Genomic DNA, 112,737 nt, shown 5'->3' on the forward strand with positions numbered 1-112,737 from the left:
TGTCGCTTCCCCACCACTGGCGCGCGCGCGCGACTTCGGCGTCGTCATGGCGGCCGGCGTAGAGCTTCTCTCCATGGCCGCGCGGTCCCCACCCTGTATGTACGTCGATCCAGCCGATATGGGTGCGCTTGCGGGCATGCTCGTGCAGGATGCGGCGCAGATTCTGCAGCGATGCCGCCGGGCGGTCGCCTCCATAGAACAGGCCGTTGGCATGCGAATACTGGCCGCGCGAGACGGCCTGCGAAAAAGCGGACTGTCCGTGTTCGGCGATGTACTGGGCGATCAGTTGCTGGTTGGATTGCGTTGGCGGCCATTCCTCGGGCAGCAGCAGGTCGTGCAGCCTTGCGTACTCGGGGTTTGCTGGCAGCGGCCGCCCATCGAAGGGCAATCCGTTGCGGTTAAGGTCTATGTTGCATTCGTCGGTGCGGGCGATCCAGGAATAACCGTATGGATTGACCGCGTGCACCAGCAGCAAGGCCACGCCGGCCTCTCGTGCGCGGGCCAGCATGACGGTATCGTCGAGCAGCGCGAGCTGGCATCCGGAGCCACAGAACCCTTCCACTCCCAGCACGGCGGAGGTCATGATGAGGATCCGATCGGCGTCGGGGTCGCCGATGTAGGCGACATCTGTGCTCAGTGCTTCGCCTTCGCTGCCGGTCTGGTCTATGCCGTAGGAGTGGAACGAGTCGGCGAGCGGCCTGGCCGCTTGCGAAAAGCGCTCGCGCGCCTGGGCATAGCTGCGGGAAAAGTAGCTCGCGCTGGTTCGCATCAGGCCTCCTGTAAACCGGACAGGGCCTGTAGAACCGCCACGCGGCTCTGGCCTAGGACCATGCCGTGCCAATCGGCGGCGTTGTTGTAGAACGCATCCAGCGTGGCGCGCAGGATTGCGTCGCGCTTGGCGTCGTCGGCCTCTGGATGAGCAAGCAGCCAGTTGCGGCCGCGCAGCGCTTCGATCATGGCATCAAGGGGCACGGTGCCGAATTCCAGCGCCATCGGCGTGTGCAAGGCGTCGGGACAAGTCTGGTAGATCAGGCCTGCCAACTGGCCGGTAATGTCCACCGACGCGGAACTGCCTTCGTAGGGGACCGCAATGTCGCTGCCCCACCATTGGCGGGCCCGGGCGACTGCGGCTGCGTCGCGACGGCCGGCGTAGATTTTTTCGCCATGACCGCGAGGCCCCAATCCGGTATGCACATCGATCCAGCCGATATGCTTGCTGCGACTGCCGTGCTGCCGCAGCATATGGCGAAGATTCAGTAGCGACGCCGTTGTGTGGTTGCCACCGTAGAACAGGCCGTCGGCGTGTGTGTACTGCCCGTGGGTCACGACCTGGGCAAAGGCCGGCTGGCCATGCTCGGCGATGTAGGCATCGATTCCTGTGATGTTTGACGTCGTGGGCGGCCATTCCTTGGGCAGCAGCAGATCATGAATCTCCGCATATCCGGGATTTTGCGGCAGAGGGCGTCCGTCGAAGGTCTGGTCGTTGCGGTTCAGGTCGACATTGTCTTCATTCGTGCGCGACAGCCAGGAGAATCCGTACGGGTTGATTGCGTGCACGAGCAGCAAGGCCACGCCAGCTCTGCGGGCACGTTCCAGCATGGCGGCATCGTCCAGCAGAGCCAGTTGGCAGCCTGAGCCGCAAAAGCCCTCCACGCCATGCGTGGCGGAGGTCATGATCAACAGCCGTTCCGCGTCCGACGGGCCGATCAACGCGACATCGGTGGCCAGCGCTTCGCCTGCGCGTCCGACTGGTTCGATGACGTAGGATTGAAAGTGCGTGGCCAGCGGTTTGGCCGCCAGCACGAAACGGTGGCGAGCCTCTTCGTAGCTGCGTGAGAAATAGCTGGAGCCGAGCTGCATCAGGCCTCCTGTCCGTCGATGTCGTCATGGGTGCGGTCGTCGATCCAGAACAGCACCACCGTTGAAAGCGCTATGGCCACCATCAGGAACCATGCCGGCGCCATTGAGTTTCCGGTCACGTGCAGCAGCCAGGTCACGAAGAATTGCGCGAAGCCGCCGAACACGGAGATGCCCAGTCCATACACGACCGACATGCCGGTCGTGCGAACGGCCTTGGGGAACAGTTCGGGAAGCATCGTGAATGCCGGCGCCGACTGCAGCGCCACCAGTAGCGCGAACAGGGCGACGAGCAGCATCAGCCGTTCGGTGCTGGGCGCGGCCATCAGCCACTGGAAGCAGGGCAGCAGGACGATCAGGGTCGCCAGGCGCGACCAGAAGATCACGCGCTTGCGGCCGTAGCGGTCGGCAAGCATGCCGACAAAGGGGGCGATCAGAAAGCCGACCGCGCCGAACACGACGCTGGCCGACAGCGTGGACGTCGCCGGCAAGCCCAGTTCGCGGTTGGCGTACGCTGGCATGTAGAAGCTGAGGATCTGCGTGCTGACCATGCCGCCGATCAGCAGCAAGATGCCCTTGAGTATGGTGATCTTGTAGTCGGCGAAGATGCGGCGCAAAGGCTGGTGATCGGCGGCGCGATGCGCAGTCGCGAGTTGCGGCTTGCCGATGTCCGGGGACGAGCTGGTCAGGGTTTCTTCGAGGTTGCGGCGAATGTAGGCGCCCACGGGCACGGTCAGGATGCCGATTACGAATGGCACGCGCCAGCCCCAGGCCTGCATCTGTTCATTGGTCAGTCCCATGGTCAGCGCCGTCACGACCAGCGCGCCTAGCATTACGCCCAGCGACTGGCTGCCGAATTGCCAGCTGGAATAGAAGGCGCGCTTGCCGCGTGGCGCGTGTTCGACCAGCAGGGTGGTCGAGGCGCCGACCTCGCCGCCTGCGGCGAAACCCTGGATCAGGCGCGCCAGCACCATCATGACCGGGCCGGCCATGCCCATTTGGGCATACGTGGGGGCCACGGCGATCAAGGCACAGCCCAGGCCCATCATCCACAGAGTCAGCGTCATGGCCGCGCGACGACCGTGGCGGTCGGCGTAGGAGCCGATCAGCATGCCGCCGACAGGACGCATCAAGAAGCCCACGCCGAAAGTGGCGGTGGTCAATAGCAATTGACCGTAACCGGAGGCGGCTGGAAAGAAAAGTGGGCCCAGCACCAGCATCAGGAAGGTGAAGACGGTGAAGTCGAAGAACTCGAGTGCATTACCGATAGTGGTGCCGGCGATGACCCGCCGGCGCATGGACGGCGTATGGAGCGCATTGGGCGCAGCCGCTGCGATTGCGATAGACATGTTTTCCCCTAGTGTCTGTTGAGAAGGTTGTTGGCCGCTGATTCCCGGCCTTGGGTACCTTCTTCGAGGGCACTATACGGACGCGCAGAAATAAGAAAAAGACAGAATTTGCGTTCCAATGAATACTTTTATTTATAGGGCGAATGGGCCAGGATATTCAGGGTACGAACACATCTGAATCTCGAATCCTGGTGGCGTTGTCTTGCCGGCGTTATGAAATGGCATGGCTGACCGTATCTGTTCGGCGAGGCGTCATCAAAGATCTATGACCAGACGGCTCGTCCGTGCGCGTGAGCAACATGGGAGAAACTGGTCGTTGCGTGCCTTTTCTTCCTCGGTGAGGAACTCGTCGCGATGATCCGGCTCTCCTTCGATAACGTGTGTCAGGCAAGTGCCGCAGATGCCCTGTTCACATGCTGTTGGAATATCGATTCCGGCCGACCGCAGCGCGGTTAAGGCGGTCTCATGGGATGCAACCGGGATGCGCAGGCCCGAGCCGGCAATAACGAGCTCGAACGGCGAGGAGTCGTCAGCAGAGCTTGCGACCGGGGAAAAGAACTCGCGGTGCAGGCATTCAGCAGCCCAGGCTCGACGTTTCGCGTGCTCGATGACCATCTCGATGAAACCAACTGGCCCGCATACATAGAGATGAATGTCAGGCGCCGCGCGATCCAACAACCCATCCAGATCAAGCGTGTTTGCGGGCTGATCGCTGTCCACGTGGATGAAAACCTTGGCTGCCAAGGCAGCCGAGGCAAGTTGCTCCGAGAATGCAATCTGGCCACGGGCGCGGACGCAATAGTGCAGTTCGAATGAAGCGTCTTCAGCGGATAGGGCCTGCGCCATCGAGAGTATCGGCGTGATGCCGATTCCGCCCGCGATCAGGATGGAGTGCCGGGCCTTGGGTGCAAGCGAAAATTGATTTCGTGGCTTGCCGATCTCGATGATGTCGCCCTGCTGCAATGCGTGGACTGCCAAGGATCCTCCCCGGGATTCCCTGGCCTTCAGTACTCCCAGCACGTAGCGTGAACGGTCCTGAGGAGCGTTGCAGATTGAGTATTGACGAGTGATGCTGCCCGGCAGTTGGATGTCGATGTGCGCACCGGCTTCGAAAGCTGGCAAGGCATCGTCCGTAAGCGAGACGAGTTCGACTGCGACGATGTCATCCGCAGTCCGTCGGGTTGATTGGACTCTGACTTGCATTGCTCGTGCCTCGTAGTGTTTATTTGTAGCGCGCCGTCATCGTCTAGCCATGAGCCTCAAGCTGCCATTCACGTTGCAGCTTGTCTTCGCGCAGGCGGTCGCGAGAAAAGGCCTCAGGCAGAGCCATGAATGTGTCCGAGGTAAGTGCGCCGAGTTCCTGGAGCGCCTTGTATGCCGACGAACCTTTCCAGGCGTCGGCAGCCGCAGGCGAGGGCCAATGGGTGATAAGCAGATAGAAGACCCCACCGATCTCCGGGGCGGCCTCGTTGGGGCCGATCAGCTGGTAGGGTTGGGCTTCATATTCTCCCGTCAGGGTTTCGAACGGGGACGCGCCAAGATCTTCCAGAGTGGATAGGTTTTTTTTCAAGGCATGAAGCTGCGTGTCATGCAGAGGGGCTGACATGGCAAGACGAGTTTCATTCATGACTTTCCCGGTCAGGGATTCGCCTGGCGCGGCCTCGCGCCATTTGCGCATGTAGACCGCCGTCCACCAGCGGTCGTATGCCGCCTTTTGGGCGGCCTTGTGCCGCGGGTGGTGATGCCACGCATTCATTTGTTCGGCGCTGGCGTAGCGGACCCCCACATAACGCCAGGCCGAGTTGTGGATATCTCCGCCATACACCGCTTCAAACCCGTCCTGGCTTATTGCGACAGGGTACAGAGCGTCGTTGAATACGGCGAACTTGTCCTCTTTGCCGGGGATGATCTTGAAGCCACATTCCAGCACGGTGCGCGTGGATTGTGCGGATGCAGTTGCCATTTCTTGTGCTCCAGTGAAGGGCGATTGAATTGCTCTGGCTCAGATTTACGAGGCGTCGATGTCGTCATGGGTGCGGTCCTTGATCCAGAACAGCACCACCGTAGAAAGCGTCATGGTCACCATCAGGAACCATGCCGGGGCCATGGAGTCGCCGGTCACGTGGAGCAGCCAAGTCACGAAAAACTGGGAGAACCCGCCAAGTATCGAAATCCCGAGTCCAAACACGACGGACAGGCCAGTGGTGCGTACCTGTTTGGGGAACAACTCGGGCACCATGGTGAACGCCGGTGAGGTCTGAAGGGCTACCAGCAGCGAGAGCACAGCAAGCAGAACGATCAGTCGTTCACCACTGGGCGCAACGATCAGCCAGTGGAAAGAAGGCAGCAGCATGATGAGCATCACGAGGCGTGACCAGAAGATCACGCGCTTGCGTCCGTAATGGTCGGCCAGCATGCCGACGAACGGCGCGGCGACGAAGCTGATGCCGCTGAAGACCACGCTTGCCCACAGCGCGGAGGTAGCTGAGAGGCCCAGTTCGCGGCGGGCATACGTGGGGATATAGAAGTTGATGACCTGAATGCAGACCATCCCGCCTGTGACCAACAGCACGCCTTTGAGCATGGTCAGTTTGTAATTGCTGAATATGTTGCGCAGGGGCTGGCGGCCGGCCGTTGATGGCGTGGCCACGAGGGCCGGTTGACCCGATGCCGGGGGCGACGGCTCCAGCGTTTCGTCGAGATTGCGGCGAATGTACGCGCCCACGGGTACGGTGAGGATGCCGATCACGAATGGCAGGCGCCAGCCCCAGGCCTGCATCTGTTCCGCGCTCAGTGCGTGGGTCAGCAGCGTCACGACCAACGCCCCGACCATTACGCCTAGGGCCTGGCTGCCATACTGCCAGCTGGAATAGAAGCCGCGTTTGCCGCGCGGAGCGTGTTCGACCAACAGGGTGGTCGAGGCCCCGACTTCGCCGCCGGCGGCGAAGCCTTGGATCAGGCGAGCCATCACCATCATGATTGGCCCGACCATGCCCATTTGTGCATAGGTGGGAGCCACGACGATCAGGCCACAGCCCAGGCCCATCATCGACAGCGTCAGCGTCATGGCTGCCTTCCGGCCGTGGCGGTCGGCGTAGGAGCCGATCAGCATGCCGCCGACGGGGCGCATCAGAAAGCCTACGCCGAAAGTTGCGGTGGTCAGCAGCAGTTGGCCATAGCTTGAGGCGGCCGGAAAAAACAGAGGGCCGATTACGAGGATAAGAAAAGTGAAAACGGTGAAATCAAAGAACTCTAGTGCGTTGCCAATGGTGGTGCCGGCAATGACCCGCCGGCGCATGGACGGCGTATGCAGCGCGCCGGGTGCGACCGTTGCGATTGCGATAGACATTGGTTTCCCCTGGTCTGTTTAGTGGGTTGCCGGTCCGTGGATCCAGACCTTGGGCTTCCCTTCGCAGGCACTATACGGATGCCATAGAATAAAAAAAGACAGAAATTTTGTTCCGTTCTTTCTTTTTTTTTATATACCCCGCGGGACCTACCGGAGCCGAATGCATGAACCTACGCCAATTGCGCGCCTTCGCGCTGATTGCCGAGCATGGCAGCATCCGAGCGGCTGCGCGTGCGCTCGCGGTGACCCAACCTGCTGCGACACGCAGCTTGCGCGAACTTGAGCAGAGCGTGGGAGTAGATCTGGTACGCCGCAGTGTCAAAGGCGTGGAGCTGACCACTTATGGCGAAGCCTTGTACAAGCGGGCGATCGTCATCCTGCAGGAGACCCGCCGGGCCCGCGATGAAATTGGCCAGATGCGCGACGGCGAGGGAGGCACTCTGAGCCTGGCCGTAAGTTCCGCGGCGCTGGTCGTCGTGCCGGACGCGCTTGTGGCTTTCCGCGCGCGCATGCCGCGGGTGGCCGTTGCGTTCAACGAAGTGGGACCACCCTACAGCCACGAGCAGTTGGATTCAGGCCGCTATGATTTTCTTGTGCAAACGGAATACGACGGGGAGATCAACGATGGCTTCGCGCATCGGCCTCTGTTCACCCTGCCGCTTGCGATAGGCGCGCGCCTAGGCCATCCACTGCGCCGGGCCCGTAGCTTGACTGAATTACACGACGCACCCTGGTTGGTGCCGGGAAACACGGGAGCTCCCGCGAACCTGGTGAAAATGGCTTTCGCCACTCACGGTTTACCCTTGCCGCGCGACATCATCTCTTGCCACTCGGTAGCCGTCGCGCTGGCCATCATGGCAAAAAGCGATGCGCTGGGCATTTTTGTGCGCCCGCTGTTTGAACACGAGCTGCTGCCATCGCACATGCGCATGATGCAATTGACGCATGAGCTTCCCTCCGCCCGCATCTCGATTCTTGCTCGGAAGGAGTCGCCACCTACGCCGGCGGCCGAATGCTTCATCGAGTGTCTGATTGAGGCTCGCGACGCCATGGTTGCTTCCAGCAAGGCGGGGAGGTCGAGGCGGAAGGTTCGGGCTCCTGGAGTAGAGCACGACTAGCTTGTTCATGATGACGACGCTCTTGTCGACTCGATTCAGCGAGTCGGCCGGCCTCGTCTTGGCACGCTCGCTCCCAACAGCACCATGAGCTCCCGATGGTTGCGCACCCCCAGGTGCTGGAAAGCCCGATAGCGGTACGTCAGTGCGGTGGTTTCCGACACGCCCATTTCGCGCGCGGCCTCCTTGGTGGTCAGCCCGTCCAGCACATGGGTGATCAACTGCCGCTCCCGTCCGGACAGCTTGGTCATGAGCTGAACCTGCAGCGGCTGGTCCGCGGGCGCGCGCCGGGTTACCTGGACATGGCGCATGACCGCTGCGGCAATCAGGGACGCGTGTTGCGACATGCGTTCGAAGTCCTTGGAACCGTAGTCCGGATACGAAAAGTTCCGGTGCAGGCTGACTGCGACCCGGTAGCCGTCGGGAAACACGGCCAGCAGCGACATGCGTTCGCGTATGCCAGGGTCGTCGTAGCACACGCGGCGGTAGTGGGCATCGGCAACCTCTTTGGCGAATTGATGCCCGATCCAGAGTTGGCGCGCCTTGGCGGGTTTGCGCCGGGATAGCCAGACCATGTTGGAGTCCTGCTTGTCGAAGCCCAGGCGCAGGTACTCGATGGCGGTCAGCGTCGCGACCTCGCCGATGGCGCTGGCGCTCGAAACGGCTTCCACGCGCCCGCTGCTGCGCAGTGCGAACACCGTGCAATGGCTGGCGGGCAAGGTCGTGCCCAGCGCGTCCAGCACCCCGGCGGCGAAGTTTTCGGCGCCGATTGCATTCATCAGTGCGATGCTCAGCGCCTGGCCCGACGGAAGGGGACGCGGCGGCAGCGGCAGCAGCTTCATAGCGGGTTAGTCTGTCCTGATTAATTAGGACATATTAACCAGTCCGGCCCCGCAGAATATGACGCAAGCCAATACGGGCTTTTGATGACAGGACTTGCGCATGCCCTTAGAAAGAATCGGACCCTTCGAGTACCGGCGCTTCCCGCCGTCGCTGCCCCGGCTCAACGCGGAAGGCGGTGAGGCCCGGCCTCATCGCGTGCTGATTGCGGGCGGCGGTCCGGTGGGGCTGGCGGCCGCGCTGGGCTTGGCCCGACTGGGCCTGGACAGCGTCGTGATCGAGGCCGACGACTCGGTCTGCGAGGGCAGCCGGGCGGCCTGTATCTCGCGCCGCAGCCTGGAAATCCTGGACCGCCTGGGCGTGGCGCCGGCCTTCATGGAGAAGGGCCTGGCCTGGACCCGGGGCCGCAGCTATTACGGCACCGAGGAAGTGCTGGTGTTCGACATGCCGTCGGCGCCGGGCGACAAGTACCCGCCGATGATCAATTTGCAGCAGTACTACATCGAGCAGTTCCTGCTGGACGCCATCGACGAGATCAACGGCCGCTTTCCGGGGCGGGTGGATATCCGCTGGGCCAGCAAGGTGGCCGAATGCCGTGCCGACGCTGAAGGCGTGAGCTTGCGGATCGAGAATCCGCTGGGCAGCTACGAGACGCGCGCCGACTGGCTGCTGGCCTGCGATGGCGGCCAGAGTTTCATACGCTCCAGCCTGGGGTTGGAGCTGAAGGGTACGGGCTATCAAGGCCGCTATGCGATCGTCGATATCGAGCTCGCCAGCGAGTACCCAGCGCAACGACGCGCGTGGTTCGACCCGCCCTGGGCGCGCGGGACCACCATCCTGATGCATCGACAGCCGGACAACATCTGGCGGGTGGACTATCAACTGGCGGCCGGCGCGGATGCCGCGCAAGCCCTGCAGCCGGATCAGGTGCGGGCATTCGTGCAGACGCATCTGGACGCCATCGGCGAAGGACTTCTGCCATGGAAGCCGGTGTGGACTTCGGTGTACCGCGCCGGCGCGATGACGTTGGACGCCTATCGCCATGGCCGCATTCTGTTCGCAGGCAACGCCGCGCATGCCATGCCGATTTTCGGCGTGCGCGGCTTGAATTCGGGTTTCGACGACGCCGACAACCTGGTCTGGAAGCTGGCGGCCGTGCTGCAAGGCAAGGGCACGGATACGTTGCTGGACAGCTATTGCAGCGAGCGGCGGCAGGCGTTCCACATCAATGCCGAGAACGCCATGCGCAGCACCGAGTTCATGTCGCCGCCGCATCGCGGCTTCGATCTGATGCGCGAGGCCAGCCTGTCGCTGGCGGGCCGGCATCCGGGCATTGCGCGCCTGGTCAATCCGCGGCAGACGCGAGCCATCGCCTACGCGGGATCGCCCTTGTCGACGGATGACGAGGACGGCGGCGATTGGGCGCCAGGCGCGCCGCTGGCGGATGGCGGGACGGAGGACGGTGGGCACCTGACCGATCTGCTGACCCCCGGCAGTTTCACTTTGCTGGCGTTCGGCGGCTGGCCGGAACAACAGGCCTTGGAAGCGCTGACGGCTTCGCCCGAGTGGCGGTTTCTGCCTTGCCGCTGTGCCGCGCCAGCGGCGCACGCGGAGTCGCCGCAGGCCGGCATGGCCTACCTCTTGCGGCCCGACGGCCATGTCTGCGGCCGGTGGCGCTCGCCATCGCTGGATACGGTGCTGTCCGCCATCGAACGCGCCTGCGGGGCGCAAGGAGCCATTCAATGATTGCCGACGCCGCGGTCCAGGACCGCATCTATGCGCGCTGCAGCAATGCCATCGCAACCGCCGGGCGCGGACGCGAGTCCCTGTTTCTGGCGCGCCTGGCCCTGCTGCTGTTCGAGCAGGTCCAGGACGAGCAGCGTTGCCTGGACGCCATCGAGCACGCTTTGCGTGACCTACCCGATCCCTCGCTTTCAGCCGACTGATCGGCGACGACCATTCCAAAGGAGACAGACTTGAACCGACGCCATTTTCTCGAGGCGCTGGGGGCCACGGCCCTGGCCGCGGCCACGCCGCTGGCCCGCGCCCAGGCCAAGTATCCCGACCAACTGATCAAGTGGGTTGTGCCGTATCCCGCGGGCGGAGGCACCGACAACCTCGCGCGCACGCTGGCCGAGTCCATGCGCGCCGCGCTGGGCCAGCAGATCATCATCGACAACCGGCCGGGCGCCGCGACCAACATCGGTGCGGAGCAGGTCGCCAATGCCAAGCCCGACGGCTACACCGTCATGTCGGCGGACAACGGCGTGCTGGCCTTCAACGAACACCTGTTCCGCAAGCTGGCCTTCAGTCCGGAAAAGGACTTCACGTATATCGGCGCCATTGGCAAGTTTCCGCTGGTGCTGGTGGTGAACCCGGCGTTTCCCGCTGCGGATTTCAGGGCGTTCATGGAGCGCGTGCAGGCGGAGCCGGGCAAGGTGGACTACGCCTCGGTCGGCAACGGCTCGCCGCATCATCTGGCCATGGAACTGTTCCAGAGCCGCACTGGCGTGCGCCTGACGCACGTGCCCTACCGCGGCGCCGCGCCTGCCATGCAGGACGTGATGGGCGGGCAGGTGCCGGTGATGTTCCTGGATCTGGCTTCGGGAGCATCCATCATCAAGGCCGGCAAGGTGCGGCCGCTGGCCATCGGCTCGCAGGCCCGTTCGCCGTTGCTGCCGGAGGTGCCGACGCTGGCCGAACTGGGCGTGCCGGACGCCGAGGTGTTTGCGTTCCAGGGCATGCTCGGCCCCAAGGGCATGCCGGCGCCAGCGGTTGGGCGTCTGAACCAGGAATTGAATGCGGCGCTGGCCAATCCTGCGGTGGTGAAGCGCTTTGCCGAGTTCGGTTTCGAGCCGCTGCCCGGAACGCCCGATGAGTTCAGGACCCTGGCGCGTGCCGAATCTGCCCGTTGGGGCGAAGTCATCCGCGCCAACAAGATATCGCTCGATTGAGGAATCGCATGGACCATACTGCCGCCCGTCCCGTGCAGGGACTGCATCATTTCGCCTGGCGCTGCCGGGACGCCGAGGAGACCCGGCGCTTCTACGAAGACCTGTTGGGCTTGCCGCTGGTGCACGTCATCAAGAAGGACTCCGTGCCCAGCACAGGGGAATACTGCCCCTACGTGCATATTTTTTTCCGCATGCGGGACGGCTCCTGCATGGCGTTCTTCGACTTGGGCGACCAGACCGCGGCGCTGCCGTCGCCGAACACGCCCGGATGGGTCAATCACATAGCCCTGCGGGTGCCGCAGCGCGACGATCTGCTTGCCATGAAGGCCAGGCTGGAGGCTCACGGCGTGGAGGTGGTCGGCGTTACGGATCACGACAGCTACATCGAATCGATCTACTTCTTCGATCCCAACGGCCTGCGGCTGGAGCTGACGGTCGAAGTGGCCGCGCCGGAAGCCGTCGAAGGTTACGTGCGGGAGGCCCGCGCGGCGCTGGACCGCTGGACCGAGGACAAACGCGGCGCCGCGGCGGTGGCGGGGAGGCTGGCATGAGCAAGCTTGCTTTGCCATTGCGCGTGGCAACGCGCAGGAGCGGCACGCGTGACGGCGAGCTGATGCTGGTGAGCCCGTCGGGCCTGCGATGGATATCCGCGGGGAGCTGCGCCGCTACGCTGCAAACCCTGCTGGATGATTGGGACGCGCTGGCGCCGCAGCTCGCCCGCCGCGCGCAGGCGCTCGACGCCGCCGAGTGGGCGGGAGCGGGCGCGTTCGACGCCAGCCAGTGCATGGCCCCGTTGCCACGGGCCTATCAGTGGGCGGATGCCTCCGTCTACCGCAATCATGCGCGCTTGATCTACCAGTGGCGCCGGGAGCCAATCCCGCCGCGCTACGAAGAGGAGCCGCTGGTGTACCAGGGCGGGTCGGACGTGATGATCGGGCCGCAGGACGCCATCGTGGCGATCGACGAGGCCCATCAGGTCGACCTGGAAGCCGAGGTCGCCGTGATCACCAAGGATGTGCCCATGGGCACTGACGCTGCGCGGGCGGCCGATCTGATCGCGCTGGTGGTCCTGCTCAACGACGTGTCCCTGCGCGGGCTGATTCCGGGTGAGCTCTCCAAGGGCTTCGGCTTCTACCAGAGCAAGCCGGCGACCAGCTTCGCGCCTATTGCGGTGACGCCGGACGCGCTGGGCGCCGCCTGGAAGGATTGCATGCTGGACCTGCCCGTGCGCATCGAAATCAACGGCGAGCGCTTCGGCGAGCCCCACGCCAATAGCGAAATCGTCTTCAACTTCGCCCAGATCATCGCGCACCTTGCCAGAACGCGCAGCCTGGCGGCGGGCAGCATCGTCGGCGCGGGGACCATCAGCAATGCGGATCCGGGCGCGGGCAGCGCCTGCATTACCGAGGCGCGGGTCCGCGCCCAGCTCGGCGGTGTGCCCGAAGCGCAGCTGCCGCCCTATCTGCGGCATGGCGACCGCGTCCGCATCTTTGCGCGCGGACCAGATGGCGAGGCGCCGTTCGGCGCCATCGACCAGCGTGTGGAAATCGCGGGAAGCGGGCGCTGACGGTTGGGGATTTCAGGACAGGGTGCGCGCCGGCATGGCCGACAGATCATGCAGATTGAGGCCGCAGCTGCGGGCGCGCTCCGCCATCAATTCACTGTGCGCCAGGGCGCGCCGGCTTTCCTCCAGCAACACGTCGAGCTGTTCCTGCAGGGTGGCCGCCATGGTCCAGGAGCGTTCTGCGAACCGGGCCGAGAAGCTGTCGGCACAGGTCTTGCAGATGGCTGCGCCGTTTTGTTCAAGCAGCGGGGCGCCTTGCGCAAGCGTCGATTGGCAAAAAATGCAGGCGAGTGCGCGGTTCATGCTGGGCGGCCGGTCCTGGGTTGAGGGGGCGCGCTACCCGGCGGGTACCAGCGCCTTGACATCAATGGACAACGGCGCTGGCGGCCAACTCTTAAATCGACGGAGCCCTCTAGTCCACGATAAAGCCCCCCGGGCCGGACTGGCCGAGCAGTTCACGGGCGCATTGCGCCGCCTGGCCGGCGGTGGCCACGGCCAGGAATGGCACGCCGAAGGCGCGGGTCATTTTTTCGCCGCGTTTGCGGATCTTGTCCAGCGCTTCGGCATTGCCCTCCACGGCGATGAAGGCCCGGCAACGGGCCTTCAGGCGCGGCATGTTGGCGGTCTGCCATTCGATCATGGCCTTGCGGTCGGCCTGGCCGGCTTCCTGCCGCATGTCGGGTACGACCATGACGAAGCTCTGGGGGTTGTCCACCAGCATCTCCATTTCGCGTATCCAGCTGGCGGAATAGCCGTCGGGCGCGCCGCCATGCCTGGACGTGACGATGGGAAACTGGGATAGGTCGTGGAAGAAAAACTGTTCGTGGTTCATTCGAATTCTCCGTGAGGAAGGGCGGCGGCGTTCTTGCCGCAGCCGCAGTGGCCGTAAAGCACCAGGCTGTAGGAGTCCAGCAGGAAGCCGCTGCGCTTGGCGATCTTCCGGACCAGCTGGCCCATGGCCGGGTCGCTGGACTCCAGGATCCGTCCGCAATCGGTGCAGACCAGATGGTCGTGGTGTCCCTTGTCGTTGAGCTCGTACACGGTGGTGTGGGCGTCGAGCTGAGTTCGTTTGAGCAGGCCGGCGCCTTCAAGTTGCGTGATGACGCGATAAACCGTGGCCAGGCCGATGTTGCTGCTGTCCGAGAGCAGGTTGCGGTAGATGTCGGCGGGACTCATGTGCAGGCCGGCATGTTGATAGAAGAGATCCAGGATCTTCATGCGCGGGAAGGTGGCCTTGATGCCGGCATGGCGCAGTCTTGAGTGGTCCATGGGAGGTTTTCCTTGCGTGGCTGATATCCAGGTGAGAATGATGTACATTTCCAACTGGGCCCGCTCACCGGAAACCGTCAACCTGTAGCTCAAACCTGCCAACCATGCTTCACGTGGCCGTGGCGCCTCCCCTGCCGGACGTATTGCTGACGCCGTTCAGCGTCCAGGGACGGCGTGAATCCAAAGGCATTGCCGTACCTTCTCATGTCCATGACGAGGGCATGCTGGTGCTCGTGCACGAAGGGCTGGTACTGGTGCAGGCGGGCGCCCAGGTTTGGACGGTGATGCCGGGCAGCCTGGGCTGGATTCCGCCGGGCGTGCAGCACGGCGCACGCTGGTTCGGCGAAGCGCGCGGGTCCTTCCTGTATGTGCGCCGCGATGCCTGCGAGCGCCTGCCGGACCGCTGCCGCTCCTGGCCCGCGTCCAGGCTGATCGAAGCCCTGATGGAGCGCTTTACCTCGGTCCAGCCGAACACGACGTTGTCTCCCGCTTACCAGGAACAGTTGTTCGACGTGCTGCTGGAAGAACTCAAGCAGCGCGAGCATGAACCCGTGCTGTTGCCCATGCCTGCCGATCCGCGTTTGCAGGATCTGGCCAATACGCTGCTGGACCGGCCCGATGACACCGCCGGCATCGATGAGTGGGCGCAGCGCCTGAGCATGTCCTCGCGCACATTGATGCGCCGCTTCCGCCAGGAAACGGGCGTCACGCTGGGGCAATGGCGCCAGCAGGCGCGCTTGTTGCGCGCCTTGGAGCTGCTTTGCCGCGGCGGCTCCGTCACCGAGGCCGGCCTCTCTGTGGGTTACGAGAGCACCAGCGCCTTCATCGGCAGCTTCCGCGCCGCCTTCGGCGTGACGCCCACGCGCTATCTGGCTGAACGCGAGTAGCGCGGCCCCGGCCCGCGGGCTTTACGGATTTTCACGGTTCTCCGACAGTTTTGCCGATCTTCCCGGACACCCCCTGCCTAGTATGACGCCAGGGTCGGACAGGCCTTTTCGTCCTGCCCGCCATGCTTCAGGGGTGTTTCATGAATGACTTGTTTTTATTGGCGTTGCCGCCGGCCAGGAGCGCGCCGTGAGCCAGCAACGCGTTGGCGCGCTGCTTATTCACGGCTTGGGCGGCACCGAATTCGACATGGGCGCCATGCACAAGGTGCTGGCGCGCGCCGGGGTCGAACCCCACGGCGTGACCTTGCCCGGCCATGCCGGTTGTCCGGAAGATCTGCTTGATGTGACGGTCGAGGACTGGATGGCGGTGGTCACGCAGCGCTATCGCGAACTATGCGCGCAATACGAGGTGCTGCACGTGATCGGCATGTGCCTGGGCGCCTTGCTGGCGGTGGAGCTTTGCAAGCGCGAATCGCACGCGCGCGGCGCGCTGGTATCGCTGTCCGCGCCAGTGTTCCTGGATGGGTGGAGCACCCCCTGGTACCGGGCCGTGCGCTATCTGGCGTACCGTCTGCCGGGCCTGCGGCGGCGGATCCGGGTGCGCGAGGAAGATCCATATGGCGTCAAAAGTGAACTGGTGCGCGCCTTCATCAAGGCAGGCTTTGCGCGCGGCGACGGGTTCCATTACCAATGGGTGCCGCTGGCCTGCGTGCGCCAGGTGGACCGGCTGCGCGCCATGGTCCGGCGCGGGCTGGAGCGCATGCGCTGCCCGACCCTGATCATGCACGCGGAAGAGGATGAACTGACCAGCCCGCGCTCAGCCCGCTTCCTGGAGCAGCGCATTGCCCGGTCGACGGTGGTGATGCTGCAGGACAGCTATCACATGATCTGCGTGGACCAGGAGCGCGAACGGGTGATGCGCAATGTGCTCGGCTTTCTGGGCAAGGATCCGGACATCGTCCGCATACGCAAGCGGGTTCCGGCGCCCGCTGCCGACGTTTGCTCCGGGCAGGCGATGCTGGCGCAGGCCAGCCATTCCTGCGCCGGCTGAAAACCCGCTGCCTCAGGCCGCGGCGGGCTGGTTGGGGTGCAGGGGGCCTTGCGGGTCGTTCTCGGCGTCCGGCCGGGGCGGCACCGGGGCCAGGCCCAGCGCCAGGCGCAGGCGCTGGCAATCGGGATTGGGCGAGCCGTCCGGCATCCAGATGTCGAATTCCCGGCATGGCGTGGGGCGATTTTCATAGATGGCGCAATGAATGCCGGGCTGGCCGAGTTCGCCACGCAGCGAGATGCAGCGGCCGCCGCCGGTTTCCGTACCCTTCATGCAGGCGCGCAGCGGGCTCATCTGGGTCACCAGTTCCACCGGCACATGGCCGCCGTTCTCGCCGGCCAGTTCGCCGCAATAGAACGACACCCTGAAATGCGCACAGCATGCCCCGCAGTCCAGACAGGGGTTGGCGGCCGGGTCATCGCCAGCCAGGACGGCAGGCGAGACGAAGGAAATGAGAGAGGACTCTAGCAGGGACATGGCGCGCGGAAGGCTGAAAACCTGTCCAGGCCCCGGCTGGCTTGCAAAACGGGCCGCATGACGCAGACCCCCCGTACAGCGCCGGGACGCGCGCGGACAGGGCCGGCGCGGGATCAGGGCTGCAAATAGTAGCGGGATATGATCGGCGGCCGCCATGCTTTTTTTGCGCATGGGCGGACTTTTATCGGGGACGTTGCTGCGGTAGCATCGGTAGCCCCGATAGCGCCCAGGAGCCTGCCTTGAACGCCAATACCGAATCCCCCGACGGTCTGATCCGTTGCGGCTGGGTGGACACCTCCGCCGAGTACATGGCCTACCACGACACCGAATGGGGCTACCCCGAGGGCGACGACCGGGCGCTGTTCGAGCAGCTTTGCCTGGAGGGATTCCAGTCGGGGTTGAGCTGGCGCACCATCCTGTCCAAGCGCGACGCGTTTCGGCGCGGCTTCGCCAACTTCGAGCCCGCGAAAGTGGCGCGCTTCGGCGAAAAAGAGGTGCTGAGGCTGCTGGACGACGCCGGCATCGTGCGCCATCGCGGCAAGATCGAAGCCGTGATCAACAATGCCGCCCGCGCGCTGGAAATGATCGAGCGCGAAGGCTCGCTGGGCGCCTACCTGTGGCGTTTCGAAGCCCCGAAGGGGGCGCCGTCGACCCGCGGCGCCTCGACGTCGGCGCAATCCGAGGCCTTGTCCAAGGCGCTGAAGAAACTGGGCTGGAAGTTCGTCGGGCCCACCACCGTCTATGCATTCATGCAGTCGGTGGGCATGGTGAATGACCACAGCCCTGATTGCCATTGCCACGCCGCCAGCGAGAAAGCCCGCAAGGCATTCAAGCGGCCGGCGTAGCGGCCGCGGGGCAGGGGGCTCAGGCGGCAGGCCTGTCGCCGGGGGCGGATGATGCGCCAGCCTGTTCCGGCAGGCTGTAGCGGCCTTCGCGATAGGCCCAGCTGGGCCATAGCGCGTGCGCAAGCGCCTCGGCGGCGAGCTCCGGGTCCAGCGGCACGGGCGCGTATTCCTCGGGTGCCGTGTAGCGATATTGCAGCGGCGTCTTGTTGGGCGCCATCACCAGCAGCTCGTCTTCCTTCAGATAGCCGTAGGTGTTGTCGTACTGCATGATCGCCCGGCCCGGCGTGCTGCGGGTGAGGTCGTGGCCGATCATGGGGTGCTCGGTGTCCACGCCTATCAGCGACAGCAGGGTCGGCGCCAGGTCGATCTGGCTGATCAGGCGGTCGTCGCGGCGCGGCTCGATGCCGGCGCCCAGGATCACGGCCGGAATATGGAAGTGGCGCACGGGCACCAGGCTGGCGCCGAAGACGCGGGAATCATGATCCGCCGCTATCAGGAACACGGTGTTTTCCCAGTACGGCGAGGCCTTGGCGCGTTCGAAGAAGCGGCCCAGCGCCCAGTCGGCGTAGCGCACGGTGTTTTCCACGGTGGCCGGGTTGCCGTCGGTCTGGATGCGGCCTGCCGGGTACTCCCAGGGCGAATGGTTGGACACGCTGAAGGCCAGCGTGAAGGTGGGCTGGTCGCCATCTTCGCGCAGTAGCCGATCCAGCTGATTGAACATGTCTTCGTCCGACGCGCCCCAGGTGCCGACAAAGGCCGGGTCCACGAAATCGGGCCGATCCACGATCTGCTTGAAGCCGTTGCCCAGGAAGAAGCCCTTCATATTGTCGAAGTGCGATTCGCCGCCGTAGATGAAGCGCGAATGGTAGCCATGGCGTCCGAGCAGATCGGCCAGCGAGAAGAAGCCGCGCTGCGAGCGCGGCAGCTTCAGTACCGCCTGGGCGGGAGTGGGCAGAAAGCCAGTGACCACCGCTTCGAGCCCGCGCACCGAGCGGGTGCCGGTGGCATAGGCGCGGGTGAAGGTCCAGGCCTCGCGCGCGAGGGCGTCCAGTTCCGGCGTCAGGTCGGCGCCGCCCAGGCCGGCGCAATATTGCGCGCCCAGGCTTTCTTCCAGGATGATCACAAGGTTCAGCGGCCGCGCCGTCTTGCGCGTGGCCACCTGGCGGTGCAGGCTGGGGTAGTCGGGGTTGGCGGGCGGGTTGGGCAGGCCGGCTTGGGCCAGCACCGTCGCGTGCATTTTGTCGTCGTCCATGCCGCCATATACGGCCGAGGCGGACTTTTCGTTCTTCATGCTGTAAATGGCGTAGAACACGTTGTAGAGCGAGTTCAGCGCCAGCGTGTTGAGCATGCCGTCCGAGCTGTAGGCGACCGAGGACGGGTTGATCGGGCGGTGGCCCAGCGTGCCGCGGATGGCCAGGATGACGATGGCGAGAATGGCCAGGCTGGCCAGCGGCATCTGCCACCAGCTCAGTTGCGCGTCGGGCTGGGCGTGGCCGAACAGGCCGTAGGCACCCCAGCCGATGAGGGCCACCACGGCCAGGCCGCCCACCAGCGCGCCCTTGTAGCCGCGCCAGAGCATGCCGGAGACTTCGCGCGGATGCTTCAGGTATTCGACGAACAGGCGGTTGGGGCGGGAGTCGTATTCCAGGATGAAGGGCGGGGTGGCGACTTCCAGAAAGGCCAGCAGGATGAAGGCGACCAAGTACCAGTAGCCGGCCAGCGTGGCGGCCAGCGGGATGTGGCCGAACAAGGGCGACAGCACGGCCGGCAGCGCCGCCAGCACGGCGATCTGGTGCGCATCGATGCGCAGCCCTCCCAGCAGCAGGGGGATCAGCCCCCCGGCATCGCGCACGCGCTTGGACTGCCAAGCGGCGAGCGCCAGGCGACTGAGCGTCAGCAGCGCAAATGCCGCCACCACGAAAATCAAGGTCGAATGCCGCATCGGGCCTCCAGGTTGTTCTGCTGCCCGGTCCGAGGGGCCGGGGTCTGTCGTTCAGGCATTTGAGCGTTGCCGGCGTCGAAAATTCGGTAGGCGCCGATGCCTGGGTCACATTTCGCCGCGCGGAGCTATTTCGTTTTGTAACCGGCCGCCACGGGGCCAGGCACGCGCCATGCTGGGCAAACCCCGGCTGGCGCGTGCCGGGTGGCGCTGCGTGGAGAGCCTGGCGAGGAAAAATCCGCACACATTATGGGGCCGGAAAGCCTGGCCGGCGCCGCAGGCCGCGATACCCTTGACGGTAACGAGGGCCGGCAGCGGTACGCCGGCCGCAATGCCAAGGATAATAACCATGACGCGCTCAGGAAAAATAGCGATCGGGATTGTAGGGGGAGCGGCGCTCCTCGTGGCGGTACTGGTGGCCGTGATCGCCACCTTCGACTGGAATCGCGCCAAGCCTTTCATCAATGAGCGGGCCAGCGCCGCGGTCGGGCGCTCCTTCGCCATCAACGGCGATCTCAGCGTCAAATGGACGCGCGAACCCGACGAGGGCGGCTGGCGGGCCTGGGTGCCATGGCCGCATGTCATTGCCAACGATATCTCCGTGGCCAATGCGCCCTGGGCCAAGGCGCCCCAGTTCGCAACCCTCAAGCGCGGCGAGTTCAGCCTGGCGCTCCTGCCGCTGCTGCGCCAGCGCGTGGTCATCCGCCGCATCCAGCTGACCGAACCCGCCGCCGATCTGCAGCGCCTGGCCGACGGCCGCGCCAACTGGGAGTTCACGCTGCCAGAAACCGGCGAGCCTTCGCCCTGGGTGCTGGACATCAATGAGATTGGCTTTGACAAGGGCCGGGTGGCGCTGATGGACGAAGTTCTCAAGGCGGACCTGACCGTGCTGGTCGATCCCCTGGGCAAGCCGGTGCCGTTCGCCGACGTGGCCGGGGCAGCCTTTGCAGCGGAAGAGGGCGGGGCCGCACCGTCACCGCGCGACTACGTATTCGGCTGGAAGCTGGACGGCAAGTTCAAGGGCCTGGCCACCAAGGGCGAAGGCAAGGTCGGCGGCATGCTGGCCCTGCAGGACGCCAGGCAGCCTTTTCCTGTGCAGGCGGACGTAACCATCGGCGGTACCCGGGCTTCAATCGCGGGAACCTTGACCGATCCGGTCAACCTCGGCTCGCTGGATCTGCGTTTGAAGCTGTCGGGCGCGTCCATGGCGCAACTATATCCGCTGACGGGCGTCACGCTGCCGGACACGCCGCCGTATTCCACCGACGGCCACTTGGTGGCCAAGCTGCGTAATCCCGGCGGGGCGGTGTTCGACTACAAGGATTTCAACGGCAAGGTGGGTAACAGCGATCTGCATGGCGACATCAGTTTCGCATTGGGCATGCCCCGGCCCAAGCTGACCGGCAAGCTTTCCTCCAAACAGTTGCGCATGGAGGACCTGGGGCCGCTGATCGGCGTGCCATCGGGCAAGGTTGCGGGCGCCGAAACGGACAAGGCCAAGGACGCGCCGGCCAAGCCGAAGGGGGGCAAGGTGCTGCCCACGCAGGCATTCCGTACCGACCGCTGGCGTGACATGGATGCCGACGTTGCGCTGGATGCCGGCCGCATCGTGCATGACAGCAAGCTGCCGCTGTCGGACCTGTCCGTGCACCTGGTGCTGCAGGATGGCAAGCTCACGCTGGAACCGTTGCGCTTCGGCATGGCTGGCGGCAATATCAATTCGACCATACGGCTGGATGGCTCCGGCTCGACCCTGACCGGGCGTGTGGACATCAGCGCGCGCCGCTTGCGGCTCAAGCAACTCTTCCCCTCCACCGCCGCCATGCAGAAAACGCTGGGCGAGCTGAATGGCGACATGGCGCTGAGCGGCGCGGGGAACTCGGTCGCAGCCCTGCTGGGCACCGCGACGGGCGATGTGAAGATGCTGGTCAACGATGGCGTCATCAGCCGCAGCCTGATGGAGATCGCGGGACTCAACGTGGGCAACTACGTCGTCTCCAAGCTGTTCGGCGACGACGAGGTGAAGATCAATTGCGGCGCGGCCGACCTGGAAATGAAGAACGGCGTGATGACGCCGCGCGTGTTCGTGTTCGACACCGAGAACGCGCTGATCAGCATCACTGGCACGGCTGACTTCAAGAACGAGAAGATGGACCTGGACATCACTCCGGACAGCAAGGGCTTCCGCATCTTCTCGCTGCGCTCTCCCTTGTATGTACGGGGCACCTTCGGCTCGCCGGACGTGGGGGTACATGTGCTGCCCCTGGCGGCGCGCGGCGCGGGCATGGTGGCCCTGGGCGTACTGCTGACGCCGGCCGCCGGGTTGCTGGCGCTGGTTGCGCCCAGCACCACCGACGACAATGCCTGCGGTCCCTTGCTGAAGCAGATGCGCGTGCCGCCCAAGGCGCCGCCGCCCGCTCCGTCCAAAGGCAAATAGAGCTCAGGCCGGCGAGGCCCGGCGCGCTCCGGCCTGGGCGTCGTCGTCCGCGACGCAGACGGCGTCGCGGCCGTGGTTCTTGGCGTAGTAGAGCGCCTGGTCGGCGCGTTGCAGTACGGCGTCCAGCGTCGCGCCATGCGCGGGGTAGGCCGCTACTCCCGCCGAAATGGTGAAGGGCGTGGCGACGGCGCCCGGCTCGGTGGCAATGCGCTGACGCAGCCGCTCCACCAGGGCGATGGCGGCTTCCAGGGGGGCGCCGGGCAGCAGCATGACGAACTCCTCGCCGCCGGCGCGCGCCACGGTGTCGCCGCTGCGCGAACCGTCGCTCATCAGCTTGGCCAGGGATTGCAGCGCGCGATCGCCTTCCGCGTGGCCGTAGCGGTCATTGATGTGCTTGAAGTGGTCAATGTCGATGACTACGGCCGCCACCGGCTGTTTCTCGGCTTGCAGCAGCGCCAGCGCCTCGTCCATTCCCCGCCGGTTCAAGAGGCCTGTCAAGGTATCGGTAGTGGTTTCACGGCGCAGGTCGCGGATTTTGTGGTGGATCGAGGACAGCCCCGCCAGCAGCGCGCGCTTGAGTTGCGCGGCTTCAAAGTACCAGGAGCGCACGTTGCGGATGCGATCCGCTGAATCCGCGTTCTGCATGTGCTTGGCGATGCCGGCCAGTTCGCCTAGCGGCCGGGCGATCCAGCGCGACAGCAGCCAGATGGAGGCCACTGAAAGCAGCAGCAGCGGCAAGGTATGGAGAGCGGTGGTCAGAAGCAGATCGCCCAGAGGTTGCAAGGTCGCGTCGACGTGGCGTTGCGCGATGATGCTCCAGCCCATGCTGGGCACTGGCGCATAGCCCGTCAGCAACGCGTGGCCGTCGTCGTCGGTGAAGCGCATTTCGCCGGTTTCGCCTCGCAAGGCGGGGGCGAACGCGTCGGATTTGGAGACGCTCTGTCCCAAGCGGCCGGGGTCGGGGTGATAGATCAGGGTGCCGTTGCGATCGATGACGTAAAGAGAGGAGTCGCCGCGGTAGAAGTGCTGGCTCAGCAGGTGATCCAGCATGTTGTGCTCATGCAGGTAGAGCGTGCCGCCGAGAAACCCCAGATAGCGGTGGTCGGCCGAGAAAATCGGGTGGGTGTACAGGATCAGCCAGCGGTTCTTGAGGTCCATGAACGGGGCGCTGACCGTCGGGTGCAAGGTCGCCTGCGCGCGGCTGACGGCCTCGCTGTTCAGTTGCTGGCCCAGCAACGCGCGGTCCGAGGTCGATGCCGCCAGTACCGTGCCTTGTGGCGACACGACAAACGTGGAGTTGAACTGGCCGAGCTGCCGTTCCTGGCGCTGCGTCTCGGCCGCCATGTGTTCGGGATGCACTTCCATGTCGGCCAGCATCTCCGCGCTATACGACAGATAGTTCCTGAGGTCGGTCAGGAACACGTCGGTCACGGAAGCCAGCTTGGAGGCGTAGGCCTGGTTGAGTTCCAGCGCGGTGCGCAGCAGAAGATCACGCTGCACCAGGTAACTGGCATGCAGGCTGCCCATCAGCGCGAGCAGAACCGACAGCAAGCTGATCCACAGGATGAGATGCCGCAGGTTGATCCGGAACATGGCGTTATCCGTTAGGTATGCTTTCGGTCAGCGCGTCCCAGGCTCTCATCGCCTGTCTGGCCACGGCTTGCAAGGTCTTGCGGCTGGCGCCGTCGCGCGCCTGGATCGACATGCCATGCAGCACGGTGGTGTAGAAGGCGGCCAGGCTCTTGAGATCGACGCCGGCGGGCAGTTCGCCATCGGATGCGCCAGCATTGAGGCGGGTCAGGATGCGGCTTTGCATGTCGCGGCGGTTGTCGCCCAGGAAGTCGCCCACGCCGGCCTGATTCACGCAGCCTGCCGGCGCGCTCAGCACGATCATGCAGCCCGACGGCGTACCCGGAGCGGTGAAGCGTTCTGCGGAAGCCAGCAGCATGGATTGGATGGCTTCGCGCGCCGTGGGCGCTTCTTGCAGCGCGCGTCGCGCCGAGCTGCCCTCGGTTTCGCGGTAGAGCTCCACCGCTTCGCGGAATAGTCCTTCCTTTGAGCCGAATGCGCCGTAAAGGCTGGGCGAATTGATGCCCATCGCCGCCGTGAGGTCGGTCAGCGATGCTCCGTCATATCCCTTCGACCAGAAGACGTCCATGGCCTTGCGCAAGGCCTGGGCACGATCGAAGTTCCTGGGGCGCCCACGTTCTGCCATGGGCGTGATTTTACTCGTCAGAGAATTTTGTGGTGATCGATAAAAAATAGTTGACGGGCGTCAATGCGCTCGGCGAATATATTTGTATTGATCACTACAAATATGGATATTGCAATGCCGAATCTGACTGGAAAAATTGCTTTCGTCACCGGCGGCAGCCGGGGGATCGGGGCCGCCATCGTGCGCCGCCTCGCGGCTGATGGCGCCGACGTGGCTTTCACTTATGTGAGCGCTTCCTCGGCCGCCGGCGCGCAGGCGTTGGTACGCGAACTGTCGGTGGACGGGCGCCGCGCGCTCGCCATCCAGGCAGATGCGGCGGACGCGTCCGCGGTTCGCGGCGCGGTCGACCGGGCCGTCGCCGAACTGGGACCGATAGACGTGCTGGTCAACAACGCCGGCATCTTCCTGACCGGCACGATCGGCGAAACCAGCCTCGACGACTACGAGCGCACGATGGACGTCAACGTGCGCGCGCCGTTCGTCGCCATTCAAGCGGCACAGGCGTCCATGCCGGACGGCGGACGCATCATCAACATCGGCAGCTGCCTGGCAGGCCGCGCGGGCCGCGCAGGCGTTGCGCTGTATGCCGCCAGCAAGTCCGCGCTGGTCGGCCTGACCCAGGGCCTGGCGCGCGACCTGGGCGCACGCGGCATTACCGCCAATGTGGTGCATCCCGGCCCGATCGACACCGACATGAATCCCGCCGACGGCGCGCATGCGGCGGACCTGGTGGCGGTACTGTCCCTGCCGCACTACGGCGAGGCGCGTGATATCGCCGGCATGGTGGCGTTCCTGGCCGGGCCGGAAGGGCGCTACGTCACGGGCGCGAGCCTGTCGGTGGATGGCGGATTTGCGGCTTGAGGCAGGCCTGGGAAAAGTTTTTTTCCAGGTGACTTGCACAAACCAAAAAAGCTGCATATAATCTTTCTTCTTCGCACTACACACATAACGAAACGCAGCGGCAGCGAACTAAAAAACGCGCAGCAAAGCGGACGAAACTGAGTGAAGTTGCAGGGCTGTTAGCTCAGTTGGTAGAGCAGCGGACTCTTAATCCGTAGGTCGAGTGTTCGAGCCACTCACAGCCCACCAGAATTCATAATGAAATCAACGCCCTAGTCGCTAAGCGACTAGGGCGTTTTTCATTACCCGGCCGAGTTTGGCCAAAACTTGACCGTGGCGCATGGGCTGCAAGGTGGCTTGGCGCCAAGCGTGCATGGCGCTTCACCATATCGATGGTTTCCCAACCCCAAGTTCTTTCAGCATCAGAAGCGGGATGCCATGGGAATAGGCGAGAGCCGGCTCGATGCGAAGAATGGTCAGAAGTACAGGCAGCTCTTGGCGGAATGCGGCCGGTGACCGCAAACGCATCCGTGCCATCAAGATGAAGCGTGGCGCTTATCGTGCAATATTAGTTTCGACTTCCTCCCATTCTCGCGCGACAAACGCGGCGCGCTCGCCCGTGTGCACGACGGGATCACGGCGCAAGCCGATGACCACGGCATCATGCGCAAGCTCGATTCTCTCGAGTGGATTACCGTGCAGATCCATGGTCGCGCCAAGCAGGCTGCCGGCCGGCAGCGTGACGCCGGCTTCGACCGCCGGCATGAACAGGCCGCCATGCGCAAAGGTCAACCAGCCGCGCCGGGTCACGCGTCGCACGCGCTTGGCGACGAAGTCGTCGGCCTGACCGTCAAGGATTCCCAGGCGTGCAGCCAGCCGGGCGAAACCGCGCTCGGCCTGGTCGACGTTGGCGATCTCGCAGCGGCTGCCTCCTCCCAGTTCCAGCATGAATGCGGGTATACCCAACGCCAGGCATTGATAGTCGAGTGCGCCGGCGATATTGCCCGGCAGTTCACCCTTGCCACCCACATCCATGCGGCAGGCGACGTTGGGTTCGAACAGCGCAATCAGATCCAGTAGCGCCTCTTCAGACAATGGACTGTCCGGATGCACCTTGTAGACTGCGTAGACCCGTGAATCGAATAGCGCGTTCATGGTGTGCAGGTTGATCAGCAGGTCGGCGGTGCCGCGGATCTCCTCCATCAGTGCATGTGCCAGCCGCTCGGAGATCAGGCCGCCGGGGTTGCCGGGATAGCATTGGTCGAGATCGAGATCGTCATATGGATTGCGTTTCCGACGGCTGTCCAGTGCGTGGGGATTGGCCGTGGGAGTGACCACCACATTGCCGCTCATGGTGGCTGGGTCCAGGCTGCGCGCGAAGCGCAGGGCCGCCAGGATGCCGTTGATCTCATCGCCATGGACCTGCCCATTGAGCCATAGCGTTTTGCCTGGTCGGGCACCACGAATGGCTACGAAAGGCAGCTCCACGGCCATGCCGGATGCCATGGTCCCCACGTCGATCGCGCCCTGCTTGAGCGCGGGGCCCGAAAAATCAGAAAGAAAATCACGGATGACGCCCATCATGGTTCCTTGTATCGAAAGTGGTAGAAAAGTGCGCGCGCTCGGGCAGTGCCTGCCGGCCGAGCACGCCAATCGCTGGGGTATCGCCGGGGACGCCCGCCAGTCGTAGGCCCGCCCAGGCCGTGGCGGTATTCGACGAAAAAACGGGCACGCCCAGATCGGCTTCTAGTGCTTCGATCAGACCTAGCGTTGGCATATTGGTGCAACTCAGGAAGACAGCGTCAGCGCGACGCGCGTCGTCGGCGCGTGCCATCAGACGCTGGTACACCGTGCTCTCGTCCAATCCGCGTATGGCATTGCCGTCGCGACATTCCAGGGTGTCGTAGTGGCTGGCGTCGACGCCGTGAAACGCCAGGAATTCGGCCTCCTGGCGAGTGATCGCGTCGGGATATGGCGCCAGCATGTGGAGTCGACGCACGGTCAGGGCGCTGCATGCCTGTAATAGCGCGCTGGCGGTCGTGATGGCCGGGCACCCGGTGGCTGCGCGGATCCGCGCAGCGGCATCGTCATGCCTGTCATGTCCTGCCAGGAAGGTCCCGGACGTGCACGCAAACACATACGCCCGCGGGCTCGTGTCGCGCAACGCGGCCAGCGCCGCGTCGACACCGCGATGCAGCGTCAGCAGAGACTCGGCCGATAGCGCCGCGCCGTCGCGATGCAACCGCTGGAAATGGAAGCTGGCATCGGACTGCCCCAACCGGGGATACTCGACTTCACAGGTGATATTGCCTTCCGGCAGTAGCACGCCGATGCGCGCGACGGGACGAATCATGCGAGCCTCCGCCCTTAATCCAGCTTCAGGTTCATTGCCTTGATCAGCTGCGACCACTTGGCTGTATCGCCGGCAACGAATTGAGCAAAGGCGGCGCTGTCCATGGCGGGCGGTAGCTCGACCATCTGGCTCTTGAGCTTATTCGCCAGGGCTGGCTCGGCCAGGGCTGCCTGTATCTTGTCGTGCAGCCACTGCACCGCTTCGGGAGGTGTGCCGGCGGGCGCGAAGAAACCATACCAATTGATGGCTTCGTAGCCCGGAAGCCCCGATTCCGCGACCGTCGGTGTATCCGGCAGCAAAGTCGAACGCTTGCCGCTGGTGACTGCCAGCAGCTTGATCTTTCCTGCGTTCACATTCGCCATCGCAGACGTGTCGACAAACATATAGTCGACGCGCCCGCCCATCAAGTCGATTAATGCCGGGGTCGAGCCTTTATACGGCACGTGCAGGGCGTTAATTCCAGCCATCTGGGCGAACATGGCGCCCGCGAGGTGCAGCGAGGTCCCCGTGCCCCCGGAACCATAGGTGAGCTTGCCCGGATTCTGCTTGCTGTAGCTGATCAGTTCGGCCACTGTGGTGAACGGCGCATCCGGCCTGGCCACCAGCAGGATGGGCATCTGCACGCCCATGGCCACGGCCTGCAGGTCTTTCGCGGGATCGTAGCTGAGCGAGCGGTAGGCGCTCGGGGCAATACTGATATTGCCCGGACTGCCCATCACGAACTGGTATCCGTCCGCCTTCGAACGAGCGATCGCACCTACGCCGATGATGCCGCCCGAGCCGGCACGGTTCTCCACGACGATGCTCGCCCCTGTGCTCTCGGTGATCTGCTGCGCGTAGAGCCGGCCGACCACGTCCACGCCGCCTCCGGCGGGGAACGGTACGGTGATGGTGATCGGCTTTTCCGGATAGGCGGCGCAGACCTGGGCTGCGCCTCCGAAGTAGGCTGCTACAGCGCAAGCGGACACGGCGAGCAGTCTGGAATAGGCATTTCTCATGGTTTTCTCCTTGTGTGTGTGTATGCGCTCGCCGTACGCGAGTGCTTGTCGCGACCGGACGGACGCTCGGCAGCCGTGGACGCGCGCTATTTCGCCAGAGCCGCCTGTTCGAAGCCCTGTGCGAGATCCTCGATGAGATCGGCCGGATTCTCGAGGCCGATGTGCAAGCGCACCACCGGCCCGTGGCCGCTCCAGTCTGTGACGCTACGCGCCTGGGTGAGGTGCGCGCCTGTGACCAGGCTCTCGTAGCCTCCCCAGGATGCACCCAAGCCGAACAGCCGCAGGCTGTCGATGAAACGGTCAACGTTGGCTTGACGTGTGCCTGCGGGCAATTCGAAAGACACCAGTCCATTGGTGCCTTGGCAATCGCGCAGCCACAATTCATGTCCGGGATGCGACGGCAGGGCTGGGCAGAATACCGTCCGCACCGCCGGCTGCTCCAGCAACCACTTCGCCACCGTCAGCGCGTGCTGTTCATGCATTTGGAGACGCGCTGCCAGGGTACGCATGCCGCGCAGCACCAGCCACGCATCGTCGGGGCTGACAGTCATGCCGAAGGCATCGCAGCGCTCGGCTAGCGCGCCCCAGGCTGCTTCGGTCGTAGCCACGGTTCCCATCATCACGTCCGAATGGCCGGATAGGTACTTGGTCGCGGCCATAACCGAAACGTCCGCGCCCAGCAGCAACGGCCGGTACTGGTAGCCCGATCCCCAAGTGTTGTCTGCCACCACGATCGCGCCGCGTTCGTGCGCCATGGCGGCGAGTGCGGGCAAGTCGCACATTTCGTAGACCAGCGAGCCGGGGCACTCGGCGTAGAGCATGCGGGTGTTGGGACGCATCTTCGCCTCGGCATCGCTGCCGTCGGCTGCGAAGAAGGTGTACTCGATACCGTAGGGCTGCAGGAACTGCTGCGCCATGTGCCGCACCGGTTGATAGGCGCTGTCGGTCAGCAGCACGTGATCGCCGGGCCGCAGGTAACTCAGCAGCGTCATGCCGATGGCCGCCAGTCCGGTCGGGAGCAGGCGGGTGCGGTAGGCACCCTCCAGTTCGCTGACTGCGTCCTCCAGCGCGAAGGTGGTGGGCGTGCCGCGGGCGCCGTAGCTGAAGATGCGTTCCTGGCCCCGCCGCTCGCGCATTTCGCGCTGGTGAGCGGTATTTTCGAAGACGACCGTGCTGGCACGCACGATCGACGGGTTGACGGCCGTGCCACCGATGTACGCCGGGGCCTTTCCAGTGTGGGACAGGCGGGTTTGCGTACTCCATTTCCTGGACAGAGAGTGTTCGTCTTTCATCGTGAAACCATCTGGACTGACGGGGTTGACAGAGATCGGATCGGGAAGAAGATCGTGCGCATGATGTTGCTACCTGCCGGTTATGGCAGCCATGCGTGGCGTGGGTTAGTCGGCGGCGGGTGGTAGGCGGAAGGCCGCCAATTCCCGCTCGTCGAGCAGGGGTACCAGACCGGTTTCCCAGGCCAGGTATTGGCGGGCCGCCTCCTTGTTGCCATCGTGCCGGTCGTGCACAAAGAACAGGTAATCAATGCATGCTTCATCCGATGGGCGATCAGGGCTCGATTCGACCGGCATGGCCGCCTGCTGCCAGGCGCCCATGCCGCCCTCGAGCAGCAGCGGTGCCTGGGGAAGTTCCAGCGAAGCCCATTGCGCCAGCTCGGCCTCGTCCGCGACCAGCACGATCTGGCGGGGTTCGGCTACGAGGTCGCGCGCCAGGTTTGGGCGGATCGACCAGCGCGCGCCGGGTATGTGCGCGGCCCGGTAGCGCATGCCTGGACGCAGGTCCACCACCGCCACGTCCTGCCGTTGCAGGCGCCGCGCCAATTCCGGCACCGAGATGCTGGCCAGCGCCGGAGCGGGCGGGCTTGCTTCGACATCCAGCGCCAGGCCGCTGTTCAGCCCGCCGGCCAGCACGCAGGCGTCATGGCCCATCTGGCGCAGCCAGCTCGCAACTACGGGCGCGCGCACACCGTCGCTGTCGAAGAGCACCAGGCGCGCGCCGCGCACGCCGACATACTGGTCGCTCGCCTGCATCAATTGGCCGCCCGGCGTATGCTGCGCGCCCTGTAGCGACCCGGCCTTGAACTCTTCCGGCGTGCGCACGTCGCAGAGAAAGAGGGAACGTCCGACGTCCTGGAACCAGGTCCTTACGGTTGGCGCGTCCACGTAGGGCACGTCGAAGCGCGCCGCCAGGGCCCGGGCCTGCGTCTGCAGGGACTGTCCGCCGGAGTCGTCGGCATAGCGCCGGGTTCCACCATGCTCGAGCGGCAGGTCTGCCAGATACCAGCCCTGCGTGCCGTTTTCCAGCGCGTAGATTGGGTTGGGAACACCTAGGTTGATCAAGGTCTGCGCGCCGATGATCGAGCGCGTCCGGCCGGCGCAATTGATGACGATAGGCGTCGACTCGTCGGGCGCCAGGTTGCGGATGCGATAGGCCAGCTCGCCGTTTGGGCAGCAGATGGCGCCCGGAATATTCATCTTGCCGAACTCCGACACGGGACGCCCATCCAGCAGCACCAACGGCGCTCCCTCGGCCTGTTTTTGCGCCAACTGCCGCGCGGTGATACGGGGTGTCCGATAGACGTGTTCTGCGAGCTCGCCGAAAGTCTTGGATGGCAGATTCACGCCGGCAAACAATTGATAGCCCGCCCCGCGCCAGGCGCGGGTGCCGCCTTCCAGAATGGCTACCTGCGTGTAGCCCAGCGCCTCCAGGCGCAGGCGCGCGCGCTCGGCCACGCCCGCGCTGCCGCCTTCGCCTCCGTCATACACCACGACACGAGCCTGCTTGCGCGGCACCAGGCGTGCAATCTCCAGCTCCAGCCGGCTATAGGGCAGCGAGGTCGCATAGAACAGGTGCGATTCGCCGTATTGGCCGTGCTCGCGCACATCGAGCAAGGCGATCTCCCTGCCATCGTGCAGCCAGGATTTGAGGGTGGAAGCGGAAACGGAAATAGGCATGAAGGGAGTCGGTAGATGGAGGCAGAGTGATGCACTGACGCGCACGCACGCGGTGGAGATCCGGTGCTGCGCTCAGCGGCGTGTCTGTACGCCGATCGGCATGGTCCGGTAGGTGCCAGTTTCTAGGTCGTAGCTGACGCGCTCGTTCAGGGTTTCCAGCGCTCGGCCATACACGTGTAAATGGCGAATGATTTGCGCGCCGCGGATTTCCACCGAATGGATATCGTTGGGCATCAGCGCGATGCCCTGTCCCGGCGTCACCATCACCATCTCGGTCTCGCGCAGCGTTCCGACGCCGGGCACCGTACCGTCGTCGGAGCGTTCATAGACGCGGTTGTGCTCGCTACCCTCCACGGCGGCGATACAGGCCCAGGTCGTGTGATTGTGTGGCGCGATGCGTTTGACGGGGCGCATCACATTGAGATACAGCGCGTAGCTATGGTCTGGATCCTCGGCGATCAGATAGCGTGCCTGGTGCTCGCCGGCCTCGGGAGCTGGGTAATCGGCGGGTTGCCACAGATCTCGCCGTGCCGCGAGATCCAGCAACTGGTGCAATACCGCGTCCAGGTTTTCGCGCGTGGCTGGACCGGCGCCGATGGCACGTCTCATGGCGGAAACAGCCGAGGCCACGGCTTGTTCTCGTCGCTCAGCAATGTTGTTCAAGGCGGGCTCCTTCTGGTCGTTGAAGGCCAATTTAGTCCCGCGCCCGATGTCAAACAATCTGGGGAGTTCAAGTTAATACTTCAATATAATTAAAGTATGGACATGCTTGATCTGGAACTTCTGCGGACTTTGGCGACCATCGCGAACAAAGGCAGCTTCGCCGCGGCTGCGTTGCAGCTCGGGCGCACGCAGTCCACCATCACGCAGCAGATGCAGCGCCTGGAAGACAAGGTTGGTCATGAACTATTCGAGAAACAAGGGCGGCAGAAGCGCCTGACCGATCATGGCCGGCGTCTGCTGGGCTATGCGCTGCATATGCTCGCGATCCATGACGAGGCGCTTAGAAATTTGCAGCACCGGCAGGTTCAGGGCCTGGTGCGCATCGGCGCGCCCCACGACACGGCCGACACCATGCTGCCACCCGTGCTGCAGGAAATTGCATTGAATTTTCCCGGCATGCAGTTCGATCTCCATGTCGGGCGCAGCCCGTTCCTGATGGAATCGCTCAAGCAGGGCGAGATGGACATGGTGATCTCCAACCGCGAGGACGAGGCCTTCGAGGGCTTTGTCCTGCGCTCCAGTCCCACCGTCTGGTTGTGCGGCGCCAACTATGCGCACGATCCGTTCAAGCCCATACCGCTGGTGATGGCGGACGGCCCGAGCATCTTTCGCCGGCTGGCCTGCGAAGCCCTGGACACCGCCGGCATTCCCTGGACGCCCAGCCATACCTCGACCAGCCTGGTCGGCATCCGCGCGGCGCTGCGCGCCGGACTGGGCGTCACGGCTCGCGGTGTGGAGCAGCTCGATCCGGGTCTGCGCGTGCTGGGTGCAGGCGACAACATGCCGCCGCTGCCGGACCTGGTCTATAGGCTCTACATTCGCAGCCACGTAGTCAATCCGGTGATCCGGCAGGTCTTCGAGAGCCTCCAGGCCCGCGTGCGCTTCAGCGGCGCGTAATGGCTCACGCAGCTCAAAGAACAGCGGCGGGCCTCAAATCTCAGGCGCAATAGCGCGTCGCTGCGGCTACATCACGGGCCGCGTTCGATACCGCGCCGGAAATGTACTGCTCTCGGTTCTTCGCCAAACAACAGAGCGCTTTTCTGGCAGACAGCATCGAGATGTCGGCGCAGTACCAGTACAGAGCGTTGCTTCCACCAGTTCAGCAAAAATCAGCACGCTTACTGATTTAGAGCGAATTTCAACCAGTTCAACCTTCGCTGGAGATCGTCCGATTTCCCTGTACGTCCACTGCAAAACGCCACCTCAAAATCCATTACGGTTCCTGCACAATCACAGGGCTGTCATCGGTGGCAAATTCGCTGTCAACGATCTAGTACTTACCCTTACCGAAAGAAATCAAGCGCTCGCGGCGCTGGCGCTCTCACTCTATGACGAAAGGCAATCCATTAGCTTTTTCAATACATTTTCCTGCAACATTAATTTGAATGGCTGGGCATGGCTCTTTAAGATCGGCTGCAACTCATACGCCGTTCTACAAGGAGATTCGCAATGCCGCAGCAAAAAAACCCGGGATCGGAACAGATCGGCACCACCATCGAACAGGTCAAGACGCTGTTCAGCCAAGAAGGTGAAAACCGGGCGACGTTGGAAAAAACGCTGTCCAAACTGATCGGTCTGGCCGCAAACAAAGACTGGTGGGACGAGTCGCACTACCCGGCGCCTGAAGCCGGTGAGCTGCAGGCCCGCTACCTGATCCAGGAAGATGCCGACAAGTCGTATGCGCTGTACCTAAACGTCATGCGCCCGGGCAAAAAAATCGTGCCGCATAACCATACGACCTGGGCATGTATCGCCGCGGTCGAAGGCGTGGAGCTGAACTACACCTATGATCGCAAGGATGACGGCAGCGAGCCCGGGCGCGCGCAGCTGGAAAAGACCGGCACCGTGGTAGTCGAGCCAGGAAGCGGCATTGCGCTGATGGCCGATGACATCCATGCCGTACATATCGAAGGCCAGGACGTGATCCGTCATCTGCACTTCTACGGCCGCGCGCTGGAAACGCTGGATCGCCGCATCTCCTTCGATTTGGAGAATGGCACTTGCCAGCAAATGGCTATCGGCGTGCAAACCCGCAAGTGAGGCGCGCCATGCTCAAGGATCAGACCACGCCTGCGCAAGAAGATGGCTTCAACACTCGTCTGCTGCGCGCGGGCCGTCCCCATCAAGGCTGGGTCAACACGCCCGTCACGCGTGCGAGCACCTATGTGTTTAACAGCGTGGGCGAATGGCGCGACACGCGTCAGCGGCGCGACCAGGAACGCCTGGCCTCGTACGGCGCACGCGGCACGGACAGCACCTATGCGCTGGAAGATGCCCTGGTCCTGTTGGAAGGCGGCTATCGCGCCAAGGTCTTCCCGACCGGTCTGGCGGCCATCGCCATGGTATTCCTGGCCTATCTAAAGTCCGGCGACCACGTGCTGATCACCGACGGCGTCTACGAGCCGGCACGCGCACTGTGTGCGCAAAGCCTGTCTCGCCTGGGCATCACGCACAGCTTCTATCGTCCGGATGGCAGCGATCTGGCCGAGAAGATTCAGCCCAATACGCGCATGATCTATGCCGAGAATCCCAGCTCGTTGATCTATGAGCTGATGGATTTGCGCAAGGTGTCGGCGCTGGCCAGGCAGCATGGCTGCCTGCTGGTTGTCGACAACACGTGGGGCTCTGGCATTCTGCATCAACCGCTGGCGCTGGGAGCAGACATCTCGCTGATGGCGGCCACCAAGTACCTTAGCGGCCATGCCGACATCATGATGGGTACCGTGGTCACTACCAAGGAAGTCTGGCAGGAGATGGAGACGGTGCAGGTCAACTATGGCCAGACTGTCGGCGCCGATGACGCCTGGCTGATGCTGCGCGGCCTGCGCACACTGCCAGTACGCATGCGCACTCACCAGGAAAACATGCTGCGGGTGGCCGATTGGTTGCGCAATGATCCACGCGTCGCCCGCGTCTACGCCGCAGGCTTGGCCGAGGGCGAGCAGGCCGGGATCTTCCAGCGAGACTTCAAGGGCAGCAATGGCCTGGTATCGGTGGAATTCAAGGCGGATATCAGCGCACGGCAGATGGAGGCCATGATCGACGCGCTGCGCCTTTTTGGCATTGGCGCATCCTGGGGCGGATTCGAGAGCCTTGTTGTTCCCATGAATATGGTGTCGGCGCGCAGTCTGTCGGACTGGAAGGCGCGCGGGGCCATGTGCCGCTTTCACATCGGCCTAGAGGAACCGGCGGACATCATCGCGGACCTGCAACAAGCCTTCGACGCCCACCTTTCCTAGCTGTGTCGCCAGCTGCGGCCGGCATCCTTCCTTTCTGTAGAACCCATGGCAACCAACCACACTATTCGCGCACGCGAAGACGCCGCCACGCTCAAAGACTGGCTGCATGACGGTCAGGAAATCGCCTTGCTGGACGTGCGCGAACACGGTCAGTACGGCGAAGCCCATCTTTTTTACGCTGTCAACGCTCCCTATAGCCGCCTGGAATTCGAAGTGGCCCGCCTCGTACCGCGCAAGACCACCCGTGTTGTCGTCTATGACAACAATGACGGTGTCGCCGAGCGCGCCGCCCAGGCGTTGCGTCAGCAGGGCTATACCCAGGTAGGCGTCCTCGATGGCGGCGTGCAGGCCTGGGACGCGGCGGGCTACGCCCTCTTTGCGGGCGTCAACCTGCCCAGCAAGACCTTTGGCGAACTCGCCGAGCACGAGCTGCACACGCCGGCCATCGGCGCTGAAGAATTGAACCGCCGTATCGCCGCTGGCGAAAACCTGGTGGTGTTGGACGGACGGCCGTTCACCGAATACCAGAAGATGAGCATTCCAACGGCGACCTGCTGCCCGAACGGGGAGCTTGCCCTGCATATCGATACGCTCGTGCCGGATGAGAGCACCACCATCGTTATCAATTGCGCCGGCCGGACGCGCAGCATCATCGGCGCGCAGACACTGATCAATCTGGGCGTGAAGAACCCGATCTACGCGCTGGAAAACGGCACGCAGGGCTGGTATCTGAAAGACTATCCGCTGGACCAAGGTCAGAGCCGCCGCCACGCGATCGACGCCGCGCCGCTGACACTGGACCGGGCGCGCGCGCGCGCGCAAGCACTGGCCGCCCGTCACGGCATACCCAACATCAAGCCCGAAAAGCTTGCTTCCTTGCTAGCCGATCCCGAGCGCAGTACCTACGTCTTTGATGTGCGTACGCCGGAAGAATATGCCCAGGGTACCTATGCCGGCGCAGCTCATGCCGCAGGCGGCCAGTTGATCCAGGCCACCGACCAATACGTGGGCACGCGCAATGCGCGGTTGGTTCTGGTCGACAGCGAAGGCGTGCGCGCTCCCGCCGTCGCCAGCTGGTTGCGCCAACTGGGCTGGGAAGTCTATGTGCTAGACGCAGTTGCCGGTGGCGCGCCGGTATCGGCCGACGCGCAGGTCGAAAATCGACTTGCTCGAGTGGACAGCAAGACAGCAGCTCGTCTGCGCGATGAAGGCGCGGCATTGGTCGATGTGCGGCCCAGCATGAGCTATCGAGCAAGCCATATCGACGGCGCTCGCTGGAGCATACGCAGCCGCGCCGAGGCGCTGAATGGCGTCACCGTGCTTGTGGCCGACGATGCCCGCGTGGCTGAGCTGTATGCCCGCGAGCTGGCCGGCAGCGGCCCGCTCTACTTCTTGCTGGATACGCCGGCGCAATGGCAGGCCGCAGGCCTGCCGCTGGCCGAGACGCCGGATCTTCCGTCCGACGCAGAGTGCATTGATTTCCTGTTCTTCGTGCATGACCGCCATCACGGCAACAAGGCCGCGGCTATCAAGTATCTGGAATGGGAAACCAATCTGGTCAACCAGATCGACGCGCGCGAACGTGCGGCATATCGCTTTCAACCCTGACGTTTCCATCCCTCGGCGCGGGACACGATTCTCGCGCCGTTACGCATAAACCAAGGAGAAAACCCATGAAACCCGTCGTCGCCATCGCTCTTGCACTGTTGGCCACCGCCGCTCACGCCGGTGACTTGAATGATGTGAAGAGCAAGAAACAGTTGGTCTGCGGCACGCAAAGCGCCAGCGAACCCTATGCCTACCAGGACCCGGCCACGCGCAAGTTTGTAGGCTACGACGTTGATATATGCCAGGCGCTGGCCAAAGGCCTGGGCGTGGAGCTGGTGCATAAGCCGCTGTCTACCGAAGCCCGAATTCCGGAGCTGAAGATGGGCCGCGTCGATGTGGTGGCGGGCTCCATGGCCTATTTGCCAGAACGCGCCGCGCAGGTGGACTACAGCGTCCAGTATCTGCAAGGCAATATCAAAGTGTTGGTGCGCAAGGACGACAAGCTCGGCACGCTGGCGCAGCTAGAAGGAAAACGCATCTGCGCCAGCAAGGGATCGTCGTCGGCCGCCATTGCCGGGCGCGTGCTGGCAAAGTCGCAGATCGTGACGTATCAGGATCTGGCCACCTGCTATCTGGGCCTGCAGAACGGCAAGGTGGACGGCATCTCGGCCGGCGAACTGACGCTCAAGCGATTTGAAATCGAGTCGGCGAAATCTGGCAGCGCCGCGACGCTGATCGATGAACCGCTGTTCACCGAGCGCATGGGCGTAGTGGCTTCCAAGGGCAATACCGCACTGATCGAGGCCATCAATAAAGTCATCAGCAAGATGGATGGCGATGGCGAACTCGACGCCATCTATGCCAAGTGGCTGGGCAAAGACTCGATTTACCAGTTGACTCGCAAGTTCAAGGTCGAACCTGTTGCTCTTGCCAATTGAGGATGAATCGGCGGCTCGCGAGAGCCGCCATCGCTGCATATGGATCTGAACATCTCTTTCTTGTTGCATGGGCAATATGGCGCCCTGCTGCTGTCAGGGCTCATGACCACGTTGCTGGTATTTGCCCTCGCCTGGGTGCTCGGCATGACGCTGGCGATCGCCATCGTGCTGTTGCGCGCCATCCCCTTCAAACCGCTCGACGCGCTGATGTCGCTGTTCGTCGAATACCACCGCAATGTGCCCACCGTGGTGCAGATTATGGTGTGGTACTTCGGCATTCCGCAACTGCTGCCGCCCGACATCCGCGCCTTCGTCAATGCCAGCAACACCGAGATCCTGTTTGCGGTGGTGGCCTTGTCGCTCAATGTCAGCGCCTATATGTCGGAGGATCTTCGTTCCGGTCTCAAGGCCATCCCGGCCGCGCAGATCGAAGCCGGACGATCCATTGGCTTGAGTTTTCTGCAGGCCATGCGTTACGTCGTGCTGCCACAGGCCTTGCGCATCGGTCTGCCGCCGCTGGTCAACCGATCGCTGATCCTGTTCAAAGACACCAGCCTGACTATGGTCATCGGTGTGGCTGAGCTGACCTATCAGGCCAAGAACATCGACAACCTGACCTTCCGCACCTTCGATGTCTTCGCCGTCACCACGCTGATTTACCTGCTGTGCTCGATCACCATCATGCTCATCGGCAGCCGGGTCGAGAAGGCCTATCCATCGGCTTACAAGGGGTAAAGCATGCTGGAACTACTGCATAAATACGGCACGATGTTCATGGTGGGATCCTGGCCCAATGGCCCCCTGGGCGGTTTTGCAGCCACGCTGCTGCTGGCCGTTCTGGGCCTGGCGCTGGCCTTCCCGATTGCGGTGCTGCTGGGTTTTGCCCGTATCGGACCCTACCGCGTGCTGCGTATTCTGGCGACCTGCTGGGTCACGGCGTTTCGCGGCGTCCCGCTCATCATGATCATCTTCTGGGCCTATTTCGCCGTGCCGATGGTCACAGGCATGACGATCTCGCCGTTCAAGACCGCCCTGGTGGCCATCGTGCTGTACGAAAGCGCTTTTCTGGCGGAAATCGTGCGCGCCGGCCTGCAGGGCCTGCCGCGCGGCCAGACCGAAGCGGCGCGTTCGGCCGGCCTGTCGTACTGGCAAAGCATGCGATTTGTCATCCTGCCGCAGGCGCTTGTCAACATGATTCCGTCGCTGGTAAGCCAGTTTGTATCGACCATCAAGGCGACCTCCATTGTCTATGTCATCGGTGTCGAGGAAGTCACGTTCGTCGGCCAGCAGATCAACAGCATCGAACTGACGTCTGCGTTGCAAACCTATCTGATCCTGGCGGGCATCTACTTTGTCATCTGCCTGGCCTTGTCCAAGCTGGCCAAGCGCATCGAATCACGCATACAACGCCGCCGCCTGGGTCTGGCGTAAGCAGCGATAAGGGGAAAAGACATGATCGAAATGAAGAACGTCAACAAATGGTATGGCGACTATCACGCTCTCAATGACGTCAACGGCCGTATCGAGAAAGGCGAGGTGCTGGTGGTTTGTGGGCCGTCCGGCTCGGGCAAGTCCACCATGATCCGCACGCTCAATCGTCTGGAGTCGATTCAGAAAGGCGACATCACCATCAATGGCGCCAGCATCTACGACCGCGAGTCGGATCTGAACAAGCTGCGTGCCTCCATTGGCTTTGTGTTCCAGCAGTTCAATCTCTTTCCGCACTATTCGGTGCGCGAGAACATCACGCTGTCGGCGCGCAAGGTGTTTGGCATGCCGACGCGCGAGGCCGACCAGATGGCCGAAGCGCTGCTGGCCAAGGTTGGCTTGGCGCACAAGATAGACGCCATGCCCATCAATCTGTCGGGCGGCCAGCAGCAACGCGTTGCGATTGCGCGCGCGCTGGCACAACGCCCGCCAGTCATACTGTTTGACGAGCCGACTAGCGCGCTGGACCCCGAAATGGTGTCCGAAGTGCTCAATGTCATGAAGACTCTGGCTTCCGAGGGCATGACCATGGTGATCGTCACCCATGAAATGGATTTTGCGCGCGAGGTCGCTGATCGCATCTGGTTCATGGATGCCGGGACCATTCTGGAAGACAGCACACCCGAGGCCTTCTTCACGGCACCCAGGCATCCGCGTGCCTGCAAGTTCCTGGAGGATGTGCGTCATTGATCCAGATGAGGCAGGCGCGCCATATTCCGGCTGTCACGTCAAGGAAAGTCCATGCGCAATCTGGATCTGGAGCTGCTGCGCACGCTGGTGGCTATCGCCGAACACGATTCATTCTCCGCTGCGGCGGAAAGTCTGCACAAGACCCAATCTGCTGTTACGCAGCAGATGCTGCGCTTGGAGAGCCTGGTCGATCTACCGCTGTTTGAAAAGCGCGGCCGCAATAAGCGGCTGTCCAGCCATGGCGAAAAGCTGGTCACGTATGCACGCCATATGCTGGCCATGAATGATGAAGCTCTGCGCTCGTTGCAAGACAGTCTGCTCGAAGGCGAGTTGCGTCTGGGGTCGCCGCACGATGTGGCCGACAGCATTCTGCCCAGCCTCTTGATCCATGTGGTGCGCACCTTCCCTCGCATCAAGCTGGAAATCCGGGTGGACCGCAGCCCCAATCTGATGACGGCCTTGCGTAAGGGTGAGGTGGATCTGGCAGTGTCGACTCGCTTTGATCAGGAGTTCGAAGGCGTGGTCTTGCGCACTTCCCCCACGGTATGGCTGTGCTCGGCAGACTACGTGCACGACATCAACGCTCCCTTGCCGCTGGTGCTTGCCGATGAGCCGAGCATTTTTCGCCGCATTGCGCTCAATGCGCTGGAGCAATCACAGCTACGCTCGCAAACCAATTATGTTGCGCCCAATCTGGTGGCCATCAAGGCCGCCTTGCGTGCGCGCCTTGGCATCACTGCGCGCAGCGTGGAACTGCTGGGCTCGGATATGCGGGTGCTGGGAGAGAAAGAGGGGTTGCCCCGGCTGCCCGATGTCAATTACTACCTTTGGATACGGCGGGATCACATCAACCCCTTGACCCGCCACGTCTACAACATGCTGAAGTCCAATCTGCGGCTGTCGTCCAATAGCGACGAGCAGAGCGGCTAGTACTCGTTGGCGCGTAGCGCCATCTCCACAGTTTCGGCCGGCTTGCCCAGACGCTGCGCAAAGACCGGCTACAGACCTGCGCCATCGCCCGCTTGGAAATGGCCGCTGTCGACCGGATCGCGGGCAGAGACAAGGCCTCCTTGAACCCCGCCATGGGCAGATACAGGCCCGCGATACGGTCGCCAATGAACAGATTGCCAATGGGGCTGTCAGTAAACCAGGTAGGCGGATCGCTTAAGTCACGGCTTAACACAGGGTAAACGTCCGCTGAATCACGGCAGAGTTGATGTTCTTTATAGTGGACTCGTTTCCAACCGAGAGAGCCACGCATGTCCAGTCCCGCTGCCATACCCGCCTATCCCCGGGCTGTGTTGTTCGACCTGCTGACCGCCTTGCTCGACTCCTGGACCATATGGAATCGCGCCGCCGGTTCCGAGGCCGCCGGGCGGGCGTGGCGCGCGGAATATCTGCGGCGCACGTATGGCTGCGGCGCTTATCAGCCCTACGAACAGCTGCTGCGGGAGGCCGCGTCCGCGGTTGGTTTACCCGCGACGGCGCCGGACGCGCTGGAGGCTGGCTGGGACGAGTTGCCCGCCTGGGATGGCGCTCGCGAATTGCTGCAGGCCTTGCGGCCGCATTGCCGCCTGGCCGTGGTTACCAATTGCTCTGCGCGTCTCGGGCGCCGAGCCGCGAGCCTGCTGGGCGTGGACTGGGACGTGGTGGTGACGTCGGAGGAGGCGGGCTACTACAAGCCCGATCCGCGTCCTTATGAACTGGCGTTGGCGCAGTTGCAGGTGCAGCCCGCCCAAGCCGCGTTCATTGCAGGTTCTGGCTACGACATGTTCGGCACCAGCAAGGTCGGCCTGCGCACGTATTGGCACAATCGCGTGGGGCTGGCGTTGCCGGAAGGCGCGGCGCGGCCGGAACTGGAGTCCGCGCGGCTGGAAGCGGCGCTGCCGTGGCTGGAGCGATTCAACGCCGCCTGACGGCAAGCCACTGCGCACCGCACTGCCCGCCAGTTGCGCGCATCAAGCCGCTGGCAAGGAAATCGCATCCCCCAGCCCCTTGACCTCCTTCAGCACGAACGAGGTGTAGACCTCCTTCACGCCTGGCAGCGCACCCAGCACGTAGCGCGCCAGGTCGCCGAAGGCGTCGAGGTCGCGGGCGATGACGGTCAGCTGATGGTCGTAGCGGCCCGAGACGCAGTGGCAGGAGAGCACTTCCGGTACCTGCCTGACGGCGTCCTCGAACGCCTTGACGTGTTCAGCGCCCTTCATGTCCAGGGAAATCCAGACGAACGCCGTCACGCCGAAGCCGAGCTTCTTGACGTCGACTTCGGCCCGATAGCCGCGGATCACGCCTTCGTCTTCCAGGCGCTTGACCCGGCGCCAGCAGGGCGAAGGCGTGAGCGATACGCGCTCGGCCAGGTCGGCGCTGGACAGGCGTCCGTCGGCCTGCAGGGCGGCCAGGATTTGCAGGTCGGTGGGGTCGAAATTCTTGCTTTGCACGATTCTTCCAATGAATAGAGAGTTTCGCTAATTTCAATCCAAAATATTACACATTTACGTCGAAAAATCGGAAATCTTCGCCAATCCGCTCCTGTATCTTTGTTTGGCTGTTAGAGGGGGCGTCGGCACCAGGAATGCTCCCCGTTTGATCACATATGGAGCAGACATGAAAGATTCGAATCCGGTACGCAAGGCGCTGCTGGCCCTGGAGCCTACCGAGGGGTGCTGGCTGACCCTGGCGAGCCCGGCGGTGGCCGAGGCGATTGCGCATTGCGGCTTCGACTGGCTGGTCGTCGACATGGAGCATGCGCCCAATGATGTGGCGGGCCTGACGGCGCAACTACAGGCCATCGACTCGGCGCGCGCGCATGGCGCCACCGCGTATCCGGTCGTGCGGGTGACGGTGAACGATGCGGCGCTGGTCAAGCGCGCCATGGATTGCGGCGCACGGACGGTCATCTTCCCGAACATCGACACGGCCGAGGACGCTCGCAACGCCATCGCCTCGATGCGTTTCCCGTCGGCAGGCAATGGCGGCGTGCGTGGCGTGGCCGGCCTGGTGCGGGCGGGCATGTACGGACAGGACCCCACCTACGTCAAGCAGGCCAATGAACAGGCCTGCGCGATCCTGCAGATCGAGTCGGCGCAGGCGGTGCGCAACGTCGAAGCCATCGCCGCGCTGCCTGGGGCGGACTGCTTGTTCGTGGGCACGGCCGACCTGGCGGCCAGTCTCGGTCGCCTGGGCGACATGACCCACGTCGAAGTCCGCGAGGCCGTCGACCGCGTGATCGCGGCCGGCAAGGCGGCGGGCAAGGCCGTCGGCATCTTCGCCAACGATCCCGAGGAAGCGGCGCGCTACCGCAAGCTGGGCGTGCAATTCATCGCCTTGCATTCCGATGTGGCCTGGCTGGCCCGGGGCGCCCGCCAGGCGCGCGCGCAGTTCGACGCCGCATGCCGCTGAGCCGGCGGCGCGATCACTTTCATCTGGTACGACAGGAACAGGCATGAATACAGCAGTATCTTCCGGCGGCTTCAGCTCGACGGCGCGCGCCAGTGTGCAGACTTTGCGTTCGTCGCAGATCCGCGAGGTCGCCAATGCAGGCATGGGCCGCGCCGACGTGCTGCCGTTCTGGTTCGGCGAGCCCGACGAGCAGACCCCGCCCGCGTTTCGCGATGCGGCCATCGCCCACATTGCGTCGGGGCAGACGTTCTATGTGCAGACCCTGGGCGTGCCCGCGCTGCGCGAGCGCCTGGCGGCCTACGTCAGCGGCCTGCATGGCCGGCGCGAAGTCGACAATATCGCGGTGACCAGCTCGGGCACCTCGGCGCTGATGACCGCGGTGCAGGCCATCGTGGGCGCGGGCGATCACGTGGTGGCCGTGACGCCCCTGTGGCCCAATCTGGTGGAAATGCCCAAGGTGCTGGGGGCGAGCGTGACGACCGTGCCGCTGTCGTTTTCCGAGAGCGGCTGGCGCCTGGACCTGGATGCCTTGCTCGCCGCGCTGACGCCGGACGTGCGGGCGCTGCTGGTGAACTCGCCGAACAATCCGACAGGCTGGGTGATGAATGCGGAGCAGCAGCGCGTCGTGCTGGAGCACTGCCGCAAGCACGGCATCTGGATCATCGCCGACGATGTCTACGAACGCTATTACTACGAAGGCGCCGTGGCGCCCACCTTCCTGGACATCGCGGCTCCGGACGACCGCGTGGTCAGCTGCAATTCGTTTTCCAAGGCCTGGCTGATGACGGGCTGGCGCGTGGGCTGGGTGGTGGTGCCGCGCGGGCTGCTGCCGGAAATCGGCAAGCTGATCGAATACAGCAACACCTGCACGCCGGGTTTCGTGCAGACCGCCGCCTTGTGCGCGCTTGAACAGGGCGAGCCCGTCATCGCGCGCACGGTGCAGCGGCTGCGGCTGGCGCGCGACCATCTGGCATCGAAGCTGTCGCAGGTGCCTGGGGTTGAACTGGCCGGCGCGGCGCCGGGAGCGATGTACACCTTCTTCCGCATCCGCGGCGTGTCTGACAGCCTGGCGTTCTGCAAGGACCTGGTCGTGCGCGGCGGGCTGGGCCTGGCGCCGGGCATGGCGTTCGGTCCCGAGGGCGAGGGCTATCTGCGCTGGTGCTATGCCAGCGCGCATGAGCGGCTGGATGAAGGCGTGGCTAGACTAGCGCGCTTTCTGGATGCGGCGCGGGGCAAGGCTGCCTGAGCGCCAGGCCTCAACCTTAGGGTGCGACCCATGAATACTGCAGAGCTTCCCCGTTCCCTGGAATGGATAGAACGGCTGGTGCGTTTCGACACGACCAGCCGCCTGTCCAATCTGGGTCTGATCGAAACGGTGCGCGACCACCTGGCCGCGGCCGGGCTGGCTCCCAGGCTGATCTACAACGCCGACGGCAAGAAGGCGAATCTCTTCGTGACTGTGCCTGCCGCGGACGGCGGCACCCAGGGCGGGGTGGTGCTGTCCGGCCATACCGATGTGGTGCCGGTGGACGGCCAGGCCTGGAGCAGCGATCCGTTCGCGCCCGAAGTGCGCGACGGCCGCCTGTACGGCCGCGGCACCTGCGACATGAAGGGCTTCATCGGCGTGGCGCTGGCCATGCTGCCGTCGTTCACGTCGCGGCGGCTGCGCGTGCCGCTGCACCTGGCGCTGAGCTATGACGAGGAGGTGGGCTGTCTGGGGGCGGACGCCATGCTGCGTGAATTGGCCAAGCTGGATATCCGCCCGGATAGCTGCATCGTGGGCGAGCCCACCGAGATGCGCGTCATCTCCGCCCACAAGAGCAGCAACCTGTACCGCTGCACCGTGCATGGGCACGCCGCGCATTCTTCGCTGACGCCGCGCGGCGTCAACGCGATCGAATATGCGGCGCGCGCCATCTGCCACATCCGCGACATGGCCGACGGCCATCGCCAGAACGGCCCCTTCGATCAGGATTTCGAGGTGCCGTACACGACTGCCAACACCGGCACGATCTCGGGCGGCCTGTCCGTCAACACGATTCCGGACCGCTGCCAGTTCGAGTTCGAATTCCGCACCATCCCGGGCGTGCTGGCGCCAGACGTAATCGGCGGCCTGCGCCGCTACATCACCGGCGAACTGCGCGACCGCATCAAGGCGGAGAATCCGCAGGCCGACATCGAGCTGGAAGCGCTGGCCGAGGTGCCCGGTTTCGATACCGCCGCGACCGCCGAGATTGCGCAGCTGGCGCAGGCGCTGACCGGCGCGCGCGGCACCGAGAAGGTGGCGTACTGCACGGAGGCCGGCCTGTTCCAGCGGGCCGGCATGACGGCGGTCATCTGCGGCCCCGGCAACCTGCAGCAGGCGCACCGGCCGGACGAGTATGTCGCGTTGTCGCAGATCAGCCTGTGCGAACAGTTCATGGAAAAGCTGGCGGGCCATCTTGAGTTGGCCCGGTAATGAGTTGAATCGATAGTTACTCTTCAAAAAAAACAGAGGGAAAAATGGCTTATTCGGAGAAGACAACGTGGAATGCGGCCGCAGCCGGCCGCAGCAAGGCGGCGCCGGCAGGCGACCGGCGCGCCCAGGCGCGGCGCGCGGTGATTGCCGCATCCATCGGCAATGCGCTGGAGTGGTTCGACATGATCGCGTATGGCACGTTCGCGCTGATCATTGCCAAGCTGTACTTTCCGTCCGCCAGCGAGAGTTCCTCGCTGCTGCTGGCGCTGGCCACCTTCGGCGTGTCGTTCCTGATGCGGCCGCTGGGCGCCATCGTGCTGGGCAGCTATGCTGACCGGGCGGGCCGCAAGGCGGCGCTGACGGCGTCCATTTTCCTGATGATGATAGGCACGCTGATCATCGTGGTGGTGCCCACGCATGCGCAGATCGGCGTGGCAGCATCGATCATCATCCTGGTCGCGCGCCTGATCCAGGGCTTTTCGGCGGGCGGGGAATTCGGCAGCGCGACGGCCTTCCTCATCGAGTATGCGCCGGACCGGCGCGCCTACTACGCCAGCTGGCAGGTCGCCAGCCAGGGCGCGGCGATCCTGCTGGCCGCCTTGTTCGGCGCGGTGCTCAATGCGACGCTGACCCAGGCCCAGCTGGAAAGCTGGGGCTGGCGCATTCCGTTCGTGTTCGGCCTGCTGATCGCGCCGGTGGGCTACTACATCCGCCATCACATGGATGAAACACCGGAGTTCAGCGCGGCAGAGGCGTCGGCCTCGCCGCTGAGCGACATGTTCGCGGGGCAGAAACTGCGCCTGCTCGTTACCGTCGGCTTCGTGGCGCTGGGCTCGGTGGGCAATTACCTGGCCCTGTACATGCCCACGTACTCGATCCGCCAGTTGGGTCTGCCGCCTACCATCGGCTTTCTGGCGACGCTGGTCACGGGCGTCATCATGACGGTCGGCGCGCCTTTCGTCGGCACCCTGGCAGACCGGATCGGGCCCGCGCGCATCATGACGGCCGCGGCCCTGGCGACCGCGCTGCTGTGCTACCCCTTGTTCTATTTGCTGGTGTCGTATCCGACCGTGGGCGTGCTGATGATCGTGCAGGTCATCCTGGGCGTCCTGGCGACGGCGTACTTTGCGCCCATGCCAGCGCTGATGTCCGCCATCTTCCCGGTGCAGGTGCGCACCACCGGCCTGTCCCTGGGCTACAACATTGCCGTGACGATCTTTGGCGGCTTTGCGCCGTTCATCCTGACCTGGCTGATTGCGACCACCGATTCCAAGCTGTCGCCCAGCTACTACCTGCTGGCCATTGCACTCATGGCCATGGTGTCGCTGAACGTGGCGCGCCGGACTTTCCAGCAGCGCTAGGCGGCTGGCGCCGGCCTGCTCACCGGAGGCCGGCTCCGCTGCGGGCGGAATGTAGCCTATTGTTGCGCGGCGCGGCCGCTAGCTGTTACGGCTGGCGGCCGCGCCATTTTTGCCATCCTCCGGGCAATACAAAATGTTGCCTGTCTCCCGCCCCGCGCTTGCTAGCATGATCTGGCCGGAATGATCCGGCGCACCGACGGGATAGTGGAGGTTTCCATGAACTCAAGAACAATATTCAACCGGATCGCCGTGGTCGCGGCGTCGGGGGCTTTGCTGGCGGGTTGCGCCACGCAGCAGCAGACCAATACCGCAGTGGGCACGGGCGCCGGCGCGGCGATCGGCGCCGGTATTGGAGCCCTGGTGGGCCATGGCACGGGCGCGGCCATCGGCGCCGGCATCGGCGCGGTGGCGGGCGGCCTGGTCGGCTACAACTGGAAGGTCGTCAAGGAAGACGTGCAGAAGTCGGGCGCTTCGTCGCTGGGCATCGACGTGGTCGAAATGCCCGATGGCAGCCTCAAGGTCAACATTCCCAGCGGCGTGTCGTTCGATACCGACAAGACGCAGCTCAAACCCGCGTTGCTGCCGGTGCTGGACAGCGTGGCGCGCTCGCTCAACCAGCATCCTGAACTGCGGGCCAAGGTGGTCGGCCATACGGACAGCACGGGCGCCCTGGCGCACAACCAGACGCTGTCGGTCAATCGCGCCAAGAGCGTGACCGACTACCTCAGCAAGCAGGGCGTGGCGGCGGGCCGCCTGACGGTCGAGGGTCGCGGGCCGAACGATCCGATCGGCGACAATGCGACCGCCGAAGGCCGTGCGCTGAACCGCCGCGTGGAGATCTACCTGTACGCGGTCCAGCAGTAAGCCTGGGCCAGCCCAGTGTCCGAGGCGGCTGGCGCGATGCGCCGCCGCCTGTTTTTTTGGAGTCCGTCATGAGCATGTTCCCTCCCGCCCGCATCGGCACCGATATCGCCGTGGCCGCCTTGTCCGGCTGGCAGGCCGTGGCGATGCGCGACGCCATCGAAAAGCGCTTCCGCTTCCCCAATTTCAATACGGCATTCGGCTTCATGACGCGCGTCGCCATGTTCGCGGAGAAGCTGAACCATCATCCGGAATGGACCAACGTCTACAACCGCGTGGACGTGACCTTGACCACGCACGACGCCGGCGGCGTGACCGAGCTGGATGTGCGCATGGCGCAGTTCATGGACGAGGCGGCAGCGCAATTGGGCGCCACCGCGCCCAAGGCTTAGGGCGCGTTTTGCGGCGGCGCGGGCGGGAGCGGGTCTTCCGCGCCGTCCGCGTCAGGCTGCAAATGGCTGTTCACGCGGTCCAGCATGTCGCCCAGCAGGCGCTGCTCGTCGGCGCTGAGGCAGCCGAAGATTTCTTCATTGCGGCGGGCGATCAGGTCGATGACGCGCTGATATTGCGCCAGGCCGTCCGGGGTGGGCGCCAGCACCACGCCGCGCCCGTCGGAGGCGGACATGGTTTTTTCCACCAGGCCGCGGTCCACCAGGGCCTGCGCCGAGCGACTGGCTTGGCCTTTGTTCAGATTGGCCGCCCGCGCCAGGTCGTTGACCGACAAGGGCGCGTAGCGGCCGATGGCCGCCAGGCAGCGGGCCTCGCCCAGAGGAATCCCGCAAGCTTCCAGATAGGCGCGATTCGTGTCCCTGTCCGTGATCTTGTTGAGCACGTGCAGGCGGTAGGTCAGGAATCGTTCGAGGGCGGGCGGGTTCACGTCGGGCGGGCAGGTTCGGAGGCGGAGTAGTGTGCCACAGGACCGTTGGCCAGGCAGGCGGCTTCCGCCTGGGCCAAAAGCGTGGCGGCGTCGCGCGTATCGCTCAAGCGGGCCAGTAGCGACAGGCTCAGGATCGACAGGAAGAGCGATGCCTGTTCCTCGCCGACGCGCGTCAGGGTCTGCGCCATGGCGGTATAGATCTGGTCCAGTTCATCGTTGTTCATGCTAGCTCTTCCTTGTGCGCGTCGCGTGCGATCGAGGGGTAGTAGGGCTTGAGCGCGGCGCGCAGGGTGGCGGCCGACGGGTTGGTCCAGCGTCCCAGCACGTAGCCGTCAGGCCGCAGCAGGTAGACGGTGCCGGCTTGCGCGCCGTAGCGCTGGCGTAGCTGTCCGTGCGGGTCCTGCAAGGCGTCATCGCCCGTCTTCAGCACGCGCAGCGGCTGGGGGGCATCGCGGGTGGCGGCAGCCAGGGCGTCCAGTTCGGCCGCCAGCCGGGCGTCGGGAGCCAGCGACAGCGCGACGAAGCCGGCGCCAAAGCATGCGCTGAGGTGCAGCTGCGCGCCGTGATCGTGCAGCAGCGCTTCGGGCGCAGGCTGGCCGGGCGCAGCGGCCGTGCCGGCTTGCGGCGCGCCGTCATTCAGGTTCAGCGGCGAGGCATCGTAGGAGATGGGCGCCGACTGCCGCGGGTTGATCAGCTGACGCACCCGCTCATCCGACAGCGCCAGGCGCAGGGCGGCCTCGCGCATCAGGCGAAAGCCGAAGTCCGGCGGGGCCATGAACTCGGTGCTCTTCGCGCCGTAGGCCAGGTTCTGGCGGGTGGCGTGGACGCGCTCCACGCTGTAGCTGTCCAGCAGGCTGTCGGAGGCCTGGCCTCGCAGCACCCAGGCCAGCTTCCAGGCCAGGTTGCCGGCGTCGTCCAGTCCCGAGTTCAGGCCCCGCACACCGAAGATAGGCACCAGGTGGGCGGCATCGCCGGCGAACAGCACGCGTCCGTGGCGGTAGCTGTCCAGCGTCAGGCACTTGGCGTTATAGATCGAGATCCACAAGGGCTTCCAGGGTGCGGTCTCGCCGATCATGTCCAGATGGCTTTGCACGCGCGGCAGCACGTTCTCCGGCTTGACGGCCTCTTCGGGGTCTTCGTCGTCGCGGATCTGGTAATCCACCCGCCACACATTGCCGGGCTGGCGGTGCATGAGCAGGGTGGAGCCGGGATTGGAGGGCGGATCGAACCAGGCCAGGCGCTCCACGGGGCGGCTGGACTCCTGTTCGATATCCACGATGACGTAGCGTCCTTCGTACTGCATGCCTTCCAGCTTCAGGCCCATGGCCTCGCGCACGGTGCTGCGGCCGCCGTCGCAGGCGATCAGCCAGTCGGCGCGCACGGTCTGACGGCCGCCTTCGATGTCCACTTCGGCCGTGACGCCGTCCGCGTCGGTGCGCAGGCCGGCAAGCCGTGCCGACCAGCGCAGTTCGGCCAGCGCCGGATGGCGCTGCATGGCCTGATGCGCGTACTCCTCGACGGCGTACTGCTGGATGTTGACCATGGGCGCGTAGCGCTGCAGCGGATCGTGCGGCATCTCGAAATGCAGGACCTCGCTGTTGCGGAAATAGCTGCGGCCGCCGGTCCAGGCAAGGCCGGTGGCCGTCAGGGGCCGGTCGGCGCCGACCCAGCCCATGATTTCCTGCGACCGCCGCGAGATGCAGATGGCGCGGCTGCCGCTGCAATAGTCGTCGTCCGCCTCCAGCGTCAGCGAGGCGATGCCGTATTCGGCCAGCAGGGCGGCCAGCGTCAGGCCGACGGGGCCGCCGCCGGCGATCAGGACGGGAACGTGCGCGGGGAGCGGCATGTTGTCTCCAGGTATTGGTTGTTTGCGCAACTATATTATTAAGAGGTTGCGTGCGCAACTATATTTTTTGGGCAAGAAAAAACCCGCCGGATCAGGGCGGGTCTTGGTGACTGCGTGGCGTATCTATCAGTTGCGCACGTAGTAGATGCGCATCGCCTGCTGCTTCTGGGCGCCGTCCATTACGCGCAGCACCACGACCTTGGCCGTGAAGCCGTCGGGCAGCTTCAGCTGGCCCAGCGCGTAGTCGTAACGGTCGACGTTCAGGGCGGGGCCTTCCGGCGTGACGGTGGCGGCGCGGCCGTTGGGGTAGGTACCGTCGATGGAGAAGGTCAGCGTGCCCTTGAACGGCGCGCCCTGGCGGTCCTCGCGCATGACCAGCACCTGGTAGTCCAGCAGGCCGGGCGCGCGCTTGAAGGTGGCCGAGCGGATGCCCAGGTTGCCGCCGCGCGGATCGGCCGGCATGGCGTCCTGGAACAGCACCAGTTCCTTGTTCAGCGTTTCGATCTTGCTGCGGGCTTCTGCAAGGTCGGAAGTCAGCTTTTCATGGCCGGACTTGTTGGCGTCGCGTTGTTGCGTGGCTTCCTCGAGCTGGCTTTGCAGGCGCTGGCGTTCCAGGTTGGCGGTGCTCAGTTCGCTGTGCAGCTGCTCGGACTGTTCCACGGTCAGGCGTTGCGGGCCGTAGTTGGTCTGCAGGAAGAGCACGCCGCCGGCGCCCAGGGCGATGCCCACCAGCAGCAGGACCAGCCAGCGCGGCATGCGGCGCGTGCGTTGGCCGGGCTGGTACACGGAGGGCTTGAATACAGCCCGTTGCGATCTTCCAAACATCCCCATTCCTAGAAAACTTCCTGTGTGTTTGCTCGCCCGCACGCTGCGCGCGCAGGTCAAAGCGCTAGAGAATACCCCGTTAGCCGGGACCGTTGGGTGCGCGGACAAGCCTGGTTGCGCACCTTGATATTGTGAAATATGTGGGTGTCAGCGGACCCGGCGGTTGAGCTCGGCGTCCAGGTCCGCCAGCCGCTGCGGCGTGCCGACATCCGTCCATTCGCCTGCGTGGCGCGCGCCGCGCGCCAGGCCGCGGGCCATGGCCTGCCGGAGCAAGGGCGCCAGAGGCGCCGCCGCGCCCCGGGGGACGTCGGCGAACAACGAGGGATGGTAGACGCCGATACCCGCAAAGGTCAAACGAGGTTCGCCCTGGGCATGCACGCTGCCGTCGGCAGCCAGGCGGAAATCGCCGGCCGGATGCTGGGGCGGGTTGTCCACCAGCAGCAGCCAGGCGCCACTCCCGGGCAGGGCGCGCGCCAGGCCGGTGGCCGCGGCGGGATCCCAGTCGCACCAGACGTCGCCGTTGACGACCAGGAAGGGCTCGTCGCCGAGCAGCGGCAGCGCCTGGACGATGCCGCCCGCGGTTTCCAGCGCGGAAACTTCGGCCGAATAGCGGATCCGCACGCCATGCGCGCTGCCGTCGCCCAACGCCCGTTCGATTTCGTGGCCGAGCCAGGCGTGGTTGATGACGATGTCGCGGATACCGGCGGCCGCCAGCCGCCGCAGGTGCCAGACGATCAGCGGCTGGCCGCCCACGGACAGCAGGGGCTTGGGCAAGCGGTCGGTGAGGGGGCGCATGCGTTCGCCGCGTCCCGCCGCGAGGATCATGGCCCGCATCAGAACGTGTACCCGACACTGACCTGGCGGTTTTCCAGCTGGTCCAGCAGGCGCAGCAGGGGCGTGAAGACGCCATAGCGCTGGGCCACCTGGCGGACATAGCCGCTGACGCGCGGCATGTGGGCCTGGTAGTGCGCCTTGCCGTCGCGATGATGCAGCCGGGCGAACACGCCCAGGATGCGCAGGTTGCGCTGCAGGCCCATCCACTCGGAGGCGCGGTGGAATTCGGCGAAATCCGAGTCCACCGGCAGGCCGGCCGCCCGCGCCATTTCCCAGTAGCGGATGGCCCAGTCCAATTGCTGGGGTTCTTCCCAGGTCGTGCGGGCATCCGTCACCAGGGAGGCCAGGTCATAAGTGATGGGGCCGGCCAACGCATCCTGGAAGTCGATGATGCCCGGGTTGGGGCCGTACTGCGGCCGGTCGCAGACCATCAGGTTGGGCGAATGGTAGTCGCGGTGCACCAGCACCTGGGCCTGTCCGCCGTTGCTGGCGGACAGCAAGGCAAAGATCTTTTCCAGCGCGTTTGCGGTCTTGTCGTCCAGCGTCTCGCCGTGATGCTTCTGCACGTACCACTCGGGGAAAAGCTTGAGCTCGTCGGCCAGGCGGGCGGTGTCATAAGCGCCCAGGCCGGCAGTGGAGGCCTGCTGCAGGCGGACCAGGGCGGCCAGGGCCTCGCGATACAACGTCTGCAGTTCGCTGTCCGGCAGTCCCGCCTGAATGCGCTGGTAATAGGTCTGTTCACCCAGGTCGGACAACAGCAGCAGGCCCTGGTCCAGATCCTGTTCCAGCACGGCGGGCACGTTCAGGCCGACATCCGCCAGCAAACGGTCCACGTGCAGGAAGGGGCGGCAATCCTCGTGCGCGGGCGGGGCGTCCATGACTATCAAGGTGCGTACGCCGGCGTCCAGCCTGAAATAGCGGCGGAAGCTGGCGTCGGCGGACGCCGGGCGCAGCGTGTCGATGGCCAGGTTCAGGCTGGCGGGCAGGCCGCCCAGCCAGTGGCGGATCTGCTCCAGGCGGGGGTCGTGATCGTTTTTCAAGGAAGATCCGTGTCAGAAAGGCAATATTGCTGAGAATTGTGTCCCGGGCACATAAGTCTGGGCCTATGGCGCGGCTTCTCTATAATACCGGCTCGTTTCCGTTAGCATTGGCCCTTCGTGGGTGCCGGTGTCGCGTTCCCACCATCGTCAAAAAGGGCTGTTTTCACTCGTGCGCAAGGTTCGATGGTTGATCCTCTCTGCTGTCAGTGTCGCCGCCGGAGCCGTCCAGGCCCAAGGCAGCCAGGGCAGCGCTCCCGCCGCGTCGTCGACCTCGGCGACTCCCGTGTTGCGCACTTCGCCGGGCTTGCGGATCCACCGCTTGCCGGACGACAGCATTCCCGCCTTCATGGAGGCGGACACCATCGATGGCGATCCTGATTCGGATCTGACCCTGACCGGCAGCGCCCAGGTGCGCCGCATCGACAGCGTAATCAAGGGCGACCGCATCAACTACCGCAAGGACACCGGCGAAGTCGACGTCCAGGGTAGCGCGCGCATGATGCGCGACGGCACCCTGGTGATCGGGCCGAGCGCCAAGTTCAACGTCGACAAGTCCTCGGGCGAGGTCGAAAAGCCCAATTTCTGGATGGGCGCCACCGGCGGCTTTGCCGTCGCCGAGCATGCGGACATCTTCAGCCGGTCGCAGATGCGGCTGCAAACCGTGACGTACAGCGGCTGCGCCTGCGAAACGCCGTCCTGGTACATCAAGGCCAAGACCGTCGACATCGACTTCGACGAAAACGAAGGCGTGGCGCGCAGCGGCGTGCTGTATTTCAAGGACGTGCCCATCCTGGCGTCGCCTTATATGACCTTTCCGGTCAAGAAGGAGCGCAAGTCGGGCTTCCTGATGCCGACGTATGGCACGACCAGCCAGGGCGGTCTCGATTTTTCGATTCCGTATTACCTGAATCTGGCGCCGAACTATGACCTGACCGTGCAGCCGCGCTACTTCTCCAAGCGCGGGCTGCAGTTGGGGGGGGAGTTCCGCTATCTCGGCAATGGCTACAGCGGCATCCTGGACGGCGCCTACCTGCCCAACGACAAGCTGACCGACAGCGACCGTTGGATGTACTGGTGGCGCCATCAGCAGATATTGCCCTACGGCTTCTATGCGGATTGGGACGTTGCGAAGGTGTCGGACGACAACTACTTCCGCGACATTTCCCAGTTGGGCCTGAACCAGGCTTCGACGACCTATCTGCCGCAACGGGCACGGGTGGGATGGGCGTCCGCATCGGGTTACTGGAGTGCGTACGCGCAGGTCTACAAGTACCAGACGCTGCAGGATCCCGATGCGCCGCTCTCGCCGCCATACGACAAGGAACCGGAAATTTTCTTCCGGGGCGCTCGTTACGACTGGGGTGGTTTTGACGTCGACTGGACTTCCACGGCAGTGCGTTTCCGCAAGCCCTTGTTCGAAAGCACGCGCCTGGGGCCTGATGGCGACCGTTTTCAAACCTATCCGACGGTTTCCTACCCCATCGTCAAACCTGGCTGGTTCATCGTTCCCAAGGCAGGCGTCAATTACACCCAGTACAACACCGACTGGTACAACCTGAGCCCGGGGACGCCGCGCTCGCAATCCCGTTCGGTGCCGATCCTGTCCCTGGATTCGGGGCTGATCTTCGAACGCGACACCTCGCTGTTCGGCAAGGCATCCACGCAGACCCTGGAGCCGCGTCTGTACTACCTGTACGTGCCGTACCGCGACCAGTCCAAACTGCCTGTCTACGACACCTCTTTGGCTGATTTCAGCTTTTCGCAGGCGTTCGAAGAGAACATCTATACCGGCGGCTGGGACCGCATCGCCAACGCCAACCAACTAACCGCGGCGTTGACGACGCGCTGGCTGGACGCCAACACCGGTTTCGAGCGCATGTCGCTGGGTATCGCGCAGCGGCTGTACTTTGCAGACCAGAAGGTCACGTTGCCTGGCGAGGTACCGCGCGAGAATGTGCGTTCAGATTTCCTTCTGGGCGCGAGTGCGGCCCTGACCGATACGCTAAGCACCGAGATCGCCGCGCAATACAACCCCTACGACAGCAACTGGTCGCGCGGCCTGGTCAGCGCGCGCTGGTCGCCGCAGCGCTTGACGACGGTGGCCGTGTCGTACCGCTACCAACGCGATCCTCAACCCGGCGTCCAGTATCAGGCGCAGGGGCAGAACCAGGTGAGCCTGGCCATGCAGTGGCCGTTCTCCAAGCGCTGGTACGGCGTCGGGCGGGTGGACTACTCGTTGCGCAACGGTCCGTCCAGCACGGTGGCCGGCACAACGGATTCGCCCCGCGTCACGCAGGCCATCGCCGGCCTGGAGTACAAGGGAGATTGCTGCTGGGTGGGCCGCATGGTCTACCAGCGATATGCGGTCTCCGCCACGGACGCCAACTCGGCACTATTCTTCCAGCTTGAGCTGACCGGTCTGGGTTCCCTGGGAACCGACCCGATGAATCTGCTGAACAGAAGTATCCCCGGCTACTCGCGCATTACGCCGCCTGTGCCCACCGGGACCACATTTGAAAGGTATGAATGATGCGTAGGTTGCACTCTTTGCGCCGCCTCTCCGGCAATGCGCTGCTATTGGCCGTGTGCGCCGGCTTGCCCCTGGCCCATGCGGCCGAGCAGGGCGGCAAGGCCGCGAACAATGGCGCCAAGCCGAATTCCGCTGCGCAAAAAAACGCCGCGCCCGCGCCGCAGCGCGAGCAGTTCGTCGACGGGATTGCCGCAGTCGTGGACAAGGACGTGATCACGTTGCGCGAACTGCGCGATGCGTCCTTGCGCATTTCAGGCGAATTGAAGTCCCGCGGCATCCAGGTGCCCGATGACCAGACCCTGCAGCACCAGGTGTTGCAACGTCTGATCATGGAGCGCGTGCAGCGCCATGAAGCGGATCGCCTGGGCATACGCGTGGATGACGCGCAAATCGACCAAGCGATCCAGACCATTGCGTCCCGCAATAAGATCACCGTGGCTCAGTTGCGCCAGGAAATCGAAAAGTCCGGCACCAGCTGGGACGGCTACCGCAAGGCGCTGCGCGATGAGATCCGCACGGATCGCCTGCGCCAACGCGCGGTGGATTCCACCATCGTGATTTCGGATGCCGAAGTCGACGCCTTCCTGAAGGATCAGCGCCGCAATCCGGCATTTGGCGCGGCGCCGCAGGCGGCCCCGCAACCGCAGGCTCAGCCGCAGCCAGAACCGCAGCAGGCCGCCGCGCCCTCGGGCCCGATGCTCTATGCCCTGGCCCAGATCCTGGTGCGCGTGCCTGAAGGTTCGTCGCCCGAGCAACTGGCCGCGCTGCGCAAGAAGGCCGAAGGCCTGCTGGCGCAAGCCAAGCGCGGCGACGACTTCGCCAGCCTGGCTGCCGCGGCCTCGGACGGCCCCGAAGCCCTGCAAGGCGGCGTCATGGGCGTGCGCCCGCTGGACGGCTGGCCCGACCTGTTCGTACAGGCCGTCGGCAACTTGCAGAAAGGCCAGGTCAGCGGCCTGATCCAGAGCGGCAACGGTTTCCACATCATCAAGGTGATGGACCGCGGCACCGCCCAGCCGGCGCCCGCCCGCACTGCCCGCGCCCCGGCGCCGGCCCAGGCGCCGCAACCCGCAGCCGCGCCGGCGCAGGCGCCTGCGCATCAAGGTCCGGTGGAAGTGATGCAGACCCGCGCACGCCACATCCTGATCAAGACCTCCACCGTCATGAGCGACGAAATGGCGCGTCAGCGCCTGGAGCAGGTGCGCCAGCGCCTGGTGAGCGGCGGCGCCAAGTTCGAGGACATGGCGCGCCAGTATTCGCAGGACGCGACCGCTCCGCAAGGCGGCGAGCTGGGCTGGTTGAACCCGGGCGAAACCGTGCCGCCGTTCGAGGCCGCCATGAATGCCCTGAAGCCGGGTGAAATCAGCCAGCCGGTGCAATCGCCTTTCGGCTGGCACCTGATCGAAGTGGAAGAGCGCCGCCAGCACGACGCCACCGACGACATGGCTCGCATGAAGGCGCGCCAGATTCTGTTCGAACGCCGTGCCCAGCCCGCTTTCGAAGATTGGCTGGAGCAGCTGCGTGCCCAGGCGTACATCGACAATCGTCTGGAAAAGCAGCAGAAGATCCAGCAGAACAACCGCTAAACGCATTACAGGCTTTACATGTCCCAGCACCAGGCGCGCAAGCGCTTTGGCCAGAACTTCCTGACCGACGAGAGCGTGGTCGAGTCCATCGTCCGGGCGGTTTCGCCCGCCCGCGACGATACCGTGGTCGAGATCGGCCCGGGCTTGTCCGCGCTTACCCGGCCGTTGCTCGAACGCCTGGATCATTTGACGGCGGTCGAGATCGACCGCGACCTGGCGGCGCGCCTGCGCAAGCAGTTCGACGCCAGCCGCCTAACCGTGGTCGAGGCCGACGCGCTGACGGTGGATTTTTCCCAGTTCGGACCCGCGCTGCGCGTGGTGGGAAACCTGCCCTACAACATCTCCAGCCCGCTGCTGTTCCATCTGATGACCTGGGCCGATCACGTCCGCGACCAGCATTTCATGCTGCAGCGGGAAGTGATCGACCGGATGGTCGCGCAGCCCGGTTCGGGCGACTTCAGCCGCCTGTCGGTGATGCTGCAGTCGCGCTACCGTATGCACAAGCTGTTCGACGTGCCGCCGGAAGCCTTCGATCCACCGCCCAAGGTGGTGTCGGCGATCGTGCGCATGGTGCCCTTGCCGGCGGATCGTTTGCGTCCGGTCAGCGAGCGGGCCTTCGAAACGGTGGTGGCGCGGGCATTCTCGCAGCGGCGCAAGATGCTGCGCCGGGTGCTGGCGGACTGGGCACCGCAAGTGCCCTGGGAAGCGCTGGACATCGCGCCCACGGCGCGCGCCGAGGATATTTCGGTGGACCGGTATATCCGCCTGGCCGATGCGCTGGTGGCGGCCGGCGTGCTACAGGCCGAGTGACGTCGGACCCCGAAATCAAAAAGCCCGCGCAAGCGGGCTTTTTTACGTGGATGCCTACAGCATGCGTTTCTGCGCGCTCATCCATAGCTGCATGACGTCGCGGGCGCGGTCGGCCAGCAATTTTTCGGCGTCGGTGAGCGCCTGCTGCAGCGTGATGGGGCCCGGCGCCAGGCTGAAGGCGGCGCTGATGCCGCAGGCGTGCAGCGCTTCGTAGCCTTCGCCGAGCGAGCCGGCCAGCGCCACCACGGGCACGCCGGCGCGCTGCGCGATTTTTGCCACGCCGGCAGGGGTCTTGCCGCGCAGGGTCTGCGCGTCCATGCGGCCTTCGCCCGTGAACACCAGGGTCGCACCCTCGACCGCCTGGGCCAGGCCGCCCAGTTCCGCCACGATCTCAACGCCGGGCCGGAATTGCGCATTGAGGAAAGCCTTGGCCGCGAATCCCAGGCCGCCCGCCGCGCCCGCGCCCGGGTGGTCGCGGTGATCGGCCCCCAGGTGCCTGGCGCACACGTCGGCGAAATTCGTCAGCATCTGATCCAGGACCAGCACCTGTTCAGGCGTCGCGCCCTTTTGCGGGCCGAATACATGCGAGGCGCCCTGCGGACCGCACAAAGGGTTGTCCACGTCGGAGGCGATGTCGATGCGGATCCCGGCCAGGCGCGGGTCGAGGCCGCGGGTGTCGATGCTGGCTAGCTTGCCCAGCGCGCCGCCGCCAGGCGGCAGGCTGCGGCCATCCGCGTCCAGCAGGCGCACGCCCAGGGCCGTCAGCATGCCCGCGCCCGCGTCGTTGGTGGCAGAGCCGCCCAGGCCCAGGATGATGCGCGTGGCGCCCGCGTTCAGGGCGGCCAGCATCAGTTCGCCCACGCCGTGGCTGCTGGCGCGCATGGGATCGCGCTTGGAAGGCGCGATCAGTTCCAGACCCGCTGCCGCAGCCATCTCGATCACAGCCGTGCCGTCCTCCAGCAAGCCCCAGACGGCGTCGACCTTGTAGCCCAAGGCATCGTTCACCGTCAGCTGGCATTCCTTGCCGCCGGTCGCAGCGAGCACGGCTTCGACCGTGCCTTCGCCGCCGTCGGCCATCGGAATGCATACCGTGTGGGCGCCGGGAACTGCGGCCTTCACGCCGCGGGCAATCGCTGCTGCGGCATCGGGAGCGGACACGCTTTCTTTGAAAGAGTCGGGGGCGATGACGATTTTCACGGGTTCAGTCGAGCTCGTTTTTCGGTTGAGGTGATGCCCATGATACCTGCGCGGGCGCGGCCGGCGTACCATAGCGTTTTTGTTGTTTTAGCGAGAGTGGATCGTCATGCCCGTATTGCGCCGCACCAAAATTGTCGCCACCCTGGGACCTTCGACTTCGACGCCTGAACGCATAGAAGCGCTGATCCGCGCGGGCCTGGACGTGGCCCGCCTGAACTTCTCGCACGGCAGCGCGGACGACCATCGCGAGCGCGCCCGCATGGTGCGCGAGATCGCCGCCAAGCAGGGCCGCTTCGTCGCCATCATGGGCGACCTGCAAGGCCCCAAGATCCGTATCGCGCGCTTCAAGGACAAACTGGTCCAGCTGCAGATCGGCCAGCCGTTCACGCTGTCGCGCGTGCATCCCAAGGAAGAGGGCACGGCCAGCATCGTGGGCATCGATTACCCCGAACTGGTGCAGGACTGCCGCGTTGGCGATGAGCTGCTGCTGGATGACGGCCGCGTGGTGCTGGTGGTGGACAGCGTCGAAGGCGACGAGGTCCACACCACCGTGACGGTGGGCGGTCCGCTGTCGAACAACAAGGGCATCAACCGCCGCGGCGGCGGCCTGTCCGCGCCCAGCCTGACCGACAAGGATCGTGTCGACATCAAGCTGGCCGCCGAGATGGAACTTGACTACGTGGCCGTGTCGTTTCCGCGCTATGGCAGCGATATCGACGAGGCGCGCACGCTGCTGGCGGCCGCCGGCAGCCAGGCCTGGATCATCGCCAAGATCGAACGCGCCGAAGCCGTGGCCGACGACGAAGCGCTGGACGCGCTGATCCGCGCCAGCGACGGCGTGATGGTGGCGCGCGGCGACCTGGGCGTGGAAGTGGGCGATGCCGAACTCGTCGGCATCCAGAAGCGCATCATCCAGCACGCGCGCACCCTGAACAAGGTCGTCATCACCGCGACCCAGATGATGGAGTCGATGATCTCCAGCCCCATGCCCACGCGCGCCGAAGTGTCCGACGTGGCCAACGCGGTGCTGGACTACACCGACGCCGTCATGCTGTCGGCGGAAAGCGCGTCGGGCCAGTATCCCGTGGAAACCGTGCAGGCCATGGCCCGCGTCTGCCTGGGCGCGGAAAAGCACCCGACCTCGACCAAGTCGCATCACCGCCTGGGCGAGACCTTCACGCGCTGCGACGAGACCATCGCGCTGGCGGCCATGTACGCGGCCAACCATTTCCCCGGCGTCAAGGCCATCATCTCGCTGACCGAAAGCGGCCACACGCCGCTGATCATGTCGCGCATCCGCTCGGGCGTGCCGATCTACTGCTACAGCCCGCACAGCATCACGCAAAACCGCGTGGCCATGTTCCGCGGCGTCTACACGATTCCGTTCGCGCCGTCGGACTACGAGCCTGCCGATTTGAGCAACGCCGCCATCGATGAACTGCGCAAGCGCAACCTGGTGCAGACCGGCGACTGGGTGATCCTGACCAAGGGCGACTTCTACCGCGACAGCGGCGGCACCAACGGCATGAAGATCCTGCTGGTGGATTGATACAGCGGGGCGGGGAGCGCCACCCTGGCGCTTCCCGCCGCCGCGCGGCGGCTTTCAGCCGAAGAACCAGTAGCACACACCGATGGCCGCCAGCACGCCGGCCAGATCGGCGATCAGGGCGCAGCCCACCGCGTGGCGCGCCCGCAATATGCCCACCGATCCGAAATACACCGCCAGCACGTAGAAGGTGGTTTCGGTGCTGCCTTGCACCACCGCGGCCAGCAGCGCGGGGAAGCTGTCCACGCCGAAATGCGTCATGGTTTCCAGCATCATGGCGCGCGCCGCGCTGCCCGAGAAGGGTTTGACCAGGGCCGTCGGCAAGGCGTCCACGAAGCGCGTGTCCCAGCCGGCCTGCACCGCCAGCCAGCGGATGCCGTCCAGCAGGAAATCCAGCGCGCCCGAGGCGCGCAGCACGCCCACCGCGCACAGCATCGCGACCAGATAGGGCAGCAGGCTCTTGGCAATGTCGAAGCCTTCCTTGGCGCCTTCGATGAAGGCCTCGTAGACCGGCACCTTCTTCCAGGCGCCCGCCACCAGGAAGGCGATCAGGATGCCGAACAGGACCAGGTTGCCGAGCAGCGACGACAGCGAGGCGATGGCCGCCGCCGACATGCTGGCCAGCAAGGCCATGAATCCGCCCATGAGCAGCGCCGCGCCGCCCAGCCAAAGCATGACCACGGGATCGATGAGGCGCAGCCGCTGGCAGGCCGCCACGGCCAGGAACCCGGCCAGGGTCGATGCGCTGGTGGCCAGCAGGATGGGCAGAAACACCAGCGTCGGGTCCGGCGCGCCCTGTTGCGCCCGGAACATGAACAGCGTCACCGGCAGCAGGGTCAGCGACGACGCATTCAGCACCAGGAACAGGATCTGCGCATTGCTGGCGGTTTCGGGCGTTGGATTGAGCGACTGCAATTCGCGCATGGCGCGCAGCCCGATGGGCGTGGCGGCATTGTCCAGCCCCAGGCCGTTGGCGGCGAAGTTCAGCGTGATCAAGCCGATGGCCGGATGGTTGCGCGGCACCCCGGGCATCAGGCGCGCGAACAGCGGACCCAGCAGGCGCGCCAGCTTTTCCACCAGCCCGGCGCCTTCGGCGATGCGCAGAAAGCCCAGCCACAGCGTCAGCGTGCCGAACAGCAGCACCATCACTTCCACCGACACGCGGGCCATGTCGAACAGGCTGGCGACCATCATGCGGAAGACTTCGGGATCGCCGATGACCAGCCAGCGGTACAGCGCCGCCGCGGCCGCGGTGAGGAAAAAGCCCAGCCAGAGTTTGTTCAGCATGCGGAGACTGCCCGGATAGCGATGGATTGCGCGCTGCGCGCCGAGGCCCATTGTCGCAGAGTCGGCAGGCCGCAGCTTGGCCCGGCGCCGCCAATTCTGGTACTTTGACCTGATACGCCCTGGGGCCTGGGGCCATAACAGTGAGGAACACTCATGGACTTCAATGCGTGGCGCCGGCGCCGCATCTCGGAACCTGCTTACCGCTGGGCGCGCAACGCGCTGCCCGCCATGTCGGCGACGGAGCGCGAAGCCATCGAGGCCGGGGACACCTGGTGGGATGCGGATCTGTTCACCGGCAATCCCGACTGGCGCAAGCTGCTGGACGTGCCGGCAGCCACGTTGACCGCGGACGAGCAGCGCTTCATAGATGGCCCGCTGGCACGGCTTTGCGCCATGCTGGACGAATGGGACATCACCTGGAACCGGCGCGACCTGCCGCCCGAGGTATGGGACTTCCTGAAGGCCGAACGCTTCTTCGGCATGATCATTCCGCGGCGCTACGGCGGCCTGGGCTTTTCACCCTACGCGCACTCCGAGGTCGTGCGGCGCATCTCGGCCTATTCCATTACCGCGGGCGTTACCGTGATGGTGCCCAACTCGCTGGGGCCGGGCGAACTGCTGATGCAGTTCGGCACCCCGGCGCAGCGCGACTACTGGCTGCCGCGGCTGGCGGACGGGCGCGAGGTGCCTTGCTTCGGCCTGACCAGCCCCGAGGCCGGCTCGGACGCTGCGTCCATGGTGGACACGGGCGTGGTCTGCCGCCAGGTGGTCGACGGGCGCGAACTGATCGGCATCCGGCTCAACTGGCACAAGCGCTACATCACGCTGGGGCCGGTGGCGACCGTGCTGGGCCTGGCTTTCAAGCTGTCGGACCCCGACGGCATCCTGGGCGGCGCCAAGGACATCGGCATATCGGTCGCGCTGGTGCCGACCGAAGCGCCCGGCGTGGAGATCGGGCGCCGCCACCTGCCCGCCATGCAGGTCTTCCAGAACGGCCCCAACCTCGGACGCGACGTGTTCGTGCCGCTGGATGCGCTGATCGGCGGCGCAGAACGCGCCGGCCATGGCTGGCAGATGCTGATGAGCGCGCTGGCGGCGGGGCGGGGCATTTCCCTGCCTTCGCTATCGGCCGCCGCCGCCGCGATGTGCGCGCACACCACGGGCATGTATGCCCGAGTGCGCGAACAGTTCGGCATTCCCGTGGGCAAGTTCGAAGGCGTGCAGGAAGGGCTGGCCCGGCTGGCTGGCAATGCCTATCTGGTCGAAGCCGCCCGGCGCCTGACCTGCGCCGCGCTGAACCAGGGCGTCAAGCCGGCGGTGGTCTCGGGCATCATGAAGTACCACGCCACCGAGCGCATGCGCGGCTCGGTCAACGACGCGATGGACATCCATGCCGGCCGCGCCGTCATCGACGGTCCCAGCAACTACCTGGGCGCGCTGTACCGCGCCGTGCCCATCGCCATCACGGTCGAGGGCGCCAACATCCTGACGCGCAACCTGATCATCTTCGGCCAGGGCGCGATCCGCGCCCACCCTTACCTGATGCCGGAAATCCTGGCGCTGGGCAACCCCGACGAAGACCGCGGCATGGAGGTCTTCCACGACGTGTTCTGGCGCCATCTGCGCCACACGGGCATCAACGCGCTGCGGGCCATCGGCCGCGCCTGGACTGGCGGAGTGCTGGCGCCTGCGCCTTCATCCGGCCCCGTGGCCGGCCACTACCGGCGGCTGGGCCGCTATGCCTCGGGCTTCGCGCTGCTGGCAGATGCCACGCTGGCGCAACTGGGCGGGGGGCTGAAGCGCCGCGAGATGATCTCCGCCCGTCTGGGCGACATCCTGTCCGAGCTGTATTTGCAGTCGGCGGTGCTCAAACGCTGGGAAGACGAGGGCCGCAAGCACGACGACCTGCCGCTGGTGCATTGGTGCCTGGAGCAGGGCTACGCCAGCATCGAGAAAAGCATGGACCAGGTCTTGCGCAACCTGCCGGGCCGCGTGTTGTCATGGGGGCTGCGCGCCGCCATCCTGCCGTTGCGCCTGGCCAAGGGGCCGAGCGACGCCTTGACGCGGGAATGCGCGGAACTGCTGCTCAAGCCTTCGCCCACGCATGTGCGCCTGGCGGCCGACCTGCATCGCGAGGCCGGCGCCGCCGGCGACGATCCGGTGGGTCTCCTGACCCGCGCCTTCGCGCTGGCGGACGCGGTGCAGCCGCTGCGCGACCGCCAGCGCCAGTCCGGCGTGCGCGATTGGCGTGAAGCCCACCAGCGCGGCGCCATTACCGACGCGCAGGCGGCCTCGCTGCAAGAGGCCGAAGCGCTGGTGTCGCGGGTGTTGCAGGTGGACGATTTCGCGCCTGAAGAGCTGTCGCCGCAGGCCGCCAAGGCGGATTCGGGAGAGGCGTAGGGAAGAGACGCAAGCTCCCGCAAGGCGGGAGCAAGGCCTTAGTCGTCCTGGTTCGGATCCATGTCGGGGAACAGGATTTCAGTGAACCCGAATTTGCTGAAGTCCTGGATGCGCGACGGGTAGAGCCGGCCGATCAGGTGGTCGCATTCGTGCTGCACCACCCGGGCGTGAAACCCCTCGGCCTCGCGCTCGATGAGCTGGCCGTAGGGATCGCGCCCGCTGTAGCGGATGTGGCGGTAGCGCGGCACCACGCCGCGCAGGCCCGGCACCGACAGGCAGCCTTCCCAGCCGTCTTCCATTTCGTCAGACAGCGGCGTGATGACCGGATTGCACAGAATGGTCTGCGGGACGGCGGGCGCGTCCGGATAGCGCTCGTTGCGGTCGAAGCCGAAGATCACCAGCTGCAGGTCCACGCCGATCTGCGGCGCGGCCAGGCCCACCCCTTGCGCGGCGGCCATGGTTTCGAACATGTCGTCGATCAGCGCGTGCAGCTCGGGCGTGTCGTAGCGTTCCACGGGCGCGGCCACGCGCAACAGCCGCGGATCGCCCATTTTCAGGATGGTGTGGATCATGGAATGTCTTCCTGGCGTCGGCCGCGCGGGGGCTCAGTCCTGGCGGCCCTTTTTCTGGATGAACTCGATCTTGTAGCCATCGGGGTCTTCGACAAAGGCGATGACGGTCTTGCCGTGCTTCATCGGGCCGGCTTCGCGCGTGACCTTGCCGCCTTTTTCCTTGACCTTGTCACAGGCCTCGTAGGCGTTGTCGACTTCCAGGGCGATGTGGCCGTAGCCGGTGCCCAGGTCGTACTTGTCCGTGTCCCAGTTGTGGGTCAGTTCGATGACGGCGCCTTCGGATTCGTCCTGGTAGCCGACGAAGGCCAGCGTGAACTTGCCCTCGGGGTAGTCATTGCGGCGCAGCACGCGCATGCCGAGCACGTTGGTGTAGAAGTCGATGGACTTGTCGAGGTTGCCGACTCGCAGCATGGTGTGGAGCATACGCATGGGATGTTTTCCTTAAGCGGTGAGGGGGAGCGGGAAGAATCCGCCGCTGCCGGCGGCTTCCCGGGTGATGCCGATGTCGCGCAGCGCGCCGCCCATGGCGTCGACTGCCTGCCGCATCTGGTCGGGCCCGAAGGCGCCGATGCAGCCGACCCGGAACGAAGGTTGTTCGGTGTTGTAGAAGTTGCTGAGCACGTAGCCGCGGCGCTTGAGGGCGTCCACGAACAATTGCAGGTTCCAGGTCGGCGCGTCAGGGGCGCGGACGTTGACGACGATGGGGCCCTGCAGGGCAGGCGTCAGGTAAGGCGCCAGGCCCAGCTCCCTGACGCCATCATATAGCGTGCGCATGTTGGCGGTGTAGCGTGCCAGGCGGGCCTCGCGGCCTTCTTCGCGGTGCAGTTCCAGCGCCACGGCCAGCGCCGCCAGCGTGGGGGCGGGCGGCGTGAAACGCGGGCCGGCATTGGGCTGCAGGCTTTGCTGGTAGATGTCGGCCAGGTCCAGCGACCAGCTGCCGGCGACGCCGCGCGCCGCTTCCAGGCTGTCGCGCCGCGCCACCACGAAGGCGGCGCCGGGCATGCCTTCCAGGCACTTGTTGGCGGTCAGCACCACCGCTTCCACGGCGGGCAGGGCGCGCAGCTCCAGGGGCAGCGCGCCGAAGGCGGACACGGCGTCGACGATGACGCGGCGGCCGAGCCCGTGCGCGATGCGCGCGAGTTCAGGCACGTCATGGCAGATGCCGCTGCCGGTTTCGCTGTAGACCAGCGCCAGGTGCGTGAGCGTGGGATCCTGTTCCAGGGCGTGGGCGACCGCCAGCGGATCGATCCGCTCGGTGGGGCCGACGGGCAGCGGCACGGCGACGCGGCCGGCATCGCCGGCCAGCTTTTGCAGGCGGGCGGCGTAGGCGCCGGTGGAGGGGGCCAGCAGGCGACCGCCGGCGGGGATGAAGCTGCGGATCGCGGCTTCCACCGCGAAGTGGCCGCAGCCCGGCAGCGCCAGCGCGGCGTGCTCGTCGGGCGACGCCAGCGCCGCGCGCAGCACGCCATCGCAGACCTGCCGGTAGGTCTGGCGGAAATCGTTGTCCCACGGCGCATAGTCTTGCGCCATGGCGGCCTTCACCCGCGCGTCGGTCGTGACCGGGCCCGGAATCAGCAGCAACATTTTCGTGTCTCCAGAATGCCTCAGAACTGAGGCAAGGATGCGGGGTCGTGACGCCGCAGGATGTTCTTGGCGTCTTCGAAGTCGGGCAGGATCTGCCCCACTTCGCGCCAGAAGTCCTGACTGTGGTTCATTTCGCGCAAATGGGCAAGCTCGTGCGCGATGACGTAGTCGATGATGGCGGGCGCGAAATGGATCAGGCGCCAGTTCAGCATGATGTTGCCGTCGCTGGTGCAGGAGCCCCAGCGGGTGGCGGCCGAGGATAGGCGCCAGCGTTGGATCTTCAGGCCGCTGACCTGCAGGAAGTGGGCCAGGCGCGCGCCGAACCAGGCGCCGGCGCGCTGTTGCAGCCAGGCCTGGGCCGAATCGCGGATGCGGCCCTGGTCCGCCGAGGACGGCAGCGCCAGCCACAAGGTGTCGCCATCCTGCGGGGCGTCGGCGTCGCCCGACAGGTTGGCCTGGCGGCTGTCGCCGCCTACGCCGATCACAATGCGCTTGCCCAGGTACGGCAGTTCGCCGCCCGCCTGCCAGCGCGTGTGCGCCATGGCAAGCTGCTGCTTGCGGGCGTGCCATTCGCGCAGCTTGGTGAGGATCCAGCGGGCTTTCTCGCGCACGGCGTCGTCCACCTGCGTCAGCGTGACCCAGTTCGGGGCGGTGACGCGCAAGCCGTCGTCGGTGATCACGAAGCCGATGCTGCGGCGGCGCGAGCGCAGCAGCACGAAGCCGATGGGCTGCTGCTCGGTCGAGACTTCGCGCCAGCGCGCGCCGGGCGGCAGCGGGTCGGGGCAGGGCGTGGGGACGAGCGAGGCCGCGTTGGGCGACAGCGTCAGCAGCGGTTCGCCCGCAGGGGCGGCAGCCGGGGGCAGATCGGGGAAGAGGGGCTTGGGCGCGGCCGGCTTAGGCGCGGCCGGCTTAGGCGCGGCCGGCTTAGGTGCGGCCGGAGCCTTCGGCGCGGCGTTCAGCGGCGGCGCGCCCGTGGGCGCGTCGTGCTGCTGTTCGTCGAACAGGAGTTCGAGCTGATCAGTGCTGGCCATACCTTTCTGGATTGAGACGCCGCATTTCCCCTTCGATCCAGTCCTGAACCTTTTTGTTCAGTTCCTCGGGGGAGAGTCCCTTGGATTCTATCGCGGGACCGATGGACACGGTAACCATGCCCGGATACTTCACAAAGGCGTTGCGGCGCCAGCATTCGCCGGCATTGTGCGCCACCGGGATGACGGCGGCGCCGGTGCGCGAGGCCAGCAGCGCGCCGCCCATCTTGAAGCGGCCGGTCTTGCCGGGCGGCACGCGGGTGCCCTCGGGAAACAGCAGGGGCCAGCGGCCTTCGTCCAGGCGGGTCTGGCCTTGCTTGACCACCTGGTCGAAGGCATCGCGACCCTTGGCGCGGTCGATCGGGATCATGCGCAGCAGCGCCAGGCCCCAGCCGAAGAACGGCACCATGTGCAGTTCCTTCTTGTAGACGAAGCAGACTTCGCGCGGCATGTGGGCGGGGAAGAACAGCGTTTCCCAGGCCGATTGATGCTTGGACAGCAGCACCGCCGGGCCGTCGGGCAGATTTTCCCAGCCCTTGACCTGCCAGCGGATGCCGCAGAAGAAGCGCGCGCCCCAGATGGCCAGGCGCGGCCAGCCCACGGTCAACTTATAGCGCCAGTGCAGCGGCAGCGGCGCCCACAGGATGCAAGCGAACGCGTAGGGGATGACCGTGACGGCCAGGAACAGGAAGTACAGCAGCGAACGTAGGCGGGCCATCGGATCAATGGTCCTGCAGCAGCGCGTCGACCACGGCCGACAGGTCGTCGCAGACGCGGGTATTGTCCGGCAAGCCGCCCTTGGCCAGCGTCTTCTTGCCATTGCCGCTCAGCACCAGCCAGGGCGAGCAGCCGACCGACGACGAGGCCTGCAGGTCGCGCAGCGAATCGCCCACCGCCGGCACGCCGGCCAGGTCGACGTCGTAGCGGTGCCCGATCTGTTCGAACATGCCGGGCTTGGGCTTGCGGCAGGCGCAGTTGTCATCGGGGCCGTGCGGGCACATGAAGACCGCGTCGATACTGCCGCCTGCGGCGGCCAGTTCGCGGCGCATCTTGGTATGGATGGCCGTCAGCGTGTCCATGTCGAACAGGCCGCGCGCCAGACCCGACTGGTTGGTGGCGACCACCACCTTCCAGCCCGCCTGCGTCAGCCGGGCGATGGCGTGCAGGCTGCCGGGCAGGGCGATCCATTCGTCGGGATTCTTGACGAACGAATCGCTGTCCTGGTTGATGACGCCGTCGCGGTCTAGGATGATGAGCTTCACTGTGCCAGCCTGGAGATGTCAGCGACCTGGTTCATCAGGCCATGCAACTGGCCCAGCAGGGCCAGCCGGTTGGCGCGCACGACCGGGTCCTCGGCCATGACCATGACGTCGGCAAAGAAGGCGTCCACGGGTTCGCGGACCTGGGCCAGCGTGCTCAGGCTGCCGGCGAAGTCGCCCGCGGCCAGTTGCGCCTCGGCCTTGGGGCGCAGCGCGGACACGGCGGCGGCCAGCGCCTTTTCGGCCGGTTCCACCAGCGCGGCGTCGTTCACCGCGCCGATCTCGCCTTCGGCCTTCTTGAGCAGGTTGCCGATGCGCTTGTTGGCGGCGGCCAGGCTGGCGGCCTCGGGCAGCAGCGCGAAGGCGGCGGCAGCGCGCACGCGCTCGGCCACCTGGTGCAGCGGCGGGGTCAGCGCGATCACGGCTTCGACGGCGTTGCGGTCGAAGTCGTTGATCAGCTGGTTACGGTAGCGTTCGTAGATGAAGGCGCGGACCTCGGCCAGCGTGTCGGCGGGAATCTTGCCGGCAGGGAAGGTCCCTGCGGCCAGTTGCAGCAGGCCGTCCAGCGACAGGGGGCCGGCCGAGCTGATCTTGAGCCAGCCGCCTGCGGCCAATTGCTCGAACGCGCTGATCAGGCCCAGCGCGGCGCGGCGCAGGCCGAAGGGGTCGCGTTCGCCGGTGGGCGCCAGGCCGATGGCCCAGATGCCGACCATGGTTTCCACGCGCTCGGCGATGAACAGGATGGCGGCGGTCAGCGATTCAGCGGTGACGGGCGCGTCGTAGCGGTTGCGGTACTGCGTGCGCAGGGCCTGCACCACGCTGTCGGGCTCGCCGTCGCCGGCCGCGTAGTAGGCGCCCATGACGCCTTGCAGCTCGGGGAATTCGCCCACCATGTTCGAGCCCAGGTCGGCCTTGGCCAGCATGGCTGCGCGGTCGGCGGCGGATACGTCGCCGCCCAGTTGTTCGGCCACGCCGCGGGCGATGGCGCGCACGCGCTCCACGCGTTCGAGCTGGGTGCCCAGCTTGTTGTGGTAGACGATCGAGCCCAGTTGTTCGACGCGCGCCGCCAGCGGGGTCTTGCGGTCGGTTTCAAAGAAGAACTGCGCGTCCGCCAGGCGCGGGCGCACCACGCGCTGGTTGCCTTCGACGATGTTCACCGGATTGTCGGTGCGCATGTTGCTGACGATCAGGAAGCGGTGCGTCAGGCGGCCGCTGGCCGGATCGAACAGCGGGAAGTACTTCTGGTTCAGCCGCATGGTCAGGATCAGGCATTCCTGCGGCACTTGCAGGAACTGCTCTTCGAACTGGCCCACGTAGACGGTGGGGTGTTCGACCAGGGCCGTGACTTCGTCCAGCAGCGCGGCCACTTCGGGATCGTCGCCCAGGGTGGCGTTCAGGCGGCCGGCATGGTCGAGCAGTTGGCGCTGGATTTCGTCGCGGCGGCCTTCGAACGAGGCCATCACGCGGCCCTTTTCGGCCAGGGTGGCGGCATAGGCGTCGGCGTCGGCGATGGACACGGGACCCGCGCTCATGAAGCGGTGGCCCAGCGTGTCGCGGCCGGCGGCCAGGCCCAGCGCGGATACCGGCACCACGTCGGCGCCGAACAGCGCGACCAGGCCGTGCGCCGGGCGCACGAACTTGACGGTGGTGACGCCGTCGGCCAATTGGTAGCGCATGACCTTGGGAATGGGCAGGCCGTTGATGGCGGCGTCGATGCCTTCCTGCAGGCCGGCTGCCAGTTGGGCGCCGGGAGCGGTGCCGCGGGCGACCAGGTAGTCCTGCTTGCCGTCGGATTCGCGTTCCAGGGTAGCCAGGTCGATGTTTTCCAGGCCCTTGGCGGCCAGCTTCTTCTGCAGCGCGGGGGTAGCCTTGCCGTCTTCGGTCAGGCCGATCTTTACCGGCATCAGCTTTTCGGCATAGGGCTGGTCGGGCGCCTGCGCCAGCACGGCGGACAGGTGCACGGCCAGGCGGCGCGGCGTGGAATACGCGGTGGCGGCGCAGCCGGCGGCCAGCAGGCCGTGGCGCTCCAGCGTGGCGCGCACGCCTTCGGCGAAGGCCTGGCCCAGCTTCTGGAGGGCCTTGGGCGGGAGTTCTTCGGTCAGCAGTTCGACCAGCAGCGGGCGGATGTTCGTCGTCATTTATGCAGCCTCCCCGGCGGCCTTGTCGCGGCCCAGCATGGGAAAGCCCAGTCGTTCGCGGGAATCGTAATAGGCCTGCGCGACGGCGCGCGACAGGTTGCGGATGCGGCCGATGTAGGCGGCGCGCTCGGTGACGCTGATCGCGCCGCGCGCGTCCAGCATGTTGAACGTATGCGCGGCCTTCAGCGCGGCCTCGTAGGCGGGCAGCGCCAGCGGCACGTCCATCAGGCGCTTGGCTTCGGCTTCATAGTCGTTGAAGTGCGAGAACAGCATCTCGGCCGACGAATGCTCGAAGTTGTAGGTCGACTGCTCCACCTCGTTCTGGTGAAACACGTCGCGATACAGCACGCGGTTGCCGTTGGCGCCTTCGGTCCAGACCAGGTCGTACACGCTTTGCACGTCCTGCAGGTACATGGCCAGGCGCTCCAGACCGTAGGTGATTTCACCGGTGGTCGGCGTGCAGTCCAGGCCGCCCACTTGCTGGAAGTAGGTGAACTGGGTGACTTCCATGCCGTTCAGCCAGACTTCCCAGCCCAGGCCCCAGGCGCCGAGGGTGGGGTTTTCCCAGTCGTCCTCGACGAAGCGGATGTCATGCTGGGCCGGGTCGATGCCCAGCGCCTTGAGCGAGCCGATGTACAGGTCCAGGATTTCCGGGGGCGCGGGCTTCAGCACCACCTGGTATTGGTAGTAGTGCTGCAGGCGGTTGGGGTTTTCGCCGTAGCGGCCGTCCTTGGGGCGGCGCGAGGGCTGCACGTAGGCGGCGCGCCAGGGCTCCGGACCGATCGCGCGCAGGAATGTGGCGGTATGCGAGGTGCCGGCGCCGACTTCCATGTCGTAGGGCTGCAGCAGGGCGCAACCCTGCTTGTCCCAGTATTCCTGGAGCGTAAGGATGATTTGCTGAAAGGTGAGCATAGGATTCTTGGAATTCGGCCGCCGGGCAAGGCTTGCCCTGGGCGTGGGAAACCCGACATTTTAACTGGCCCGGGGCGGTCCGGTTCCCGAATGCCGGGCGGACGGTTACATCTAGGACTTCTGGGCGGTTCACAAGGGGGACAGTGTGCCGCTGGTGGACGCCGCGCGGGCCTGTCGCTGCGCCTGGAAACCAATGATCGTATGATTCCAGGTTGCGTACCAAGTCTTATATAAAACCCGGAACCCGATTCCGAGAATTCCCGGAAGGAGCAGTCCCATGTCAGACCTGATCAAGGTAGAAGTCACCGACGGCATCCAGATCATCACGATCAACCGTCCCGAGGCCAAGAACGCCATCAACCTGGAAACCGCGCAGGCCATGGCCGCGGCGCTGGACCAGCTGGACAGCCGCGACGACATCCGCATCGGCATCCTGACGGGCGGCGGCGGCACGTTCTCCTCGGGCATGGACCTGAAGGCCTTCGCCAAGTCGGGGCAGCGTCCCTACGTGGAAGGCCGCGGCTTCGCCGGCCTGAACGAGCGGCCCCCCAAGAAGCCGCTGATCGCGGCGGTGGAAGGCTACGCACTGGCTGGCGGCTGCGAAATGGCGCTGGCTTCCGACCTGATCGTGGCCGCCAGCAACGCCAAGTTCGGCCTGCCTGAAGTCAAGCGCGGCCTGGTGGCCGGCGCCGGCGGCATGCTGCGCCTGCCGCGCCGTCTGCCGTACCACATCGCCATGGAAGTGATCCTGACGGGCGAAATGTTGACGGCCGAGCGCGCCTACTCCTTCGGCCTGGTCAACCGCATCACCGAGCCGGGCGCCGCCCTGGCTGGCGCGCTGGAACTGGCCCGCTCCATCGTCGAGAACGGCCCGCTGGCGGTACAGACCGCCAAGAGCATCGTGGCGCAGTCGGGCGATTGGGACCAGGCCAGCATGTTCGACCAGCAGCGTCCGCTGATCGCCCACATCTTTTCGTCGGCCGACGCGAAGGAAGGCGCGACCGCCTTCGCCGAGAAGCGCAAGCCCGTGTGGCAAGGCAAATAGGAAATGCCCCCACGCCGCGCCCCTGCGGGGCTTGCTGCCCCCCGAGGGGGCGCATTTTGCCTTGGGGCGGCCCGGCGGCAAAATGGTAGCCCCCACGCCGCGCCCCTGTGGGGCTTGCTGCCCCCCCGAGGGGGGCGCATTTTGCCTTGGGGCGGCCCGGCGGCAAAATAGTTCTTTCTCCATTGCGCCGCGCTAGTCCTGCCGGCCGCGTTTTCACGTTTTCATCATCTACACCCGCATATCGCCATGTCAGTCATCATTAAAGAAGAAGACTTCATCCAGTCGATAGCCGATGGCATCCAGTTCATCAGCTACTACCATCCCGTCGACTACATCCGCCACCTGGCCCGCGCCTATGAGCGCGAGGAAAGCCCCGCCGCGCGCGACGCGATGGCGCAGATCCTGACCAACTCGCGCATGTGCGCCGAGGGTAAGCGTCCGCTGTGCCAGGACACGGGCATCGTCAACGTCTTCCTGAAGGTCGGCATGGGCGTGCGCTTCGAGACCAAGCGCACCCTGCAGGAACTCTGTGACGAAGGCGTGCGCCGCGGTTATCTGAACCCGGACAATCCGCTGCGCGCTTCGGTGCTGGACGATCCGCTGTTCGCGCGCAAGAACACGCGCGACAACACGCCCTGTATCCTGCACGTCGAGCTTGTCCCGGGCGACAAGGTCGACGTGCAAGTCGCTTCGAAGGGCGGCGGTTCGGAAAACAAGTCGAAGTTCGCGATGCTGAATCCGAGCGATTCGCTGGTGGACTGGGTGCTCAAGACGGTGCCGACGATGGGCGCGGGCTGGTGCCCGCCGGGCATGCTGGGCATTGGCGTCGGCGGCACGGCCGAGAAGGCCATGCTGATGGCCAAGCAGTCGTTGATGGAAGACATCGACATGTACGAGCTGCTGGCCCGCGGTCCGCAGAACAAGCTGGAAGAGCTGCGTATCGAGCTGTATGAGAAGGTCAATGCGCTGGGTATCGGCGCGCAGGGCCTGGGCGGCCTGACGACGGTGCTGGACGTGAAGATCAGCACGTTCCCCACGCACGCGGCTTCCAAGCCGGTGGCGATGATCCCGAACTGCGCGGCGACGCGTCATGCGCACTTCGAGCTGGACGGCTCGGGTCCGGCGCGCCTGGATCCGCCGTCGCTGTCGGAGTGGCCGGAAGTGCATTGGGCGCCGGACTACAACAAGTCCAAGCAGGTGGACCTGAATACGCTGACCAAGGAAGAAGTGGCCAGCTGGAAGCCGGGTCAGACGCTGCTGCTGTCGGGCAAGATGTTGACGGGCCGCGATGCGGCGCACAAGCGCATCCAGGACATGCTGGCCAAGGGCGAGCCGCTGCCGGTGGATTTCAAGAATCGCGTCATTTACTACGTGGGTCCGGTGGATCCGGTGCGCGACGAAGTGGTCGGCCCGGCGGGTCCCACGACCGCTACGCGCATGGACAAGTTCACCGACATGATGCTGGAGCAGACGGGCTTGATCGCGATGATCGGCAAGTCGGAACGCGGTCCGGTGGCGATCGAATCCATCAAGAAGCACAACTCGGCTTACCTGATGGCGGTGGGCGGCGCGGCCTACCTGGTGTCGAAGGCTATCCGTGGCGCCAAGGTGCTGGGTTTTGCGGACCTGGGCATGGAAGCCATCTATGAGTTCGACGTGAAGGACATGCCGGTGACCGTGGCGGTTGATGCTCAGGGTACCTCTGTCCATACCACGGGGCCCAAGGAATGGCAGGCCAAGATCGGGAAGATTCCTGTCGCTGTGGCTTGATTCCGTAGGTTGTGAGAAAAACGGCTGCCAGGGGACTGGCGGCCGTTTTTTTTGGCTTTAGTGCCTGGTGCTTCGTAGGCCGCCCGGGCGGCCGATAAAGACATACGTGATTTATTTGATTGTGATGGTGTTCGCTTGCGCGAACGCCCACATCTCCAGCCTCCGCTACACGGCAGCCAAATCTCCGCCTCACCCCGCGCGCAACCTGCTCATCCCTCCTTCCTCAATCCCGCGCAAAACGCCGCGATCGCTTCTGGCGTCTTCCCCAACACCTCCCGCAGCACTTCCTCCGTATGCTCCCCAAGCAGCGGCGGCGCGCGGCGGTACTCGACCGGCGAGGCCGACAGCCGCAGCGGGCTTGCCGTCACCGCCGCCACGCCGCCCGCCGGATGCGGCATGTCGCGGCGCAGCTGCCGCGCCTGCGCTTGCGGATGCGCCTGGGCCTGCGCGATATCGTTGATCGGCCCGCAAGGCACGCCCACGGCCTCCAGCCTGGCGATCCAGTCGTCGCGTTTGCCCTGGCGCATGATCTCGGTCAGCAGGCCGACCAGCAGTTCGCGGTTGGCCAGGCGCATGCGGTTGGTGGCGAAGCGCGGGTCGTCGCCCAGTTCGGGTGCGCCGATGGCGCGGCAGTATGCGCGGTACTGCGATTCATTGCCCGTGGCCACGATCAGGTGGCCGTCGCTGGCGGCGAACACCTGGTAGGGCACGACGTTCTGGTGGGCGTTGCCGGCGCGCTGGGGTGCCACGCCGGAGTTGAAGTAGTTCGAGTTCTGGTTGGCCAGCAGGGCGACGTGGCTGTCCAGCAGGGCGATGTCCAGGTGTTGGCCCAGGCCGCTGTTGTGGCGTTCCTGCAAGGCGGCCAGGATCGCGACGGTGGCGTACATGCCGGTGATGATGTCGGTCACCGCCACGCCGGCCTTCTGCGGCCCGCCGCCGGGCAGGTCGTCGCGTTCCCCGGTGATGCTCATGAGGCCGCCCATGCCCTGGATCATGAAGTCGTAGCCAGGATGCCGCGCGTAGGGGCCGTCCTGGCCGAAGCCGGTGACCGAGCAATAGATCAGGCGCGGGTTGATCTGCTTCAGGCTGTCGTAGTCCAGGCCGTACTTGGCCAGCCCGCCGACCTTGAAGTTCTCGACCAGGATGTCGCTGGCGGCCGCCAGTTCGCGGATCAGCGCGGCGCCTGCGGGCGTAGCCATGTCGGCCTCCACCGAGCGCTTGTTGCGGTTGGCGCTGAGGTAATAGGCGGATTCCTCGGTGTCCTGGCCGTTGCCGTCCTTGAGGAACGGCGGACCCCAGGCGCGGGTGTCGTCGCCCACGCGGGGGCGTTCGATCTTGATGACGTCGGCGCCCAGGTCGGCCAGGTTCTGCGTGCACCAGGGGCCGGCCAGGATGCGCGATAGATCCAGCACGCGGATGCCGGTCAATGCGGGCGCGCGGGTCATGGCTTCAGCTCCGCGGTGCCGTGGCTCATGACCACCACGCCGCGTTCTTGCGCGCGGGCCTGGAAGCGGAGCTGGCCGCCGGGCAGGCGCCAGATGTCGCACTGCAGGGTTTCGCCGGGATACACCGGCGCCGAGAAGCGCGTGTTCAGGCTGACCAGGCGCGAGGCGTCGTAGCCGCAGCAGCTTTTGACGATGGCGTGCGCGACTACGCCGTAGGAGCACAGTCCGTGCAGGATGGGTTTGGGGTAGCCGGCCGCGCGTGCGACTTCGGGATCTGCGTGCAGCGGGTTGCGGTCGGCGTTCAGCCGGTACAGCAGGGCGGCGCTGGCGGGAATGCGGATCTCGCAGCGCAGGTCCGGTTCGCCGTCGGGCGCCGCGGGCAGGGCGGCAGGGCTGTCGTCTCCCTGGCCGAAGCCGCCGTCGCCGCGGCAGAAGGTGCTTTGGCGCAAGGTGGCGAGGCAGGCGCCGTCTTCGCCATGCAGGGTGCGCTCGGTGATGATGATGGCGCCCTTGTCGGCGCCCTTGTCGATCACGTGCGTGTTGCGGCTCCTGCCGGTGACCACGCCGGCTGCGGGCAGGGGCGCATGCATGGTCAGCCGCTGCTCGCCGTGGACCACGCGTACCCAGTCGATGCCGGCGCGCGGGTCCTGGACCCAGAAGCCCGGATAACCCAGCACCACGCTCATGGTGGGAAAGGACTGCAAGCCCTTTTCGTACACGTAGCGCAACTGTCCGGTGTCTTCGGGGTCCTGCCCCAGGCCTATGCCCAGGGCGTACAGCATGGTGTCTTTTTCGTCGTAGCGCTGGCGCACCTCGTCGAAGCGCCAGTTCTTCACGGTTGCGTAGTCCAGGGGCATGGCGGCCTCAGATGGGATCCCAGTCGATGACGTCGGGCGAGCGCTCCAACGCGTAGAAGTGCTTGCGCATGGCGGGCACGGCGATCTCGGCGATGCGCTCGGGCGTCCAGCCTTCGCCGTGGTGCACGGTGCGCAGCGGGCGCGGTTGGCTCATCAGCATGATCTCGTTGGCGCGCACCGCGAAGATCTGCGCGGTGACCTCGCTGGCGGCGTCGCTGGCCAGGTAGACGGCCATGGGCGCGACCTTGCCGGCTTCCATTTTCTTCAGCTTTTCGACGCGGGCCTTTTCTTCGTCGGTCTCTGCGGGAATGGAGCTAGTCATGCGGCTCCATGCGAACGGCGCCATGCAGTTGGAGCGCACGTTGTAGCGCGCCATGTCCAGGGCGATGGATTTCGACAAGGCCACGATGCCGAGCTTGGCCGCCGCGTAGTTGGCCTGCCCAAAGTTTCCGATCAGTCCGGACGTGGAGGTCATGTGCACGAAGGCGCCGGACTCCTGTTCGCGGAAGTAGGGCGCAGCCGCGCGGCTCATGAAGAAGGAGCCGTTGAGGTGCACGCCCAGCACCTGGCTCCATTCCTCTTCGCTCATCTTGTGGAAAACCCGGTCGCGCAGATTCCCGGCGTTGTTGACCACGGCATCGATGCGGCCGAACGCGTCTATCGCCGTCTGCACGCAGCGGCTGGCGCTGTCGTACGCGGCCACGCTGTCGGTGTTGGCGACGGCCTGGCCGCCGGCCGCGACGATCTCCTTGACGACCGCTTGAGCGGGACCCTCCGCGCCGCCTTCGCCGGTGAGCGAGACGCCGATGTCGTTCACCACCACCTTGGCGCCAGCCTGCGCCATGGCCAGCGCAATGCTGCGGCCGATGCCGCCGCCCGCGCCCGTCACAATCACCACTTTTCCGGAAACTATGCCGCTCATTGAAGCTGACTCCTGTGCTGCGGCGCGCGCGCCGTGTGGAAAACAGTTCCGCATCAAACGCTCTGGTTCGAGGGGATGCACCATGGTAGATTCGACGAGGCATGCGAAGAATTCAAAATTAGATATGCCCCCCTTCTGCGTGGTGGAACATGAGACACGATCTGACGGACCTGCGTTTGTTTCTGAACGTGGGGGAAACACTCAATCTGACCCGGGCTGCGGAACGCACCTTCCTGTCCCTGCCGGCGGCAAGCGCGCGGGTGAAGAACATGGAAGAGGCCTTCAAGGCCAGGCTGTTGGTGCGCATGGCCACGGGCGTGGCGCTGACGCCGGCGGGTGAAGTGCTGCTCAAGCATGCGAACGCCGTGTTCCGGCAGCTGGAATGCTTGAATGCGGACTTGCAGCCCTACGCCAGCGGCTTGAAGGGCCGCTTGCGCCTATTGGCCAACACCACGGCCACCAATTCCTTTCTGGCCGACGCGCTGTCCACGTTTCTTGCGGAAAACCCGGATGTGGACGTGGAGCTGGAAGAAAAGATTTCCGGCGATATCGTCATTGCCATACGCGCAGGTCAGGGAGACCTGGGGCTGGTGGCGGGCAATATCGACGTGTCGGGCCTGGACGTCACGCCGTTGTTCCGCGATGAACTCACCGTGGTGACGTCGCTGGACCATCCGCTGGCCGCGTCGGAGTCCGCGCATTTCGCCGACCTGCTGGACGCGTATCAGTTCGTCGGCATCCATCCGGACAGCGCCATCCAGACCTTCCTGGAAGACATCGCCAGCGGCCTGGGCAAGCGCATCTGCCAGCGCGTGCACGTGGGCAGCTTCGAAGCGGTGTGCCGCATGGTGGAGGCGGGCGCGGGGATCGCGGTGGTGCCGCGCGCCTGCGCGGCGCGCTACAGCCGTCCGGACGCGCTGCATGTGCTCAAGCTGGACGATCCCTGGGCGTTGCGCGACCGCCTGCTGTGCCGTCAGCGTGGACGCGATCTGCCCAGTTTCGCGGAATGCTTCATCGAACACGTGCAGCGCGCGGCGCGCGGCCTGTAGCGCCTCCCGAAGAGGGGCTTTTGCAAATGTGTAGCGGCGGCTCCGCAGGTTCGGCAAATAATAAAAAAGGCGTCAGGCAGCAGTCCTAGAGCTTGGCCGCCCATAAAACCGAGAACCAGGAGACTGCCGTGACCGATCTACTACGCCGCCGCGCCGTTGCGCGGCTGGGCGCCGCATGCGCCGCCGCCGCGGTGCCCGCGCTGTTCCCCAGGCTGGCCCGCGCCGCCGCCTGGCCTGCGCATGCCGTGAATTTCATCGTGCCGTTTCCTGCGGGCGGTCCCGTGGACACGACCGCGCGCTTCACCACGCAGCCGCTGGGACAGCTGTGGTCGGTGCCCACGGTGGTGGACAACAAGTCGGGCGCCGGCGGCATTGTGGGCGCGCAGTTCGCGGCCAAGTCCGAGCCCGACGGCTACAACTATTTTTTCGCCTCCATCCACCATGCGGTGCTGCCCAGCCTGCGCGGCAATCTGAGCTACGACATTACGCGGGACTTCGTGCCGGTCGGCATGGCGGCGGTGTTTCCCATCGTGCTGGTGGTGAACGCGACGCTGCCCGTGAATTCGGTGAGCGAGTTGATCGCCTATGCCAAGGCCAACCCGGGCAAGCTGTCGTTCAGCTCGTCAGGCACGGGCGGCGGCACGCACCTGGCCGGCGAATTGTTCAACGCCATGGCCGGCGTGCGCATCCAGCACGTACCCTACCGCGGCAGCGCGCCCGCCATGCAGGACCTGCTGGGCGGACAGGTGCAGGTGATGTTCGCCGATGGGCCTTCCGCCGTGCCGCATCTGAAGGGCGGCAAGGTGCGCGCGCTGGGCGTGGGAAACCCCACGCGTTCCAGCATGCTGCCCGACGTGGCGACGATCGCCGAGTCCGGCCTGCCGGGCTACGAGGCGTACTCGTGGAGCGGCGTGATGGCGCCCAAAGGAACGCCGCCCGACATCGTCAAACGCGTGAATGCGGATTTGGTGAAGGTGCTGTCGGATCAGGCCACCGCGCAGAGCATGATCGCAGCGGGCGCCGAACCCAAGCCCGGCACTCCAGAGCAATTCGGCGAGTTCGTGCGTGATGAAATCGCCAAATGGCGCGACGTCATCAAGACGGCCAATATCAAGCTGGACTAGAACCGGCGCAGGGCGTCGCGCGCGGCGAGATACTCGGATTCCAGCTGATCCACCAGCATCGCGGCGGGCAGGATCTCCTGCGCCGCGCCCACGCCCTGGCCTGCGCTCCACACATCCTTCCAGGCCTTGGGACGCGAGCTCTTGTCCATGTTCGCGGGCGGGGCCACGCCGTTCCTGGCAAGTTCCAACGGATCCAGCCCTGCCGCCTGGATGCTGGCCGACAGGTAGTTCGCGGGCACGCCCGAGAAATAAGGCGTGTAGGTCACGTCCGCCGCCTGCGCCTGCAGCACCATTTCGCGATAGGCGTCGCCGGCCAGCGATTCCCGCGTGGCGATGAAGCGCGTACCCATGTAGGCGAAGTCGCAGCCCAGCACCTGCGCGGCCAGGATGTCCTTGCCGTGGCTGATACAGCCGGACAGCGCCAGCGGGCCGTCGTAGAAGGCGCGGATCTCGTTGACCAGCGCGAATGGACTTAGCTGTCCCGCATGGCCGCCCGCGCCTGCCGCCACCAGGATAAGGCCGTCAACGCCGGCGTCCAGCGCGCGCTTGGCATGCCGCACGTTGGTGACGTCATGGAACACCAGCCCGCCGTAGCCGTGCGCGGCGGCCACCACGGCTTCGGGGGCATGCAGCGAGGTGATGATGAGCGGCACGCGCCGCTCGGCGCAGATGGCCAGGTCGCCCTGCCAGCGCGGATTGCTGGGGTGGACGATCAGGTTGACGCCGTAGGGCGCGATCGTGGCGTCTGACGCAGCCTGGCGTTTCGCGGCCAGGCCAAGTTCGATGCGTGTGAGCCAGTCGTGCAGCTGTTCCTGCGGGCGGGCGTTGAGCGACGGAAAGGTGCCGATGATCCCCGCCGCGCATTGCGCCACCACCAGGTCCGGTCCGGAGACCAGGAACATGGGGGCGCCGATGAGGGGCAGGCGGGTCTGGGCGTGCAGCGCGAGCGGGGGATTCATCTGGATGCTCCGGTAGTACTCAATTGGCCTGGATGTTGGCGCTCTGGATGACGTCGGACCACAAGGCGTACTCACGGTCGATGCGTGATTGCAGCGCCTTGGAGTCGCCGGTGTTGATGGTGTAGCCGCCATCGGTCATGGCCTGGCGGAAGGCCGGATCGCTGGAGACTTCGTTCAACGCGCGGGTCAGGCGGGCCGCGACGGCGTCGGGCAGCTTCTTCGGCCCCACCAGCGCGTACCAGCCGACCACCTCGTAGTCCTTCATGCCGGCTTCGACCATGGTGGGCACGTCGGGCAGCTCGGGGTTGCGGGTCCTGGAGGTGACCGCCAGGGCGCGCGCCTTGCCGCTCTTGACGAAGGGGATGGCGGTGCTGGTGATGTCGAACATGAAGGTGATCTTGCCGCTGATCACGTCGACCATGGCGGGCGAGTTGCCGCGGTAGGGCACGTGCAGCATGGGCACGCCCGCCTGCTTCTTCAGCAGCTCGGCCGACAGGTGGTTGGACGCGCCGATGCCGGCGGAGCCGAAGGACACGGCGTCGGGATGGGCGCGGGCGTAGGTGACCAGTTCGCCGACGTTCTTGGCGGGGATCTGCGGGCCGATCAGCAAAACGTTGGCGTAGTCCACCACCAGTCCGATCAGCGAGAAGTCCTTGCGCGGATCGAACAGCGTGCTGCGCTGGACTAGCGGCGACATGGTGAGGGTGGGGCTGGCGGCGAAGCCCAGCATGTAGCCGTCGGGCGCAGCCTTGGCGGTGGCGTCAGAGGCGATCATGCCGCTGGCGCCGGCGCGGTTTTCCACCACCACGGACTGGCCCAGCTTGTCGCCCAGGTACTTGGCGAAGACGCGGGCGGTGGTGTCGACGGGGCCGCCGGGGGCGTAGCCGACCAGCAGCCGGATGGGGCGTTCGGGATAGGCGTCGGCCCAGGCGTTAGAAGCCGTGGCGAGCGTCGCCGTGGCGGCGGCCGCGGCGAGCAGGGTCTTGATGTTCACGCTGTAGTCTCCTTGTGGGTAAGTGGCGGGTCGTGCAGCGGAACAGCGGGTCCGCGGCTACGCCAGCCTTTCTTTCAGCGGCTGCTTGAGGATCTTGCCGCTGACGGTGGTGGGAATGGTGTCGATGGGGATGATGCGGGCGGGCCGCTTGTACGGCGCCAGCTGCGCGCGCAGATGCAGCATCAGCAGGTTGGTGTCCACGGTGGCGCCGGGCAAGGGCTCGACGAAGGCGATGACTTCTTCGTTTTGATCGGCGGTGGGGCGGCCGACCACGGCCGACAGGCGCACGCCGGGGAACGCGTTGATGACGGACTCGACTTCCAGCGGATAGACGTTGAAGCCGGAGCGGATGATCAGGTCCTTGGAACGGCCCGCGATGTACAGCGCGCCCTGTTCGTCGACGTAGCCGATGTCGCCGGTGTTGAGCCAGCCGCCGGGCAGCAGCGCCTGCGCGGTTTGTTCGGGATTGCGGTAGTAGCCCAGCATGACGCCCGGACCGCGGATCAGGATGTCGCCGCGCTCTCCCGGCGCGGGCTTGCCGCCGTCGGGGCTGCCGATGCGCATTTCCACGCCTTCGACGGCGTGGCCGGCCGAGCAGTCGCTGCGCGGCGCATCGATGCGGGTGACAAACATGGAGCCCGCGTATTCGGTGATGCCGTAGCCGTGGTGCATGGCGACGCCGAAATAGCGCTCGGCATCGCGCTTGAGCGTGGGGTCCAACGCCGCGCCGCCCGTGTACAGGTAGCGCAGGGCCGGCGCTCGCAGTTCCGCGCGTGGGGGCGCCACCGCCATCATGCGGCTGAACATGGTGGGCACGCCCTGCAGGATGCTGACGCCCGGATGCGCCAGGGCCTTGAAGGCGTCGGCGGCGTCGAAGCGGCTGCGCAGCACCAGGCTGGCGCCGGCGTGCACCGTGGCCATCAGCACGGTGGCGATGCCGAAGATGTGCGACATGGGCAGCGCGGCGTAGCCGATGTCCTGCGGCGTCAGGCGGCGCGAGGCGGCTGACACGCGGGCAAAATGCAGCAGGCCGCGATGCGGCACGAGGACCCCCTTGGGGGCGCCCGTGGTGCCGGACGTATAGATCACGGTGGCCACTAAGGCGGCGGAATCGCCGGTCTCGGCTTGCGTGGGGCTGTCCGCACGCGCAGCCTGCACGCCGGATCCCCAGACGTCGGGATCGGCGTCGGTGGCGCCGGCATGCTCGGCATGGGCTGCGGCGGCGTGCGAGACGCCGCTGGTGTAGAGCAGCAGTTCGGGTTGCGCATGAAGACGGATGGCGTCGATCTCGCGCGTGGACAGGCGTGCGTTCACGCCCACGGGCCAGGCCCCGGCCGCGCTGCAGGCAAACAGCGCTGCGATCATGGCCGCGCAGTTTTCACCCGCGATCAGCACGCGATGCCCTGGACGCACGCCCTGTTCTTCGAGCCATGCGGCCGCGGCCTGTGCGCGCCGCCAGAACTGCGCGTAGCTCAGTCTGCCGCCGCCCTCCTCGTATAGAAAGGTGGCGTCGGGCCGCTGGCCGGCTTGCTGCGCCAGCAATTGATGGATGCGGGTAAGAGGGGCTGCCGGGGACATGGTTGCGTCGTTCAAAGCGTGGCCTGGGTTCCCAGGATGGCGGTGGATTGGCTGGACAGGGTGCCGCCGTTGCCGTGCACCAGGGCGAGGTGCGCGTCGGCGATCTGGCGCGCGCCGCATTCGCCGCGCAGCTGGCGGACGGCCTCGATCATGATGAAGACGCCGTACATGCCGGGATGCACGCAGCACAGCCCGCCGCCGTTGGTGTTGACTGGCAGCGCGCCGCCCGGCGCGATGGCGCCATTGGCGATGAAGTCCTTGCTTTCGCCCTTGGCGCAGAAACCCAGGTCTTCCAGGAACAGCAGGGTGTTGATGGTGAAGGCGTCGTACAGCTCCACCACGTCGATGTCCCGGGGCGCAATACCCGCCATCTCGAAGGCCCGCTTGCCGGATTCGGCCGCGGCGGTCACGGTCAGGTCTTCCATGGATGAGATCTGCCGGTTCCAGACCGCGGTGGCGTTGCCCAGCACATAGACGGGCGGGCGCGGCAGGTCGCGGGCGCGCTCGGCGCGCACCAGCACGTAGGCGCCGGCGCCATCGGTGACCAGGCAGCAGTCGCGCACGCTCAAGGGGTCGGACACCATGCGCGCCGAGAGGATCTGCTCCAGCGTGGCGGGTTCGCGCAACTGCGCTTCGGGATTGAGCTGGGCCCATTGGTTGGCGGCCAGCGCCACCTGCGCCAGGTGTTCGCGGCGCGTGCCGTACTGATGCATGTGGCGCGCGGCCGCCAGCGCGTAGGACGACAGGGGGCTCAGCGGCTCGTAGGGCGTTTCGTACGGCTGCGGATCGAACTGCTTGCGCACCCGGCCGATCTCGGCGCGGCTCAAGCTGGAGGTGCGTTGCGTGCTGCCATAGCAGACCAGCACCGCGTTGCACTGGCCGGAAGCCAGCGCGTGCAGCGCGGGCAGCAGGTGCGCGACGAAGCTGGAGCCGCCCAGCATGGTGCTGTCGATGAAGCTGGGGCGGATGCCCAGGTGTTCGATCACCGGCATGGCCCACATCGGCGCGGCCACGCTGGCGGTGCAGATGCCGTCGATGTCGCGCATGGTGAGGCCGGCGTCCGCCACCGCGCGCTGCGCCGCCTGCACCAGGATTTCCATTTCGGTGTAGCCCGCGGCCTGGCCCAGGCCCGCGTGGCCCACGCCGGCCACCGCCACGGCGCCGCGCAGATCGTTCAGCGTCATTGCGCCTCCTTGTTGGGTACGAAGACCAGGAGGCCGCGGCCATCCTGCTGCGCCACCTGCGCGCGCACCGCCATGCCGATGCGCACGGCATCGGGCGCGACGCCCTCCACCCGGCTCATCAGCCTGACACCCTCCCGCAGATCGATCAGCGCCACGTTGTAGTCGCCGCCCGCCTCGGGCTTGCGGCGCACCACGGTGGTGGAATAGACCTCGCCGCGCCCGTCGGGCGCGGTCCAGGCGAGTTTGTCCGCGCCGCAATGCGGGCAGATCATGCGGGGGTAGAACACGGCGCGGTCGCAGCCGGCGCAATGCTGGATGAGGAAGCGGCCTTGGTCCAGCGCCTGGCGGTACTGCGCCTCTACGCCTTGCGGCGCGCCGGCCTGCTGATCGGGAACGGTCATGATGCCTACGGGTTCCAGTGGATGACGCTTGCAAGTGTCCGCACTGGCGGCGGCTTCGGCCATTCTTCATTGCTGAAGCTGGCCTTCCGCCGGCCCGTAGTGGGACGCCCTATGTCCTGCGCGAAGCCCGTCTTCGGAAGAGGCAGATTGTCCGGCGTGCCGGACCGTGGCTAGATACCGCAAAAGGAGCCCGACCATGAACCTGACCTGGACGCCGCAGGAGCGGCTATTCCGCGAAGAAGTGCGCGCCTTCGCCACGGACAAGCTGCCGCAGGACATACGCGACAAGGTGCTGCGCCACCAGCGGCTGGAGCGCGAGGACTACGTGCGCTGGCACAACATCCTGGCCGACCAGGGCTGGGGCGCGCCGAACTGGCCGGTCGAGCACGGCGGCACCGGCTGGAACGCATTGCAGCGGCTGATCTTCGAGGTGGAATGCTTCAAGGCCGGCGCCCCGCGCCTGTTGCCTTTTGGCCTGTCCATGATCGGCCCGGTCCTGATGAAGTACGGCAGCGCCGAGCAGCAGGCGCGCCTCCTGCCGCGCATCATCCGCGTGGAGGACTGGTGGTGCCAGGGCTACTCCGAGCCGGGTTCAGGGTCCGACCTGGCTTCGCTGTCGACCCGCGCGGTGCGCGATGGCGACGAGTACGTCGTCAACGGCCAGAAGACCTGGACCACGCTGGCCCAGTACGCCGACTGGATGTTCTGCCTGGTCCGCACCGACCCCGAGGCCCGCGCGCAGCGCGGCATTTCGATGCTGCTGCTGGACATGCGCTCGCCAGGCGTGACCGTGCGCCCCATCCGCACGCTGGACGGCGGGCACGACGTGAACGAGGTCTGGCTGGAAGACGTGCGCGTGCCCGTGGCCAACCTGGTAGGCGTGGAGAACCAGGGCTGGACCTATGCCAAGTACCTGCTGGGCCACGAGCGCACCGGCATCGCCGGCCTGGGCCATTGCCACCGCGAATTGGGCGTGCTCAAGCACATGGCGGTGCAGGCGCGGTCCCGGGGCAGGCCCCTGTTGGAGGACAGCCGGTACCGCGACCGCATTTCGCGCATCGAGGTGGACATCATGGCGCTGGAAATGCTGCTGCTGCGCGTGGCCTCCAGCAACGACGGCACGCCCGGGCCGGAAGCCTCCGTGCTGAAGATCCGCGGCTCCGAGATCCAGCAGGACCTGGCGATGTTGCAGATGGAGGTGGCGGGACCGGACGCCTGGCCCTATGACCCCGATTGGCTGCAGGCTGACAAGGGATATTGCGGGCCAGGGCCGGAACTGGCGGCTGCGGCCGGCGCCGGCTATGCCGACATGCGCAAGACCTCGATCTACGGCGGCACCACCGAAGTGCAGAAGGGCATCATCGCCCGCCTGGTGCTGGGCCTGTAGGCCCGGCCTCGCGCAACCCGACAGGAAGATGACGCATGGATTTCATCTATACCGAAGAACAGCGCATGCTGGCCGACAGCCTGCGGCGCCTGGTGGACCAGGAATGGACGCACGCGCGCCGCCGCGCCCGCCAGGCGGCGGGCAAGCTGGATGCGGATGCCTGGGCCGCATTGGCCGAATTGGGCGTTTTGGGTCTGACCATCCCGCAGGATTTTGGCGGTTTCGGCGAAGTGCCGGCCAGCCTGCTGCCGGTGCATGTGGAGCTGGGCCGAGGGCTGGTGTCCGAGCCTGTCATCCCCAGCGCGGTCATGGGCGCGGCGCTGCTCGACGCCTGCGGCGGCGAAGCGCGCGGCCTGTGGCTGCCGGCCATCGCCTCGGGCGACGCCATCGTCAGCGTGGCGTACCAGGAGCCCGGGCGCCGCTACGACACCGATCCGCGCGATTGCCGCGCCAGCAAGGCCGCCGATGGCTGGCGGCTGGAGGGCGTCAAACATCTGATCTGGCACGGCGCGGCGGCCACCGCCTGGCTGGTCAGCGCGCGCGGCGAGGAGGGCGAGACCCTGTTGCTGGCCGTGCCGGCCGATACGGCGGGCGTGCGGATCACGGATACGCCCACGCTGGACGGCGCGCGCTGCGCCCGGCTGGACCTGAACGCGGTCAGCCTGCCGCGCGCAGCCCTGCTGGCGCAAGGGGCCGCCGCCGACCAGGCCCTGGCGCAGTCCCTGCAGTGGGGCACGGCCGCGCTTTGCGCGCATGCCGCGGGCGCAATGGAGCGGTTGCTGGAAATCACCGTCGACTACCTTAAGGCGCGCAAGCAGTTCGGCCAGCCGCTGGCCTCGTTCCAGGCCTTGCAGCATCGCCTCGCGGAAATGCTGGTGGCCAAGGAACTGGCTTTGTCCATGGCCTACGTGGCGGTGGCGGCCCTGACCGAAACCGACGCCGCGCAGCGCCGCCGCATGATCGCCTCGGCCAAGCTGGAAGCCGCGCGCGCCGGACGCCTGGTGGCGCAACTGGCGGTGCAGCTGCATGGCGGCATGGGCATGACCGACGAGCTGGACGTGGGCGATTATTTCAAACGGCTGACCGTCGTCGACCAGCTGCTGGGCGATACGGCCGAACAACTGGCGGTGCTGGAGGAACTGACATGAGCGCGGCGTCGACGACCCAGGGCGAAGGCGGCTACACACAAATCCGATTTACGTTGGAGCGGGGCGTGGGCCTCATCACGCTGAACCGGCCCGACCGGCTGAACAGCTTCACGGAAGTCATGCATGCCGAGCTGGCGCGGGCGCTGGATGCCATGGAGGCCGACAGCAGCCTGCGCGGACTGATCATCACCGGCGCGGGGCGGGGCTTTTGCGCGGGCCAGGACCTCGGCGAACGCAAGCCCGCGGAGGACGGCGCGCGCCGCGACCTGAGCCTGATCCTGGAGCAATGCTACCGGCCGCTGATCACCCGGCTGCGCAACCTGCCGGTGCCGGTGGTGTGCGTGATGAACGGCGTCGCGGCCGGCGCGGGCGCCAGCCTGGCGCTGGCTTGCGACGTGGTGTTCGCGGTGGAGTCGGCGCGCTTCATTCAGGCCTTCAGCAAGATCGGCCTGCTGCCGGATGCCGGCGGCACCTGGTTCCTGCCGCGGCTGGTGGGTTCCGCGCGGGCCATGGGCGCCGCGCTGTTCGGCGAAGCGCTCAGCGCCAGGCAGGCGGAAACCTGGGGCCTGATCTGGCGCGTGGTGCCAGACGAGGCGCTGACGGATACGCTGGCCGAAGTCGCCGATACCTTGGCGGCGGGGCCCACGCGCGCCTATGCGGCCACCAAGGCCGCGCTGCACGCCTCCAGCGGCAACACGCTGGCGCAGCAATTCGATCTGGAATGCCGCTTGCAGCGCGAACTGGGCTACACCGACGACTACCTGGAAGGCATGCGGGCGTTCGCGCAGAAGCGTCCGCCGGCATTCACCGGTACCTGAGAGTGGCGGCTCGCTGTCAGGGCGTCCGCGCCGCCTGGATCTGCTCGATGAGTTCGCGCGCGCAGCCCGGCAGGGCGTCGATGTCGCGCACCAGCAGCTTGCGTTCGCGCACCACCCAGGGCTCGTCCAGCTCGACCACGCGCAGCTTCATGTCGGCGCCGTAGCGCCGCGCGGCGGAGTCGGGGATGACGCCGATGCCCACGCCCGCCTGCACCATCCGGCAGATGGAGTCGAAGCTGTAGAGCTGGATGCGCTGGGGCAGGCGCTGGCCCACCTGTTCCAGCTGGTCGCGCAGGAAGGCGACCAGGGTGGAACCTTCGTGCATGGTGATGAAGGGATAGCGCACCGCCTCGGCCAGCTTGATCTTTTCCTGATCCTGCAAGGGATGGCCGTTGGGCACCACCAGCACCAGTTTGTCAGTGCTGAAGTGGACGGTCTGCAATTCGGGCGCATCCACCGGGCCGGCCACGATGCCCAGGTCGGTGGTGCCGTCCAGCACGCCGCGCACGATGTCGCGGGTCAGGCGTTCCTGCAGGTCCACGGTGACGCCGGGGTGGCCGGACAGGAACTGCGCCAGGATGTCCGGCATGAATTCCGTGACCGCCGTGGTGTTGGCGAAGATGCGGATGTGGCCGGCGTCGCCGTCAGCCTGCTCCTGGAAGTCATGTTTCAGGTGGTCCACCTGGCGCATGATGACCCGCGCATGCTGCAGCAGCTTCTGGCCCGCGGGCGTGATTTCGACGCCGCGGCTGTCGCGGTACAGGAGACGGGTATTGAGCTGGTTCTCCAGCGCCTTGATGCGCACGCTGACGGCCGCCAGGGACAGGTGGGCCCGCTTGGCAGCCTGGGTCAGGCTGGGGGATTCGGCGATGTGGATGAACAGGCGTAGGTCGGCGAGGTCGAAGTGCATGGGCCATATATTACGGCGCGAGGCGTCGGGCCGGGAGGCGGGCGTGCGATTCAGGCAGCGCAAACCCCGCCTTGAGCAAAAACGAATTCACAAGCGGGACGGCTTGCGGGCATGCTTCAGTCTGTAAAAACCCCAGCAGAGGATATCGGCATGACATCTACAGATCCGGCCGCCTGGATCGGCAGCGGCGAGCGCAAGGCGGACGCCATGGATCCCGGCCACGCCGCGCGCATCGCGGCCACCCTGGGCGGCCCGGCGCCGGTCCAGGGCGATGCCTTGCCGCCGCTGTGGCAATGGGCGTTCTTCATTTCCACGGTGGGCATGGACGGGCTGGGGACGGATGGCCATCCGGCGCGCGGCGGCTTTTTGCCGCCGGCCCAGGACCGCAACCGCATGTGGGCAGGCGGCCGGGTCGAGTTCCGCCGGCCGCTGTTGGTCGGCGTGCCCGCCGAGCGCGAGTCCACGGTGGTCGACGTCAAGGAAAAGGCGGGGCGCACCGGCGCGCTGTTGTTCGTGACCGTGCGCCACGAGTTCCGCCAGGAAGGCGAAGTCGCCATCCACGAAGAGCAGGACATCGTCTACCGCCAGCCGACCCCGCCCAAGCTCACGGGCAGCGAGCCCGCGCCGCAGGCGCAGTGGCGCGATACCGTCGAGCCGTCGCCGGTGCTGCTGTTCCGCTATTCGGCGGTGACCTTCAACGGCCACCGCATCCACTACGACCATCCCTACGTCACTGGCACCGAGGGCTATCCCGGATTGGTGGTGCACGGCCCGCTCATCGCCACCGAGATGGTCGCCGCCTTCACCCGCGCTCATCCGCAGGCGCGCCTGACCCATCTGTCGTATCGCGGCCTGCGCCCGCTGATTGCGCCTGCTCCCTTCCAGGTGGCCGGCCGCTTGACCGAGCCGGGCGTGGCCCAGCTCTGGGCCGAGCAGGACGGCACGCTGGCCCACCAAGCTGAACTGAGGTTTACAGAATGAGCATAGAGGCCCCCCGTCCCCTGGACGGCATCACCGTCGTCAGCCTGGAGCACGCGATCGCCGCGCCGTTCTGCACCCGCCAGCTGGCGGACATGGGCGCGCGCGTCATCAAGATCGAACGTCCCGGTGGCGGGGATTTCGCCCGCGGCTACGACGAACGCGTGCGCGGCCTGTCCTCGCATTTCGTCTGGACCAACCGGTCCAAGGAAAGCCTGACGCTGGACCTCAAGCGCGAGGAGGCAGGCGGCGTCATGGAGCGCCTGCTGGAAACGGCCGACGTGCTGGTGCAGAACCTGGCGCCCGGCGCCGCCGCGCGTCTGGGCCTGTCGTTTGATGCCCTGCACAAGAAGTATCCGCGGCTCATTGTCTGCGACATCTCGGGCTACGGCGAAGGCGGACCCTACCAGGACAAGAAGGCCTACGACCTGCTGATCCAGAGCGAAAGCGGCTTCCTGTCGGTGACCGGCACCAAGGACGATCCGGTCAAGGCCGGCTGCTCCATCGCCGACATCGCCGCCGGCATGTACGCCTATTCCGCGATCCTCAACGCACTGCTGCTGCGGCAGAAAACGGGCCTGGGCAGCCGCCTGGACGTTTCCATGCTGGAGAGCATGGTGGAGTGGATGGGCTTTCCCATGTACTACGCCTTCGACGGCGCCGCGCCGCCCGTGCGCGCGGGCGCGGCCCACGCCTCCATCTATCCCTACGGTCCGTTCCCGGTGGGCGACGGCGCCACCATCATGCTGGGCCTGCAGAACGAGCGCGAATGGCGCGTGTTCTGCGCCCAGGTGCTGCGGCAGGCGGAGCTCGCGGAAGACCCGCGTTTCATCTCCAATTCGCTGCGCACCGCCAATCGCGACGACCTGCGCGCGCTGATCGTGGCCGCCTTTGCCGACCTGTCCATCGAACAGGTGACGCAACGGCTGGAGGACGCGCAGATCGCCAATGCACGCGTCAACGACATGGCCGGCGTCTGGGCTCATCCGCAGTTGCAGGCCCGCGGCCGCTGGAGCCAGGTGGACAGTCCCGCAGGCGAACTGCCCGCGCTGCTGCCTCCGGCCAGCAGCAACGCCTTCGCGCCGCGCATGGCCGCGGTGCCCGCGGTGGGCCAAAACACCGATGCGGTGCTAGCATCATTGGGATACGCGCCCGATCAGGTGGCGCAGTTCCATGCATCGGAGGTCGTGTGACGCATCCCGTTGTCCGTAGCGCGCTGTTCGTGCCGGCGTCGCGCCCCGAGCGCATCCCCAAGGCGCTGGCCGCGGGGGCCGATGCCGTCATTGTCGATCTGGAAGACGCGGTGGAGCATCTGGCCAAGGCGGCCGCGCGGGAAGCGCTGTGCGATTTCCTGGGGACGAATCCGCGTGCGCGGCTGTGGGTGCGGATCAACGATGCCTCCACCTCCTGGCACGACGACGACCTCAAGGCCTGCCGCGGCAAGCCCGGGGTCGCCGGCGTGCTGCTGCCCAAGGCCGAGAGCCTGGCGCAGGTGCGCCACGTGGTTCAGGCGGGCCTGCGGGTGATTCCCATCCTGGAGACCGCCCAGGGCATCCTCAACGCCGCGGAAGTCGCCGCCACGCCCGGCGTGGAGCGCCTGGCATTCGGCAGTCTGGACTACGGCCTGGACATGGGGTTGACGCCCGATACGCCGGGAGCGCAAACCGTGCTGGACCAGGCGCGCGTGCAGGTGCTGCTGCACAGCCGCGCGGCCGGGCTGGCGCCCGCGCTGGACGGCGTGTTTCCGGGCATCCAGGACCAGGCCGGGCTGGCGCATGCCGCCGCCCGCGCCCAGCAGATGGGCTTTGGCGGGATGCTGTGCATCCACCCCAGCCAAGTGCCGGTGATCCACGCCGCCTTCGTGCCCGCGGCGCAGGAGCTGGCCTGGGCGCGCCGCGTCATCGCCACGCACCGCGATACCGCGGCCGGCACCTTCATGCTGGACGGCAAGATGGTCGACGCCCCGGTCATCGCGCGCGCGCGGCTGGTGCTGGCGCAGGCGGGCGAAACCTCCGGCTTCTAGGCCGGATCCGATCACTCCTTTCCGGCAGGTCTATGAGCGAAGCGCTCTTCATCGGACACACTTATATCGACGTCACCGTGCTGGCGGACGAATGGCCCACGGGCGATGAAAAAAGCGTGGCGCGCGATTACGCCGTGTCCTTCGGCGGCAATGCGGTGACGGCCGCGTTCGCCTGCGCGCGGCTGGGGACGCCGCCAGATCTGATCTGTTCGTTGGCATCGGACTGGCTGGGCCACATGTACACGGACATGGCGGCGGCGCACGGGGTGTCGCTGCATGCGCGCAAGGTGGGCCGCTCGTCCCTGTCCTTCATCATGCCCAATCACGGCAAGCGCGCCATCGTGCGCGCGCGCGACGTGGACTACCTGAACGACTTTCCGCGGCTGGATATCGGCGGCTACCGCGTCCTGCACCTGGACGGCCATCAGCCCGACGCCGCCTTGCATTACGCGCAGGCCTGCCGGCAGGCGGGCGTGCTGACCTCGCTGGATGGCGGCGGCGTGCGCGAGAACACCGACGAGCTGCTGCGTCACATCGACGTGGCGGTCTGCGCGGAGCGCATGTGCGAGCAATTGGGGCTTGCGCCGTCAGGCCTGCTGGAACTGCTGAAGGCGCGCGGCTGCCGTATTGGCGCGGTCACCATGGGCGAACGCGGCATGCTCTGGTATGACGAGACCGGAACGGTGGATGTCCTGCCTGCGCTGGACGTGCCGGCCGCCAGCATCGTCGACACTTCGGGGGCCGGGGATGTGTTCCACGGCGCCTACGTCTGGTCCTATCTGAACCGGCCGGAGCTGCCCTGGGTAGAGCACTTCACCTTCGCGCGCGCGGCTTCGGCCCACAAGATCCAGCATCTGGGCAATGAAGCGGGCCTGCCGCAGGTCGAGGACGTGGAGCGCGCGTTGATGGCCTACGCGCCGAAGGATTGAACGCCTAGCTGGCGATGCGCGCTATCGGCTGGTCGTGGATCGCGGCGATCCAGTCGTCGATGGGCTTGCCTTGCAGCGTCAGGCCGGGGGCCAGGTCGCGCAAGGGCAGCAGCACGAAGGCGCGCAGGTGCATGCGGGGGTGGGGCAGCGTCAGCCGCTCATGGTCCAGCACGGTGTCGCCATACAGCAGCAGGTCCAGGTCCAGCGTGCGCGGCGCATTCTTGTAGGGGCGCTCGCGGCCATGCCGGTTTTCCAGCGCCTGCAGCGCGTCCAGCAGCTCTAGCGGGGCCAGATGCGTGTCCAGCGCCGCCACGGCGTTGACGAAGTCGGGGCCGGAGGCTTCGACCGGCGCGCTGCGGTAGAACGGCGATGCCGTCACCGCCGCGATGCCGCCGGTTTCCTGCAATTCAGCCAGGACACTGCGCAGCGTGGCTGCGCCGTCGCCCAGATTGGCGCCCAGCGCGACGTAGGCGCGCACAGGAGCGGTCATGACTCAACCCGCTGCGGGCGGCGTGCCACGCGACGGCGAACGGCGCGGACGGCGGCGTTTGCGCGGGGCGGAGGGGGCGTCCCCGGCATCGCGCGGCTGGCGAGACACCTCTTCGATCATCTCGCTGCGGATGACGTCGTCGGCGTTGGCCAGGTCCATCCACCATTGCGCCAGCACGCTGTCGAACTCGCCGGCCGCGGCGCGCAGCTGCAGGAAGTCGCAGGCGGCACGGAAGCGCGGCTGTTCGATCATGCGGTAGATGGTCTTGCCCATGCGGCGCTCGAAGCGCGGCTGCATGAACCAGATCTCGCGCATGTCCGACGAGAAACGGCGCTGGATGGCGAGCTTTTCGGTCTGTTCGTCCAGCACCGAATCGGCGGCTTGCGACAGCGCGGGAATGGTGTGCTCGCCTTGGGCGCGCAATTGCTTCCAGCGCGCTTCCACTTGCTGCCACAGCAGCGCGGCGAACAGGAAGCTGGGGCTGATGGTCTTGCCCGAGCGCACGCGCGCGTCGGTGCGTTCCAGCGCAAGCTCCACGAAATGCTCGCCGCCGGGCTGTTCCAGCACCACGTCCAGCAAAGGCAAGAGCCCTTTGTGCAGGCCGTCGGCGCGCAGTTGGCGCAGGCAGTCCATGGCATGGCCGCAGGTCAGCAGCTTGAGCATTTCGTCGAACAGGCGCGAGGCCGGCACGTTTTCGATGAGCTCGGCCATGGTGCTGATGGGCTGGCGCGTGGCCGGGTCGATGGTGCCGTTCAGCTTGGCGGCGAAGCGCACGGCGCGCAGCATGCGCACCGGGTCTTCGCGGTAGCGTTTGACCGGGTCGCCGATGATGCGGACCTGGCGCTTTTTCAGGTCGGCCACGCCGTTGTGGAAGTCGATGACTTCCTCGTTGTGCGGGTCGTAGTAGAGCGCGTTCATGGTGAAGTCGCGGCGCGCCGCGTCTTCTTCGTGCGAGCCGAACACGTTGTCGCGCAGGATGCGGCCGTGCTCGTCGGTCTCCTGATCTTCCGAGGCGGGTGCGCGGAAGGTGGAGGTTTCGATGATTTCCTGGCCGAAGACCACGTGCACCAGCTGGAAGCGGCGGCCGATGATGCGGGCGCGGCGGAACAGCGGACGGATCTGTTCGGGCGTGGCGTTGGTGGCCACGTCGAAGTCCTTGGGCTCCAGGCCCACGATCAGGTCGCGCACGGCGCCGCCGACGATGTAGGCGTCATAGCCGTGCTGGCGCAGCACCTCGCAGACCTTGATCGCGTGGCGCGATACGTTGCGGCGGTCGATGCCGTGCTTGTCGCGCGCGATGCGCAACGGCCCCCGGGCTGCCGGCGCGAATAGTCGGCCGACGAATTTTTTTATGGTTTCAGTGATCATTTAGGACTTCGAATCTTCCATGTGGTCGAACAAGTCGATCACCTGCCAGCCGCGCTCCTGGGCGATGCCGCGCAGGGTGGGGCTGGGGTTGGCTGCGATCGGGCGGGTCACTTTCTCCAGCAGGGGCACATCGTTGACCGAATCGCTATAGAAAAACGATTCCGAAAAATCCGCAAGCCCCAATCCCATGCCGGCCAGCCAGTCGTTGACGCGCACCACCTTGCCTTCCTTGAAGCTGGGCGTGCCCAGGATGCGGCCGGTGTAGCGGCCGCGCAGGTATTCTGCGTCGGTCGCCACGAGGTGGGGCACGCCGAAGGCGCGGGCGATGGGCGCGGTGACGAAGCTGTTGGTGGCCGTGACCACGGCGCACAGGTCGCCGGCTTCCAGGTGCGATTGCACCAGGTCGCGCGCGGCGGGCGTCATGGATGGGCGGATCACTTCTTCCATGAAGGTTTCGTGCCAGGCCGCCAGGTCGTAAGGCGTGTGCGCGGCCAGCAGGCCGAGCATGAATTCGGCGGCCTGCTCGGCGGTGAGCTCGCCGCGGTTGTAGCGATCCATCAGATCGTCGTTCTGGCGGCGGGCTTCGGCGGGATCCCCGGCGCGGCCCGTGCGAGCCAGGTAGTCGGCCCATTGATAGTCGCTATCCAGCGGCAACAGGGTGTGATCCAGGTCGAACAGGGCGAGACGTCGGGAGGTCATGTGCGTTGTGAATCAGGATCTGCGAGCATGGCCCGCAGTAGAGGCAGGGTGATGGGACGGCCGGTGGCCAGGGAATAGCGGTCCAGCGCGTCGATCAGCGCCGCCAGCTTGCGGATGTCGCGCTCATGGTGCGTGAGCATCCAATTGATGATTTCAGGCGCCAGGTGCATGCCGCGGTCGGCCGCCTGGGCCGACAGGGCGGCCAGCTTGTCGGCGTCGGACAGCGGATCCAGGCGGAAAACCAGGTCCCAGCCCAGGCGCGTGCGCAAGTCCTCGCGCAGCGGCATCGACAGCGGGGCGCGGTCGCCGGCCAGCGCCAGCGCGAAGGCGCGGCCGGTGGCGGCGGATTCGCGCCAGCGGTTGTAGAGCGCGAACAGGGCGGCCTGGCGGCTGTCGTTCATGCGGTGTACGTCGTCGACCGCCACGAACTTGGGCATGGGCGACTTGGAATCGGCTTCGGCCAGGCGGCGCAGCATGTTTTCGCCATTGTTGGCGTCGATATAGACGGCGTCGGGGCGGGCGGTCAGCGCGCGCAGCAGATGGCTGCGGCCGCAGCCCGCGGCGCCCCAGATATACAGGGCGCGGCCGGGAAGCAGCGCGCGCACTGCCGCCAGCGCTTCCCCGTTGGGGCCGGCGATATAGTTGTTCAGCGATGGCGCTGGCGCGGGGAGAACGTCAAGCAGCAGCTGGCGGTTCATGGGAGCTTACAGGGTGCCGAAACGAGGCGGGTAGTACGGGTCAATACGGCTACAGGTCAAAACAACAGGTCAAAACGTCACTGGCCCCGGGGTTTCCACCACGGGAACCGGCAAAATCAATACCGGCCAACCCTACACTTTAAACCACCTGGGGCCAGGGTGTCGCGTCGACGGGCCTGGACTGGCTTGGGTTTGCGCCGACCCGGCCCCGCTTGCCCGCCCTGGCCGGGCGAGCCGGCGCGGTCCCTGTCCGGAGCGCTTTGGCGGCGCCGATCCCTGCTAGTCCCCGCAACATCGTAAAATGCAGGGCGTTCCACCAAAATCCCAGCAATTGTTACATACCCCACGGCATTTCTCATGACGAATCAACCTACCGCCCCTATGACCTACCGCGATGCCGGTGTCGACATCGACGCAGGCGACGCCCTGGTCGACCGTATCAAACCGCTTGCGGCGCGCACCATGCGTCCCGGGGTGCTGGCCGGTATCGGCGGCTTTGGCGGCTTGTTCGAAGTGCCGAAGTCGTACAAGGAACCCGTGCTGGTCTCGGGCACCGACGGCGTGGGCACCAAGCTGCGCCTGGCGTTCGACTGGAACCGCCACGACACCGTGGGTATCGACCTGGTCGCCATGAGCGTCAACGACATCCTGGTGCAGGGCGCGGAGCCGCTGTTCTTCCTGGACTATTTCGGCTGCGGCAAGCTTTCGGTGGATACGGCGGCGGCCGTGGTGGGCGGCATCGCCAAGGGCTGCGAATTGTCGGGCTGCGCGCTGATCGGCGGTGAAACCGCAGAAATGCCGGGCATGTATCCGGACGGCGAGTACGACCTGGCCGGTTTCGCGGTGGGCGCGGTGGAAAAGTCCGTCATCATCACGGGCCAGTCGATCAAGACCGGCGACGTGGTGCTGGGCCTGGCTTCCAGCGGCGCGCACTCCAACGGCTATTCGCTGCTGCGCAAGATCCTCGAACGCGCCAACGCCAAGCCCGACGACGATTTCCACGGCCAGCCGATGGTCGACGTGGTCATGGCGCCGACGCGCATCTACGTGAAGCAGGTGCTGGCCGCCCTGGCAAAGCATGGCACCAGCATCAAGGGCCTGGCCCACATTACGGGCGGCGGCTTGCTGGACAACGTGCCGCGCATCCTGCAGCCCGGCCTGTCGGCCAAGCTGCACCGCGCCAACTGGGAAATGCCCAAGCTGTTCCAGTGGCTGCAAGAGCAGGGCCAGGTCGAGGACACCGAGATGTACCGCGTCTTCAACTGCGGCATCGGCATGGTGCTGGTGGTGGACCCGGCGCAGGCCGAAGCCATCGCCGCGACGCTGCGCGAGCAGGGCGAGACCGTCAGCACGCTGGGCGAGATCGTCGAGCAAAAGGAAGGCATGGCGCAGACCTTCGTGGTGTAAGCCTGGCCGTCTGCAATGAAAACCGCGCCTCGGCGCGGTTTTTTTTGTGCCTGTGTCCGCCTAGCCGCGTCCCGCCAGCGCCACGGCCATCGCGTCGATGGTCTGCGCCACGGCATCCGCCGCCAGGCAGTCCACGATGACGCGCTCGGGCTGCGCGCGCAGCCAGGTGATCTGGCGCTTGGCCAGTTGGCGCGTGGCGGCGATGCCTTGTTCGCGCGCGGTGGCCAGGTCGACCTCGCCGTCCAGGTGCGCCCACATCTGCCGGTAGCCCACGCAACGGACCGAGGGCAGGCCAGTGTGCAGGTCGCCTCGGGCGCGCAGGGCGCAGACTTCGTCGAGCAGGCCGCGCTCCAGCATGGCGTCGAAGCGTTGTTCGATGCGGGCATGCAGCGCGGCGCGGTCGGAAGGTTCCAGGCTGATGGTGAGGTACTGGTTACCCGTCGCGTCGCGCGGACGCTGGCTGCGCAGCAGCAGGGCGGACATGGGCTGGCCGGACAGCATGCAGATCTCCAGCGCGCGCTGGATGCGCTGGCTGTCGTTGGGCGCCAGGCGCGCGGCGGTGACGGGATCCAGCTGCGCCAGTTCGGCATGCAGCGCGGGCCAGCCCTGAACGGCGGCGCGCGCTTCCAGTTCGGCGCGCAGCGCCGGATCGGCCTGCGGCAGATCGTCCAGGCCGTCGCGCAGCGCCTTGTAGTACATCATGGTGCCGCCCGCCAGCAGCGGGATGCGGCCGCGCGCGCGGATCTCGTCTATCAGGCGCAGCGCGTCGGCAACGAAGTCGGCGGCGGAGTACGACTGGATGGGGTCGAGGATGTCCAGCAGATGCTGCGGCACCAGCGCCTGTTCCTCGGGCGAGGGCTTGGCCGTGCCGATGTCCATGCCGCGATAGATCGTGGCCGAATCGACATTGACGATTTCCAGCGGCCAGCGCTCGGCCAGCGCCAGGGTGGAAGCGCTTTTGCCGGCCGCGGTGGGGCCGGCCAGGCAGATGACCAGCGGCGCCGCGGTGGGGAAGGAGGACGGCGACAAGCTTATTGCCCACGCAGGAAGAGCTTGTCCAGGTCGGACACCGACCATTGGATCCAGGTGGGGCGGCCGTGATTGCACTGGTCGGCGCGTTCGGTGGCTTCCATCTGGCGCAGCAGCCCGTTCATTTCTTCGATGGTGAGCTTGCGGTTGGCGCGCACGGAACCGTGGCAGGCCATGGTGGACAGCAGTTCGTTGCGCTGTTCGGTCAGCAGGCGCGAAACGCCCACGGCGCCCAGGTCGCGCAGCACGGCGCGGGCCAGCGTTTCGATGTCGCCGCGGGCCAGGATGGCCGGCACCGAACGCACCGCGATCGAGGTGGGGCCGGAGGGACGCATTTCGAAGCCGAGTTCGTTCAGCTGTTCTTCGTATTCCTCGACCAGCGCCACGTCTTTTTCCTGGGCATGGAACACCACGGGCACGAGTAGATCCTGGCGCGGCAGGCTGCGCGCGTCCAGGGCTTGCTTGAGCTGTTCGTAGACCACCCGCTCGTGCGCGGCATGCATATCCACCAGCACGATGCCGCGGCGGGTCTGCGCCAGGATGTAGATGCCGTGCAGCTGCGCCAGCGCCATGCCCAGCGGATGTTCTTCGTCCGCGGGCAGGACGGCGGCGGGAGCCGGCGCGGGTTCGCGCAGCGGCGCGGTCTTGGCGGCCGAGTCGTCATCCAGCGGGCGGTAGAGCGATTGCCAGTCCGCGGCCGGAATGCCGGCGGGTTCGGCATGCAGGCGGAACGGCACCTGGGTGTGCGGGCGCTGTGGCGCGGGCGATGGACGCAAGCCGTAGGACGATGGTGAGCTGGCGCCGTTGTAGGCGGGCCGGGGCGCGTCCGCCATGGGCCGGGGGCTGGCGGCTGGCGTGTAAGGCGTCGCTTGCGCGGCGGTGTCAGACGTTGCGGCGGCGGGCCGGGCCACGGTTTCGAAGCCGGCATCGTCCGCGTCGTCGTTTTGCGCGGCGGGCGTCGCGGCGGACGCGCCGCCGGTCTGCGCCAGCGTCTGGCCGACCGCATGCGAGACGAAGCGATGCACCGCGCCGCTGTCGCGGAAGCGGACCTCGTGCTTGGCAGGGTGCACGTTCACGTCCACGGCGGCCGGGTCGATGTCCAGGAACAGCACGTAGGCGGGCTGGCGGTCGCCATGCAGCACGTCGGCGTAGGCGGCGCGCAGGGCGTGGCTGACGGTGCGGTCGCGCACGTAGCGGCCGTTCACGTAGAGATACTGGCGGTCCGCGCGGGCGCGGGCCGCGGTGGGGCGGGTGATCATGCCCGCCAGGCTGACCGTGCCGACGGAATGCGACAGCAGCAGGCCGTGTTCGGCGAATTCCGCGCCCAGCACGTCGCGGATGCGCTGCGGCGGTTCGGCGGGCAGCCATTGGCGCTGCGCGCGGTCGTGATGGAACAGGCGGAAGGCGATCTGCGGATGCGCCAGCGCGATGCGCTCCATGGCATCGACGCAATGGCCGAACTCGGTGGCCTCGGAGCGCAGGAATTTGCGGCGGGCCGGCACGGCGTCGAACAGCTGGCGCACGTCCACTGTGGTGCCCGGAGGACCCGAGGCGGGGCTGACCTGCATGCTGCCGGCATCGATCTGCCAGGCATGCTCGCCGTCGCGGGTGCGGGAAATGATGGTGACCTGGGCCACGGACGCGATGGAGGCCAGCGCTTCGCCGCGGAACCCCATGGATGCCACCGATTCCAGCTCGTTCAAGGAGCGGATCTTGCTGGTGGCGTGGCGCGCCAGCGCCAGCGGCAGCTCTTCGGGCGGAATGCCGCCGCCGTCGTCGGTCACGGCGATGCGGCGTATGCCGCCGCCTTCCAGGCGCACTTCAATGGCGCGTCCGCCGGCGTCGATGGCGTTTTCGAGGATTTCCTTGAGCACGGATGCCGGCCGCTCGATCACCTCGCCGGCGGCGATCTGGCTGATCAGCAGGTCGGGAAGCGCAAGAATGGAGCGGCGTTCGGTCATGTGGCTGGCGTTCAGGTATGGCTATGTGGACGATTTTAGCGTCATGGGCGGGTGGGCTATAGTCGCGGACTGATATCCCATTCCGCTGGCAGGGTTGCTTCAATGCTCGAATTTTTCAATATGGTGCTCCACATCGACAAGACGCTCGGCGTCTGGGTCGCGCAGTATGGCGTGTGGGTGTACCTGGTGCTGTTCCTGATCGTTTTTGCGGAGACGGGGCTGGTCGTGCTGCCCTTTCTGCCGGGGGACTCGCTGCTGTTCATCGCGGGCGCGTTCGGCGCCACCGGGCATATCGATCCGATCCTGATGGGAGGGCTGCTGATTGTCGCCGCCATCACCGGCAATACGGTGAACTACTTCATCGGACGCTATATCGGGCCGCGCGTGTTTTCGATGAATCTGCGCTTTCTGGACCGCGGCGCGTTGATGCGCACGCACGCGTTCTATGAAAAGCACGGCGGCAAGACCATCGTGATGTCGCGCTTCATTCCGGTCGTCCGCACCTTCGCGCCTTTTGTCGCGGGCGTGGCCGACATGCCGCAGTCCCGCTTCCAGCTGTTCAACATCCTGGGCGCGCTGCTGTGGGTGGTGAGCCTGGTGGCCGCGGGCTACTTCTTCGGCAACATCCCGCTGGTGCGCGAACACCTGAACACCATCGTGCTGCTGGGCCTGGCCGCCGCCATCGTGCCGGTGATCGGGGCGGGCCTGTTCAAGCTGATCAAGGCCAGACGCGGCGCGTGAAGCGCCGCAGCGTACGCTGCGGCACACGCGTCAAACCAGTGAAAAGGGCGTTGCGCCGTGAAGCGCAACGCCCTTTTTTATGCGGCGGCAGCCGTCGCCGTCAGCTTACGTCGCCCAGCCGCGCCAGCGGCGGATTGGCGGTGAAGTAGCGCTGGATGCCCGTCATCATGGCCTGCGCCAGCTTGTCCTGATGCGAGGTGCTGCGCAGCAAGGCTTCTTCCTGCGGGTTGCTGATGAAGGCGGTTTCGACCAGCACCGAAGGAATATCCGGCGCTTTCAGGACCGCGAAGCCGGCCTGCTCGACGCTGTTCTTGTGCAGGCGGTTGATCTTCTTGATTTCGTCCAGGAAGGCGCTGCCGACCTTGAGCGAATCGTTGATCTGGGCAGTGGTGGACAGGTCCAGCAGCACCTTGGCCACCTGGCGGTCGTGGCTGCCGAGGTTGACGCCGCCGATCAGGTCGGCCGCGTTTTCCTTGTCCGCCATCCAGCGCGCCTGGGCGCTGGTGGCGCCGCGCTGCGACAGCGCGAACACCGACGAGCCGTTGGCCGAAGGCTTGATCCAGGCGTCCGCGTGGATCGAGATGAACAGGTCCGCGTGTACGCGGCGCGCCTTCTGCACGCGCACGTGCAGGGGCACGAAGTAGTCGTCGTCGCGCGTGAGATAGGCGCGCATGTAGGGCTGGCTGTCGATCAGCGCCTTCAGGCGCCGGGCGATGCGCAGCACCACGTCTTTCTCGCGCAGGCCGCTGCTGCCGATGGCGCCCGGGTCCTCGCCGCCATGGCCGGGGTCCAGCGCGATGGTGACCATGCGCTGCTTGCCGCGGCCGGCGGTGGCGGGCGGAGGCTTGGGCGCGGTGGGCAGCGGAGGCGCCGGCTGCTGGCCGCGCACGCGCGGCGGCTCGGGCGGATCGGCGCGGGTCACCGGGTTGCGCTGGATGTCTTCCAGGATGCGGGCCAGCGGGTCGTCCACATCGGGGCCGGTCTGCTTGTTCAGGATCGCGACCAGCGGATCCTGGGCGATCTTCGGGTACAGGTCCAGCACCAGGCGGTACTGGTAGTCGGCCACGGGCTTGAGCGTGAACACCTGGGGCGCCACGGGCTGCTTCAGGTCGAACACCAGGCGCACCACGTTGGGGCGGTTCTGCGCCACGCGCAGGCTCTGGATATAGGGGTCGTCGGGCCGGACCTTGGAAACCAGATCGTTCAGGGCCGCGCTGATGGTCAGTCCCTCAATGTCCACCACCAGGCGGTGGGGGTTTTCAAGCGTGAACTGCTCAGCCTTGAGCTCGCTGTCGAGCTCCAGCGTGACGCGGGTGTATTCGTCGGCCGGCCAGGTGCGCACAGCCAGGATGGTCGCCGCCTGCGCCAGGCGCGGCAGGACCGGCAGGACGAGCAGGGTGGCGGCGACGCTGATCAGGCGGCGCCGGGTGGCGCCTGCCGAGGGGAGGGCGCCGACTGGGGCGGGGGGACAATCGCGTTCAACCATGTTTGTCCTCGAGCGGTGTACGCGGTCAGGGTGGCGTCGCGTCCGTCGCCTGCATAGGCTAGGGAAATCAGCAGGTCGGGAGGGGGCAAAAGACCCCCGGCCCGCTCCGGCCATTCGATCAAAACGACTGCGTCGTCACGCAGTAAATCCCGGAATCCTGCGTCCAACCATTCTCGCGTATCACTAAATCTATAAAAATCAAGGTGATAGAAGTATAAGTTAGAAACTTTATAGGATTCAAGCAGCGCGTAGCTGGGACTTTTGATCCGTCCCGTGATGCCGCATTCCCGCAACAGGGCCCGTGTGAAGGCGGTTTTCCCCGCGCCCAGGTCCCCTTGGAGGTGGATGTGTCCCCCTGCCGGACCGGCCTGGCCGCCGGAAACCAGGGGGGCGAGCCGACGCGCCAGCGCTTCCGTGGCGGCTTCGTCGGGCAGGTGCAAGGTCAGGCTGCAAAGAGGGGCGGACATGGCGCGGGGCGAGTGGTAAAAACGGTGGAGGGAGCACGGATGTTTGCGCAATTATAGGAATGCGGGTTTCTGCTAACCTATAACTGATTGTCATTCTCAACACTATCGTGGTTGGCGCGCCGCCGCCAACCGCAATCGACGTCGCCACGGAGTAGCACGCGCCATGAAGACCCGCATTGAAAAAGACACGTTTGGTCCCATCGAAGTCCCTGAGGATCATCTCTGGGGCGCCCAGACCCAGCGTTCGCTGCATTTTTTCGCGATTTCCACCGAAAAGATGCCGGTCCCCCTGGTCGAGGCGATGGCGCGGCTCAAGCGCGCGGCGGCCAAGGTCAATGCCGATCTGGGCGAACTGGATCCGAAGATCGCCGATGGCATCGTCCGCGCCGCCGATGAAGTGATCGCCGGCAAATGGCCCAACGAGTTCCCGCTGTCGGTCTGGCAGACCGGCTCGGGCACGCAAAGCAACATGAACATGAACGAGGTGCTGGCCAACCGCGCCTCGGAGCTGATGGGCGGCGTGCGCGGCGAAGAGCGCAAGGTGCACCCCAACGACCACGTCAACCGCGGGCAGTCGTCCAACGACACCTTCCCGACCGCCATGCACGTGGCGGCGGCGGTGCAGGTCGAGCATCATCTGCTGCCGTCGCTGAAGGCCCTGCGCGCCACGCTGGCGGCCAAGAGCGCCGAGTTCTACGACATCGTCAAGATCGGCCGCACCCACCTGCAGGACGCCACGCCGTTGACGCTGGGCCAGGAGCTGTCGGGCTACGTGGCCCAGCTGGACCTGGCCGAGCAGCAGATCCGCGCCACCCTGCCTGGCCTGCACCAGTTGGCCATCGGCGGCACGGCCGTGGGCACGGGCCTGAACGCGCACCCGCAGTTCAGCGCCAAGGTTTCGGCCGAACTGGCGCATGCCACCGGCACCGCCTTCGTGTCGGCGCCCAACAAGTTCCAGGGCCTGGCCTCGCACGAAGCGCTGCTGTTCGCGCACGGCGCACTGAAGTCGCTGGCCGCCGGCCTGATGAAGATCGCCAACGACGTGCGCTGGCTGTCCAGCGGTCCGCGTTCGGGCCTGGGCGAAATCAGCATTCCCGAGAACGAGCCGGGCAGCTCGATCATGCCGGGCAAGGTCAACCCGACGCAATGCGAAGCCATCACGATGCTGGCCGCGCAGGTGCTGGGCAACGACGTGGCCATCAATATCGGCGGCGCCAGCGGCAACTTCGAACTCAACGTGTTCAAGCCGCTGGTGATCCACAACTTCCTGCAATCGGTGCGCCTCCTGACCGACGGCATGGCCAGCTTCAACGAGCATTGCGCCGCCGGCATCGAGCCCAATCGCGAGCGCATCGCCGAACTGGTCGACCGTTCGCTGATGCTGGTGACGGCGTTGAATCCGCATATCGGCTACGACAAGGCCGCGCAGATCGCCAAGAAAGCGCACAAGGAAGGCCTGTCGCTGAAGGAGTCGGCGTTGGCGCTGGGCTACGTGACCGAAGCGCAGTTCGCCGAATGGGTGGTGCCGGCTTCCATGACCAACGCGCACAAGTCTTCGTAAGCAGGCTGTGCGCGCATGAAAAAGACCGCCGTGGCGGTCTTTTTTCGTTGCCGGCGCATTGCCGCTCAGCCTGCGCCGGTGAGCATCAGCCACAGAGGAATCGTCAACGCCGACAGCAGCGTGCCCAGCGAAATCAGCACGGCCACCATGCGGCCGTCGCCGCCCATGCGCATGGCCAGCACATAGGCCGCGGACGCGGTGGGCAGGGCCGCGAACAACAGCAGCATCTGCGATTCCAGCGGCGGCAGCGCCAGCAGATGCGCGATCAGCAGGGCGGCCGCGGGCAGCGCCAGCAGCTTGACCCCGAGCATCCAGGCGATCAGCGCGCCATGGCCCTTGCCGCCTTCCCAGGAGAGGCTGGCGCCCACGCAGATGATGCCCAGCGCAAGCGCCGCCGCGCCCAGGCGCCCCAACGCCGTGTCCAGCGGGCCAGGCAGATGCACGCCGGCCAGATTGCAGGCCAGGCCGGCCAGCGTGGAAATGACCAGCGGGTTGCGCGCCAGTTCGCGCAGCAGGTTGCCGCCGCTGTGGCGCGCCAGGCCGTAGACCGCCGCCATATTGGCCATCGGCACGGCGAAGCCCACGATCAGCGCCATGACCGTCTGGCCCTGGACGCCGCCCAGGCTGGCCGACAAGGCCAGGCCGAGATAGGTGTTGAAGCGGTAGCCGCATTGCGCGGACGAGGCCAGGCTGAGCGGCGACGGCCGCAGCACCCAGCGCGCCAGCCACGTCAGCGCGACGCCGGCTGCGATCACGGCTGCGCAGGCCTGCAGCAGCATGGCGGCGTTGCCGGCGGTGATGGGGGTGCGCAGGATGGACTGGAACAACAGCGCGGGCAGCAGGACGAAGTAGACCAGGCGCTCGGTGCCGGCGAAGAATTCGCGCGAGAAATTCAGTTTGTGACGCAGCGCCCAACCCAGCGCGACCAGCATGAAATCAGGGAAAACCAGAAGGGCAACGGACATGTGAGAACACGTATTTGATGCGCGTCAGAGGGGGACCGCTGCGCTATGCGTCTGTAAGTATTTGCTGCTATTCTCCGTCATTCTGGCGGGCGCGTGTGCCACAAGCAACGTATAAAAGCAGTGCTCACCCTGCGCACAGAGCATGCGCCCACCACCGTTAATTGCGGACCTGCCCACAGGCAGGCGCATCACACAACGGTCCGTATACACACGGGCTCGCATATTGGAGGAAACACACCTATGAATAAAGTCCGCTCCCTGGCCGTGGCCATCGCCCTGGCCTCCGGCGTTGCCGGCACCTTCGGCGCCTCCGCCGCCTTTGCTGCCGACAAGTACCCGAGCAAGCCTATCCGCGTGATCGTGCCCTTCGCGCCTGGCGGCTCGACCGACATCATCGCGCGCCTGGTGACGCAGCGCATGAGCCAGGAACTGGGCCAGCCCATGGTTGTGGAAAACAAGGGCGGCGCCGGCGGCGCCATCGGCGCGTCCGAAGCCGCGCGCGCCGATGCCGACGGTTACACGCTGTCCATCGCCACCGTGTCGACGATGGCCGTGAACCCTGCTTGCCGTCCCAATGACCTGCCGTACGATCCGATCAAGGACTTCCAGCCGGTCACCAACTTCGCCAACACCGCCAACGTGGTGGCCGTGAACCCGAAGTTCCCCGCCAAGGACTTCAAGGGCTTCCTGGAAGAGCTGAAGAAGAATCCGGGCAAGTACTCCTACGGCAGCTCGGGCACCTGCGGCGTGCTGCACCTGATGGGCGAATCGTTCAAGATGGCCACCGGCACGGACATCGTGCACGTGCCGTACAAGGGTTCGGGTCCGGCCGTGGCTGACGCCGTCGGCGGCCAGATCGAAATCCTGTTCGACAACCTGCCGTCGTCGATGCCGCAGATCCAGGCGGGCAAGCTGCGCGCCATGGCCATCGCGTGGCCGACCAACATCGACTCCATCAAGGACGTGCCCACGTTCAAGGACGCCGGCTTCCCGGTGCTGAACCAGCCGGTCTGGTACGGCCTGCTGGCGCCCAAGGGCACGCCGATGGAAGTCGTGAACAAGCTGCGCGACGCTGCCGTCGTGGCCCTGAAGGACCCCAAGGTCGTCAAGGCGCTGGACGACCAGGGCTCGGCGCCGTCGGGCAATACGCCGGAAGAATTCGCCAAGGAAATCAAAGAGCAGTATGACTGGGCGAAGGACGTCGTGAAGAAGCAGAACATCAAGCTGGACTGATGCCGCGCGGGGCGGGCGCTGCCTGCCCCGGTCTGCAAGCCATGACGGGCGCCTTCGGGCGCCCGTTTTTTTTGCGCGCAGGCCGCTCAGGCCGTGGCGTCGAGCCCCGCCTGCAGCGCTTCGCAAGCGGCGCGCAGGCGCTCGATGAAGTCGCGGTGCAGCGCCGACAGCGGATCCTGGTTGCGCACCATGATGCTGATCGGCACGCGCAGCGCCGGGTCCAGCCGGCGCAGGTTCATGCCGGGACGCAGCATCGCCTGCGCGGTGATGGCGTCCACGATGGCGTCGCCGCAGCCCGCGTCGACCAGCGCGCAGGCCACGTAGTGCGTCTGTACCTGGATCGCCACTTGCGGATCCAGGCCCTGCGCGTCCAGCGCCATCTGCAAAAGGGCGCCGGAGGCGTCGGCCGCGTCCAGCACGATCAGCGTGTCGCCGGCCATGGACGTCAGCTCCGCCAGCGGCAGCGGCCCCGCGCCATCCTTGCGGCTCAGGTGCACCAGTTCCGTGTGGCCCAGCCCCATGCGGGTCAGGCCGGGATAGTCGTTGGTGTCGAAGGTGATGGCCAGGTCCAGCTCGCGCGTCAGCAGCCCCTGCACGAGTTCGGTGCTGTGATGCGTGTGGATGTCGAAGGTGATGCCGGGCTGTGCTTCGCGGCTGTCGCGCACCACGCCGGGCAGCAGCCCCAGGCCCAGCGCGGGCGCGCAGCCCAGCCGCAGGTGGCCGTTGGGATGGTCGCGCAGGCTGGCGGCCAGCCTGCGCACGCTGTTGAGGTCCTGGTTCAGGCGCGCGACTTCGGGCGTCAGGATCTCGGCCTCGCGCGTGGCGACGAGCCGGCCCTTGACGCGCTCGAACAGCTTGAAGCCCAGCTGCGCCTCGGCGTGCGCCAAGAGCTTGCTGGCCGCGGGCTGCGAGATATGCAGCGCGGCAGCAGCCTCGGTCAGGGATCCGGTACGGCGGATCGCTTCGAAAATCTCGATGTGGCGCAAACGCATGGCACGGTGGGGGCGGTGGGCGGAAACCGCGATTCTAAGCCGGATGCGGCCCGTGTCGCGACAGCCGCCTGCGCCTTGACTATCATGAATCCCTGCCGGAACGCCGGCGAACACCGGAGCTTCCCATGCGCGCACCCCGCCACGCCGTCGCCCTCATGCTTGCCGCCGCGCTTGCCGCCATGCCTGCGGCCTGGGCGCGCACGCCGCAGGCCGCCGAGGATCTGAACCCCGAGGCCGCCAGCGGCATGCAGACGCGCCAGCTGGTGCGCGCGCCGCATTTCATGATGGCATCGGCCAATCCGCTGGCGACGCAGGCCGGCGACGAGATGCTGCGCCGGGGCGGCAGCGCCGTGGACGCCGCCATCGCCGCTCAGCTCGTGCTGAATCTGGTGGAGCCGCAATCGTCGGGCATCGGCGGGGGCGCCTTCATGGTGGTGTATTCGGCCAAGAGCGGCCGCATCCAGACGTACGACAGCCGTGAGACCGCGCCCGCCGCGGCCCAGGCGCAGCGTTTCCTGGATGCGGACGGCAAGCCGGTGTCCTTCGCCCGCGCGGTGAACAGTGGCCTGGCAGTGGGCGTGCCGGGCTTGCTGCGAGGCCTGGAGCTGGCGCACAAGGAACAGGGCGTGCTGCCCTGGGTCGACCTGTTCCAGCCCGCTATCCGCCTGGCCGAACAAGGCTTTGCCGTGTCGCCGCGCCTGCACAAGCTCCTGGCCGGCAACAAGGAGCTGCGCACGCAAGCCGCGGCCGCGGCCTATTTCTATGCGCCCGACGGCGCGCCCTGGCCGGTGGGCCACGTGTTGAAGAACCCCGAGTTCGCGCGCACGCTGCGCGCGGTGGCGGAGCAAGGCGCGGACGCGTTTTACCAGGGCGATATCGCCCGGGATATCGTCGCCGCCGTGCGCGGCCACGCCGTGCCTGGCGACCTGACCCTGGCCGACCTGGCGGGCTATCGCGCCAAGACGCGCGATCCCGTCTGCGGCGCCTATCGCGGCTACCAGCTGTGCGGCATGGGGCCGCCCAGCAGCGGCCCGATCGCGGTGCTGCAGATGTTGGGCGAGCTGGAGCAGTTTCCCCTTGGCCGCTACAAGCCGGGCAGCCTGGAGGCGGTGCATTACTTTTCCGAAGCCGGCCGGCTGGCGTTCGCCGACCGCGATTTCTACGTGGCCGATCCGGATTTCGTGCGGGTGCCGGTGCGCGCCATGCTGGACCCGGCCTATCTGCGCGCGCGCGGCGCGCTGATCCAGCCAGACCGCAGCATGAAGGTGGCGCTGCCCGGCGATCCGGAAGGCAAGCTGCTGTCGCTGGGCAAGGACGACGCCCTGGCGCTGCCCTCGACCAGCCATCTGGTGGCCGTGGACGCCCAGGGCAATGCCTTGAGCATGACGACCACCATCGAGAACGAATTCGGCAGCAAGATCTTCGTGCGCGGTTTCCTGCTGAACAACGAGATGACGGATTTTTCCTCGTCCTACAAGGATCCCGAGGGCCGCCTCGTCGCCAACCGCATCGAACCAGGCAAGCGCCCGCGCAGCTCGATGGCGCCGATGATCGTGCTGCGCGACGGCAAGCCCTATCTGCTGGTGGGTTCGCCGGGCGGCAGCGCCATCATCAACTACGTGGCCAAGACCATTGTGGGCGTGCTGGACTGGGGCCTGGACATCCAGGCGGCCATCGACCTGCCCAACATGGGCAGCCGCAACAAGGACACCGAGCTGGAGAAGGGCACCGCGCTGGAGGCGCTGGCGCCAGAGCTTGAGCGCATGGGGCATCCGGTGCGCATCACCGAATTCCCCAGCGGCATCCACGGCATCGTGATCGAGGCGGGCGGGCTGCAGGGCGGCGCCGATCCGCGCCGCGAAGGCGTGGCCCAGGGCGGCTGAGGCCGCGCGGGCTTATTCGCCGGCGTCGGCGGGACGCAGCGCCGGCGGCAGCTTGCGCAGCGTGGCCGGCGTGCGCGACAGCTTGATCGGCGAGCCTACGCCCCGGTAGTCGCCTTGTTCCAGCACCATGCCGCGATGGCGGGTGTGCGGATGCGCCAGCGCCTGGTCCACGGTCTGCACGGCGGCCGCGGGCACGCCGCAACGCAGCAGGCGGTCGGCGAGCGCGGCGGCGTCGTGGTCCGCCAGCAGCGCGGACAGGTCGCCGCGCAGGGCCTGGCGGTTGCGCAGGCGGTCGGCGTTGGTGGCGTAACGTGCATCGTCCGCCAACCGCGGCGCGTCCAGCGTCTGCGCCAGCTGCGCGAACTGGCGGTTGTTGCCGACCGCCAGGAAGATCGGGCCGCTGGCGGTGGGCAGCGTTTCGTAGGGGGCGATGTTCGGGTGTGCGTTGCCGCTGCGCGCGGGCACCTTGCCACTGTAGAAGTAGTTGGGCGCGTGCGGATGCAGCAGCGACAGGGCGCAGTCGTACAACGTGATGTCCAGGAACTGGCCCAGGCCGCTGCGGGTACGCTCATTGAGCGCCAGCAGGATCGCCACGGCCGCGTTCAGGCCGGTCACCATGTCCACCACCGGCAGGCCGACGCGGGTGGCTTCGCCGTCCGCGTCGCCGTTCACGCTCATCAGGCCGCACATGGCCTGGGCGCAGGCGTCGTAGCCGGGCAGGCCGCCCAGCGGACCGTCCGCGCCGAAGCCGCTGACGCGGCAATGGATAAGCGCGGGGAAGTCGCGGCTCAGCGTGTCGTATCCCAAGCCCCATTTCTCCAGCGTGCCGGGCTTGAAGTTTTCCACCAGCACGTCGGCGTCGGTCAGCAGGTGGCGCAGCAATTCCTGCCCTGCGGGCTGCGACAGGTCCAGCGTCATGCCGTCCTTGTTGCGGTTCACGCCGATGAAATAGGACGCGGTATCGCCCAGGAAGGGCGGCCCCCAGCCGCGCGTCTCGTCGCCGCCGGGCGGCTCGATCTTCAGCACGTCGGCGCCGTGGTCGGCCAGGATCTGCGTGCAATAGGGGCCGCCCAGCACGCGCGACAGGTCTATCACTTTGCAGCCGGCGAGCGCGCCGGCGTTGGGCAGGGTTGCAGCCATGTGGGGTCCGTTCAGTCGATGGAAACGTGGGCGCTCTTGATGAGGTCGCGCCATTTGGGCACTTCGGCCGAGATGAAGGTCGCCAGGCCCTGCGGCGTCTGGTCCTGGGCTTCAACGATGCCCTGGCTGCGCAGCGTCTGCGCGACCTCGGGATCGGACAGCGCGGTCTTGAAGGCGCGGTTCAGCGTGTCCACCACGTCGGGCGGCGTGCCTTTGGGCGCGACGATGCCGAAGAACACGCTGACGTCGTAGCCCTTGAGCCCCTGCTCCGAAAGCGTGGGCAGGTCGGGCAGCGCGTCCGAGCGCTGGGCGCTGGCCAGGCCGATGGCGCGCAGCTTGCCCGCCTTGATGTAGGGCAGCGCGGTAAGGATGTCGGTGAACGACATCGACACCTGCCCGCCCAGCAGGTCATTGAGCGCCGGTCCCGTGCCCTTGTAGGGGATGTGCATGATCTGGGTGCCGGCCATGTTGTTGAAGAGTATGCCGGCCAGGTGCGACGAGGCGCCGTTGCCCGACGAGGCGTAGCTCAGCTTTTCCGGGTTCTTCTTGGCGTAGGCGATGAGTTCCTGCGCGTTGTTGGCGGGCACCGACGGGTTCACCACCAGGATATTGGGCAGGTGGCCGATGCGGATGATGGGCGCGAAGCTGGTCTCGGGGTTGTAGCCCTGCTTCTTGTACAGGCTGACGTTGATCGCCAGCGGCCCCGAGGTGCCGAACAGCAGGGTGTAGCCGTCCGGCTTGGCCGTCGCCACGTATTCCGAGCCGATGTTGCCGCCGGCGCCCGCGCGGTTTTCGACGATGACGTTCTGGTTCAGCGG

106 protein-coding genes and 1 tRNA gene (2 of these 107 running past the window's edge) are annotated in these 112,737 nt (G+C 66.0%); 49 read left to right on the forward strand and 58 right to left on the reverse strand.

The window, feature by feature from the left end; genetic code table 11:
* The 6 genes from N5C88_RS12515 to N5C88_RS12540 form a co-directional block, all read right to left on the reverse strand.
* On the reverse strand, window positions 1-769 hold the 5' portion of the coding sequence (locus N5C88_RS12515) for a M14 family metallopeptidase (RefSeq protein WP_251877926.1). 323 nt of this gene lie to the left of the window's left edge; 769 of the gene's 1,092 nt are visible here — the first part of the coding sequence; the start codon lies at window positions 767-769; its stop codon lies off the left edge, out of view.
* Entirely contained in the window at window positions 769-1,860 is a 1,092-nt protein-coding gene (locus N5C88_RS12520) for a M14 family metallopeptidase (RefSeq protein ID WP_280015399.1), read from the reverse strand. The genes N5C88_RS12515 and N5C88_RS12520 overlap by 1 nt, the downstream gene beginning before the upstream one ends.
* On the reverse strand, window positions 1,860-3,206 hold the full coding sequence (locus N5C88_RS12525; protein ID WP_059373700.1) for an MFS transporter: 1,347 nt from the start codon (window positions 3,204-3,206) through the stop codon (window positions 1,860-1,862). The genes N5C88_RS12520 and N5C88_RS12525 overlap by 1 nt, the downstream gene beginning before the upstream one ends.
* 255 nt (window positions 3,207-3,461) lie before the next feature.
* Window positions 3,462-4,409: a PDR/VanB family oxidoreductase gene (locus N5C88_RS12530; protein ID WP_251877920.1), complete on the reverse strand. Its 948-nt coding sequence runs from the start codon at window positions 4,407-4,409 to the stop codon at window positions 3,462-3,464.
* 43 nt (window positions 4,410-4,452) lie between these two features.
* Complete coding sequence (locus tag N5C88_RS12535) at window positions 4,453-5,169, reverse strand: hypothetical protein (RefSeq protein WP_280015400.1); 717 nt, start codon at window positions 5,167-5,169, stop codon at window positions 4,453-4,455.
* A gap of 45 nt (window positions 5,170-5,214) precedes the next feature.
* A complete protein-coding gene (locus N5C88_RS12540; protein WP_280015401.1) occupies window positions 5,215-6,555 on the reverse strand; it encodes an MFS transporter in 1,341 nt (446 codons plus the stop codon).
* A 164-nt stretch (window positions 6,556-6,719) separates the two neighbouring features.
* On the opposite strand from N5C88_RS12540, the gene N5C88_RS12545 reads away from it, so the two are divergent.
* A complete protein-coding gene (locus N5C88_RS12545; protein WP_280015402.1) occupies window positions 6,720-7,673 on the forward strand; it encodes a LysR substrate-binding domain-containing protein in 954 nt (317 codons plus the stop codon).
* Window positions 7,674-7,708: 35 nt separating this feature from the next.
* On the opposite strand, the gene N5C88_RS12550 is transcribed toward N5C88_RS12545, so the two are convergent.
* Window positions 7,709-8,512: a LuxR C-terminal-related transcriptional regulator gene (locus tag N5C88_RS12550; RefSeq protein ID WP_059373695.1), complete on the reverse strand. Its 804-nt coding sequence runs from the start codon at window positions 8,510-8,512 to the stop codon at window positions 7,709-7,711.
* A gap of 100 nt (window positions 8,513-8,612) precedes the next feature.
* Between N5C88_RS12550 and N5C88_RS12555 the strand changes: the two genes are divergently transcribed.
* The 5 genes from N5C88_RS12555 to N5C88_RS12575 are packed head-to-tail and all read left to right on the forward strand — an operon-like array spanning window position 8,613 to window position 13,031.
* Window positions 8,613-10,256: an FAD-dependent monooxygenase gene (locus tag N5C88_RS12555; protein ID WP_280015403.1), complete on the forward strand. Its 1,644-nt coding sequence runs from the start codon at window positions 8,613-8,615 to the stop codon at window positions 10,254-10,256.
* Complete coding sequence (locus N5C88_RS12560; protein WP_280015404.1) at window positions 10,253-10,456, forward strand: hypothetical protein; 204 nt, start codon at window positions 10,253-10,255, stop codon at window positions 10,454-10,456. Before N5C88_RS12555 ends, N5C88_RS12560 begins: the two co-directional genes overlap by 4 nt.
* Window positions 10,457-10,486: 30 nt before the next feature.
* The gene (locus N5C88_RS12565; RefSeq protein WP_118932619.1) at window positions 10,487-11,464 is read left to right on the forward strand and encodes a tripartite tricarboxylate transporter substrate binding protein; all 978 of its coding nucleotides are present in this window, start codon (window positions 10,487-10,489) and stop codon (window positions 11,462-11,464) included.
* A gap of 8 nt (window positions 11,465-11,472) precedes the next feature.
* A complete protein-coding gene (locus N5C88_RS12570) occupies window positions 11,473-12,015 on the forward strand; it encodes a VOC family protein (protein ID WP_280015405.1) in 543 nt (180 codons plus the stop codon).
* Window positions 12,012-13,031 (forward strand): fumarylacetoacetate hydrolase family protein, encoded by a 1,020-nt coding sequence (locus tag N5C88_RS12575; RefSeq protein WP_280015406.1) that lies wholly within the window; start codon window positions 12,012-12,014, stop codon window positions 13,029-13,031. The genes N5C88_RS12570 and N5C88_RS12575 overlap by 4 nt, the downstream gene beginning before the upstream one ends.
* A 12-nt stretch (window positions 13,032-13,043) precedes the next feature.
* Here the strand turns inward: N5C88_RS12575 and N5C88_RS12580 are convergent, their stop codons facing one another.
* The 3 genes from N5C88_RS12580 to N5C88_RS12590 all read right to left on the reverse strand — a co-directional run bounded on the left by N5C88_RS12580 (window position 13,044) and on the right by N5C88_RS12590 (window position 14,297).
* Complete coding sequence (locus N5C88_RS12580) at window positions 13,044-13,331, reverse strand: hypothetical protein (RefSeq protein WP_059373689.1); 288 nt, start codon at window positions 13,329-13,331, stop codon at window positions 13,044-13,046.
* A 109-nt stretch (window positions 13,332-13,440) separates the two neighbouring features.
* Complete coding sequence (locus N5C88_RS12585) at window positions 13,441-13,860, reverse strand: hypothetical protein (protein WP_059373688.1); 420 nt, start codon at window positions 13,858-13,860, stop codon at window positions 13,441-13,443.
* A complete protein-coding gene (locus N5C88_RS12590) occupies window positions 13,857-14,297 on the reverse strand; it encodes a transcriptional repressor (protein ID WP_054457561.1) in 441 nt (146 codons plus the stop codon). Before N5C88_RS12590 ends, N5C88_RS12585 begins: the two co-directional genes overlap by 4 nt.
* Before the next feature lie 104 nt (window positions 14,298-14,401).
* Between N5C88_RS12590 and N5C88_RS12595 the strand changes: the two genes are divergently transcribed.
* Window positions 14,402-15,184 carry an AraC family transcriptional regulator gene (locus N5C88_RS12595; RefSeq protein WP_280015407.1) on the forward strand — a complete coding sequence of 261 codons (783 nt, stop codon included), beginning with the start codon at window positions 14,402-14,404 and terminating at the stop codon, window positions 15,182-15,184.
* Window positions 15,185-15,371: 187 nt separating this feature from the next.
* Complete coding sequence (locus tag N5C88_RS12600; protein WP_280015408.1) at window positions 15,372-16,235, forward strand: alpha/beta fold hydrolase; 864 nt, start codon at window positions 15,372-15,374, stop codon at window positions 16,233-16,235.
* Window positions 16,236-16,247: 12 nt separating this feature from the next.
* Here N5C88_RS12600 and N5C88_RS12605 read toward each other — a convergent pair whose 3' ends face one another.
* Window positions 16,248-16,709, reverse strand: a complete 462-nt coding sequence (locus N5C88_RS12605; RefSeq protein ID WP_059373686.1) for a YkgJ family cysteine cluster protein — start codon at window positions 16,707-16,709, stop codon at window positions 16,248-16,250.
* Window positions 16,710-16,948: 239 nt separating this feature from the next.
* On the opposite strand from N5C88_RS12605, the gene N5C88_RS12610 reads away from it, so the two are divergent.
* Complete coding sequence (locus tag N5C88_RS12610; RefSeq protein WP_054457558.1) at window positions 16,949-17,554, forward strand: DNA-3-methyladenine glycosylase I; 606 nt, start codon at window positions 16,949-16,951, stop codon at window positions 17,552-17,554.
* Window positions 17,555-17,573: 19 nt separating this feature from the next.
* Here N5C88_RS12610 and N5C88_RS12615 read toward each other — a convergent pair whose 3' ends face one another.
* Window positions 17,574-19,496 (reverse strand): LTA synthase family protein, encoded by a 1,923-nt coding sequence (locus N5C88_RS12615; RefSeq protein ID WP_280015409.1) that lies wholly within the window; start codon window positions 19,494-19,496, stop codon window positions 17,574-17,576.
* 346 nt (window positions 19,497-19,842) lie between these two features.
* Between N5C88_RS12615 and N5C88_RS12620 the strand changes: the two genes are divergently transcribed.
* Entirely contained in the window at window positions 19,843-21,930 is a 2,088-nt protein-coding gene (locus N5C88_RS12620; protein WP_118932626.1) for an AsmA family protein, read from the forward strand.
* Between the two features lie 3 nt (window positions 21,931-21,933).
* Here N5C88_RS12620 and N5C88_RS12625 read toward each other — a convergent pair whose 3' ends face one another.
* Complete coding sequence (locus N5C88_RS12625) at window positions 21,934-23,523, reverse strand: sensor domain-containing diguanylate cyclase (protein ID WP_251877901.1); 1,590 nt, start codon at window positions 23,521-23,523, stop codon at window positions 21,934-21,936.
* Between the two features lie 4 nt (window positions 23,524-23,527).
* The gene (locus N5C88_RS12630; protein WP_280015410.1) at window positions 23,528-24,145 is read right to left on the reverse strand and encodes a TetR/AcrR family transcriptional regulator; all 618 of its coding nucleotides are present in this window, start codon (window positions 24,143-24,145) and stop codon (window positions 23,528-23,530) included.
* 114 nt (window positions 24,146-24,259) lie between these two features.
* Between N5C88_RS12630 and N5C88_RS12635 the strand changes: the two genes are divergently transcribed.
* Window positions 24,260-25,006 (forward strand): 3-oxoacyl-ACP reductase family protein, encoded by a 747-nt coding sequence (locus N5C88_RS12635; RefSeq protein WP_059373682.1) that lies wholly within the window; start codon window positions 24,260-24,262, stop codon window positions 25,004-25,006.
* Window positions 25,007-25,158: 152 nt separating this feature from the next.
* Window positions 25,159-25,234: transfer RNA gene (locus N5C88_RS12640), tRNA-Lys, on the forward strand.
* Between the two features lie 306 nt (window positions 25,235-25,540).
* Here N5C88_RS12640 and N5C88_RS12645 read toward each other — a convergent pair.
* From N5C88_RS12645 to N5C88_RS12670, 6 genes are all read right to left on the reverse strand, one after another.
* Window positions 25,541-26,566: a M14 family metallopeptidase gene (locus N5C88_RS12645; protein ID WP_347881393.1), complete on the reverse strand. Its 1,026-nt coding sequence runs from the start codon at window positions 26,564-26,566 to the stop codon at window positions 25,541-25,543.
* Window positions 26,550-27,338, reverse strand: a complete 789-nt coding sequence (locus tag N5C88_RS12650) for an aspartate/glutamate racemase family protein (protein ID WP_280015412.1) — start codon at window positions 27,336-27,338, stop codon at window positions 26,550-26,552. Before N5C88_RS12650 ends, N5C88_RS12645 begins: the two co-directional genes overlap by 17 nt.
* 14 nt (window positions 27,339-27,352) lie before the next feature.
* Window positions 27,353-28,336 (reverse strand): tripartite tricarboxylate transporter substrate binding protein, encoded by a 984-nt coding sequence (locus tag N5C88_RS12655; protein ID WP_251877895.1) that lies wholly within the window; start codon window positions 28,334-28,336, stop codon window positions 27,353-27,355.
* An 86-nt stretch (window positions 28,337-28,422) separates the two neighbouring features.
* Window positions 28,423-29,628 (reverse strand): cystathionine beta-lyase, encoded by a 1,206-nt coding sequence (gene metC, locus N5C88_RS12660; RefSeq protein WP_280015413.1) that lies wholly within the window; start codon window positions 29,626-29,628, stop codon window positions 28,423-28,425.
* A 105-nt stretch (window positions 29,629-29,733) separates the two neighbouring features.
* Window positions 29,734-31,305 carry a rhodanese-like domain-containing protein gene (locus N5C88_RS12665; RefSeq protein WP_280015414.1) on the reverse strand — a complete coding sequence of 524 codons (1,572 nt, stop codon included), beginning with the start codon at window positions 31,303-31,305 and terminating at the stop codon, window positions 29,734-29,736.
* A gap of 72 nt (window positions 31,306-31,377) precedes the next feature.
* A complete protein-coding gene (locus N5C88_RS12670; RefSeq protein WP_280015415.1) occupies window positions 31,378-31,968 on the reverse strand; it encodes a cysteine dioxygenase family protein in 591 nt (196 codons plus the stop codon).
* Between the two features lie 96 nt (window positions 31,969-32,064).
* On the opposite strand from N5C88_RS12670, the gene N5C88_RS12675 reads away from it, so the two are divergent.
* The 10 genes from N5C88_RS12675 to N5C88_RS12720 all read left to right on the forward strand — a co-directional run bounded on the left by N5C88_RS12675 (window position 32,065) and on the right by N5C88_RS12720 (window position 41,847).
* On the forward strand, window positions 32,065-32,925 hold the full coding sequence (locus N5C88_RS12675; protein ID WP_118932635.1) for a LysR substrate-binding domain-containing protein: 861 nt from the start codon (window positions 32,065-32,067) through the stop codon (window positions 32,923-32,925).
* 552 nt (window positions 32,926-33,477) lie between these two features.
* Complete coding sequence (locus N5C88_RS12680; protein WP_276310543.1) at window positions 33,478-34,068, forward strand: cysteine dioxygenase family protein; 591 nt, start codon at window positions 33,478-33,480, stop codon at window positions 34,066-34,068.
* 8 nt (window positions 34,069-34,076) lie between these two features.
* Window positions 34,077-35,267, forward strand: coding sequence for a cystathionine beta-lyase (metC, locus tag N5C88_RS12685; RefSeq protein ID WP_118932636.1), 1,191 nt, complete (start codon window positions 34,077-34,079; stop codon window positions 35,265-35,267).
* A gap of 45 nt (window positions 35,268-35,312) precedes the next feature.
* The gene (locus N5C88_RS12690) at window positions 35,313-36,875 is read left to right on the forward strand and encodes a rhodanese-like domain-containing protein (protein ID WP_280015416.1); all 1,563 of its coding nucleotides are present in this window, start codon (window positions 35,313-35,315) and stop codon (window positions 36,873-36,875) included.
* A gap of 65 nt (window positions 36,876-36,940) precedes the next feature.
* Window positions 36,941-37,753, forward strand: a complete 813-nt coding sequence (locus N5C88_RS12695) for a transporter substrate-binding domain-containing protein (protein ID WP_118932638.1) — start codon at window positions 36,941-36,943, stop codon at window positions 37,751-37,753.
* 39 nt (window positions 37,754-37,792) lie between these two features.
* Window positions 37,793-38,488, forward strand: a complete 696-nt coding sequence (locus N5C88_RS12700) for an amino acid ABC transporter permease (protein WP_118932639.1) — start codon at window positions 37,793-37,795, stop codon at window positions 38,486-38,488.
* A gap of 3 nt (window positions 38,489-38,491) precedes the next feature.
* Window positions 38,492-39,184, forward strand: coding sequence for an amino acid ABC transporter permease (locus N5C88_RS12705; protein ID WP_118932640.1), 693 nt, complete (start codon window positions 38,492-38,494; stop codon window positions 39,182-39,184).
* 21 nt (window positions 39,185-39,205) lie between these two features.
* Window positions 39,206-39,931: an amino acid ABC transporter ATP-binding protein gene (locus N5C88_RS12710; RefSeq protein WP_118932641.1), complete on the forward strand. Its 726-nt coding sequence runs from the start codon at window positions 39,206-39,208 to the stop codon at window positions 39,929-39,931.
* 51 nt (window positions 39,932-39,982) lie between these two features.
* Entirely contained in the window at window positions 39,983-40,861 is an 879-nt protein-coding gene (locus N5C88_RS12715) for a LysR substrate-binding domain-containing protein (RefSeq protein ID WP_118932642.1), read from the forward strand.
* Between the two features lie 329 nt (window positions 40,862-41,190).
* Window positions 41,191-41,847, forward strand: a complete 657-nt coding sequence (locus tag N5C88_RS12720; protein ID WP_118932643.1) for an HAD-IA family hydrolase — start codon at window positions 41,191-41,193, stop codon at window positions 41,845-41,847.
* Between the two features lie 42 nt (window positions 41,848-41,889).
* Here the strand turns inward: N5C88_RS12720 and N5C88_RS12725 are convergent, their stop codons facing one another.
* The gene (locus N5C88_RS12725; protein ID WP_118932644.1) at window positions 41,890-42,369 is read right to left on the reverse strand and encodes an Lrp/AsnC family transcriptional regulator; all 480 of its coding nucleotides are present in this window, start codon (window positions 42,367-42,369) and stop codon (window positions 41,890-41,892) included.
* Between the two features lie 166 nt (window positions 42,370-42,535).
* On the opposite strand from N5C88_RS12725, the gene N5C88_RS12730 reads away from it, so the two are divergent.
* The 6 genes from N5C88_RS12730 (at window position 42,536) to N5C88_RS12755 (ending at window position 48,402) form a co-directional block, all read left to right on the forward strand.
* On the forward strand, window positions 42,536-43,330 hold the full coding sequence (locus N5C88_RS12730) for an aldolase/citrate lyase family protein (RefSeq protein ID WP_280015417.1): 795 nt from the start codon (window positions 42,536-42,538) through the stop codon (window positions 43,328-43,330).
* A gap of 43 nt (window positions 43,331-43,373) precedes the next feature.
* Window positions 43,374-44,576, forward strand: a complete 1,203-nt coding sequence (locus N5C88_RS12735) for a pyridoxal phosphate-dependent aminotransferase (protein ID WP_118932646.1) — start codon at window positions 43,374-43,376, stop codon at window positions 44,574-44,576.
* A gap of 30 nt (window positions 44,577-44,606) precedes the next feature.
* Window positions 44,607-45,788, forward strand: coding sequence for an acetylornithine deacetylase (argE, locus tag N5C88_RS12740; protein WP_280015418.1), 1,182 nt, complete (start codon window positions 44,607-44,609; stop codon window positions 45,786-45,788).
* 44 nt (window positions 45,789-45,832) lie between these two features.
* Window positions 45,833-47,149 carry an MFS transporter gene (locus tag N5C88_RS12745; protein WP_191295198.1) on the forward strand — a complete coding sequence of 439 codons (1,317 nt, stop codon included), beginning with the start codon at window positions 45,833-45,835 and terminating at the stop codon, window positions 47,147-47,149.
* 216 nt (window positions 47,150-47,365) lie between these two features.
* Window positions 47,366-48,013 carry an OmpA family protein gene (locus N5C88_RS12750; RefSeq protein WP_059371515.1) on the forward strand — a complete coding sequence of 216 codons (648 nt, stop codon included), beginning with the start codon at window positions 47,366-47,368 and terminating at the stop codon, window positions 48,011-48,013.
* Window positions 48,014-48,081: 68 nt separating this feature from the next.
* Window positions 48,082-48,402 carry a 4a-hydroxytetrahydrobiopterin dehydratase gene (locus tag N5C88_RS12755; RefSeq protein ID WP_059371723.1) on the forward strand — a complete coding sequence of 107 codons (321 nt, stop codon included), beginning with the start codon at window positions 48,082-48,084 and terminating at the stop codon, window positions 48,400-48,402.
* Here the strand turns inward: N5C88_RS12755 and N5C88_RS12760 are convergent.
* The 6 genes from N5C88_RS12760 to N5C88_RS12785 form a co-directional block, all read right to left on the reverse strand.
* A complete protein-coding gene (locus N5C88_RS12760) occupies window positions 48,399-48,887 on the reverse strand; it encodes a MarR family winged helix-turn-helix transcriptional regulator (protein ID WP_118932648.1) in 489 nt (162 codons plus the stop codon). The genes N5C88_RS12755 and N5C88_RS12760 overlap by 4 nt on opposite strands.
* Window positions 48,884-49,111 carry a hypothetical protein gene (locus N5C88_RS12765; protein WP_059371517.1) on the reverse strand — a complete coding sequence of 76 codons (228 nt, stop codon included), beginning with the start codon at window positions 49,109-49,111 and terminating at the stop codon, window positions 48,884-48,886. The genes N5C88_RS12760 and N5C88_RS12765 overlap by 4 nt, the downstream gene beginning before the upstream one ends.
* A complete protein-coding gene (locus tag N5C88_RS12770) occupies window positions 49,108-50,733 on the reverse strand; it encodes an FAD-dependent oxidoreductase (RefSeq protein ID WP_280015419.1) in 1,626 nt (541 codons plus the stop codon). The genes N5C88_RS12765 and N5C88_RS12770 overlap by 4 nt, the downstream gene beginning before the upstream one ends.
* A 126-nt stretch (window positions 50,734-50,859) precedes the next feature.
* The gene (locus N5C88_RS12775) at window positions 50,860-51,558 is read right to left on the reverse strand and encodes a DUF6776 family protein (protein WP_059371519.1); all 699 of its coding nucleotides are present in this window, start codon (window positions 51,556-51,558) and stop codon (window positions 50,860-50,862) included.
* A 147-nt stretch (window positions 51,559-51,705) separates the two neighbouring features.
* Complete coding sequence (murU, locus tag N5C88_RS12780) at window positions 51,706-52,392, reverse strand: N-acetylmuramate alpha-1-phosphate uridylyltransferase MurU (RefSeq protein WP_280015420.1); 687 nt, start codon at window positions 52,390-52,392, stop codon at window positions 51,706-51,708.
* Window positions 52,392-53,432 carry a phosphotransferase gene (locus N5C88_RS12785; protein ID WP_280015421.1) on the reverse strand — a complete coding sequence of 347 codons (1,041 nt, stop codon included), beginning with the start codon at window positions 53,430-53,432 and terminating at the stop codon, window positions 52,392-52,394. Before N5C88_RS12785 ends, murU begins: the two co-directional genes overlap by 1 nt.
* A gap of 169 nt (window positions 53,433-53,601) precedes the next feature.
* Here N5C88_RS12785 and N5C88_RS12790 point away from each other — a divergent pair, with 169 nt between their 5' ends.
* From N5C88_RS12790 to rsmA, 3 genes are read left to right on the forward strand one after another with little or no spacing between them, the layout of a single operon-like run.
* Entirely contained in the window at window positions 53,602-55,962 is a 2,361-nt protein-coding gene (locus N5C88_RS12790) for an LPS-assembly protein LptD (RefSeq protein ID WP_280015422.1), read from the forward strand.
* The gene (locus N5C88_RS12795) at window positions 55,959-57,545 is read left to right on the forward strand and encodes a peptidylprolyl isomerase (protein WP_187774067.1); all 1,587 of its coding nucleotides are present in this window, start codon (window positions 55,959-55,961) and stop codon (window positions 57,543-57,545) included. Before N5C88_RS12790 ends, N5C88_RS12795 begins: the two co-directional genes overlap by 4 nt.
* Window positions 57,546-57,563: 18 nt before the next feature.
* On the forward strand, window positions 57,564-58,355 hold the full coding sequence (gene rsmA, locus N5C88_RS12800) for a 16S rRNA (adenine(1518)-N(6)/adenine(1519)-N(6))-dimethyltransferase RsmA (protein ID WP_118932411.1): 792 nt from the start codon (window positions 57,564-57,566) through the stop codon (window positions 58,353-58,355).
* Window positions 58,356-58,409: 54 nt separating this feature from the next.
* Here rsmA and N5C88_RS12805 read toward each other — a convergent pair whose 3' ends face one another.
* Complete coding sequence (locus N5C88_RS12805; protein WP_059371525.1) at window positions 58,410-59,552, reverse strand: glycerate kinase; 1,143 nt, start codon at window positions 59,550-59,552, stop codon at window positions 58,410-58,412.
* 106 nt (window positions 59,553-59,658) lie between these two features.
* On the opposite strand from N5C88_RS12805, the gene pyk reads away from it, so the two are divergent.
* On the forward strand, window positions 59,659-61,101 hold the full coding sequence (gene pyk / locus N5C88_RS12810) for a pyruvate kinase (RefSeq protein ID WP_054457531.1): 1,443 nt from the start codon (window positions 59,659-59,661) through the stop codon (window positions 61,099-61,101).
* A gap of 54 nt (window positions 61,102-61,155) precedes the next feature.
* Here pyk and N5C88_RS12815 read toward each other — a convergent pair whose 3' ends face one another.
* A complete protein-coding gene (locus N5C88_RS12815; protein ID WP_280015423.1) occupies window positions 61,156-62,385 on the reverse strand; it encodes a spore maturation protein in 1,230 nt (409 codons plus the stop codon).
* A 153-nt stretch (window positions 62,386-62,538) separates the two neighbouring features.
* Between N5C88_RS12815 and N5C88_RS12820 the strand changes: the two genes are divergently transcribed.
* A complete protein-coding gene (locus N5C88_RS12820) occupies window positions 62,539-64,785 on the forward strand; it encodes an acyl-CoA dehydrogenase (protein WP_280015424.1) in 2,247 nt (748 codons plus the stop codon).
* Window positions 64,786-64,823: 38 nt separating this feature from the next.
* On the opposite strand, the gene def is transcribed toward N5C88_RS12820, so the two are convergent.
* Genes def through glyQ form a run of 8 tightly spaced genes read right to left on the reverse strand, consistent with a single transcriptional unit; the run spans window position 64,824 to window position 72,278 of the window.
* Entirely contained in the window at window positions 64,824-65,357 is a 534-nt protein-coding gene (gene def, locus N5C88_RS12825; protein WP_059371527.1) for a peptide deformylase, read from the reverse strand.
* A gap of 33 nt (window positions 65,358-65,390) precedes the next feature.
* Window positions 65,391-65,786 (reverse strand): lactoylglutathione lyase, encoded by a 396-nt coding sequence (gene gloA / locus N5C88_RS12830; protein WP_054457526.1) that lies wholly within the window; start codon window positions 65,784-65,786, stop codon window positions 65,391-65,393.
* Between the two features lie 12 nt (window positions 65,787-65,798).
* Window positions 65,799-66,941 carry a 2-aminoethylphosphonate--pyruvate transaminase gene (locus N5C88_RS12835; RefSeq protein ID WP_251877857.1) on the reverse strand — a complete coding sequence of 381 codons (1,143 nt, stop codon included), beginning with the start codon at window positions 66,939-66,941 and terminating at the stop codon, window positions 65,799-65,801.
* Window positions 66,942-66,961: 20 nt separating this feature from the next.
* On the reverse strand, window positions 66,962-67,972 hold the full coding sequence (locus N5C88_RS12840; RefSeq protein WP_280015425.1) for a SprT family zinc-dependent metalloprotease: 1,011 nt from the start codon (window positions 67,970-67,972) through the stop codon (window positions 66,962-66,964).
* Entirely contained in the window at window positions 67,959-68,687 is a 729-nt protein-coding gene (locus tag N5C88_RS12845) for a lysophospholipid acyltransferase family protein (RefSeq protein WP_059371529.1), read from the reverse strand. Before N5C88_RS12845 ends, N5C88_RS12840 begins: the two co-directional genes overlap by 14 nt.
* Before the next feature lie 4 nt (window positions 68,688-68,691).
* The gene (gmhB, locus tag N5C88_RS12850) at window positions 68,692-69,231 is read right to left on the reverse strand and encodes a D-glycero-beta-D-manno-heptose 1,7-bisphosphate 7-phosphatase (protein WP_118932407.1); all 540 of its coding nucleotides are present in this window, start codon (window positions 69,229-69,231) and stop codon (window positions 68,692-68,694) included.
* Window positions 69,228-71,366 carry a glycine--tRNA ligase subunit beta gene (gene glyS, locus N5C88_RS12855; RefSeq protein WP_280015426.1) on the reverse strand — a complete coding sequence of 713 codons (2,139 nt, stop codon included), beginning with the start codon at window positions 71,364-71,366 and terminating at the stop codon, window positions 69,228-69,230. Before glyS ends, gmhB begins: the two co-directional genes overlap by 4 nt.
* Window positions 71,367-72,278, reverse strand: a complete 912-nt coding sequence (glyQ, locus tag N5C88_RS12860; RefSeq protein ID WP_059371532.1) for a glycine--tRNA ligase subunit alpha — start codon at window positions 72,276-72,278, stop codon at window positions 71,367-71,369.
* Window positions 72,279-72,555: 277 nt separating this feature from the next.
* On the opposite strand from glyQ, the gene N5C88_RS12865 reads away from it, so the two are divergent.
* Together N5C88_RS12865 and N5C88_RS12870 are read left to right on the forward strand one after the other, a co-directional pair.
* Window positions 72,556-73,323: a crotonase/enoyl-CoA hydratase family protein gene (locus tag N5C88_RS12865; RefSeq protein ID WP_280015427.1), complete on the forward strand. Its 768-nt coding sequence runs from the start codon at window positions 72,556-72,558 to the stop codon at window positions 73,321-73,323.
* Window positions 73,324-73,569: 246 nt separating this feature from the next.
* Window positions 73,570-75,093 (forward strand): fumarate hydratase, encoded by a 1,524-nt coding sequence (locus N5C88_RS12870; protein ID WP_054457515.1) that lies wholly within the window; start codon window positions 73,570-73,572, stop codon window positions 75,091-75,093.
* A gap of 209 nt (window positions 75,094-75,302) precedes the next feature.
* Here N5C88_RS12870 and N5C88_RS12875 read toward each other — a convergent pair whose 3' ends face one another.
* From N5C88_RS12875 to N5C88_RS12885, 3 genes are read right to left on the reverse strand one after another with little or no spacing between them, the layout of a single operon-like run.
* The gene (locus N5C88_RS12875; protein WP_280015428.1) at window positions 75,303-76,538 is read right to left on the reverse strand and encodes a CaiB/BaiF CoA-transferase family protein; all 1,236 of its coding nucleotides are present in this window, start codon (window positions 76,536-76,538) and stop codon (window positions 75,303-75,305) included.
* On the reverse strand, window positions 76,535-77,395 hold the full coding sequence (locus tag N5C88_RS12880) for a MaoC family dehydratase (protein ID WP_118932403.1): 861 nt from the start codon (window positions 77,393-77,395) through the stop codon (window positions 76,535-76,537). The genes N5C88_RS12875 and N5C88_RS12880 overlap by 4 nt, the downstream gene beginning before the upstream one ends.
* Before the next feature lie 7 nt (window positions 77,396-77,402).
* Entirely contained in the window at window positions 77,403-78,317 is a 915-nt protein-coding gene (locus tag N5C88_RS12885; RefSeq protein WP_280015429.1) for an SDR family NAD(P)-dependent oxidoreductase, read from the reverse strand.
* Window positions 78,318-78,466: 149 nt separating this feature from the next.
* Between N5C88_RS12885 and N5C88_RS12890 the strand changes: the two genes are divergently transcribed.
* On the forward strand, window positions 78,467-79,366 hold the full coding sequence (locus N5C88_RS12890; protein WP_059371537.1) for a LysR family transcriptional regulator: 900 nt from the start codon (window positions 78,467-78,469) through the stop codon (window positions 79,364-79,366).
* 128 nt (window positions 79,367-79,494) lie between these two features.
* A complete protein-coding gene (locus tag N5C88_RS12895) occupies window positions 79,495-80,490 on the forward strand; it encodes a tripartite tricarboxylate transporter substrate binding protein (RefSeq protein WP_118932417.1) in 996 nt (331 codons plus the stop codon).
* On the opposite strand, the gene N5C88_RS12900 is transcribed toward N5C88_RS12895, so the two are convergent.
* The 5 genes from N5C88_RS12900 to N5C88_RS12920 are packed head-to-tail and all read right to left on the reverse strand — an operon-like array spanning window position 80,487 to window position 85,606.
* Complete coding sequence (locus tag N5C88_RS12900; protein ID WP_280015430.1) at window positions 80,487-81,449, reverse strand: nitronate monooxygenase family protein; 963 nt, start codon at window positions 81,447-81,449, stop codon at window positions 80,487-80,489. The two genes, N5C88_RS12895 and N5C88_RS12900, sit on opposite strands and share 4 nt — an antisense overlap.
* Window positions 81,450-81,468: 19 nt before the next feature.
* On the reverse strand, window positions 81,469-82,443 hold the full coding sequence (locus tag N5C88_RS12905; protein ID WP_280015431.1) for a tripartite tricarboxylate transporter substrate binding protein: 975 nt from the start codon (window positions 82,441-82,443) through the stop codon (window positions 81,469-81,471).
* Between the two features lie 57 nt (window positions 82,444-82,500).
* Entirely contained in the window at window positions 82,501-84,021 is a 1,521-nt protein-coding gene (locus tag N5C88_RS12910; RefSeq protein WP_280015432.1) for a class I adenylate-forming enzyme family protein, read from the reverse strand.
* A gap of 11 nt (window positions 84,022-84,032) precedes the next feature.
* Window positions 84,033-85,205: a thiolase gene (locus N5C88_RS12915; protein ID WP_280015433.1), complete on the reverse strand. Its 1,173-nt coding sequence runs from the start codon at window positions 85,203-85,205 to the stop codon at window positions 84,033-84,035.
* Complete coding sequence (locus tag N5C88_RS12920; RefSeq protein WP_280015434.1) at window positions 85,202-85,606, reverse strand: Zn-ribbon domain-containing OB-fold protein; 405 nt, start codon at window positions 85,604-85,606, stop codon at window positions 85,202-85,204. The genes N5C88_RS12915 and N5C88_RS12920 overlap by 4 nt, the downstream gene beginning before the upstream one ends.
* Before the next feature lie 196 nt (window positions 85,607-85,802).
* On the opposite strand from N5C88_RS12920, the gene N5C88_RS12925 reads away from it, so the two are divergent.
* Genes N5C88_RS12925 through paaG form a run of 3 tightly spaced genes read left to right on the forward strand, consistent with a single transcriptional unit; the run spans window position 85,803 to window position 88,959 of the window.
* On the forward strand, window positions 85,803-86,993 hold the full coding sequence (locus N5C88_RS12925) for an acyl-CoA dehydrogenase family protein (protein WP_280015435.1): 1,191 nt from the start codon (window positions 85,803-85,805) through the stop codon (window positions 86,991-86,993).
* A 35-nt stretch (window positions 86,994-87,028) separates the two neighbouring features.
* A complete protein-coding gene (locus N5C88_RS12930; protein WP_280015436.1) occupies window positions 87,029-88,141 on the forward strand; it encodes an acyl-CoA dehydrogenase family protein in 1,113 nt (370 codons plus the stop codon).
* Window positions 88,138-88,959, forward strand: coding sequence for a 2-(1,2-epoxy-1,2-dihydrophenyl)acetyl-CoA isomerase PaaG (gene paaG / locus N5C88_RS12935; RefSeq protein ID WP_059371545.1), 822 nt, complete (start codon window positions 88,138-88,140; stop codon window positions 88,957-88,959). Before N5C88_RS12930 ends, paaG begins: the two co-directional genes overlap by 4 nt.
* Before the next feature lie 16 nt (window positions 88,960-88,975).
* Here paaG and N5C88_RS12940 read toward each other — a convergent pair whose 3' ends face one another.
* Window positions 88,976-89,869, reverse strand: coding sequence for a LysR family transcriptional regulator (locus N5C88_RS12940; protein ID WP_059371546.1), 894 nt, complete (start codon window positions 89,867-89,869; stop codon window positions 88,976-88,978).
* Window positions 89,870-90,019: 150 nt separating this feature from the next.
* Here N5C88_RS12940 and N5C88_RS12945 point away from each other — a divergent pair, with 150 nt between their 5' ends.
* Genes N5C88_RS12945 through N5C88_RS12960 form a run of 4 tightly spaced genes read left to right on the forward strand, consistent with a single transcriptional unit; the run spans window position 90,020 to window position 93,799 of the window.
* Window positions 90,020-90,850: a MaoC family dehydratase N-terminal domain-containing protein gene (locus N5C88_RS12945; protein ID WP_059371547.1), complete on the forward strand. Its 831-nt coding sequence runs from the start codon at window positions 90,020-90,022 to the stop codon at window positions 90,848-90,850.
* Complete coding sequence (locus tag N5C88_RS12950; protein ID WP_118932395.1) at window positions 90,847-92,040, forward strand: CaiB/BaiF CoA-transferase family protein; 1,194 nt, start codon at window positions 90,847-90,849, stop codon at window positions 92,038-92,040. The genes N5C88_RS12945 and N5C88_RS12950 overlap by 4 nt, the downstream gene beginning before the upstream one ends.
* On the forward strand, window positions 92,037-92,870 hold the full coding sequence (locus N5C88_RS12955) for a CoA ester lyase (protein ID WP_059371549.1): 834 nt from the start codon (window positions 92,037-92,039) through the stop codon (window positions 92,868-92,870). Before N5C88_RS12950 ends, N5C88_RS12955 begins: the two co-directional genes overlap by 4 nt.
* 32 nt (window positions 92,871-92,902) lie before the next feature.
* Window positions 92,903-93,799, forward strand: coding sequence for a sugar kinase (locus N5C88_RS12960; RefSeq protein ID WP_059371550.1), 897 nt, complete (start codon window positions 92,903-92,905; stop codon window positions 93,797-93,799).
* A 4-nt stretch (window positions 93,800-93,803) separates the two neighbouring features.
* Here N5C88_RS12960 and N5C88_RS12965 read toward each other — a convergent pair whose 3' ends face one another.
* The 4 genes from N5C88_RS12965 to hda are packed head-to-tail and all read right to left on the reverse strand — an operon-like array spanning window position 93,804 to window position 97,054.
* Window positions 93,804-94,289, reverse strand: coding sequence for a 2-amino-4-hydroxy-6-hydroxymethyldihydropteridine diphosphokinase (locus N5C88_RS12965; protein WP_280015437.1), 486 nt, complete (start codon window positions 94,287-94,289; stop codon window positions 93,804-93,806).
* 3 nt (window positions 94,290-94,292) lie between these two features.
* Complete coding sequence (gene pcnB, locus N5C88_RS12970; protein ID WP_059371552.1) at window positions 94,293-95,657, reverse strand: polynucleotide adenylyltransferase PcnB; 1,365 nt, start codon at window positions 95,655-95,657, stop codon at window positions 94,293-94,295.
* Window positions 95,658-96,356 carry an HAD family hydrolase gene (locus tag N5C88_RS12975; protein ID WP_059371553.1) on the reverse strand — a complete coding sequence of 233 codons (699 nt, stop codon included), beginning with the start codon at window positions 96,354-96,356 and terminating at the stop codon, window positions 95,658-95,660.
* Entirely contained in the window at window positions 96,353-97,054 is a 702-nt protein-coding gene (gene hda / locus N5C88_RS12980) for a DnaA regulatory inactivator Hda (RefSeq protein ID WP_059371554.1), read from the reverse strand. Before hda ends, N5C88_RS12975 begins: the two co-directional genes overlap by 4 nt.
* 357 nt (window positions 97,055-97,411) lie before the next feature.
* On the opposite strand from hda, the gene purM reads away from it, so the two are divergent.
* Complete coding sequence (gene purM, locus N5C88_RS12985; RefSeq protein WP_280015438.1) at window positions 97,412-98,461, forward strand: phosphoribosylformylglycinamidine cyclo-ligase; 1,050 nt, start codon at window positions 97,412-97,414, stop codon at window positions 98,459-98,461.
* Between the two features lie 60 nt (window positions 98,462-98,521).
* Here the strand turns inward: purM and miaA are convergent, their stop codons facing one another.
* Both miaA and mutL read right to left on the reverse strand, forming a co-directional pair.
* The gene (gene miaA / locus N5C88_RS12990) at window positions 98,522-99,490 is read right to left on the reverse strand and encodes a tRNA (adenosine(37)-N6)-dimethylallyltransferase MiaA (RefSeq protein WP_280015439.1); all 969 of its coding nucleotides are present in this window, start codon (window positions 99,488-99,490) and stop codon (window positions 98,522-98,524) included.
* Window positions 99,491-99,492: 2 nt separating this feature from the next.
* On the reverse strand, window positions 99,493-101,451 hold the full coding sequence (gene mutL / locus N5C88_RS12995; protein ID WP_280015440.1) for a DNA mismatch repair endonuclease MutL: 1,959 nt from the start codon (window positions 101,449-101,451) through the stop codon (window positions 99,493-99,495).
* A 102-nt stretch (window positions 101,452-101,553) separates the two neighbouring features.
* Between mutL and N5C88_RS13000 the strand changes: the two genes are divergently transcribed.
* Window positions 101,554-102,192 (forward strand): VTT domain-containing protein, encoded by a 639-nt coding sequence (locus N5C88_RS13000; protein WP_280015441.1) that lies wholly within the window; start codon window positions 101,554-101,556, stop codon window positions 102,190-102,192.
* Between the two features lie 100 nt (window positions 102,193-102,292).
* On the opposite strand, the gene N5C88_RS13005 is transcribed toward N5C88_RS13000, so the two are convergent.
* Window positions 102,293-103,678 carry an N-acetylmuramoyl-L-alanine amidase gene (locus N5C88_RS13005; protein ID WP_059371557.1) on the reverse strand — a complete coding sequence of 462 codons (1,386 nt, stop codon included), beginning with the start codon at window positions 103,676-103,678 and terminating at the stop codon, window positions 102,293-102,295.
* Window positions 103,606-104,145, reverse strand: coding sequence for a tRNA (adenosine(37)-N6)-threonylcarbamoyltransferase complex ATPase subunit type 1 TsaE (gene tsaE, locus N5C88_RS13010; protein ID WP_118932391.1), 540 nt, complete (start codon window positions 104,143-104,145; stop codon window positions 103,606-103,608). Before tsaE ends, N5C88_RS13005 begins: the two co-directional genes overlap by 73 nt.
* 163 nt (window positions 104,146-104,308) lie before the next feature.
* Between tsaE and fumC the strand changes: the two genes are divergently transcribed.
* Window positions 104,309-105,706, forward strand: a complete 1,398-nt coding sequence (fumC, locus tag N5C88_RS13015) for a class II fumarate hydratase (protein WP_059371558.1) — start codon at window positions 104,309-104,311, stop codon at window positions 105,704-105,706.
* Between the two features lie 65 nt (window positions 105,707-105,771).
* Here fumC and N5C88_RS13020 read toward each other — a convergent pair whose 3' ends face one another.
* On the reverse strand, window positions 105,772-106,671 hold the full coding sequence (locus N5C88_RS13020; protein WP_118932390.1) for an AEC family transporter: 900 nt from the start codon (window positions 106,669-106,671) through the stop codon (window positions 105,772-105,774).
* A 240-nt stretch (window positions 106,672-106,911) separates the two neighbouring features.
* Here N5C88_RS13020 and N5C88_RS13025 point away from each other — a divergent pair, with 240 nt between their 5' ends.
* Entirely contained in the window at window positions 106,912-107,904 is a 993-nt protein-coding gene (locus N5C88_RS13025) for a tripartite tricarboxylate transporter substrate binding protein BugE (protein WP_280015442.1), read from the forward strand.
* 86 nt (window positions 107,905-107,990) lie between these two features.
* Here N5C88_RS13025 and N5C88_RS13030 read toward each other — a convergent pair whose 3' ends face one another.
* Window positions 107,991-108,896, reverse strand: coding sequence for a LysR substrate-binding domain-containing protein (locus tag N5C88_RS13030; RefSeq protein ID WP_118932389.1), 906 nt, complete (start codon window positions 108,894-108,896; stop codon window positions 107,991-107,993).
* Between the two features lie 125 nt (window positions 108,897-109,021).
* Here N5C88_RS13030 and ggt point away from each other — a divergent pair, with 125 nt between their 5' ends.
* The gene (ggt, locus tag N5C88_RS13035; protein ID WP_280015443.1) at window positions 109,022-110,779 is read left to right on the forward strand and encodes a gamma-glutamyltransferase; all 1,758 of its coding nucleotides are present in this window, start codon (window positions 109,022-109,024) and stop codon (window positions 110,777-110,779) included.
* A 12-nt stretch (window positions 110,780-110,791) separates the two neighbouring features.
* On the opposite strand, the gene N5C88_RS13040 is transcribed toward ggt, so the two are convergent.
* Together N5C88_RS13040 and N5C88_RS13045 are read right to left on the reverse strand one after the other, a co-directional pair.
* Window positions 110,792-111,919, reverse strand: coding sequence for a CoA transferase (locus N5C88_RS13040; protein WP_280015444.1), 1,128 nt, complete (start codon window positions 111,917-111,919; stop codon window positions 110,792-110,794).
* Between the two features lie 11 nt (window positions 111,920-111,930).
* Window positions 111,931-112,737, reverse strand: partial view of a tripartite tricarboxylate transporter substrate binding protein gene (locus N5C88_RS13045; protein WP_059371564.1) — the 3' portion only. It continues 177 nt past the right edge of the window; the window shows 807 of its 984 coding nt (coding positions 178-984); the start codon falls outside the window, past its right edge; the stop codon is at window positions 111,931-111,933.

The sequence above is a fragment of the Achromobacter sp. GD03932 genome, from assembly GCF_029839485.1.
In the GTDB taxonomy this organism is placed as follows: Bacteria; Pseudomonadota; Gammaproteobacteria; order Burkholderiales; family Burkholderiaceae_B; genus Achromobacter; species Achromobacter bronchisepticus_A.

Coding starts and splice junctions, on each gene's coding strand:
- N5C88_RS12520 (WP_280015399.1), bottom strand. CDS start 1,860: ATGCAGCTCGGCTCCAGCTATTTCTCACGCAGCTACGAAGAGGCTCGC.
- N5C88_RS12525 (WP_059373700.1), bottom strand. CDS start 3,206: ATGTCTATCGCAATCGCAGCGGCTGCGCCCAATGCGCTCCATACGCCG.
- N5C88_RS12530 (WP_251877920.1), bottom strand. CDS start 4,409: ATGCAAGTCAGAGTCCAATCAACCCGACGGACTGCGGATGACATCGTC.
- N5C88_RS12535 (WP_280015400.1), bottom strand. CDS start 5,169: ATGGCAACTGCATCCGCACAATCCACGCGCACCGTGCTGGAATGTGGC.
- N5C88_RS12540 (WP_280015401.1), bottom strand. CDS start 6,555: ATGTCTATCGCAATCGCAACGGTCGCACCCGGCGCGCTGCATACGCCG.
- N5C88_RS12545 (WP_280015402.1), top strand. CDS start 6,720: ATGAACCTACGCCAATTGCGCGCCTTCGCGCTGATTGCCGAGCATGGC.
- N5C88_RS12550 (WP_059373695.1), bottom strand. CDS start 8,512: ATGAAGCTGCTGCCGCTGCCGCCGCGTCCCCTTCCGTCGGGCCAGGCG.
- N5C88_RS12555 (WP_280015403.1), top strand. CDS start 8,613: ATGCCCTTAGAAAGAATCGGACCCTTCGAGTACCGGCGCTTCCCGCCG.
- N5C88_RS12560 (WP_280015404.1), top strand. CDS start 10,253: ATGATTGCCGACGCCGCGGTCCAGGACCGCATCTATGCGCGCTGCAGC.
- N5C88_RS12570 (WP_280015405.1), top strand. CDS start 11,473: ATGGACCATACTGCCGCCCGTCCCGTGCAGGGACTGCATCATTTCGCC.
- N5C88_RS12575 (WP_280015406.1), top strand. CDS start 12,012: ATGAGCAAGCTTGCTTTGCCATTGCGCGTGGCAACGCGCAGGAGCGGC.
- N5C88_RS12580 (WP_059373689.1), bottom strand. CDS start 13,331: ATGAACCGCGCACTCGCCTGCATTTTTTGCCAATCGACGCTTGCGCAA.
- N5C88_RS12585 (WP_059373688.1), bottom strand. CDS start 13,860: ATGAACCACGAACAGTTTTTCTTCCACGACCTATCCCAGTTTCCCATC.
- N5C88_RS12590 (WP_054457561.1), bottom strand. CDS start 14,297: ATGGACCACTCAAGACTGCGCCATGCCGGCATCAAGGCCACCTTCCCG.
- N5C88_RS12595 (WP_280015407.1), top strand. CDS start 14,402: ATGCTTCACGTGGCCGTGGCGCCTCCCCTGCCGGACGTATTGCTGACG.
- N5C88_RS12605 (WP_059373686.1), bottom strand. CDS start 16,709: ATGTCCCTGCTAGAGTCCTCTCTCATTTCCTTCGTCTCGCCTGCCGTC.
- N5C88_RS12615 (WP_280015409.1), bottom strand. CDS start 19,496: ATGCGGCATTCGACCTTGATTTTCGTGGTGGCGGCATTTGCGCTGCTG.
- N5C88_RS12620 (WP_118932626.1), top strand. CDS start 19,843: ATGACGCGCTCAGGAAAAATAGCGATCGGGATTGTAGGGGGAGCGGCG.
- N5C88_RS12625 (WP_251877901.1), bottom strand. CDS start 23,523: ATGTTCCGGATCAACCTGCGGCATCTCATCCTGTGGATCAGCTTGCTG.
- N5C88_RS12630 (WP_280015410.1), bottom strand. CDS start 24,145: ATGGCAGAACGTGGGCGCCCCAGGAACTTCGATCGTGCCCAGGCCTTG.
- N5C88_RS12635 (WP_059373682.1), top strand. CDS start 24,260: ATGCCGAATCTGACTGGAAAAATTGCTTTCGTCACCGGCGGCAGCCGG.
- N5C88_RS12645 (WP_347881393.1), bottom strand. CDS start 26,566: ATGGGCGTCATCCGTGATTTTCTTTCTGATTTTTCGGGCCCCGCGCTC.
- N5C88_RS12650 (WP_280015412.1), bottom strand. CDS start 27,338: ATGATTCGTCCCGTCGCGCGCATCGGCGTGCTACTGCCGGAAGGCAAT.
- N5C88_RS12655 (WP_251877895.1), bottom strand. CDS start 28,336: ATGAGAAATGCCTATTCCAGACTGCTCGCCGTGTCCGCTTGCGCTGTA.
- metC (WP_280015413.1), bottom strand. CDS start 29,628: ATGAAAGACGAACACTCTCTGTCCAGGAAATGGAGTACGCAAACCCGC.
- N5C88_RS12665 (WP_280015414.1), bottom strand. CDS start 31,305: ATGCCTATTTCCGTTTCCGCTTCCACCCTCAAATCCTGGCTGCACGAT.
- N5C88_RS12675 (WP_118932635.1), top strand. CDS start 32,065: ATGGACATGCTTGATCTGGAACTTCTGCGGACTTTGGCGACCATCGCG.
- N5C88_RS12680 (WP_276310543.1), top strand. CDS start 33,478: ATGCCGCAGCAAAAAAACCCGGGATCGGAACAGATCGGCACCACCATC.
- metC (WP_118932636.1), top strand. CDS start 34,077: ATGCTCAAGGATCAGACCACGCCTGCGCAAGAAGATGGCTTCAACACT.
- N5C88_RS12690 (WP_280015416.1), top strand. CDS start 35,313: ATGGCAACCAACCACACTATTCGCGCACGCGAAGACGCCGCCACGCTC.
- N5C88_RS12695 (WP_118932638.1), top strand. CDS start 36,941: ATGAAACCCGTCGTCGCCATCGCTCTTGCACTGTTGGCCACCGCCGCT.
- N5C88_RS12700 (WP_118932639.1), top strand. CDS start 37,793: ATGGATCTGAACATCTCTTTCTTGTTGCATGGGCAATATGGCGCCCTG.
- N5C88_RS12705 (WP_118932640.1), top strand. CDS start 38,492: ATGCTGGAACTACTGCATAAATACGGCACGATGTTCATGGTGGGATCC.
- N5C88_RS12710 (WP_118932641.1), top strand. CDS start 39,206: ATGATCGAAATGAAGAACGTCAACAAATGGTATGGCGACTATCACGCT.
- N5C88_RS12715 (WP_118932642.1), top strand. CDS start 39,983: ATGCGCAATCTGGATCTGGAGCTGCTGCGCACGCTGGTGGCTATCGCC.
- N5C88_RS12720 (WP_118932643.1), top strand. CDS start 41,191: ATGTCCAGTCCCGCTGCCATACCCGCCTATCCCCGGGCTGTGTTGTTC.
- N5C88_RS12730 (WP_280015417.1), top strand. CDS start 42,536: ATGAAAGATTCGAATCCGGTACGCAAGGCGCTGCTGGCCCTGGAGCCT.
- N5C88_RS12735 (WP_118932646.1), top strand. CDS start 43,374: ATGAATACAGCAGTATCTTCCGGCGGCTTCAGCTCGACGGCGCGCGCC.
- argE (WP_280015418.1), top strand. CDS start 44,607: ATGAATACTGCAGAGCTTCCCCGTTCCCTGGAATGGATAGAACGGCTG.
- N5C88_RS12745 (WP_191295198.1), top strand. CDS start 45,833: ATGGCTTATTCGGAGAAGACAACGTGGAATGCGGCCGCAGCCGGCCGC.
- N5C88_RS12750 (WP_059371515.1), top strand. CDS start 47,366: ATGAACTCAAGAACAATATTCAACCGGATCGCCGTGGTCGCGGCGTCG.
- N5C88_RS12755 (WP_059371723.1), top strand. CDS start 48,082: ATGAGCATGTTCCCTCCCGCCCGCATCGGCACCGATATCGCCGTGGCC.
- N5C88_RS12765 (WP_059371517.1), bottom strand. CDS start 49,111: ATGAACAACGATGAACTGGACCAGATCTATACCGCCATGGCGCAGACC.
- N5C88_RS12770 (WP_280015419.1), bottom strand. CDS start 50,733: ATGCCGCTCCCCGCGCACGTTCCCGTCCTGATCGCCGGCGGCGGCCCC.
- N5C88_RS12775 (WP_059371519.1), bottom strand. CDS start 51,558: ATGTTTGGAAGATCGCAACGGGCTGTATTCAAGCCCTCCGTGTACCAG.
- murU (WP_280015420.1), bottom strand. CDS start 52,392: ATGCGGGCCATGATCCTCGCGGCGGGACGCGGCGAACGCATGCGCCCC.
- N5C88_RS12795 (WP_187774067.1), top strand. CDS start 55,959: ATGATGCGTAGGTTGCACTCTTTGCGCCGCCTCTCCGGCAATGCGCTG.
- rsmA (WP_118932411.1), top strand. CDS start 57,564: ATGTCCCAGCACCAGGCGCGCAAGCGCTTTGGCCAGAACTTCCTGACC.
- pyk (WP_054457531.1), top strand. CDS start 59,659: ATGCCCGTATTGCGCCGCACCAAAATTGTCGCCACCCTGGGACCTTCG.
- N5C88_RS12815 (WP_280015423.1), bottom strand. CDS start 62,385: ATGCTGAACAAACTCTGGCTGGGCTTTTTCCTCACCGCGGCCGCGGCG.
- N5C88_RS12820 (WP_280015424.1), top strand. CDS start 62,539: ATGGACTTCAATGCGTGGCGCCGGCGCCGCATCTCGGAACCTGCTTAC.
- def (WP_059371527.1), bottom strand. CDS start 65,357: ATGATCCACACCATCCTGAAAATGGGCGATCCGCGGCTGTTGCGCGTG.
- gloA (WP_054457526.1), bottom strand. CDS start 65,786: ATGCGTATGCTCCACACCATGCTGCGAGTCGGCAACCTCGACAAGTCC.
- N5C88_RS12835 (WP_251877857.1), bottom strand. CDS start 66,941: ATGTTGCTGCTGATTCCGGGCCCGGTCACGACCGACGCGCGGGTGAAG.
- N5C88_RS12840 (WP_280015425.1), bottom strand. CDS start 67,972: ATGGCCAGCACTGATCAGCTCGAACTCCTGTTCGACGAACAGCAGCAC.
- N5C88_RS12845 (WP_059371529.1), bottom strand. CDS start 68,687: ATGGCCCGCCTACGTTCGCTGCTGTACTTCCTGTTCCTGGCCGTCACG.
- glyS (WP_280015426.1), bottom strand. CDS start 71,366: ATGACGACGAACATCCGCCCGCTGCTGGTCGAACTGCTGACCGAAGAA.
- glyQ (WP_059371532.1), bottom strand. CDS start 72,278: ATGCTCACCTTTCAGCAAATCATCCTTACGCTCCAGGAATACTGGGAC.
- N5C88_RS12865 (WP_280015427.1), top strand. CDS start 72,556: ATGTCAGACCTGATCAAGGTAGAAGTCACCGACGGCATCCAGATCATC.
- N5C88_RS12870 (WP_054457515.1), top strand. CDS start 73,570: ATGTCAGTCATCATTAAAGAAGAAGACTTCATCCAGTCGATAGCCGAT.
- N5C88_RS12875 (WP_280015428.1), bottom strand. CDS start 76,538: ATGACCCGCGCGCCCGCATTGACCGGCATCCGCGTGCTGGATCTATCG.
- N5C88_RS12880 (WP_118932403.1), bottom strand. CDS start 77,395: ATGCCCCTGGACTACGCAACCGTGAAGAACTGGCGCTTCGACGAGGTG.
- N5C88_RS12885 (WP_280015429.1), bottom strand. CDS start 78,317: ATGAGCGGCATAGTTTCCGGAAAAGTGGTGATTGTGACGGGCGCGGGC.
- N5C88_RS12890 (WP_059371537.1), top strand. CDS start 78,467: ATGAGACACGATCTGACGGACCTGCGTTTGTTTCTGAACGTGGGGGAA.
- N5C88_RS12900 (WP_280015430.1), bottom strand. CDS start 81,449: ATGAATCCCCCGCTCGCGCTGCACGCCCAGACCCGCCTGCCCCTCATC.
- N5C88_RS12910 (WP_280015432.1), bottom strand. CDS start 84,021: ATGTCCCCGGCAGCCCCTCTTACCCGCATCCATCAATTGCTGGCGCAG.
- N5C88_RS12915 (WP_280015433.1), bottom strand. CDS start 85,205: ATGACGCTGAACGATCTGCGCGGCGCCGTGGCGGTGGCCGGCGTGGGC.
- N5C88_RS12920 (WP_280015434.1), bottom strand. CDS start 85,606: ATGACCGTTCCCGATCAGCAGGCCGGCGCGCCGCAAGGCGTAGAGGCG.
- N5C88_RS12925 (WP_280015435.1), top strand. CDS start 85,803: ATGAACCTGACCTGGACGCCGCAGGAGCGGCTATTCCGCGAAGAAGTG.
- N5C88_RS12930 (WP_280015436.1), top strand. CDS start 87,029: ATGGATTTCATCTATACCGAAGAACAGCGCATGCTGGCCGACAGCCTG.
- paaG (WP_059371545.1), top strand. CDS start 88,138: ATGAGCGCGGCGTCGACGACCCAGGGCGAAGGCGGCTACACACAAATC.
- N5C88_RS12940 (WP_059371546.1), bottom strand. CDS start 89,869: ATGCACTTCGACCTCGCCGACCTACGCCTGTTCATCCACATCGCCGAA.
- N5C88_RS12945 (WP_059371547.1), top strand. CDS start 90,020: ATGACATCTACAGATCCGGCCGCCTGGATCGGCAGCGGCGAGCGCAAG.
- N5C88_RS12950 (WP_118932395.1), top strand. CDS start 90,847: ATGAGCATAGAGGCCCCCCGTCCCCTGGACGGCATCACCGTCGTCAGC.
- N5C88_RS12960 (WP_059371550.1), top strand. CDS start 92,903: ATGAGCGAAGCGCTCTTCATCGGACACACTTATATCGACGTCACCGTG.
- N5C88_RS12965 (WP_280015437.1), bottom strand. CDS start 94,289: ATGACCGCTCCTGTGCGCGCCTACGTCGCGCTGGGCGCCAATCTGGGC.
- pcnB (WP_059371552.1), bottom strand. CDS start 95,657: ATGATCACTGAAACCATAAAAAAATTCGTCGGCCGACTATTCGCGCCG.
- N5C88_RS12975 (WP_059371553.1), bottom strand. CDS start 96,356: ATGACCTCCCGACGTCTCGCCCTGTTCGACCTGGATCACACCCTGTTG.
- hda (WP_059371554.1), bottom strand. CDS start 97,054: ATGAACCGCCAGCTGCTGCTTGACGTTCTCCCCGCGCCAGCGCCATCG.
- purM (WP_280015438.1), top strand. CDS start 97,412: ATGACGAATCAACCTACCGCCCCTATGACCTACCGCGATGCCGGTGTC.
- mutL (WP_280015440.1), bottom strand. CDS start 101,451: ATGACCGAACGCCGCTCCATTCTTGCGCTTCCCGACCTGCTGATCAGC.
- N5C88_RS13000 (WP_280015441.1), top strand. CDS start 101,554: ATGCTCGAATTTTTCAATATGGTGCTCCACATCGACAAGACGCTCGGC.
- N5C88_RS13005 (WP_059371557.1), bottom strand. CDS start 103,678: ATGGTTGAACGCGATTGTCCCCCCGCCCCAGTCGGCGCCCTCCCCTCG.
- tsaE (WP_118932391.1), bottom strand. CDS start 104,145: ATGTCCGCCCCTCTTTGCAGCCTGACCTTGCACCTGCCCGACGAAGCC.
- fumC (WP_059371558.1), top strand. CDS start 104,309: ATGAAGACCCGCATTGAAAAAGACACGTTTGGTCCCATCGAAGTCCCT.
- N5C88_RS13020 (WP_118932390.1), bottom strand. CDS start 106,671: ATGTCCGTTGCCCTTCTGGTTTTCCCTGATTTCATGCTGGTCGCGCTG.
- N5C88_RS13025 (WP_280015442.1), top strand. CDS start 106,912: ATGAATAAAGTCCGCTCCCTGGCCGTGGCCATCGCCCTGGCCTCCGGC.
- N5C88_RS13030 (WP_118932389.1), bottom strand. CDS start 108,896: ATGCGTTTGCGCCACATCGAGATTTTCGAAGCGATCCGCCGTACCGGA.
- ggt (WP_280015443.1), top strand. CDS start 109,022: ATGCGCGCACCCCGCCACGCCGTCGCCCTCATGCTTGCCGCCGCGCTT.
- N5C88_RS13040 (WP_280015444.1), bottom strand. CDS start 111,919: ATGGCTGCAACCCTGCCCAACGCCGGCGCGCTCGCCGGCTGCAAAGTG.